General features: G+C 64.7%; 116 protein-coding genes (2 of these 116 only partly in view). 45 read left to right on the top strand and 71 right to left on the bottom strand.

Features of this window, described 5'->3' with window-relative positions:
- On the bottom strand, nt 1-148 hold the start of the coding sequence (locus tag N2602_RS20370; protein WP_260379230.1) for a DUF6056 family protein. It extends 1,229 nt beyond the left edge of the window; only the first 148 of its 1,377 coding nucleotides appear in the window; it begins with the start codon at nt 146-148; its stop codon lies beyond the left edge, outside the window.
- 231 nt (nt 149-379) lie between these two features.
- Here N2602_RS20370 and N2602_RS20375 point away from each other — a divergent pair, with 231 nt between their 5' ends.
- Both N2602_RS20375 and N2602_RS20380 read left to right on the top strand, forming a co-directional pair.
- Entirely contained in the window at nt 380-544 is a 165-nt protein-coding gene (locus tag N2602_RS20375; RefSeq protein ID WP_311738387.1) for a hypothetical protein, read from the top strand.
- A 178-nt stretch (nt 545-722) separates the two neighbouring features.
- Complete coding sequence (locus tag N2602_RS20380) at nt 723-893, top strand: hypothetical protein (protein WP_260379231.1); 171 nt, start codon at nt 723-725, stop codon at nt 891-893.
- Between the two features lie 12 nt (nt 894-905).
- Here the strand turns inward: N2602_RS20380 and N2602_RS20385 are convergent, their stop codons facing one another.
- Nucleotides 906-1,568, bottom strand: a complete 663-nt coding sequence (locus N2602_RS20385) for a hypothetical protein (protein WP_260379232.1) — start codon at nt 1,566-1,568, stop codon at nt 906-908.
- Nucleotides 1,569-2,825: 1,257 nt separating this feature from the next.
- Nucleotides 2,826-5,933 (bottom strand): DEAD/DEAH box helicase, encoded by a 3,108-nt coding sequence (locus N2602_RS20390; protein ID WP_260383690.1) that lies wholly within the window; start codon nt 5,931-5,933, stop codon nt 2,826-2,828.
- A 510-nt stretch (nt 5,934-6,443) separates the two neighbouring features.
- Between N2602_RS20390 and N2602_RS20395 the strand changes: the two genes are divergently transcribed.
- Nucleotides 6,444-6,683 carry a hypothetical protein gene (locus N2602_RS20395; RefSeq protein ID WP_260379233.1) on the top strand — a complete coding sequence of 80 codons (240 nt, stop codon included), beginning with the start codon at nt 6,444-6,446 and terminating at the stop codon, nt 6,681-6,683.
- Between the two features lie 170 nt (nt 6,684-6,853).
- Nucleotides 6,854-7,099, top strand: coding sequence for a hypothetical protein (locus tag N2602_RS20400; protein WP_306557883.1), 246 nt, complete (start codon nt 6,854-6,856; stop codon nt 7,097-7,099).
- Nucleotides 7,100-7,103: 4 nt separating this feature from the next.
- Here N2602_RS20400 and N2602_RS20405 read toward each other — a convergent pair whose 3' ends face one another.
- Nucleotides 7,104-7,496, bottom strand: a complete 393-nt coding sequence (locus N2602_RS20405; protein WP_172783732.1) for an NUDIX hydrolase — start codon at nt 7,494-7,496, stop codon at nt 7,104-7,106.
- 109 nt (nt 7,497-7,605) lie between these two features.
- Nucleotides 7,606-8,685, bottom strand: a complete 1,080-nt coding sequence (locus tag N2602_RS20410; RefSeq protein WP_373569495.1) for an AI-2E family transporter — start codon at nt 8,683-8,685, stop codon at nt 7,606-7,608.
- A gap of 229 nt (nt 8,686-8,914) precedes the next feature.
- Here N2602_RS20410 and N2602_RS20415 point away from each other — a divergent pair, with 229 nt between their 5' ends.
- Both N2602_RS20415 and N2602_RS20420 read left to right on the top strand, forming a co-directional pair.
- A complete protein-coding gene (locus N2602_RS20415; protein WP_260379234.1) occupies nt 8,915-9,142 on the top strand; it encodes a hypothetical protein in 228 nt (75 codons plus the stop codon).
- Between the two features lie 102 nt (nt 9,143-9,244).
- Nucleotides 9,245-9,547 carry a hypothetical protein gene (locus tag N2602_RS20420; protein WP_260379235.1) on the top strand — a complete coding sequence of 101 codons (303 nt, stop codon included), beginning with the start codon at nt 9,245-9,247 and terminating at the stop codon, nt 9,545-9,547.
- A 27-nt stretch (nt 9,548-9,574) separates the two neighbouring features.
- Here N2602_RS20420 and N2602_RS20425 read toward each other — a convergent pair whose 3' ends face one another.
- From N2602_RS20425 to N2602_RS20435, 3 genes are all read right to left on the bottom strand, one after another.
- Nucleotides 9,575-9,988 (bottom strand): hypothetical protein, encoded by a 414-nt coding sequence (locus tag N2602_RS20425; protein ID WP_172783729.1) that lies wholly within the window; start codon nt 9,986-9,988, stop codon nt 9,575-9,577.
- Between the two features lie 153 nt (nt 9,989-10,141).
- Complete coding sequence (locus N2602_RS20430; protein WP_172783826.1) at nt 10,142-10,357, bottom strand: hypothetical protein; 216 nt, start codon at nt 10,355-10,357, stop codon at nt 10,142-10,144.
- A 292-nt stretch (nt 10,358-10,649) separates the two neighbouring features.
- Nucleotides 10,650-10,943, bottom strand: a complete 294-nt coding sequence (locus tag N2602_RS20435; protein ID WP_212257141.1) for a hypothetical protein — start codon at nt 10,941-10,943, stop codon at nt 10,650-10,652.
- Nucleotides 10,944-11,132: 189 nt separating this feature from the next.
- Here N2602_RS20435 and N2602_RS20440 point away from each other — a divergent pair, with 189 nt between their 5' ends.
- From N2602_RS20440 to N2602_RS20450, 3 genes are all read left to right on the top strand, one after another.
- On the top strand, nt 11,133-11,720 hold the full coding sequence (locus N2602_RS20440) for a formyltransferase family protein (protein WP_172783727.1): 588 nt from the start codon (nt 11,133-11,135) through the stop codon (nt 11,718-11,720).
- Nucleotides 11,721-11,930: 210 nt separating this feature from the next.
- A complete protein-coding gene (locus tag N2602_RS20445; RefSeq protein ID WP_172783726.1) occupies nt 11,931-12,281 on the top strand; it encodes a hypothetical protein in 351 nt (116 codons plus the stop codon).
- Complete coding sequence (locus N2602_RS20450; protein WP_172783725.1) at nt 12,226-12,771, top strand: hypothetical protein; 546 nt, start codon at nt 12,226-12,228, stop codon at nt 12,769-12,771. The genes N2602_RS20445 and N2602_RS20450 overlap by 56 nt, the downstream gene beginning before the upstream one ends.
- A 49-nt stretch (nt 12,772-12,820) precedes the next feature.
- Here N2602_RS20450 and N2602_RS20455 read toward each other — a convergent pair whose 3' ends face one another.
- Entirely contained in the window at nt 12,821-13,219 is a 399-nt protein-coding gene (locus N2602_RS20455) for a RidA family protein (protein ID WP_172783724.1), read from the bottom strand.
- Nucleotides 13,220-13,362: 143 nt separating this feature from the next.
- Here N2602_RS20455 and N2602_RS20460 point away from each other — a divergent pair, with 143 nt between their 5' ends.
- Both N2602_RS20460 and N2602_RS20465 read left to right on the top strand, forming a co-directional pair.
- Nucleotides 13,363-14,238: a DMT family transporter gene (locus N2602_RS20460; protein ID WP_172783825.1), complete on the top strand. Its 876-nt coding sequence runs from the start codon at nt 13,363-13,365 to the stop codon at nt 14,236-14,238.
- A 200-nt stretch (nt 14,239-14,438) separates the two neighbouring features.
- Nucleotides 14,439-15,872, top strand: coding sequence for a caspase family protein (locus N2602_RS20465; RefSeq protein WP_172783723.1), 1,434 nt, complete (start codon nt 14,439-14,441; stop codon nt 15,870-15,872).
- A gap of 242 nt (nt 15,873-16,114) precedes the next feature.
- Here N2602_RS20465 and N2602_RS20470 read toward each other — a convergent pair whose 3' ends face one another.
- A complete protein-coding gene (locus N2602_RS20470; RefSeq protein WP_172783722.1) occupies nt 16,115-16,354 on the bottom strand; it encodes a BrnA antitoxin family protein in 240 nt (79 codons plus the stop codon).
- 3 nt (nt 16,355-16,357) lie between these two features.
- Nucleotides 16,358-17,335, bottom strand: a complete 978-nt coding sequence (gene cysK, locus N2602_RS20475) for a cysteine synthase A (protein WP_172783721.1) — start codon at nt 17,333-17,335, stop codon at nt 16,358-16,360.
- A 218-nt stretch (nt 17,336-17,553) separates the two neighbouring features.
- Here cysK and N2602_RS20480 point away from each other — a divergent pair, with 218 nt between their 5' ends.
- Nucleotides 17,554-17,772 carry a hypothetical protein gene (locus N2602_RS20480; protein WP_172783720.1) on the top strand — a complete coding sequence of 73 codons (219 nt, stop codon included), beginning with the start codon at nt 17,554-17,556 and terminating at the stop codon, nt 17,770-17,772.
- A gap of 15 nt (nt 17,773-17,787) precedes the next feature.
- On the opposite strand, the gene tgt is transcribed toward N2602_RS20480, so the two are convergent.
- Nucleotides 17,788-18,933, bottom strand: a complete 1,146-nt coding sequence (tgt, locus tag N2602_RS20485) for a tRNA guanosine(34) transglycosylase Tgt (RefSeq protein WP_260379237.1) — start codon at nt 18,931-18,933, stop codon at nt 17,788-17,790.
- 194 nt (nt 18,934-19,127) lie between these two features.
- On the opposite strand from tgt, the gene N2602_RS20490 reads away from it, so the two are divergent.
- From N2602_RS20490 to N2602_RS20505, 4 genes are all read left to right on the top strand, one after another.
- Entirely contained in the window at nt 19,128-20,336 is a 1,209-nt protein-coding gene (locus tag N2602_RS20490) for a patatin-like phospholipase family protein (protein ID WP_260379238.1), read from the top strand.
- A gap of 134 nt (nt 20,337-20,470) precedes the next feature.
- Nucleotides 20,471-21,217, top strand: coding sequence for a TetR/AcrR family transcriptional regulator (locus N2602_RS20495; protein ID WP_172783717.1), 747 nt, complete (start codon nt 20,471-20,473; stop codon nt 21,215-21,217).
- Nucleotides 21,218-21,473: 256 nt separating this feature from the next.
- Nucleotides 21,474-22,076 carry a PepSY domain-containing protein gene (locus N2602_RS20500; RefSeq protein WP_172783824.1) on the top strand — a complete coding sequence of 201 codons (603 nt, stop codon included), beginning with the start codon at nt 21,474-21,476 and terminating at the stop codon, nt 22,074-22,076.
- A 254-nt stretch (nt 22,077-22,330) separates the two neighbouring features.
- Entirely contained in the window at nt 22,331-23,368 is a 1,038-nt protein-coding gene (locus N2602_RS20505; protein WP_260379239.1) for an aspartate-semialdehyde dehydrogenase, read from the top strand.
- Between the two features lie 138 nt (nt 23,369-23,506).
- On the opposite strand, the gene N2602_RS20510 is transcribed toward N2602_RS20505, so the two are convergent.
- The 7 genes from N2602_RS20510 to coaD form a co-directional block, all read right to left on the bottom strand.
- Entirely contained in the window at nt 23,507-23,698 is a 192-nt protein-coding gene (locus N2602_RS20510; protein ID WP_260379240.1) for a type II toxin-antitoxin system VapC family toxin, read from the bottom strand.
- A 201-nt stretch (nt 23,699-23,899) separates the two neighbouring features.
- Entirely contained in the window at nt 23,900-24,142 is a 243-nt protein-coding gene (locus N2602_RS20515) for a type II toxin-antitoxin system VapB family antitoxin (RefSeq protein WP_172783715.1), read from the bottom strand.
- Nucleotides 24,143-24,197: 55 nt separating this feature from the next.
- On the bottom strand, nt 24,198-25,271 hold the full coding sequence (queA, locus tag N2602_RS20520; protein ID WP_260379241.1) for a tRNA preQ1(34) S-adenosylmethionine ribosyltransferase-isomerase QueA: 1,074 nt from the start codon (nt 25,269-25,271) through the stop codon (nt 24,198-24,200).
- A gap of 122 nt (nt 25,272-25,393) precedes the next feature.
- Entirely contained in the window at nt 25,394-25,858 is a 465-nt protein-coding gene (locus N2602_RS20525) for a peptidylprolyl isomerase (RefSeq protein WP_018642141.1), read from the bottom strand.
- Entirely contained in the window at nt 25,855-26,280 is a 426-nt protein-coding gene (locus N2602_RS20530) for a hypothetical protein (protein ID WP_172783713.1), read from the bottom strand. Before N2602_RS20530 ends, N2602_RS20525 begins: the two co-directional genes overlap by 4 nt.
- 8 nt (nt 26,281-26,288) lie before the next feature.
- Nucleotides 26,289-26,852 carry a peptidylprolyl isomerase gene (locus N2602_RS20535; protein WP_172783712.1) on the bottom strand — a complete coding sequence of 188 codons (564 nt, stop codon included), beginning with the start codon at nt 26,850-26,852 and terminating at the stop codon, nt 26,289-26,291.
- 33 nt (nt 26,853-26,885) lie between these two features.
- A complete protein-coding gene (gene coaD / locus N2602_RS20540) occupies nt 26,886-27,383 on the bottom strand; it encodes a pantetheine-phosphate adenylyltransferase (RefSeq protein ID WP_172783711.1) in 498 nt (165 codons plus the stop codon).
- A 268-nt stretch (nt 27,384-27,651) separates the two neighbouring features.
- Between coaD and N2602_RS20545 the strand changes: the two genes are divergently transcribed.
- The 3 genes from N2602_RS20545 (at nt 27,652) to N2602_RS20555 (ending at nt 30,964) form a co-directional block, all read left to right on the top strand.
- A complete protein-coding gene (locus tag N2602_RS20545; RefSeq protein ID WP_172783710.1) occupies nt 27,652-27,909 on the top strand; it encodes a hypothetical protein in 258 nt (85 codons plus the stop codon).
- Nucleotides 27,910-28,116: 207 nt separating this feature from the next.
- Nucleotides 28,117-29,970: a potassium transporter Kup gene (locus N2602_RS20550; protein WP_172783823.1), complete on the top strand. Its 1,854-nt coding sequence runs from the start codon at nt 28,117-28,119 to the stop codon at nt 29,968-29,970.
- A 34-nt stretch (nt 29,971-30,004) separates the two neighbouring features.
- Nucleotides 30,005-30,964 (top strand): phosphotransferase family protein, encoded by a 960-nt coding sequence (locus N2602_RS20555; protein ID WP_172783709.1) that lies wholly within the window; start codon nt 30,005-30,007, stop codon nt 30,962-30,964.
- Nucleotides 30,965-30,973: 9 nt separating this feature from the next.
- Here the strand turns inward: N2602_RS20555 and gyrA are convergent, their stop codons facing one another.
- Both gyrA and N2602_RS20565 read right to left on the bottom strand, forming a co-directional pair.
- Nucleotides 30,974-33,712: a DNA gyrase subunit A gene (gene gyrA / locus N2602_RS20560; protein WP_172783708.1), complete on the bottom strand. Its 2,739-nt coding sequence runs from the start codon at nt 33,710-33,712 to the stop codon at nt 30,974-30,976.
- Nucleotides 33,713-34,068: 356 nt separating this feature from the next.
- Complete coding sequence (locus N2602_RS20565; RefSeq protein ID WP_172783707.1) at nt 34,069-34,563, bottom strand: single-stranded DNA-binding protein; 495 nt, start codon at nt 34,561-34,563, stop codon at nt 34,069-34,071.
- 440 nt (nt 34,564-35,003) lie between these two features.
- Here N2602_RS20565 and N2602_RS20570 point away from each other — a divergent pair, with 440 nt between their 5' ends.
- The 6 genes from N2602_RS20570 to N2602_RS20595 all read left to right on the top strand — a co-directional run bounded on the left by N2602_RS20570 (nt 35,004) and on the right by N2602_RS20595 (nt 42,267).
- Nucleotides 35,004-35,804: an outer membrane protein gene (locus N2602_RS20570; RefSeq protein WP_260379242.1), complete on the top strand. Its 801-nt coding sequence runs from the start codon at nt 35,004-35,006 to the stop codon at nt 35,802-35,804.
- A 241-nt stretch (nt 35,805-36,045) separates the two neighbouring features.
- Nucleotides 36,046-36,741 (top strand): outer membrane protein, encoded by a 696-nt coding sequence (locus tag N2602_RS20575; RefSeq protein ID WP_172783705.1) that lies wholly within the window; start codon nt 36,046-36,048, stop codon nt 36,739-36,741.
- Nucleotides 36,742-36,966: 225 nt separating this feature from the next.
- Nucleotides 36,967-37,719, top strand: coding sequence for an outer membrane protein (locus N2602_RS20580; RefSeq protein WP_172783704.1), 753 nt, complete (start codon nt 36,967-36,969; stop codon nt 37,717-37,719).
- A 274-nt stretch (nt 37,720-37,993) separates the two neighbouring features.
- Nucleotides 37,994-40,975 carry an excinuclease ABC subunit UvrA gene (uvrA, locus tag N2602_RS20585; RefSeq protein ID WP_172783703.1) on the top strand — a complete coding sequence of 994 codons (2,982 nt, stop codon included), beginning with the start codon at nt 37,994-37,996 and terminating at the stop codon, nt 40,973-40,975.
- A 50-nt stretch (nt 40,976-41,025) separates the two neighbouring features.
- Nucleotides 41,026-41,589 (top strand): DinB family protein, encoded by a 564-nt coding sequence (locus N2602_RS20590; protein WP_260379243.1) that lies wholly within the window; start codon nt 41,026-41,028, stop codon nt 41,587-41,589.
- Nucleotides 41,590-41,625: 36 nt separating this feature from the next.
- Nucleotides 41,626-42,267 carry an HAD family hydrolase gene (locus tag N2602_RS20595; RefSeq protein WP_260383691.1) on the top strand — a complete coding sequence of 214 codons (642 nt, stop codon included), beginning with the start codon at nt 41,626-41,628 and terminating at the stop codon, nt 42,265-42,267.
- 111 nt (nt 42,268-42,378) lie between these two features.
- Here N2602_RS20595 and N2602_RS20600 read toward each other — a convergent pair whose 3' ends face one another.
- From N2602_RS20600 to N2602_RS20610, 3 genes are all read right to left on the bottom strand, one after another.
- A complete protein-coding gene (locus N2602_RS20600; protein WP_260379244.1) occupies nt 42,379-43,332 on the bottom strand; it encodes a cytochrome D1 domain-containing protein in 954 nt (317 codons plus the stop codon).
- A 2-nt stretch (nt 43,333-43,334) separates the two neighbouring features.
- The gene (locus N2602_RS20605; protein WP_212257156.1) at nt 43,335-43,898 is read right to left on the bottom strand and encodes an SRPBCC family protein; all 564 of its coding nucleotides are present in this window, start codon (nt 43,896-43,898) and stop codon (nt 43,335-43,337) included.
- 865 nt (nt 43,899-44,763) lie between these two features.
- Complete coding sequence (locus tag N2602_RS20610; RefSeq protein WP_260379245.1) at nt 44,764-45,537, bottom strand: AAA family ATPase; 774 nt, start codon at nt 45,535-45,537, stop codon at nt 44,764-44,766.
- A gap of 271 nt (nt 45,538-45,808) precedes the next feature.
- On the opposite strand from N2602_RS20610, the gene N2602_RS20615 reads away from it, so the two are divergent.
- The gene (locus N2602_RS20615; protein ID WP_260379246.1) at nt 45,809-47,872 is read left to right on the top strand and encodes a DUF1217 domain-containing protein; all 2,064 of its coding nucleotides are present in this window, start codon (nt 45,809-45,811) and stop codon (nt 47,870-47,872) included.
- Between the two features lie 13 nt (nt 47,873-47,885).
- On the opposite strand, the gene N2602_RS20620 is transcribed toward N2602_RS20615, so the two are convergent.
- The 3 genes from N2602_RS20620 to N2602_RS20630 form a co-directional block, all read right to left on the bottom strand.
- Nucleotides 47,886-48,746, bottom strand: coding sequence for a DNA-binding protein (locus tag N2602_RS20620; protein ID WP_260379247.1), 861 nt, complete (start codon nt 48,744-48,746; stop codon nt 47,886-47,888).
- A 9-nt stretch (nt 48,747-48,755) separates the two neighbouring features.
- On the bottom strand, nt 48,756-50,360 hold the full coding sequence (locus tag N2602_RS20625; protein WP_260379248.1) for an acyl-CoA synthetase: 1,605 nt from the start codon (nt 50,358-50,360) through the stop codon (nt 48,756-48,758).
- A gap of 105 nt (nt 50,361-50,465) precedes the next feature.
- Nucleotides 50,466-50,963, bottom strand: a complete 498-nt coding sequence (locus tag N2602_RS20630; RefSeq protein ID WP_260379249.1) for a hypothetical protein — start codon at nt 50,961-50,963, stop codon at nt 50,466-50,468.
- Nucleotides 50,964-51,057: 94 nt separating this feature from the next.
- On the opposite strand from N2602_RS20630, the gene N2602_RS20635 reads away from it, so the two are divergent.
- Both N2602_RS20635 and N2602_RS20640 read left to right on the top strand, forming a co-directional pair.
- Nucleotides 51,058-51,387: a hypothetical protein gene (locus N2602_RS20635; protein WP_260379250.1), complete on the top strand. Its 330-nt coding sequence runs from the start codon at nt 51,058-51,060 to the stop codon at nt 51,385-51,387.
- An 85-nt stretch (nt 51,388-51,472) separates the two neighbouring features.
- A complete protein-coding gene (locus N2602_RS20640) occupies nt 51,473-51,748 on the top strand; it encodes a GNAT family N-acetyltransferase (RefSeq protein ID WP_260379251.1) in 276 nt (91 codons plus the stop codon).
- Between the two features lie 51 nt (nt 51,749-51,799).
- On the opposite strand, the gene N2602_RS20645 is transcribed toward N2602_RS20640, so the two are convergent.
- The gene (locus N2602_RS20645) at nt 51,800-52,195 is read right to left on the bottom strand and encodes an SPW repeat protein (RefSeq protein ID WP_172783692.1); all 396 of its coding nucleotides are present in this window, start codon (nt 52,193-52,195) and stop codon (nt 51,800-51,802) included.
- A 325-nt stretch (nt 52,196-52,520) separates the two neighbouring features.
- Between N2602_RS20645 and N2602_RS20650 the strand changes: the two genes are divergently transcribed.
- Nucleotides 52,521-52,796, top strand: a complete 276-nt coding sequence (locus N2602_RS20650) for a GNAT family N-acetyltransferase (protein ID WP_172783691.1) — start codon at nt 52,521-52,523, stop codon at nt 52,794-52,796.
- A gap of 52 nt (nt 52,797-52,848) precedes the next feature.
- Here the strand turns inward: N2602_RS20650 and N2602_RS20655 are convergent, their stop codons facing one another.
- The gene (locus N2602_RS20655; RefSeq protein WP_211401963.1) at nt 52,849-53,250 is read right to left on the bottom strand and encodes a DUF3597 domain-containing protein; all 402 of its coding nucleotides are present in this window, start codon (nt 53,248-53,250) and stop codon (nt 52,849-52,851) included.
- Between the two features lie 337 nt (nt 53,251-53,587).
- On the opposite strand from N2602_RS20655, the gene N2602_RS20660 reads away from it, so the two are divergent.
- Nucleotides 53,588-54,496: a DUF2189 domain-containing protein gene (locus N2602_RS20660; protein ID WP_260379252.1), complete on the top strand. Its 909-nt coding sequence runs from the start codon at nt 53,588-53,590 to the stop codon at nt 54,494-54,496.
- Between the two features lie 120 nt (nt 54,497-54,616).
- Entirely contained in the window at nt 54,617-55,441 is an 825-nt protein-coding gene (locus N2602_RS20665; RefSeq protein ID WP_260379253.1) for a lytic transglycosylase domain-containing protein, read from the top strand.
- Between the two features lie 60 nt (nt 55,442-55,501).
- Here the strand turns inward: N2602_RS20665 and N2602_RS20670 are convergent, their stop codons facing one another.
- A complete protein-coding gene (locus tag N2602_RS20670) occupies nt 55,502-55,828 on the bottom strand; it encodes a hypothetical protein (RefSeq protein WP_172783687.1) in 327 nt (108 codons plus the stop codon).
- Between the two features lie 562 nt (nt 55,829-56,390).
- Between N2602_RS20670 and N2602_RS20675 the strand changes: the two genes are divergently transcribed.
- The 5 genes from N2602_RS20675 to N2602_RS20695 all read left to right on the top strand — a co-directional run bounded on the left by N2602_RS20675 (nt 56,391) and on the right by N2602_RS20695 (nt 61,100).
- The gene (locus N2602_RS20675; protein WP_007590701.1) at nt 56,391-56,543 is read left to right on the top strand and encodes a DUF1127 domain-containing protein; all 153 of its coding nucleotides are present in this window, start codon (nt 56,391-56,393) and stop codon (nt 56,541-56,543) included.
- 128 nt (nt 56,544-56,671) lie between these two features.
- Nucleotides 56,672-58,099, top strand: a complete 1,428-nt coding sequence (gene trmFO, locus N2602_RS20680; RefSeq protein WP_260379254.1) for a methylenetetrahydrofolate--tRNA-(uracil(54)-C(5))-methyltransferase (FADH(2)-oxidizing) TrmFO — start codon at nt 56,672-56,674, stop codon at nt 58,097-58,099.
- 7 nt (nt 58,100-58,106) lie between these two features.
- Nucleotides 58,107-59,198 carry an AMP-binding enzyme gene (locus N2602_RS20685; RefSeq protein ID WP_260379255.1) on the top strand — a complete coding sequence of 364 codons (1,092 nt, stop codon included), beginning with the start codon at nt 58,107-58,109 and terminating at the stop codon, nt 59,196-59,198.
- A gap of 95 nt (nt 59,199-59,293) precedes the next feature.
- Nucleotides 59,294-59,848, top strand: a complete 555-nt coding sequence (locus tag N2602_RS20690) for a CAP domain-containing protein (RefSeq protein ID WP_260383692.1) — start codon at nt 59,294-59,296, stop codon at nt 59,846-59,848.
- Between the two features lie 73 nt (nt 59,849-59,921).
- Nucleotides 59,922-61,100 carry an aminotransferase class V-fold PLP-dependent enzyme gene (locus N2602_RS20695; protein WP_260379256.1) on the top strand — a complete coding sequence of 393 codons (1,179 nt, stop codon included), beginning with the start codon at nt 59,922-59,924 and terminating at the stop codon, nt 61,098-61,100.
- Nucleotides 61,101-61,157: 57 nt separating this feature from the next.
- On the opposite strand, the gene N2602_RS20700 is transcribed toward N2602_RS20695, so the two are convergent.
- The gene (locus N2602_RS20700; protein ID WP_260379257.1) at nt 61,158-61,619 is read right to left on the bottom strand and encodes a cupin domain-containing protein; all 462 of its coding nucleotides are present in this window, start codon (nt 61,617-61,619) and stop codon (nt 61,158-61,160) included.
- A gap of 126 nt (nt 61,620-61,745) precedes the next feature.
- Between N2602_RS20700 and N2602_RS20705 the strand changes: the two genes are divergently transcribed.
- The gene (locus N2602_RS20705) at nt 61,746-63,299 is read left to right on the top strand and encodes a winged helix-turn-helix domain-containing protein (protein ID WP_260379258.1); all 1,554 of its coding nucleotides are present in this window, start codon (nt 61,746-61,748) and stop codon (nt 63,297-63,299) included.
- Between the two features lie 25 nt (nt 63,300-63,324).
- Here N2602_RS20705 and N2602_RS20710 read toward each other — a convergent pair whose 3' ends face one another.
- Genes N2602_RS20710 through yajC form a run of 6 tightly spaced genes read right to left on the bottom strand, consistent with a single transcriptional unit; the run spans nt 63,325 to nt 68,966 of the window.
- The gene (locus tag N2602_RS20710) at nt 63,325-64,566 is read right to left on the bottom strand and encodes a threonine ammonia-lyase (RefSeq protein WP_260379259.1); all 1,242 of its coding nucleotides are present in this window, start codon (nt 64,564-64,566) and stop codon (nt 63,325-63,327) included.
- Nucleotides 64,567-64,611: 45 nt separating this feature from the next.
- A complete protein-coding gene (locus N2602_RS20715; RefSeq protein WP_260379260.1) occupies nt 64,612-65,475 on the bottom strand; it encodes a phytoene/squalene synthase family protein in 864 nt (287 codons plus the stop codon).
- Nucleotides 65,472-65,855, bottom strand: a complete 384-nt coding sequence (locus N2602_RS20720) for an Mth938-like domain-containing protein (protein WP_172783678.1) — start codon at nt 65,853-65,855, stop codon at nt 65,472-65,474. Before N2602_RS20720 ends, N2602_RS20715 begins: the two co-directional genes overlap by 4 nt.
- 60 nt (nt 65,856-65,915) lie before the next feature.
- Nucleotides 65,916-66,935 (bottom strand): protein translocase subunit SecF, encoded by a 1,020-nt coding sequence (gene secF / locus N2602_RS20725; protein ID WP_172783677.1) that lies wholly within the window; start codon nt 66,933-66,935, stop codon nt 65,916-65,918.
- A 10-nt stretch (nt 66,936-66,945) separates the two neighbouring features.
- Nucleotides 66,946-68,550 (bottom strand): protein translocase subunit SecD, encoded by a 1,605-nt coding sequence (gene secD / locus N2602_RS20730; protein WP_260379261.1) that lies wholly within the window; start codon nt 68,548-68,550, stop codon nt 66,946-66,948.
- 47 nt (nt 68,551-68,597) lie between these two features.
- On the bottom strand, nt 68,598-68,966 hold the full coding sequence (gene yajC / locus N2602_RS20735) for a preprotein translocase subunit YajC (protein ID WP_212257173.1): 369 nt from the start codon (nt 68,964-68,966) through the stop codon (nt 68,598-68,600).
- A gap of 182 nt (nt 68,967-69,148) precedes the next feature.
- Here yajC and N2602_RS20740 point away from each other — a divergent pair, with 182 nt between their 5' ends.
- Nucleotides 69,149-70,132 carry an ATP-binding protein gene (locus N2602_RS20740; protein ID WP_172783674.1) on the top strand — a complete coding sequence of 328 codons (984 nt, stop codon included), beginning with the start codon at nt 69,149-69,151 and terminating at the stop codon, nt 70,130-70,132.
- A gap of 171 nt (nt 70,133-70,303) precedes the next feature.
- Here the strand turns inward: N2602_RS20740 and N2602_RS20745 are convergent, their stop codons facing one another.
- Nucleotides 70,304-71,689, bottom strand: a complete 1,386-nt coding sequence (locus N2602_RS20745; RefSeq protein WP_260379262.1) for a LysM peptidoglycan-binding domain-containing M23 family metallopeptidase — start codon at nt 71,687-71,689, stop codon at nt 70,304-70,306.
- Nucleotides 71,690-71,798: 109 nt separating this feature from the next.
- Entirely contained in the window at nt 71,799-72,449 is a 651-nt protein-coding gene (locus N2602_RS20750; protein ID WP_260379263.1) for a protein-L-isoaspartate(D-aspartate) O-methyltransferase, read from the bottom strand.
- A gap of 228 nt (nt 72,450-72,677) precedes the next feature.
- Between N2602_RS20750 and N2602_RS20755 the strand changes: the two genes are divergently transcribed.
- The gene (locus tag N2602_RS20755; protein ID WP_197959430.1) at nt 72,678-73,049 is read left to right on the top strand and encodes a response regulator; all 372 of its coding nucleotides are present in this window, start codon (nt 72,678-72,680) and stop codon (nt 73,047-73,049) included.
- A gap of 3 nt (nt 73,050-73,052) precedes the next feature.
- Here N2602_RS20755 and surE read toward each other — a convergent pair whose 3' ends face one another.
- The 12 genes from surE to N2602_RS20815 form a co-directional block, all read right to left on the bottom strand.
- Nucleotides 73,053-73,820 (bottom strand): 5'/3'-nucleotidase SurE, encoded by a 768-nt coding sequence (gene surE, locus N2602_RS20760; RefSeq protein WP_260379264.1) that lies wholly within the window; start codon nt 73,818-73,820, stop codon nt 73,053-73,055.
- A gap of 108 nt (nt 73,821-73,928) precedes the next feature.
- Entirely contained in the window at nt 73,929-74,291 is a 363-nt protein-coding gene (locus N2602_RS20765; protein ID WP_260379265.1) for a hypothetical protein, read from the bottom strand.
- 119 nt (nt 74,292-74,410) lie between these two features.
- A complete protein-coding gene (gene serS / locus N2602_RS20770) occupies nt 74,411-75,742 on the bottom strand; it encodes a serine--tRNA ligase (RefSeq protein ID WP_260379266.1) in 1,332 nt (443 codons plus the stop codon).
- Nucleotides 75,743-75,879: 137 nt separating this feature from the next.
- Nucleotides 75,880-76,692: a twin-arginine translocase subunit TatC gene (tatC, locus tag N2602_RS20775; protein ID WP_260379267.1), complete on the bottom strand. Its 813-nt coding sequence runs from the start codon at nt 76,690-76,692 to the stop codon at nt 75,880-75,882.
- Nucleotides 76,689-77,183 (bottom strand): Sec-independent protein translocase protein TatB, encoded by a 495-nt coding sequence (gene tatB, locus N2602_RS20780; protein WP_172783666.1) that lies wholly within the window; start codon nt 77,181-77,183, stop codon nt 76,689-76,691. The genes tatC and tatB overlap by 4 nt, the downstream gene beginning before the upstream one ends.
- A 91-nt stretch (nt 77,184-77,274) precedes the next feature.
- Entirely contained in the window at nt 77,275-77,508 is a 234-nt protein-coding gene (locus tag N2602_RS20785) for a twin-arginine translocase TatA/TatE family subunit (RefSeq protein ID WP_018642198.1), read from the bottom strand.
- 165 nt (nt 77,509-77,673) lie between these two features.
- The gene (gene scpB / locus N2602_RS20790) at nt 77,674-78,429 is read right to left on the bottom strand and encodes an SMC-Scp complex subunit ScpB (protein WP_260379268.1); all 756 of its coding nucleotides are present in this window, start codon (nt 78,427-78,429) and stop codon (nt 77,674-77,676) included.
- A 21-nt stretch (nt 78,430-78,450) separates the two neighbouring features.
- Complete coding sequence (locus tag N2602_RS20795) at nt 78,451-79,290, bottom strand: ScpA family protein (protein WP_172783664.1); 840 nt, start codon at nt 79,288-79,290, stop codon at nt 78,451-78,453.
- Nucleotides 79,287-80,315 carry a beta-N-acetylhexosaminidase gene (gene nagZ, locus N2602_RS20800; protein WP_260379269.1) on the bottom strand — a complete coding sequence of 343 codons (1,029 nt, stop codon included), beginning with the start codon at nt 80,313-80,315 and terminating at the stop codon, nt 79,287-79,289. Before nagZ ends, N2602_RS20795 begins: the two co-directional genes overlap by 4 nt.
- A gap of 46 nt (nt 80,316-80,361) precedes the next feature.
- Nucleotides 80,362-81,927, bottom strand: a complete 1,566-nt coding sequence (locus tag N2602_RS20805; protein WP_260383693.1) for an SPOR domain-containing protein — start codon at nt 81,925-81,927, stop codon at nt 80,362-80,364.
- A gap of 140 nt (nt 81,928-82,067) precedes the next feature.
- Complete coding sequence (gene argS / locus N2602_RS20810; protein ID WP_260379270.1) at nt 82,068-83,858, bottom strand: arginine--tRNA ligase; 1,791 nt, start codon at nt 83,856-83,858, stop codon at nt 82,068-82,070.
- A 9-nt stretch (nt 83,859-83,867) separates the two neighbouring features.
- Entirely contained in the window at nt 83,868-85,076 is a 1,209-nt protein-coding gene (locus tag N2602_RS20815) for a deoxyguanosinetriphosphate triphosphohydrolase (protein ID WP_260379271.1), read from the bottom strand.
- A gap of 123 nt (nt 85,077-85,199) precedes the next feature.
- On the opposite strand from N2602_RS20815, the gene erpA reads away from it, so the two are divergent.
- The gene (gene erpA, locus N2602_RS20820) at nt 85,200-85,529 is read left to right on the top strand and encodes an iron-sulfur cluster insertion protein ErpA (RefSeq protein ID WP_024342679.1); all 330 of its coding nucleotides are present in this window, start codon (nt 85,200-85,202) and stop codon (nt 85,527-85,529) included.
- Between the two features lie 5 nt (nt 85,530-85,534).
- Here erpA and N2602_RS20825 read toward each other — a convergent pair whose 3' ends face one another.
- Nucleotides 85,535-87,844 carry an ATP-binding protein gene (locus N2602_RS20825; RefSeq protein ID WP_260379272.1) on the bottom strand — a complete coding sequence of 770 codons (2,310 nt, stop codon included), beginning with the start codon at nt 87,842-87,844 and terminating at the stop codon, nt 85,535-85,537.
- Nucleotides 87,845-87,997: 153 nt separating this feature from the next.
- Here N2602_RS20825 and xth point away from each other — a divergent pair, with 153 nt between their 5' ends.
- Entirely contained in the window at nt 87,998-88,795 is a 798-nt protein-coding gene (gene xth / locus N2602_RS20830) for an exodeoxyribonuclease III (RefSeq protein WP_260379273.1), read from the top strand.
- A gap of 146 nt (nt 88,796-88,941) precedes the next feature.
- Here the strand turns inward: xth and N2602_RS20835 are convergent, their stop codons facing one another.
- From N2602_RS20835 to N2602_RS20865, 7 genes are all read right to left on the bottom strand, one after another.
- Complete coding sequence (locus N2602_RS20835) at nt 88,942-89,769, bottom strand: tetratricopeptide repeat protein (RefSeq protein ID WP_172783656.1); 828 nt, start codon at nt 89,767-89,769, stop codon at nt 88,942-88,944.
- Nucleotides 89,756-91,477, bottom strand: a complete 1,722-nt coding sequence (ilvD, locus tag N2602_RS20840) for a dihydroxy-acid dehydratase (RefSeq protein WP_172783655.1) — start codon at nt 91,475-91,477, stop codon at nt 89,756-89,758. The genes N2602_RS20835 and ilvD overlap by 14 nt, the downstream gene beginning before the upstream one ends.
- 411 nt (nt 91,478-91,888) lie before the next feature.
- The gene (locus N2602_RS20845; protein ID WP_260379274.1) at nt 91,889-92,470 is read right to left on the bottom strand and encodes a hypothetical protein; all 582 of its coding nucleotides are present in this window, start codon (nt 92,468-92,470) and stop codon (nt 91,889-91,891) included.
- A 182-nt stretch (nt 92,471-92,652) separates the two neighbouring features.
- The gene (locus N2602_RS20850) at nt 92,653-92,910 is read right to left on the bottom strand and encodes a hypothetical protein (protein ID WP_172783653.1); all 258 of its coding nucleotides are present in this window, start codon (nt 92,908-92,910) and stop codon (nt 92,653-92,655) included.
- Nucleotides 92,911-93,099: 189 nt separating this feature from the next.
- Nucleotides 93,100-93,312: a hypothetical protein gene (locus N2602_RS20855; RefSeq protein WP_260379275.1), complete on the bottom strand. Its 213-nt coding sequence runs from the start codon at nt 93,310-93,312 to the stop codon at nt 93,100-93,102.
- Between the two features lie 151 nt (nt 93,313-93,463).
- Nucleotides 93,464-93,640 carry a hypothetical protein gene (locus N2602_RS20860; protein WP_172783651.1) on the bottom strand — a complete coding sequence of 59 codons (177 nt, stop codon included), beginning with the start codon at nt 93,638-93,640 and terminating at the stop codon, nt 93,464-93,466.
- A 122-nt stretch (nt 93,641-93,762) separates the two neighbouring features.
- Nucleotides 93,763-95,499, bottom strand: a complete 1,737-nt coding sequence (locus tag N2602_RS20865) for an adenylate/guanylate cyclase domain-containing protein (RefSeq protein WP_260379276.1) — start codon at nt 95,497-95,499, stop codon at nt 93,763-93,765.
- 315 nt (nt 95,500-95,814) lie between these two features.
- Here N2602_RS20865 and N2602_RS20870 point away from each other — a divergent pair, with 315 nt between their 5' ends.
- Nucleotides 95,815-98,004: a lytic transglycosylase domain-containing protein gene (locus tag N2602_RS20870; protein ID WP_260379277.1), complete on the top strand. Its 2,190-nt coding sequence runs from the start codon at nt 95,815-95,817 to the stop codon at nt 98,002-98,004.
- Nucleotides 98,005-98,079: 75 nt separating this feature from the next.
- Here the strand turns inward: N2602_RS20870 and N2602_RS20875 are convergent, their stop codons facing one another.
- Nucleotides 98,080-98,442, bottom strand: coding sequence for a hypothetical protein (locus N2602_RS20875; RefSeq protein ID WP_260379278.1), 363 nt, complete (start codon nt 98,440-98,442; stop codon nt 98,080-98,082).
- Nucleotides 98,439-98,627 (bottom strand): hypothetical protein, encoded by a 189-nt coding sequence (locus N2602_RS20880; RefSeq protein WP_260379279.1) that lies wholly within the window; start codon nt 98,625-98,627, stop codon nt 98,439-98,441. Before N2602_RS20880 ends, N2602_RS20875 begins: the two co-directional genes overlap by 4 nt.
- A gap of 1,033 nt (nt 98,628-99,660) precedes the next feature.
- Here N2602_RS20880 and N2602_RS20885 point away from each other — a divergent pair.
- From N2602_RS20885 to N2602_RS20895, 3 genes are all read left to right on the top strand, one after another.
- Nucleotides 99,661-101,646, top strand: coding sequence for a PAS domain S-box protein (locus N2602_RS20885; RefSeq protein ID WP_260379280.1), 1,986 nt, complete (start codon nt 99,661-99,663; stop codon nt 101,644-101,646).
- The gene (locus tag N2602_RS20890) at nt 101,643-102,314 is read left to right on the top strand and encodes a response regulator transcription factor (protein ID WP_172783645.1); all 672 of its coding nucleotides are present in this window, start codon (nt 101,643-101,645) and stop codon (nt 102,312-102,314) included. Before N2602_RS20885 ends, N2602_RS20890 begins: the two co-directional genes overlap by 4 nt.
- A 97-nt stretch (nt 102,315-102,411) precedes the next feature.
- Complete coding sequence (locus N2602_RS20895; RefSeq protein WP_212257297.1) at nt 102,412-102,798, top strand: response regulator transcription factor; 387 nt, start codon at nt 102,412-102,414, stop codon at nt 102,796-102,798.
- Between the two features lie 105 nt (nt 102,799-102,903).
- On the opposite strand, the gene N2602_RS20900 is transcribed toward N2602_RS20895, so the two are convergent.
- The 10 genes from N2602_RS20900 to pdhA all read right to left on the bottom strand — a co-directional run.
- Entirely contained in the window at nt 102,904-103,875 is a 972-nt protein-coding gene (locus N2602_RS20900) for a tripartite tricarboxylate transporter substrate binding protein BugD (protein ID WP_172783644.1), read from the bottom strand.
- Nucleotides 103,876-103,956: 81 nt separating this feature from the next.
- Complete coding sequence (locus N2602_RS20905) at nt 103,957-105,198, bottom strand: threonine synthase (protein ID WP_172783643.1); 1,242 nt, start codon at nt 105,196-105,198, stop codon at nt 103,957-103,959.
- A gap of 144 nt (nt 105,199-105,342) precedes the next feature.
- Nucleotides 105,343-106,764 (bottom strand): dihydrolipoyl dehydrogenase, encoded by a 1,422-nt coding sequence (gene lpdA, locus N2602_RS20910; protein WP_260379281.1) that lies wholly within the window; start codon nt 106,762-106,764, stop codon nt 105,343-105,345.
- Between the two features lie 17 nt (nt 106,765-106,781).
- Nucleotides 106,782-107,018, bottom strand: coding sequence for a hypothetical protein (locus tag N2602_RS20915; RefSeq protein ID WP_260379282.1), 237 nt, complete (start codon nt 107,016-107,018; stop codon nt 106,782-106,784).
- Between the two features lie 22 nt (nt 107,019-107,040).
- Complete coding sequence (locus tag N2602_RS20920; RefSeq protein WP_172783640.1) at nt 107,041-108,393, bottom strand: pyruvate dehydrogenase complex dihydrolipoamide acetyltransferase; 1,353 nt, start codon at nt 108,391-108,393, stop codon at nt 107,041-107,043.
- 62 nt (nt 108,394-108,455) lie between these two features.
- Entirely contained in the window at nt 108,456-108,908 is a 453-nt protein-coding gene (locus N2602_RS20925; RefSeq protein ID WP_260370650.1) for a nucleoside deaminase, read from the bottom strand.
- 2 nt (nt 108,909-108,910) lie between these two features.
- A complete protein-coding gene (locus N2602_RS20930; protein ID WP_172783638.1) occupies nt 108,911-109,213 on the bottom strand; it encodes a DUF5076 domain-containing protein in 303 nt (100 codons plus the stop codon).
- Nucleotides 109,210-109,533: a hypothetical protein gene (locus N2602_RS20935; protein ID WP_172783637.1), complete on the bottom strand. Its 324-nt coding sequence runs from the start codon at nt 109,531-109,533 to the stop codon at nt 109,210-109,212. Before N2602_RS20935 ends, N2602_RS20930 begins: the two co-directional genes overlap by 4 nt.
- 11 nt (nt 109,534-109,544) lie before the next feature.
- Nucleotides 109,545-110,927 (bottom strand): pyruvate dehydrogenase complex E1 component subunit beta, encoded by a 1,383-nt coding sequence (locus N2602_RS20940; RefSeq protein ID WP_212257197.1) that lies wholly within the window; start codon nt 110,925-110,927, stop codon nt 109,545-109,547.
- A 28-nt stretch (nt 110,928-110,955) separates the two neighbouring features.
- A protein-coding gene (pdhA, locus tag N2602_RS20945) for a pyruvate dehydrogenase (acetyl-transferring) E1 component subunit alpha (RefSeq protein WP_260379283.1) crosses the window boundary here: on the bottom strand, nt 110,956-111,882 show its 3' portion. It continues 96 nt past the right edge of the window; 927 of the gene's 1,023 nt are visible here — the last part of the coding sequence; the start codon falls outside the window, past its right edge; the stop codon is at nt 110,956-110,958.

The following is a 111,882-nucleotide window of genomic DNA, read 5'->3' on the forward strand; positions in this document are numbered from 1 at the left end:
AGGGGAGGACGCGTCCGCCCAACTCCCCATATAATCGCATCAGCGAAACGTACAGCCCCTCTTCAACATATCGGTATGAGAAACAGAAGTCGTCGTGTTGCGGGTCCGCAAATGCGCCCAGCGCTATGAAAAAGAGCACGAAAAGCATGGGGACGACGCCGGCAACGACCCATGGCCAACGAACCCGATCACGTAGCCGCCCCATAATCGCTCCCAAGTTCGACCCAAATTTACCGAAGAATTGCAGTCATCGCTAGATGCAACGTCCAGGGTGAGCAAGCGGCTGTCATGACCGCGGCCTCAGCACGTGGGATGGGTTGAGCCCTTTGCGAAACCCATCGCTCGTGACTGCTGGGCGTTTCTGCGAGATTGAGACCAGATGGGCGAGCGTGCGCACTACAAGATCATCATCGAGCCGCTGTCGGAGGAAGACGGCGGCGGCATTGTTGCGACCGTGCCCGACCTTCCGGCTGCATGTCCGACGGTGCCACCGAAAATTCGAAGCGGTGCAGAAGGTGCAGGATGCAATCGCGTGTTGGATTGAAGCTGCCGAGGAAGATCATCGCCCGATCCCCGTCCCTTCACATTTGCGACGCGCGGCGGCCGGTTAGTTCCTATGAAAAACGCATCTGCGGGAAGCTGCGCCCTGCCAGTACGAGCCTCACAAAACCCGCTGACAACCCGCCGGAAACGTGTACGCTCCCCAAAACCGGAGGAACGGCATGTTTGAAATCAACGGTTTCGACACGGCGGGCGTCGTCAGTCTCAAGCGGTCGTCACTTGCCGCCGCGCTCAAGAAGGCCAGGGAACTGGTCGAGGACGGGTGCTGGGACGTTCAGGTCGTCGATCCCACAGGCCTGGTCTACACCTCGTTCGAGGAGCAAGCCGCCTAGCGCGACCAGTCCTCAGCTCTCCGGAGCCGCCACCGCAGCCGGCACGCTCAACGGCGCCCCTCCGATCGACACCGGCCCCAGAGGCTTCGGCTCCCGCACCATCCGTTTGCGCATCGCGGCGGAGAGTCCGTAGCGCGCATTCGCTCGTCGAATGGACGACGTGACGTCCGACATCATCACATTCTGCAGGGAGTCGACCTTGGCGATCAGCGTCGACAGCTGCGACGAGATCTTCTTCACGTCGACCCGCTCGTCCGTGATGCTCTGCCGCAGCGACAACAGCACCAGTGAATCCTGCTGCAACAAGGCCGCATTCTGCTGCAGGGCCTGGTTGTTCTCCTGCAGCGAAGCCGTGTGCTGCTGCTGCGCCGACTGGATCTCTCGCAAGACGGCAACGACCGGATCCGGCTTCGGCGCCGGCGCCTCCTGCCGCGGCAGCAGTTCAGCGAGGCTGGCAACATTCAGTGACGGCAGGCCGGAGGGCGACGTATAGATCGCCGCTGCGCCGTTGATGGCCAGGGCACATACCGCGAGCGGCAGGACCGTTTGGCGGCGGGGCCTGATCGGCGGCGTTGGCGCTTCCGGGCCTGCTTGTTCATGCGCGCCTGCTGCGGCTGCAAGGGCGACGGCGTCGAGCTCTTCGGCGAAGCTTGGCGTTTCGAAGGACGTGGTCACGTTCTTGACCTCAATGAGCGAGCGACAGGAAGCCGTCGCCGGAACGTCCTCGCGACGCCTCCCTTACGCAGCACCCATCGACACAACTGTCTAAAATTGTGAGCTTTTCGGATTAATTCCACGTTAGCGGCCCGGCCGGAGACGGCCCGGCGCCCCGGCCGATTACGGATCTGTGCACGGTGCCCGTACGACCACCGCCCATCGCCAATCGAGCAGGAGCAACGCGGCGGCCAGACCGCACAACGGATTTTCCGAAGTTGGCGTACTACCACTGTTTTGCCCGACGGGTCAAACGGAGGCACGTCGTCGAGACACGCGGCGTGACGTAGAGCCGCCCCACTGGTCGCGTTCCGCCGATGCAGAGCCGAGCCTTATGGTAGAAGCACTTAGCTACTGTGCATGGGGTTGTTTTCGCATTTTGAGGCGCTCTCCGCCTCGTCCAGCCCTCCGAACAGCTCCTCCATCCGCCCAACGGCGCTTCGCGCACCGCGCTGTGGTCGGGCGCGATGCGCCGAGCCTGTCTGTTCGCCCTTCGCTCGCAGATTACAAACCCGGCCCTGTCGGGCTCGTAACGCGTTTGGGCGACACGGTCGTTCGTCGCTCGACCCGGGCCTTGGCATCCAGCACCTTGTCTCCAGCCCGTGCGGCTCGCGGCCGATTGACCTGGTCCGAAAGGCTCGAGCCTCGCCCTGACAGACCAACTGCATTGGCGCTTCCTTGAGCCTGTGTTGCCGGCCGGAATCTGTTTTGGGACAACGCCGAACCAGTGGCCTTTTGATCCTCATTGCTCGTGCCGCTCCCGATCGCGCCGATCGGCAGGCCATTTTGAGCGTGACCAGCCCCGGCATTTCTCGCGGCCTGAGCTGCCGCCCGCGACTTCGCGGGCGTTGCCGGCTGAACGTTCGGATTGGTCGGCTCGCTGTTGGTGCCCAGATCTCCGGGCGCGGTGTCCTTCGTCCCCATCCCTGGAGGCGCTGAGGGACCGGCATTGCCCGCACTCGTCCCCATTCCAGAAGGTGCCGAGCCGCCAGTGCTACCTGGTCCCGTTCCCATGCCCGCTCCTGCGGGCCCGGCATTTGCGCCGCCCGCTTGCGCCAGAGCCAACAGACATGAGCTTGCGACAATCGCGACAATGACCGGAGGAATGGCATGTGACATCGGACAATCTCCTTCGCCACGCCCAAATCAACTATAATGGTGGAACAGGGCTTCCGCTACGAATTCGCAGCTGTCCGCGCTGACGAACGCGCGAGCCCCTCACCCCTCGTCCAGCAGCTCGAACAGCTCCTCCACCCGCTCGAACGGCGCCTCCTGCGTTTTGGCGTGATAAACGACGCGGTCGCCATCCCGCTGCAGCGACTTGCCCCGCGACTTCCGCAAGCGTCCTGGCAGGAACGTCGCGGCCGCAGCTTCTGGGCCGACGTCGAGGCGGATGATGCCGCGTCGTTTGCATTCGATCCTGAGCTTGGCCGCGGCGAAGAAGTCGCGAGCCACTTTCGGCAAAGGTCCGAAGCGGCGGGAGGTCTCCTCCTCGAGGTCGTCGAGATCGTCCTCGTCGTTGCATCGTGCGGCGCGGGCATAGAGCTCGAGCCGCACCGGCTCGGACTGCACATAGCTCTCGGGCAGCATGTCCCCGACCGGCAGGTTGAGGTCGGGCACCCACAGTGCAGCCTGCTGCTCGTCGGTCTTCTCCGAAGCCATTTTCAGGAGGTGGCTGTAGAGCACCGGCCCGAATACCTGGACGTGGCCGGATTGCTGTTCAGAGAACAAGTCGCCCGCGCCTCGCAGATCGAGGTCGCGCTCGCTGATGGCAAAGCCCGCGCCCGGCCGGCTGAACTCCTCGAGCACGGCGAGGCGCTTCTCGGATTGTCCGGACTCCGTCTCGGTCAACAGATGCGCGAAGGCGCGGATGCCGCCGCGGCCGACGCGTCCGCGCAGCTGGTGCAGCTGGGCAAGGCCGAACTTTTCCGGCCAGCACACCACGATGGTGTTGGCGCGGGGAATGTCGAGGCCGCTCTCGACGATGTTGGTCGCGAGCAGGACGTCGGCATGGCCTTCGACGAAGCTCATCATGCGGTCGTCGATCTCGTCGGCCGCCAGCCTGCCATGCAGGCAGACGATGCGAAGGTCCGGTGCGACGGCCCGCACCCGCGCCAGCATGGGATCGAGATCCTGGATGCGCGGGCAGATCAGGAAGCTTTGGCCGTGGCGGCGTTGCTCGCGCAGCAGCGCCGAGGCGATGGCCGCATCCGACAGCGGCGCGATCCGGGTCGCCACCGGAAGCCGGTGCACCGGAGGCGAGGCGATCACGCTGAGATCGCGGAAGCCGGCAAGACCGGCGGCCAGCGTGCGCGGGATCGGCGTCGCGCTCATCATCAGCACGTGGACGTTCTTGGCGAGCCCTGCGAGCTTGGCCTTCTCAGCTGCGCCAAAATGCTGCTCCTCGTCGACGATGACGAGGCCGAGATCGTCGAACCTGACGTCCTTGCCGGTGAGCGCCTGCGTACCGATCACGACCTTGATCCGGCCGCTGCGCAGGCCCTCCTTGGTCTCCCGCAGCGCCGCGCCCGAGGTCGCGCGCGACAGGTTGCCGACCTCGATGCCGAAAGGCGCAAAGCGCTTCTGGAACGTTGCGACGTGCTGGCGGGCCAGCACCGTCGTCGGCACCGCGACCGCCACCTGCTTGCCCGACAGCACCACGGCGGCCGCGGCGCGCAGCGCGACCTCGGTCTTGCCGAAGCCGACGTCGCCGCAGATCACCCGGTCCATCGGATGGCCGGACGCGAGATCGTCCAGCACGTCCCGGATCGCCTGGGCCTGGTCGATGGTCGTGAAGTAAGGGAAACGCGCGACGAACTTCTCGTAGGCCGATCCCGGCGGCACCAGCTTTTCGCCGCGCCTCCGCCGACGCTGGCTGATGTGCTTGGCGAGCGCCTTGCCCGCGATCTGGATCTCGCGCTCGGCCTCGCTGCGGCGCGCCCACCATGTGCTGCCGTCCGCCTTGTCGAGCGAAAGCCTGCCGAGCTCGGCCGCGTAGGGCCACATCAAGGCAAGATCGGGCGGCGGCACCAGCACCGCATTGTCGCCGGCGAACTTCAGGCGGATCATCTCGCGCATGGCGCCGCCGCCGGTGTTGACCGTCTGCAGGCCGTCGAGCACGGCAAGGCCGCGCTGGAGATGAACGACCACCGTGCCCTGCTCCGGCGCATCGGCATGGTCGAAGGCCGCGCTCCAGGCGCGCGCCATCGGCTGCGGATGATGCGCGCGGCTGCCGAGCACGTCGGACGCCGTCACCACGACCAGAGGCTTCTTCCCCGGCACGACGAAGCCGGCATCGAGATCGGCGAGCAGCGCCGCCTCGCCGCCCCGCCCGCGCGCGGCCTCCTCCCAGTCTTCGCAGCGCTCCGCCTTGACGCCGCTCATCCGCTCCATCACGCGCAGATCGTCCTCGTGCGCAGCGATCAGGATCAGCCGCGACCCGGCCCGGCGCGTCTCCTCGACGAAGCCGCGCAACGCCTTCCGGGAGGATGTCAGCTTCGAAAACTCCGGGACGCCCTGGAACGGCGCCGTCCGCGGCAGCACCTTCATCCCCTTGGAGAGCCGTTTCCAATCGCTCCGCCCGAGATATTCGCGCTGCCGCTCGCTGCGGGGCGCGGCCTCCTCGATCGTATCGAGCCATCCGTCGGCGTGCGAGGGGACGCTTGCATCGGCGATCCATTTGGCGCCCGCGCAATAGTCGAACAGGCTCGCGCGCTTGCCGCCTTTGCCGGCAAGGCCGAGCCGCTCCGACATGGGATCGACCAGCAGCTCCCTGGTCTCGAAGATGATCCTGTGCTCATGCGGGTCGAACGCCACGATCCGTTTGATCGTGTGCTGGGAATGCTCGATCCGGAACGGCCCCAGCGCGCCCGCCGGAAATATCTCGAAGGTCTGGCCGTGGAATAGCGCCCCGCCCGGATAGTCCGGCTCATCGTCGAGATCGTAACCGAGGGATTCGAGGCGGGACTCGAGGTCGTGCTCGGAGAAGGTGCCGCCCACCTTCAAGCTCAGGCTCAGGCGCGACAGGCTGGCCGGCGGCGGCATGCGCTCCATCACCGCTTCCGCCGTCGATACGAGAAACACCGGCTTCTTGGATTTCGCGAGGCGCCTGAGCACGGAGGCTCTGCGCCCCGCAAGCTCATGCGACGGCTCCAGCTGATCGAACGGCAACGTGTTCAGGCGCGGAAACACCAGCACCTCGCAGGAGGGCTCGAGTGCGTGAATGACGCTGCCGAGCCGCTCCGCCCTGTTCTCGCTCTCGGCGAGAAAGACGATGCCGCTGCGTCCGGACTGCTTCCATTGCGCAAGCAGATGAAGGGCCATCATGCCGAGAGGCGACGAAGACGAGATCGTGGCGCGCTGCGATCCTTTGCTCCTCTTCGGCGGCTTCTTGGTCACGCCTGCCTTCTTGGAAAGCCTCACTTGATCCCGCTTCTGCTCTTGAATCGCCGCAAACTGAACGCGAGCCGCCTTGATCCTCGAATCGGCAGCTCGCCGCCATGCATATGGGATTTGCCCTGCGAGCGCACCCCTCCCCGGCAACGTTCGAGGCGGCGGCCCGATCCCGACGATCTGGCCCTGGTCGCGAGAATGGAGGCACGAAAAAGCCCCAGCGCTTGGAGCCACGCTGGGGCGTTCGTTCAAAATGAATCGGTTAAGCAATGACGTCTTCATAGCAGCGGTTTCGCCGCGCGCTTGTGAACTGGTTCACACGCCCATGAGAGTTCCAAGACCGGCCGATCAGACCACTCCGACCTTCCGGAACGGGCTACCGCGTCGCCCGGTTTGAGCGCGCGCCCGCCGCGCGCTAGGATGTCCGCTTTGACGGAGGCTCATTTGAAACCATTGATTTTCATCAGCGCCGTCGCGCTGCTCGCGACGTTCCCCGCCCACGCACAGCCGCTGGTCGATCCGAACAAGGTCGCTCCCGAATACCGCGAGGCAGCCGAGAAGCGCCGGGCCGAGCAGCTGCGTCAGCGCGAATGCGCGTTGAAGGCCGATCTCGAGAAGGTGCTGCCGAGAGATCGCACCGCCTTTCTCAACCATTGCCTGGAGACGATGGCGGCCAAGCAATAACGGCTGGCCAACTGTTCCAACCGGCGTCGTCCGCGACAGGCAAATGGCTGCCGGCCACAACGGCATTCAAGCTTTCTTCAGACATTTCGGGTCAGCTGACGATCCATCTTCAAAGTGATTGTCATCCGCGCATGAGTTCAGTCCAGATTCAGTGCACGCGGTGCAAGAACGTGTTTCGCGATCGCGCCGGGCGGTTGCAGGACGGCTATTCCAGGCAATGTCCGAGCTGCGAAGTCGTGCTGTTCTTCGCCGAGGATTCTCAACATCCCTTCATCAAGCGGGCGATGCGCAGTGCGCGCCAGGTCCGCAAGGAGATGCGTGAGCTCCAGGCCGCGAAGCTGACGGCCCCCGAGCCGCAGGTGGCGCAGTCGCGGAGATTCGCCGGGCGGACGCGATCGGCGACGCGCGAGGACTAGCAGCTCAGCTTCGCCGCCGCTTGCGGGGAAACAGGCGGTCGCGGATGTAGCGCGAGGTCGCCGTCAGGCGGATGCCGCGGGGCTTCTGCCAGGCGGCGCGGTCGATCTCCTTCTTGTCGCCGATCGCCAGCCTGCCCTTGGCGGACTTGGCGATGAAGATCGCGTCGCTCATCTTGCGGCCGGAGCGCTTGTTCCTCGTCTTCACTTCCTTCCAGAGGCTGATCCTGCCGAGCTTCAGCTTGGGCAGTTCCTCCTTGATCTCCCGCCGCAGGCAGTCCTTCTCCGACTCGCGCGCACGCTTGCGGCCGCCCGGAAACATCCACAGGCCGTCCGACCGGCGTCTGACCAACAATACCTTGCCGCGCCTGGCGGCGACCAGCTTGGAAGACTTCGCCATTGCTGCCGTTGTCGAAAACAGAATCGACCCAATGGTAACTTGTCTAGTCGAACAGACAAGTTAGCGGCGCGCCTTGATCACAGGCCGCGAGCTATCTGGCGGGGCGAGATCAACCCTTCCCCGGCTCCGCCCGGTCCTCGGTCCTGATCCAGGCCATCATCATTTCCCATGCCACCGACAGGATGATCGGTCCGATGAACAGTCCGACGATGCCGTGGGCCAGCGTGCCGCCGATGACGCCGACGAAGATCACGATGGTCGGGGTGGTCAGGCCACGGCCCATGACGAGCGGCTTCAGCATGGTGTCGATGAAGCCGACCAGCACGAAGAACACGGTGAGCAGCAGCGCCGTGGTGACGTCCTTGGCGGTCCAGATCCAGATGATGACAGGCAGCAGCACCAGGAAAGCACCGATCTGCACGATCGAGAGCAGCAGCACGATGAAGGCAAGAAGGCCTGCGCTCGGCACCGAGGCGAGCTTGAAGCCGATGCCGGCGAGCAGCGCCTGCACGATCGCGACGCCGATCACGCCCTGCGCCACGGCGCGGATGGTCGCACCGGCCAGCGAGAGGAAATGCTCGCTCTGCTCCGGCACGATCCGAAACAGGAAGCCGCGGCCGGCGGCGACCAGGCGCGGCCCATGCGGAAACAGGAAGCCCGCCACGAACACCGAGACGAGAAACTGGAGCGTGCCGACGCCGGCATCGCCCGCGAGCGAGAGCAGCGGGCCGGCCAGCGGCTGGAGATACGGCGCCACCTCGCGCACCACCGCCCGAACGTTGTTGTAGGCCTGGTCCCAGAGCTCGTAGAGCCAGGGGCCGACCAGCGGCCAGGACTTGAGCTGCTCCGGGGCCGATTGGAGCACGAGGTCGCCGGTGCCGAGCTGGTGCGCCAGCTCACGCACGCCGTCCACCGCGCTGATGCCGAGCCAGGTCGCCGGACCGATGACGATGCCCAGCGTGATCAGGGTCAGGATCGCGGCTGCGGTCTTGGGCCGGCCGCCCAGGATCTTGGCAACCCAGCTGAACGCCGGATAGAACGCGACCGCCAGCACGCCGCTCCAGGCCAGGATCGGCACGAACGGGCGGATGATCAGGAAGGTCCAGATGATCAGCAGGGCCAGCAGGCCGAGCCGGATCACGAGCTGGATGACGTCCTCTCCCGTCAGCAGCTGACGGAGGCTTTTCACGGGCACAGCTTTCCTTGCGGCATGAACGCAACTTCCGCGGTTGCGGGCTCAGCCGTTATTGCCAGCAACGCATCTGGCGTCAAGACGACTGGCTGCCGGATACCGCATCGGCCGCACTCCAACCGGCCTTGGCTAACGTCCATTAACCGGATTTCCCGGCGCCGGTTTACGCCGCTGCAAACGCTGGTGACTACCTTCCATTCGCAGTCACCGAAACGCATTCCGGACCATGGCCAACAGCATCTGGACGACCGAAGAATTCACCTGTGCGAGTTGCGGCATGAACTACACCGCGACCAAAGAGGAGCATAGTGAGGCCCACAGCGGCAGCTTCAAATGCGGCATCTGCAACGGCGTCGTGCACGCCTGGTCCGGCAAGCATCATTTCTTCGGCTGGCAGGCCGTGAAGACGAAGCCGCCCGTGTTCGGAAGGCGCTGGGCCGGCATCGAGTGGTAAGCCGCCCGCGGTGAGCTGGATCGGCCGAATTGCACCGGCGCCGTTTGGACTCCGTTCACCGATCGCGGCTAGATCAGGACGGACCCCTCCGCTTCGGACACCATGGCCGACCTCAACGCCGTCCTGATCAGGCTCAACGACCGTCTGCTCCGCCTCGAGGGCGAGCTGTTCGTGCTGCGCTCGCTGGCGCGCGCGACCTTGACCGCGGGCGACGACCATGCGGCACGCATGCGCAAGCTGGTCGAGGCCGCAAAAGTCGCGCTCGACGACGAGGCCAAGCGCCCTCTCGACAAGCCCACGCGCAAATATGTCGATGCGGCGACCGCACTGGTGGAGGAGCTGTTGGTCGAGCCGACGCCGGCGCGGCCGCTGTTCACGGTCATCGATGGTGGCCGGCGCGACTAAGCTCGCCCCCCTTACCAGGGCGATGGATTACCGGCCGTACAAGCCAGGCGCGTGGGCGTTGTTCGGGAAGCATTGTCCGCGCGAATAGTTGTAATCGAAGCCGGGCGGGCAAAGTTCGCCGCGTCGTCCGTAGTGTTCGGGAGCGCCATAAGCACCGGGCGCATGCGCCCCGTTTGGATAGCAATGGCCGTTCGTGTAATTGTAATCGTAGCCGCGCGGACAGAGCTCGCCGCCGTAACGGGGCCCGGGATCGCGGGTATAGACACCCGGCGCGTGATGCTCGTTGGGATAGCAGCGGCCGTTCGAGTGGTTGAAATCATAGCCGCGCGGACATTGTCCGCCGGGACCGCCTCTGAATTGAACTTGCTCCACCGTGGGCACCGTCGATGCCGCAGGCACGGTTGCGAATGCAAGCAGGCCGGCCAGCGCAAGCTCGATCATGACGATTCCTCCAAATCACTGGGACAAGGCTCTCAGGTTCACGTCCCACGAAACGACTTGGCCATTGAGACTTGGCCGGCCTGAACCCTGCATGAACCGGGCTCGGGCTGCGACAATGCGTCAGCGCCGAATCCAGTGCACGATGCAGACTTTCTAGCTCGTGGAATTCTCCGCCTTGAGCCGGCTGAGCCCCGCCTCGATGATCGCGATCTCCTCGTTGATCTGGCCGATCGGCAGGCTGAAATCATAGCCGGACCGGCTCTTCAGATCGACTGCGAGCCGCTGCCTGTGCATCATCAGCTCGTCGAGTCCACGACGGTTCTTCAGACGCACATAGGCGTCGACGATCTGCTCGATCGCGTTCGGCATGAAATCTGTCCCGGCGAAACGGCCCGGCGGCGCGCCCACGCCGGCGGACGATTTCAGTGTCGCGGTACGCAATACAAATCCGCGACGGATTCGTCGATACGCCAAGCTGGTTGAGATCGTGTTACCGTTCGATGATTTCGTGATGCGTGGCATGAAAAGGCCGCCGGCGGTGACGCCAGCGGCCAAAGCCGGGTTCGAAAACGGATGCGGGTTGAAATGTCGCCAGCCCCGGTTGGCGCACTTTATCAGCCAATCCGAGATATCTCTGTTAAGAACGAAACACAGGAACCCGTCACGTGCTCTCGTCGATGACGCAGAAATAGGTGCGGGGCAATTTTCGATAGGCCCGGTAACGATAGTACGGCCGGTAGGCGTAGCCGCGATAGAGCGCAGGCGGCTCCTCGCCGTAATAGGCGCCATGATAGAAATTGATCACTGGACCCTGCGCGCAACGGTAGGCGTCCCAAGCCGGCCCTATTGATGGCGCGACCCCGGTCTCGGGCGGGACCGCCGGGTAAGGCCCGCCAGCTTGGGCCGAAGTGGCCGCCATCAGTGTCGCGACGACGAAAAAACCGATGCTGCGCATGCGCTCGCTCCCGAGCCGGTGTCATGCCCGGATGGAAGCACCGGACAGCTCGACCGCGCAATCCCAGAGTTCACGCAACCGGCGCCTGGCGCATTGTTGATAACCCTCGCAAACGTTGCGCGGGTGGTGACAGGGCGTGCGGACGTGTTATCGGGGGATGTACGCAGTTGCGAGACGGATCGGACACCCATGCGCATTACCCTCGTCGGCTCCCGCCATTTCGGCGTGACCACCCTGAACATGCTCCGGGAGCACAGCGTCTCGGTCGTCCGGGTCGTGGTGGCCGATGCCGACGACCGCCTCGCCGCGGCGGCCAAGGCCGCGGGCATCGAGGTGGAGGTGCAAGCCAATCCCAAGCTGGTGGTCGCCTCCGAGATCGCGCCGGACACCGATCTGATCATCACCGCACACAGCCATGCCAGGATCGGCAAGGATGCGCTCGCCGCCGCCAGGTTCGGCGGGATCGGCTATCATCCCTCGCTGCTGCCGCGCCACCGCGGCAAGGCCGCGGTGGAATGGACCATCAAGGAAGGCGACCCGATCGCCGGCGGCACGATCTACCATCTCGCCGACCGCATGGACGCCGGTGCGATCGCCGCCCAGGACTGGTGCTTCGTCAAGAAGGGCGAGACCGCACGGGAGCTTTGGGAGCGCGCGCTGGCGCCGCTCGGGCTCAAGCTGCTGGCCGACGTGATCGACTACGCCAAGGTCCACAAAGCGCTGCCCGCCAAGGCCCAGGACGAGCAGTTCGCGACCTCCGCGCCGAGCCTCTCCTAGGCCAAGCTCCCTGAGTCAGGTTTTCCCGAGTCGTCCTGACGTTTACCCTTAACGTGAGGGGCCTTTGATTCCACTTCGGAAATCGAAGCCAAAAGGGCAAATAAACCATTGTTCCCACAGGAACAATTTTCGTTTTGGCATCGCAACAAATTTCCGTCACATTTCGTCCGAATAAGCGTCAGGATCTCAGACACGTTCAAGGACGAATTCATGCGTTTTGGTCGCATTGCGGTGTTCTGTGCCGCCTCAGTTTTCGCCGGCACCCTCGCCGCCCCCGCCTTCGCCCAGAATCCCTATGACGGCAATTGGCAGGTCACCATCGTGACCAAGAGCGGTTCGTGCGAGCCGACCGCAAGCTCCATGCTGACGGTTGCCGACGGCAAGATCACCGCGCCCGGCGCTAACGTTTCCGGCACCATCGGCAGTGGGGGACTTGTGAAAGTTTCGATCAATGGTGCATATGCCAACGGTCAACTCAGCGGCAACGCCGGATCGGGGAAGTGGAATGGAGCATCTGCAGGCATACCGTGCAGCGGGCGGTGGGAAGCATCGCGCCAATAAGTCAATTGAGGCTCGCGCCCGGAACCGGCGGCTGCTGATCGCGGCCGCCGTTTTGTTTGCGGCAGGGATCGCCAATACCCAAAGCAAGGCCCAGTCCGGCCCGTTCGCCCCGCTGGCGGGCAGCTGGAGCGGCGCTGGTACGGTCACGCTGGATGACGGCTCCACCGAGCGGATCCGCTGCCGGGCCAAATACGCCCCGATCGGACCGACCATGGAGATGTCGCTGACCTGCGCCAGCGATGCCTACAAGTTCAATCTCGGCGCCAACGTGAAGGCCGAAGGCGGCGCCATTGCAGGGAGCTGGTCCGAGACCAGCCGCAATATCTCCGGTTCGCTTCAGGGCCGCGGCGCCGGCGGAAATTACGAGCTGGTGGCCTCCACCGCCGGCTTCAACGCCAACATCTCTCTGAAGACGTCCGGCAACAAGCAGAACGTCACGATGCGCGCGGACAGCCAGTTCCGCGGGGCCAGCATCTCGATGTCTAAGTAAGACGCCGGGTGATGCGACGATCGATCCGGCGACCCCGCCGGGTCGAAATTTATGTGCCGGGCACGAACGCCGTGACCTCGATCTCGACCTTGGCACGCTCGTCCACGAGGCCTCCGATATAGAGCAGCGTCGAGGGCGGAAAATTGCGCCCGAGCGTTTCCTTCCAAGCCGCGCCGATGCCGGCACCTGCCGCTTCGTACTCGGCGCGGCTGGTCAGGTACCAGGTCAGGCGGACGATGTGCTCGGGGCCGGCGCCGGCCTCGCCCAGCAGCTTGACGAGCCGCTTCAGTGCAGTCGCGACCTGGGCCGCCATGTCGGGCGCGTAATTGCCCGCCTCGTCGCCGCCGGTTTGGCCGGCCAGAACCACCCACCGGCCCGGCCCTTCCACCACGACGCCATGGGAAAAGCCGCGCGGTTTTTTCCACTCGGCCGGCTGCAGGATGCGCATGGGCAATCTCTCCCGATGTTCTCGTTGTTGTTCGTTGATGCCTTAACACGCCGCCCTGCATCGCTGCATCCGCAGATTTGGCCGTTGCAAACGGCGGCAATGTCGCCGATACCGGCCGCCCCTTCGTATTCCACCCGCCGCAAATGAGCACCACACCGTCGAAAATGATGGCTGCACTGTGGATGGCCGGTTGGCTGTCACTGATGCTGGTCATGGCGGTGGCCGGGCGCGAGACCACGCGCGAGCTGAATGTTTTTCAGATCATGGAAGTGAGGTCGCTGGCCGGCTTCGTGTTGCTGTCACCGATCATCTACCGCGCCGGCGGCTTGAAGGTGCTCAAGACGTCGCGCCTGCCGCAGCATGTCGCCCGCAATCTGGTGCACTATGTTGCGCAGCTCGGCTGGTTCTTCGCACTGACGCTGATCCCGATCGGCCAAGTGGTGGCCATCGAGTTCACCATGCCGATCTGGACGGCCCTCCTCGCGGCAAGCTTCCTGTCCGAGCGGATGACACCGTGGAAGATCGCCGCCATCGTGCTCGGCCTCGTCGGCGTCATCGTCATTGTCCGACCGGCGGCCGGGGAGATCAATCCGGGCCAGCTCATCGCGCTTGGCGCGGCCATGGGATTCGGCGTCTCGATGGCGCAGGTCAAATCGCTGACCCGCACCGAGAGCGCGCTCTCGATCCTGTTCTGGATGCTGGTGGTGCAGTCGGTCGCAGGCTTCGTTCCGACGCTTTTCGTCTGGACCTGGCCATCGCTCTATGTCTGGGCCTGGGTCGGCGTGATCGCCGTCTGCGGCACGTTCTCACATTATTGCCTCGCAAGCGCGATGCGCTACGCCGACGCGACGATCGTGGTTCCCATGGACTTCCTGCGGGTTCCACTGACCGCAACCGCTGGTTGGCTGCTGTATTCCGAACGGCTCGATGCCTGGACCGTGTTCGGCGCCGCGCTGATCCTGTTCGGCAATCTCCTTAACTTGAAGCCGGCTTCGCCGGTTCCCGCCCGCGCACGGTGAACCTGGCGCCGCCCCGCGCGACAAAACCAAGTGGCCATGTGATTTGGATCACGCTGGAGCGACACTCCATCGTGCACATTCGGCCACACAGCAGCGGGTTGCCGCAACGGACTGCCGTTTTGGTGGCGCGAAGTCGGGCACTTCGTGTAGGTTCGTTGCCAATTTGTTGCTGCCTGCAATTCGATTCTGGGGATTTCAGAATGCGCTATCTCACCCTCCTCGCTTCGCTGATGTGCGTGGCACTGTCGGTCAGTGCCGCCAAGGCCGACCGCCGCGTCGCCTTCGTGGTCGGCAACGGCTCCTACAAGAACGTCGCGCAATTGCCGAACCCGCCGATCGACGCCAAGGCGATGGCTTCGACGCTGCGCAATGTCGGCTTCGAGGTGATCGAAGGCTCCAATCTCAGCCGCGACCAGATGACGGAGAAGCTGCTCGATTTCGGCCGCAAGGCGCAGGGCTCCGACATCGCGCTGTTCTACTATGCCGGTCACGGCATCGCCGTCAGCGGCACCAACTACCTGCTGCCCGTCGACGCCGACATCAAGTCGGAGATGGACGTCAAGCTGGGCGCCGCCATCAACATCGACCTGACGCTCGAGCAGACCATGGGCGATGCCAAGGTCAAGCTCGTCTTCCTCGATGCCTGCCGCGACAATCCGTTCGCCGCCAAGATCAAGTCGAATTCGGCGACCCGCAGCGTCAACGTCCAGAGCGGCCTTGCCGAGATGAAGTCCGGCGAAGGCACGCTGATCGCGTTCGCCACCGGCCCGGGCCAGACCGCGCTCGACGGCCAGGAGGGCAATAACAGCCCGTTCACGCGTGCGCTGATCGACAACATCACCAAGCCCGGCGTCGAGATCCAGCAGGCGATGACGTCGGTGCGCGCTCAGGTCAATGAGGAGACGCGCAAGGGCCAGCTGCCCTGGGGCCACACCAACCTGACCGGCTCCGTCTACCTCAATCAGGCCCCGACCACCCAGGTTGCCGCCGCGGCCCCGACCGCGACCGGCATCATGCCGGCGGCGACCGGAGGCTCGGACGGCGTCGAGCTGGAATATTGGCGCTCGGTCAAGGAGTCCAACAAGCCCGAGGAGCTCAACGCCTACCTCACCGCCTACCCGAACGGCCAGTTCAAGGCGCTGGCGCTGGCACGGCTTGCGGCGATCAAGAGCGGCCCCTCGACCGCGACCCGCACGCTCAACGCCGGCGTCGATCCTGCGACCTTCACCGACGAGGCCACCCAAGTCACCGAGGACCAGATCGGCCTCGACAAGAACAAGCGCCGCGACGTGCAGCGTCGGCTCACGGCGCTCGGCTTCGACATCAACCAGACCGGCACATTCAACGACGAGACCCGGTCGGTGCTCAAGCGTTGGCAGACGGCGCGCGGCTATCCCTCATCGGGTTACCTCAACAAGCTTCAGCATAAAGCTCTGCTCTCGGAAGTCGTGGCTGCCCCGGCGACGGCGAGCGACACCAGCCAGAAGGCCGCCCGCCGCGCTGCTACCGCCCCGGCTCAGAGCAGCGCGCCCGCACCGGCTCCCCAGCCACGCAGCAATCCCGGCGATGCGGCCGGCGCGGCCTTCGTCGGCGGCGTCGTCGGCGGCATGATGGGCGGCATGTTCCGCCGCTGAGACGGACGCCGATCTCAGAAGACAAAAGCCCGGCTCGCGCCGGGCTTTTTCGTTGGTATGGACGGTGTTGCAGCATATTCCGTCATTGCGAGCGCAGCGAAGCAATCCAGAATCTTTCCGCGGAACAAGTCTGGATTGCTTCGTCGCAAGAGCTCCTCGCAATGACGAGGATAGGGATGCGCGCCAAGCGGATGTCACAGTCCGCGGAGAGACGCCGCTGGTCCGACATGCCGGGTCGGAGCCTATTTCCCCGCCGCCTTGCGCAGCGCCTCGTTGATGCGGTCCTGCCAGCCGGGACCGCCCTCCTGGAAGAACTCCAGCACGTCCTGGTCGATCCGCAGCGTGACCTGCTCCTTGATGCCGGGAACGGCGTTTTGCTTGGGCGGCGGCGCGGCGACCTTCGCCGTCACTTTCTTGAACGCCGCCTCGGCTTCCGTTCTGGCATCGCCAAGCGTGCGCGGCCGCCTCGGTTGATCTGCCATGTCTCAGATCCCCTCAAACAGAGCCGTTGAAAGATACCGCTCGGAGAAGGACGGCACGATGGCGAGGATGGTTTTTCCTGCAGCTTCCGGCCGCTTGCCGATCTCGAGCGCGGCGGCGATCGCGGCGCCCGAGGAGATACCGCCCGGAATGCCCTCATGCCGCGCCAGCGCGCGCGAGGTCTCGATGGCCGTGGTCGAGTTGATCTTCACGATCTCGTCGATCACGGCGCGGTCGAGGATGTCGGGGACGAAGCCGGCGCCGATGCCCTGGATCTTGTGCGGGGTATGCTGTCCTCCCGACAGAATCGGGCTCTCCTCCGGCTCGACCGCGACAACACGCAAGCCGGGCTTGCGCGGCTTGAGCACCTGGCCGACGCCGGTGATCGTGCCGCCGGTGCCGACGCCGGCCACGAAGAAGTCGATGCTGCCGCCGGTGTCGTTCCAGATCTCCTCCGCGGTGGTACGGCGGTGCACCTCGGGATTGGCGAGGTTCTTGAACTGCTGCGGCATCACCGAGTTCGGCGTCGTCCTCAAGAGCTCCTCGGCCGCCGCGATCGCGCCCTTCATGCCTTGCGCCGCCGGCGTCAGCACCAGCTCGGCGCCGAGAAAGGCCAGCATCTTGCGTCGCTCGATCGACATCGATTCCGGCATCACCAGCTTGAGCCGGTAGCCGCGCGAGGCCGCCACGAAGGCGAGCGCAATGCCGGTATTGCCGGAGGTCGGCTCGATCAGCACGGTGTCGGGCTTGACGATGCCCGCCTTCTCCATCGCGATGATCATGGCCGCACCGATGCGGTCCTTCACGCTCGCGGCAGGATTGAAATATTCAAGTTTTGCCAAAATGGTCGCGTTCACGCCGTGCATGCCGGGCAGCCGGCGCAAGCGCACGATCGGCGTGTTGCCGAAGGCATCGACGATCGAGTCGTAGATCCGGCCACGGCCGGGTTGGTGCGCTGCACCCGTGTTGGACGATGCGTCCATGATGAACTCCCTGAGGCGACGATCTGCACGTCGCGGCCTTGCGCAGTTACGGACAGCTTGCGGCGACACGCAAGCGGCAATGCAGCACATGTTAAATACGCTGCATCGCAAAATCACGTGAGCTCTAATTAGCAGAAAACCAACGCATTTGTGTTGCGACCTCGTCAACTGATTCTGCTTATGTTAGACTTAGGTCTTAAAACAGGGAGGTCAGCACGATGTCAGCAGTTGCTGAAGTGATGTCGACCGTAACGCTAAGGCGTGATCCGCGTTGCAGTGAGTTGCCGACCTGTCCCGTCTGCGCCGACTCCATGGTCGCCGCTGAAGCATCTGCCTACGTCTCGGACCACATGATCAGCTATCTCTGGACTTGCGACAATTGCGGCTACGGCTTCGTGACCAAGCATGCCGTGAAGCGGCGGATCGTGTGCAACTGAGTTTGGACCGTTGATCTAGCGCGGGGCGATATCGCCCCTCGCCCAGTCCGTGCGCGTGCGCTGATAGAACTCCTCGAAATTTCCGTGTGCGATCGCGTCCCTGATGCCCTGCATCAGGAACTGGTAGTATGCGACATTGATCTCGGACAGCAGCATCGCCCCCAGCGTCTCGCCCGCCTTGACGAGATGATGGAGATAGGCGCGCGCGCAGTTGCGCGTCGACGGCCATGAGCTCTCTTCATCGAGCGGGCGCGGATCGTCGGCATGGCGCGCATTGCGCAAATTCACCTGGCCGTAGCGCGTGAACGCGACGCCGTGCCGGCCATTGCGCGTCGGCATCACGCAATCGAACATGTCGATGCCGCGCTTCACCGCTTCGAGGATGTCGTCGGGCGTGCCGACGCCCATCAGATAGCGCGGCCGCTCCTTCGGCAGCAGCGGCGCGGTCTCGTCGATCATCGCCAGCATCACCGCCTGCGGCTCGCCGACGGCAAGCCCGCCGATCGCATAGCCATGGAAGCCAATCCCGACCAGGCCTCTCGCGCTCGCATGACGAAGCTCGGGCACGTCGCCGCCCTGCACGATGCCGAACAGCATGTAGCCGTCCGGGGCGGTCTCGAAGGCGCGCTCGCTTCTCTCGGCCCAGCGCAGCGACAATTGCATCGCGCGCTCGATATCGGCGCGCTCGGCGGGCAGCCGCACGCATTCATCCATCTGCATGGCGATGTCGGAGCCGAGCAAACGCTGCACCTCGATCGAGCGCTCCGGCGACAGTTCGACCTTGGCGCCATCGATATGCGAGCGGAAGGTGACGGCGTGCTCGCTGACCTTGCGCAAATCCGCCAGCGACATCACCTGGAAGCCGCCGGAATCGGTCAGCATTGGTCCGTTCCACCCGGTGAACTTCTGCAGGCCCCCGAGCGCCGCGATCCGCTCGGCGCTCGGACGCAGCATCAGATGATAGGTGTTGCCGAGCACGATGTCGGCGCCGGCATCGCGCACCTCGCGCCAGTGCATGCCCTTCATGGCACCGGCGGTGCCGACCGGCATGAAGGCCGGGGTGCGCACCACGCCATGCGGAGTGGTCAGCCGCCCGGTGCGTGCGGCCCCGTCGGTGGCGAGCAACTCAAAGTGATTGGGAAGGTCATTGTCGGGATTCATGGCGGTGCTTATTGCGTGTCGGAGGAAGCCGATCAACCCGCCAAGCGGCGCTAAAGCCCGGTTGGTGCTTCAGACTGGGACACCGTCCAACGCACGGAATGTGTTCCGCATACTTGTCAAACAAAACGATACAGTGTAGTTTTATCCTTGGGGGCTGGACGAGATGCCGCGGCGTAACTTGCCGGCGGCGGTAGATGCGTGATCGCCAGCCACCGACAATGCCGTACCCTTCGTGTTCGACCGACGCATCCGCCTCCTCGCGTGACCGGATCAGGCAGATTGGCCTCGGCCTGATCGGATTGGTGGTCCTGATCTGCAGCCTGTCACTCGGCGCCTGCACCTCCCTGCCCCGCACGCCCTACACGGCCACTGAGGCCAGCGTCTCGCGCGTGCTGAATATCGACGGGCTCAGGCGCTACGCCGACGAGCCGGTTACCAGGTTCAGCTTCGAGAAGGACTACAGCACCGCGACGAGAACCTATCTCGCCCTCTCTGGCGGCGGCGCTGACGGCGCCTATGGCGTCGGCGTGCTCAACGGTTGGACCGCAGCGAGAACCCGCCCCACCTTCTCGGTCGTCTCGGGCGTCAGCACCGGCGGCCTGATCGCGCCGTTTGCGTTTCTCGGACCGCAATATGACGACACGCTGAAGGAGGTCTACACCAGCGGCATCGCGGAGAGCCTCCTGAACGACCCCAGCATCATGCGCGTGCTGTTCGGATCCGGCCTGTTCGGCAACACCCGGCTGCGCGAGCTCGTCGCGCGCTACGTGGGGCCCGAGATCATGGCGCAGGTCGCGCGCGAGCACGCCAAGGGCCGCAAGCTGCTCGTGGTGACAACCGACCTCGACACGCAGCGCACCGCGATCTGGGACATGGGCAAGATCGCCGCGGTCGGAACGCCCGAGGCGCTCAAGCTGTTTCGCGACGTGATGGCGGCCTCCGCCAGCATTCCCCTGGTGTTTCCGCCCATCATGATCGATGCCGAAGGCCAGGGCCGCAAGTTTCAGGAGATGCATGTCGACGGCGGCGTGACGGCGCCGGTGCTGACCCTGCCGGAAGCTCTGCTGTTCCAGAGCGGCCGTTTGCCGGGCAATGCGAAGATGGACATCTACATCCTCGTCAACAAGAAGATCGAACGCAATTTCGAGCTGGTGTCCAACGGCACCATCGACGTCGCCTCACGCAGCCTGTCGGCGATCACCCAATCGCAGACCCGCTCGATCATCTTCTCGACCTACGATTTCGCCAAGCGCAACCGCCTCGGCTTCCATCTCTCCTATATCGCGCGCGACTATCCCGCCCCGCCGTCGGAAGGGTTCGATACCGCCTATATGCGGGCGCTGTATCAGTACGGATACGAGAAGGCTGCAACCGGCCAGGCCTGGACCTCGACGCTGCCGTAGGCCGGCACGAGGGAACGAGGCCCTATCGAGACCGTTGACGATACGGCCATTTCGGCCAGATTCGCGATGACGCCCCGGTTGCTGCGCGTTATAGAGCAAAGACGACCGTCAGAAACGCGCAGGAATCATTGGGCATGGGATTGACTGCGACCAAGGCAAGACCGGCAGCGCCACGGCGCGAGGTGCCGAAATCGCGCGGCGGCCGGCCGACCAAGACCGCCGCGATCGAGCGCGATCAGCGGCTGATCGAGGTCGCCACCCGCCTGTTCCTGGACCGCGGCTTCGATGCGACCTCGCTCGATGCGGTCGCGGAAGCGGCGCGGGTCAGCAAGCCCACCGTCTATTCCCGCTATGGCGACAAGCGCGGCCTGTTCGCCGCCGTGCTGAGGCGCGAGATCGAGCGCTGGCTTGCGCCGCTGTCGGCGGCGGCGGAGACGCAGCTCTCCAGCGCCTCGAACATTCCGGTCGAGCAGCGGCTGGTCGAGATCGGGCGCGAGATGCTGACCTTCACCTGCGGCCCCGATGCCGTCGCCTTCAGCCGCATGATGACGGCGCAGGCCATCAACTTTCCCGACGTCGCCAAGCTCGGCAAGGAGGAAGGCTGGCTCAAGGCCGTCGCCACCACGGCGCGCTTCTTCGACCATCTGGTGGCGCAAGGCGCGCTCGATGTCGAGGACACCACCATCGCAGCCGAGGTGTTCCTCGACGTCGTCGTCGGCCACACCCACCGCATGGCGACGTTCGGAACGGCGCTCGAGATGAAGTCCGCCGAGAAGCGCATGCGCGCGGCGATCAAGCTGTTCCTGGCGGGCGCGCTGGGACCTGCCGACCGCGTCCAGGGCGGCCCGAAACTCACGCCGCGGCGCCGCTCCGCCCGCTGACAATTCCGTGAGCTTGCGGACTTTCCCCGAGGCGGATGGCGTGGCGTCATTGACCGAAACAAAACGATACGGTATGGTTTAATTATAAGTCGGTACGGGCCGCTTTTTCACCAGCCCCAAAGAGGTCCGGACCGCTTCGATCGCCATTGCGGGTACAGTACAGCCTGCCGCGGCGCTCGGCGGCCGGCCGATGCCCAAGGCCGGCCGCGAATTCTTTACGATCATCCGGCACACTCGCTGGCCGAGGGTTTCGAGCATGACCACTGCCAAACGATGGACCTCGTACCTGCTTGCGGTCGCAATGCCCGCGCTGCTCTTCGCCGCGCCGGTACAGGCCGTCGTGACCGCGAGCACGCCGACCGCGCTTCACAGCGACACAGATGGTGATGCCGAAGCGGACCGCCAGGCAGTCAGCCGCGAAATAGAGCGATTCCGCGGCTCGTCGATCACGATCAGCCAGGCCATGGCGATTGCCGAAGCCCGCCATGCCGGCGCCACCACCGCCGATGTGAGCTTCGACGGCGGCTCGGGCGTGCCGGTCTACCGGGTAAAGACCCTGCACAACGACCGGATCTGGCGCCACACCATCAATGCCGCGACGGGCGAATTCGTCGGCGGGGAAGCCGCCCTCCCCCTTACCGAGCTCGACCGCGAGGACCGCAGCAACCTCGCAGCGCTAGGTGCGATCAGGCACCGCCTCTCCGATGCCGTGCGCGTCGCCGAGCGCGCCGCTGCGGGCAAGGCGATCAGCGGCGGGCTGGTCCGCGAACGCGGCCGGCTGAACTTCTCGATCGTCGTCGTCAGCGGCGACGATCTCAAGGAGGTCACCCTGGAGCCGCCGGGAGCCAAGGCGAAATAGCGGGTGCGAAATAGCGGGTGCCGAATAGCGGCACGCCGCCCGCGGCATCGACCGGGCCGAAAAGCCATTGACGGGGGCAAGACTCTCCCGCATAAGTCGCCGCCATGTTCACGACCACCAAACGCACGACCAAAACCACCACGGCCGAAGGGGCCCGGGGAGGCGTGCGCGCGTAGGTCGTCGACTTAAACGCATCAGCTCTACGGCAAGCCCCGCCCTCGATGGTCCGGGGCTTTTTTGTTGTCTAAAACTCAATGGAGGACAAAGTGAATAACGATCCCGTCGTCGCGATTGTCGGCGTCACCGGTGCGGTGGGCGCCGAATTCATCGCCACCATGGACAAGCGTGGTTTCCGCGTCGGCAAGCTCAAGGCACTGGCGAGCGCACGCTCGGCCGGCAAGACGGTGTCGTTCCGCGGGCACAGTGTGGTCATCGAGGAGTTGACCGAGCGTTCTTTCGACGGCGTCGACATCGCGCTGTTCTCCGCCGGCGGCAGTATCTCCAGGAAGTATGCGCCGATCGCGGTCAAGGCCGGTGCCGTCGTGGTCGACAACTCCTCCGCCTTCCGCATGGACCCCAACGTGCCGCTGGTGATCCCTGAGATCAACGCCAGCCGCATCCGTGACCACAAGGGCATCATTGCCAACCCGAACTGCGCCGCGATCACCGCCCTGGTGCCGCTCTGGCCGATCCACCAGAAGAACCGCATCAAGCGCGTGATCATCTCGACGTATCAGGCGGCAAGCGGCGCCGGCGCCGCCGCGATGGAGGAGCTCGTCGAATCCACCCGCGCCAATCTCAACGGGCAGGTCTATACGCCCAAGGTGATGCCGCACCCCTACGCCTTCAACCTGTTCAACCACAACACCGCGATCGACCCCGAGACCGGCTACAACGACGAAGAGACCAAGGTCATCAAGGAGACCCGCAAGATCTTCGAGGACGAGAGCATCGCCGTCGGCGTCACCTGCGTGCGCGTGCCGGTGCTGCGCGCCCATTGCGAAGCCATCACCTTCGAATGCGAGAAGCCGATCAGCGAGGACCAGGTCCGTGCCATCATGGCGCAGGCCCCCGGCGTCAAGGTAGTCGACGACCGCGCCAAGAACTACTTCCCGATGCCGATCGACGCCTCGGGCCAGGACGACGTCCTGGTCGGCCGCATCCGCAAGGATCTCAGCGACGCTAGCGGCCATTCGATCTCGATGTTCGTGGCGGCGGATCAGCTGCTCAAGGGCGCCGCGCTGAACGCAGTGCAGATCGCCGAGCTCCTGCCGCAGCGGGTGATGGCGTAGCAGCGAGATGTGCAGGTGGGCAAAGGCGCGCAAGCGCCGTGCCCACCATTTCGCTCCGGCATTTAAAGGACGGTGGGCATGCTTCCGCCTTCGCTCTTCGAGCTACCGCGGGCAAAGTCGCGGCGGCTTACCATGCCGTCAGCTCAACGCCGCCACGATATCTGTCTTGGCAAAATCGGCTCCTTTGAAGAGCAGCGGTTCCGAACGTAGTTTGGCAAGAGCGTAGACCGTACAATCGACGATATTGAGCTGTGCCGAATGTCCTCCACCCTTGCCAAACCGTTGAAACGCTTCGAACGCAGCTTTGGCCATCTCGGCGTCGAACGGCACGACGACAATTCCCGCGGTCCAGTAACTCGTCGAAAAACGCCACAGCCGCTGCTCCGAAGCGAGCAGAGAGAACTATCTTGGCTTCCAGGACCGCGACTGCCGACATCGACAGGATGTCGGCATCCAGCATCGCTGTCCGGTAGAGTTGTCCATCCGGCTCATTGGTTACGGTCGCGATGATCGCAGACGTATCCACTACCATCAGGACGGTAGCCCGAAACGATCGTAGCCCAGAATTTCGTCAGCAGATCGGGAATCCAGAACCGGCAAGCCAGCGGTCCGCTCGAAGAACGAGGTCAGAGCGGCCCTTCTATCTGTCGTCGGCGTGCCGACACGAGACAAGCGCTCCTCAATAGCGCGCTCCAGCGCCGTCTCGATGTCTTCCCCCGTCAGACGGGCGAGGCGCTGGGCAAGCTCATCGACTTTCGCGGAACGGATGTTCATCGGCCACTCGATCCTTGCAACGGCGTGAACAGCATACCACACGGATGCCGCCGGGTCACTCCCGAGCCCGAAACAGCAAACACGCATCCCCATACGAATAGAACCGGTACCCGCGCGCGATCGCATGCGCATAGGCCTGCTTCATCGTCGCGAGCCCGGAGAAGGCCGACACCAGCATGAACAGGGTCGACTTCGGCAGATGGAAATTCGTCATCAGGACATCGACCGCGCGGAAGCGATAGCCGGGCGTGATGAAGATCGACGTCTCGGCGGCGAATGGCTGGATCGTGCCGTCCTCGCTCGCGGCGCTTTCGAGCAGCCGCAATGACGTGGTGCCGACCGCAACGATGCGGCCGCCGCTCTTCCGCGCCGCGTTGAGGCGCTCCGCCGTCTCGGCCGAGATCGTGCCCCATTCGGCATGCATCTTGTGGGCTTCGGTGTCGTCGACCTTCACCGGCAGGAACGTCCCCGCCCCGACATGCAGCGTCACGCGGTTGATGCCGACGTCGCGGTCGCGCAGCGCCTGCTCCAGCGCCGGCGTGAAATGCAGCCCCGCGGTAGGCGCTGCAACCGCGCCTTCATTGGCCGCGAACATGGTCTGGTAATCCGCAAGATCCTGATCGTCGGGCGTGCGCTTGGAGGCGATGTAGGGCGGCAGCGGCGGGCTGCCGAGATCGGCGATGGCCTGGTCCAGCGCCGGGCCGTGGAACGAGAACGACAGCGTCACCTCGCCCTCGGTGCCCTTGGCCTCCACCTCTGCGTCGAGATGGCCGAGCAGGCAGACCTTGCCCTCGTTGCCGAAGCGGATGCGATCGCCGGGGACGAGCTTCTTCGCCGGCTTCACCAGCGCCTGCCAGCGCGAGCCGTCGAGCCGCTTGATCAGCGTCGCCTCGATCTTCGGCTCGGTCTCGCGGCCAATGCGGCGGCCCTTCAATTGCGCCGCAATCACCTTGGTGTCGTTGACGACGAGCTGGTCGCCGGGCCTCAGCCATTGCGGCAGGTCGGCGATGGTCTGATCGCGCAGCGCGCCGTTCTCGACGACCAGCATCTTCGCGGAATCGCGCGGGCTCGCCGGGCGCAAGGCGATGCGCTCGGCGGGCAGGTCGAAATCGAAGAGGTCGGTGCGCATGAGCGAGCTTGGTCGGTGTCATGCCCCGCGAAGGCGGGGCATCCAGTAACCGCCAGTGGTAGTTACGACAACGATCGTGAGTACTGGATCGCCCGCCTGCTCGGGCGATGACAGGACCGCGCTTACTCCTTGTCCGCGGCCATCCGCGCCTTGACGATCTTGTCGGGGTTCTGCACCGGCTCGCCGCGCTTGATCTTGTCGACGTTCTCCATGCCCTCGGTGACCTTGCCCCACACCGTGTACTGGTTGTCGAGGAAGCGGGCGTCGTCGAAGCAGATGAAGAACTGGCTGTCGCCGGAATCGGGATTGGCGGCGCGGGCCATCGAGGCGGTGCCGCGCACATGCGGCTCCTTGTTGAACTCGGCCTTCAGCTTCTTGCCCGAGCCGCCGGTGCCGGTGCCGTGCGGGCAGCCGGTCTGCGCCATGAAGCCCTCGATCACGCGGTGGAACACGATGCCGTCGTAAAAACCCTCGCGGACCAGCTCCTTGATGCGCGCGACGTGGCCCGGCGCGAGGTCGGGCCGCATCTCGATGGTGACGGGGCCCTGCGTGGTCTCGAGGATCAGGGTGTTTTCGGTGACGCTCATGCTCGTCTCTCTTGCGTTGGGGGTGAAGTCTTGTCGGGTGACGTTTTGCGGCTGCGGAACTGGATCGCGAATGGTCGTCCCGCGGCGGCGCCGGCCATTGCATCGGTAAATGGCACCGGCGTGCAGCGTTGCAACGCCTCCATCACCGCGATCCGGTATTGCAGCCGGTCATTGTCGGGGGCCTCCGCGGATTCATAGGTAATCCTCGGATGGCCCAGAATGTTTCCGGCCCGGTTAAAGCTCACGACGACGGTGATGTCGAGGGGGCGCGCCCTGGCCGGCGACGGCGGTCTCCAGCAGGTGCGCAGGTGCCGGAAGATGTCCTGGATCGTGTCGACCTGAGCGGCCTCCACGGCGGCACGGGAGGTGCCGAGCAGCAGCATCGCGGCAATCAGCAGGAGCTTTCCGCCGCGGCGCGCCATGGCCGCGCCTATTTGATGTCGGAGGCGACCTGCACCTTCACCATCTTGTCGGGATCGGTGACGGAGCCGCCGGGCGAGCCGGGGGGCGCCTTCTTCAGCTTGTCGACGACGTCCATGCCCTGCACGACCTCGCCGATCACGGTGTACTGGCCGTCGAGGCTGCCGCCGTCGGCGAACATGATGAAGAACTGCGAGTTGGCGCTGTCGACGCTGTCGCCGCGCCGGGCCATGCCGACGATGCCGCGGGCAAAATGCACCTTGGAGAATTCCTGCTTCAGGTTCGCATATTTCGAGCCGCCGGTGCCGTTGCCGTTCTGGCCATCGCCCGTCTGCGCCATGAAGCCATCCATGACGCGGTGGAACGGCACGTTGTTGTAGAAGCCTTCGCGCGCGAGCTGCTTGATGCGCTCGGCATGCTGGGGCGCGATGTCGGTCCTGAGCTTGATGACGATGCGGCCCTTGGTGCTGTCGATGACGATGGCGTTGGCCTTGTCGAGATTTGCCGGCAATTGCTGTGCCGCCGCCGGCACCGCGAACAGAAGCGCGGCAAGAACTGCGAGAATTCGGATCATGACAACTCCGGATCAGAAAGAGGAAGCGCGCCGTTATCCGGCGAATTTGGCCTTGAGCTGTGCCGCGACCTGCGGCGGGACGAAGGCCGAGACGTCCCCGCCCATGCCGGCGATCTGGCGCACCAAAGTGGCGGTGATCGGGCGGACCATGGGAGAGGCCGGCAGGAAGACCGTATGCACCTCGGGCGCCATGGCCTCGTTCATGCCGGCGAGCTGCATTTCGTAGTCGAGGTCGCTGCCATCGCGCAGGCCTCGGATCATGATGGTTGCGCCGTGCTTGCGCGCCGCGGTGACCGACAGATCGTCAAACGTCGTCGCCTCGAGCACGCAGCCGGCCTGGGCCGCGATCGGGCCGCAGACGTCCTCGAGCATCTTCAACCGCTCCTCGGTCGAGAACAGCGGCTTCTTGCCGGGGTGGACCCCGATTGCGACCACAAGCCTGTCGCACAAGGAAACGCTGTGCCGGACCACGTCCAGATGGCCGTTGGTGATGGGGTCGAAGGAACCTGGGTAGAAGGCAATGCGCGGCATGGCCCCGTCCTACCGCGCCCCGCCCGGGCCGGCAAGCCGGGCAGGTTCCTTGTCCGTTTCCGGTCCAGTCACATGTAGATGTCTCCCCAGACGTCGGCAACGGCCGGTTTGTTTCGTCCTGCGGGTAGCCACGGAACAAAACGGACCGCGAACGAAACCATTTCCGGCGCCCGCGAAGACGTCCGGAAACTGGCCATGGTTACTAATCCGGCCAACGAACGACGGGTCGCATGCTGGGCGCAGGCGGCCGCATCACAGGGGACTGTCAATGATCAAGGCTCTTTCAGCGATCGCTCTGTCTGCGTGTGTTGCCGCGGCCCTCACCCTCCTGCCCGGCTTTGCCCCGACGGTCGAAGCCAGCGTGCCGCAGCCGCTGGCCAAGAGCGACCGGCTCGATATCCGCACCGTCGGCCGTGACTGCTCGCAGCAGGCCTGGCCGAATTTCGAGGCGTCCTGCCTGCGCCGCGCCGGCAGCAAGGCCAATGTCCGGGAGGCGCGCCTCGTGACCGCCGACCGCACGCCGTAGTCGGATCTGTCAGTTTCGCGTCAGGAAGGTCCCTCAAGATAAACCCCAAGATAAATCCCATGGCTATTTGCGACGTCTCGTCGCAGACTGCGTCATGCTCGCGCCCGTCGGAATGGCCCGCCGGGCGCGATTCCATTGGGGGATTTGCCGTTGTCCAGCACACCTGCAGTTGCCTCCGGCCACCACCCTGATGCACTGCCGGTTGCCATGACCATGGGCGCCCTCGGCGTGGTCTACGGCGATATCGGCACCAGTCCCCTCTACGCCCTGAAGGAAGCCGCCAAGGCGGCTGCCCATGGCGGTACACTCACGCACGACGCTGTCCTGGGGGTTGCCTCGCTGATCCTGTGGGCGCTGCTCCTGATCATCTCGCTGAAATATGCGCTGCTGATCCTGCGCGCGGACAACCGCGGCGAAGGCGGCATCGTCGCCCTCCTGGCTCTGCTCCACGCGCGTAACGCGCAAGCCGGCACCTGGCGTGCGCATCTCCTCGTCGTCGGTCTCGTCGGCGCGGCCCTGCTCTATGGCGACGGCGCGATCACACCGGCGATCTCCGTGCTCAGCGCCATCGAGGGCCTCAAGGTCGATGCCCCCTCGCTCGCACCGGTGGTCGTGCCCGTCACCGTCGCCATCCTGATCGGGCTGTTCATGATGCAGAAGCAGGGCACCGGCTTCATCGGCCGCATCTTCGGCCCGGTGATGCTGGCCTGGTTCGTCGTGCTCGCCGCGCTCGGCATCCACGGCATCGTCAAGGCACCGGCGGTGCTGGCCGCGCTCAGCCCGTTTTATGCGTTCAATTTCCTGATCCACCAGGATTTTCACGTCTCCTTCGCCATCCTCGGCGCCGCCTTTCTCGCGGTGACCGGGGGCGAGGCCATGTATGCCGACATGGGCCATTTCGGCCGCTTGCCGATCCGGCTCGCCTGGTTCGCGATCTGCCTGCCCGCGCTGGTGCTGAACTATTTCGGCCAGGCCGCGCTCTTGATCACCGATCCCACCATGATCGAGAATCCGTTCTTCCAGCTTTGCCCGGACGCCCTGCACTATCCGCTGGTCGCCTTCTCGGCGGTCGCGACCGTGATCGCCTCGCAGGCGATCATCTCCGGCGTGTTCTCGCTGACCCAGCAGTCGATCCAGCTCGGCTTCCTGCCGCGCATGCAGATCCGCCACACCACCAGCGACGCGATCGGCCAGATCTACGTGCCGCTGGTGAACTGGCTGCTCGCTGCGGCAACCCTCGGGGCGGTGCTGAGCTTCGGCACCTCGGACGCGCTCGCCGGCGCCTATGGCATCGCCGTGTCGCTGCTGATGGCCATCACGACGCTGCTCGCCGCGCTGGTGGCGATCCAGTGGGGCTATTCGCCCTGGCTGGTGGCCGGCGTGAACGGGGCATTCTTCGTCATCGACCTGATCTTCTTCTCGGCCAATTCGATCAAGCTGTTCGAGGGCGGCTGGTTTCCATTGCTGCTCGCCGGCCTCGTCGCCTTCCTGATGCTGACCTGGCGCGCCGGCGTGAGGCTGGTCGAAGCCGCGCGCGGCCAGCTGCGCCAGCCCGAGGAGGATCTGATCGAGACCGCGGTCAACAGGTGCCATGCGAGGCTGCCCGGGACCGCCGTGTTCCTAGCCTCGGCGCCGCGCGGCGTGCCGCTCGCGCTCACCCAGTTCGTCAAGCACAACCGCGTGCTGCACGAGCGCGTGCTGCTGGTCACCGTCCTGATCGAGGAATCCCCGCACATTCCCGACGACGAACGCGCCGAGGTGATCGAGATCATTCCCGGCATCACCCGCGCAATCCTGCATTACGGCTTCATGCAGAACCCGACGATCTACGATGGACTGAAGCTCGTTTGCCAGCAGGGCAAGCTGCCCGGCATCGACCTCTCCGAGATCACCTATTACGTCGGCCGCGAAACCATCATCCCGCGCGAGGACGTCCCGGGCATGTGGGTCTGGCGCGAAGGCGTGTTCGCCTTCCTGCAGCGCAACGCCGAACGCTCGGCCGCGTTCTTCGGCGTGCCGACCAAGCAGGTGGTGGAGTTCGGGACGGAGCTGGAGATTTAGGGAAGCTCGCCAGGCTGCATGAGACAGGTGCGAAATGTTCAACGAGCCGCCTCTGCAGCTGAAGCCTCGGCTGACGATCTCGGTCGATCAGGTGCAGTCAATCGTCCGTCGGATGTCTCCGCACGCGTCGGTGCTGGACGTCACCGAACTGCATGGCGGCGAGATCGGTACTGTCCTTGAGGTCGCGCTGGCGGATTCGCCAGCCTGCATCCTCAAGGCCTACCCTGCATCGCTGCAGTGGAAGATGGCAAAGGAAGTCTACGTTCTTGGGCTTCTCCGTGACCTTGACATAACCGTTCCCAGCGTACTGTTCGCCGACAACACGCGATCGGTGATCGACCTCAACTACGTCCTGATGACCAAGCTTGACGGCACGGTGCTCGGCCGGCGAGAGGCGGTGCTGACAGACGCACAGCTGTTCGAAATCTACGCCGAGATGGGCGCGGCGCTCCGCAGGATCAATGACATTGCCCTCGACAGTTTTGGCTATATCGGCCCCGACGGGGTGTGGACGGCATATCCGAGCAATCATGCCTACATGTCCGCGCAACTCGAAAGGAAGCTGAAAGTGTTCTGCGTGCGGGGCGGTGATCCCGCACTTGCCGAGCGGCTCCGGGATAGCGTTGTGGCTCGCCAGCATCTGTTGAAGGCGGCAGTTGTCCCTCGCCTGTGCCATTACGACTTCCACGCCGGAAATATCCTGGTGACGTCGCAGGGCGATCCGCACCTGTCCGGCATCGTCGATTTCGAGAATGCGACGTCCGGTGATCCGCTGATGGATATCGCGAAGGCGATCTATTATTTCACAGCGAAGGACGCGCCGAAGCGAGAAGGATTGCTCGCGGGCTATGGCAAGATCGAACGTCCCGACTGGCAGGAGACGCTTCGTCTCTACCGCATGTACTGCACGCTGGAGCTATGGTGCTGGATGGCACAGATCGGCAAGCACGAGGCGCTTGCCGATCTTACCAAGGAGCTCGCGAGCGCTGCATAGAACAGGGCGTCACGCCCCATTGCCGTTCTCGCCGTTGCCGCTCTCGGCCTCTTCCGTGATGTGCTCGACCGAGACGACGTGCTCGTCCTCGGCGGTGTCGAACACGATCACGCCTTGCGTGGAGCGGCCGGCGATGCGGATGCCTTCGACCGGACAGCGGATCAGCTGGCCCTTGTCGGTGACCAGCATGATTTGATCCGCCTCCTCCACCGGGAACGAGGCGACGAGATTGCCGTTGCGGTTGTTGACGCTCATGGCGACGATGCCTTTGCCGCCGCGGCCGGTGGTGCGGTACTCGTAGGACGAGGTCCGCTTGCCGTAGCCGTTGACGGAGACGGTCAGCACGACCTGCTCCTGCGCCGACATCTCGACATAGCGTTCCTGCGGGAGCTGGAAGCTGCCCGAGGTCTCCTCGGCCTCGGCATCGGCCGGCGCCTCGTCCGCGGCGGCTTCGCCCGCGACCGCGCGGCGCATCTTCAAATAGGCCGAGCGCTCGTCCGAGGTGGTGTCGACGTGGCGCAGGATCGCCAGCGAAATCACCTTGTCGCCTTCGCCGAGCGCGATGCCGCGCACGCCCATCGAGGTGCGCCCAGTGAACACGCGCACGTCGGTTACGGGGAAGCGGATGCACTGGCCGCCGGCAGCGGTCAGCAGCACGTCGTCGCGCTCGGTGCAGATCTGCACGTCGACGATCGCTTCGTTGTCGTCGAGCTTCATCGCGATGATGCCGGAGCGGCGCACGTCGACGAAGTCGGACAGCTTGTTGCGCCGGACGTTGCCGCCCGTGGTCGCGAACATCACGTCGAGCTGGCCCCAGGTCGATTCATCCTCGGGCAGCGGCATGATGGTGGTGATGCGCTCGCCCTGCTCCAGCGGCAGGATGTTGATCATGGCCTTGCCGCGCGCGTTCGGCGCGGCCATCGGCAGCCGCCAGACCTTTTCCTTGTAGACCTGGCCGCGCGAGGAGAAGAACAGCACCGGAGTATGCGTCGACGCGACAAAGAGCCGGCTGACGAAGTCCTCGTCGCGGGTCTGCATGCCGGAGCGGCCCTTGCCGCCGCGGCGCTGGGCGCGATAGGCCGACAGCGGCACGCGCTTGACGTAGCCGGCATGCGAGACGGTGACGACCATGTCCTCGCGCTGGATCAGGTCCTCGTCCTCGACCTCGCCCTCCTGCTCCATGATCACGGTGCGGCGCGGCGTTGCGAACTCCGCCTTCACCTCGGCAAGCTCGGTCTTGATGATGTCGAGGATGCGCGCGCGCGAGCGCAGGATGTCGAGATAATCGCTGATCTCGCCGGCGAGCTTGGACAGCTCCTCGCCGATCTCGTCGCGGCCGAGCGCCGTGAGGCGCGCCAGGCGCAGCTCGAGGATCGCCCTCGCCTGCTCCAGCGAGAGGCGGATCGTCCCGTCTTCGTTGATGCGGTGACGGGGATCGTCGATCAGCGTGATGATGTCCTCGACGTCGCGCGCGGCCCAGTCGCGCGTCATCAGGGTCTCGCGCGCCGCAGCCGGCGTCGGCGAGTGCCGGATCACCTTGATGATCTCGTCGATGTTGGCGACGGCGATGGCCAGGCCGACCTGCTCGTGCGCGCGCTCGCGCGCCTTGCGCAGCTTGTATTTGGTCCGGCGCGTGACCACCTGCTCGCGGAAGCCGACGAAGATCGTCAGCATGTCCTTCAAGTTCATGGTCTGCGGACGGCCGCTATCGAGCGCGACGGCGTTGACGCCGAAGCTCGTCTGCAGCGGCGTGAACTTGTAGAGCTGGTTCAGCACCACATCGGGAACCGCATCGCGCTTGAGCTCGACGACGACGCGGTAGCCGTCGCGGTCGGACTCGTCGCGCAGGTCGGAGATGCCCTCGATCTTCTTTTCCTTGTAGAGCTCGGCGATGCGCTCGACCATCGTCGCCTTGTTCACCTGATACGGGATCTCGGTGATGACGATCGCCTCGCGCTCTTTCCGGATCGTCTCGAAGGTGACCTTGCCGCGCATCACGATGGAGCCGCGGCCGAGATGATAGGCGCTGCGGATGCCCTGGCGGCCGAGGATGATGCCGCCGGTCGGGAAATCCGGGCCCGGGATGATGGCATTGAGCTCGTCGATCGTCAGAGCCGGATTGTCGATCAGCGCGACGCAGGCATCGATCACCTCGCCGAGATTGTGCGGCGGGATGTTGGTGGCCATGCCGACCGCGATGCCGCCGGCGCCGTTGACCAGCAGGTTCGGGAACCGCGCCGGCAGAACCACCGGCTCCTTTTCGGAGCCGTCGTAATTGTCCTGGAAGTCGACCGTGTCGTCGTCGATGTCCTCGAGCAGCTTCAGCGCGATCTTGGTCAGGCGGGACTCGGTGTAGCGCATGGCCGCCGGCGGATCGCCGTCGACCGAGCCGAAATTGCCCTGGCCGTCGATCAAGGGCGCGCGCATCGAGAAGTCCTGCGCCATGCGCACCAAGGCGTCGTAGATCGCCTGGTCGCCATGGGGGTGGTACTTACCCATGACCTCGCCGACGGCACCGGCGGACTTCTTGTGCTTCTTGTCCGGGGTGTCGCCGCGATTGTTCATCGCGAACAGGATGCGGCGGTGCACCGGCTTCAACCCGTCGCGCGCATCGGGCAGCGCACGCGCCACGATCACGCTCATGGCGTAATCGAGGTAGGACTTCTTCATCTCCTCGTAGATGGAAACGGGGCGAATGTCCGAGGGGTGCGCCGGCTGGTCGCCGGGCTTGTTGTCGTCGTCAGCCAAGGGGGAATCCGGTGAGGTTTTGTCTGGGAATCATATAGCGCATCCGGGGTCGGATAACCACCCTGGCAGCCCCTCGGAAAGCGCTTTTTCCGCTTATTTTTCCAATAACTTACGGCCTCAGAGCCGCGCCCTGGTCGGCCACGGAATCGACCCTCCAGAACCACCCGCAACGCCGGCCTGAACACCAGGGAAGCGGCGCCCCGTCAGCCAGCTTTCCGCTGCGCAACGGACCTCACCCCAAACATGAAGCGGGCCCGGAAAATCCGAGCCCGCCCAGCCAATTAGTAAGGTTTGCTGACCCGATGCGGGAAGCGCGATCGAAATCGCCGCCTCACCGGGCCGAGCGGTCCGCCCGCTCAGAACGGGATGTCGTCGTCCATGTCGCTGTTGCGACCGCCGCCAGCGGCAACCGGACGGCGCGGCGCGCTGCTCACGGGTCCGGAGGAGCCGAAATCGCCGCCCGGCTCGTCGGCGAAGCTGCCGCCTCCGCCGCCGCCACCGCGGCCGTCCAGCATCGTCAGCGTCGAGTTGAAGCCCTGGAGCACGACCTCCGTCGAGTACTTCTCGACGCCGCTCTGGTCGGTCCATTTGCGGGTCTGCAGCGCGCCCTCGATGTAAACCTTCGCGCCCTTCTTCAGATACTGTTCGACGACCTTGCAAAGCGGCTCAGAGAAGATCACGACGCGATGCCACTCGGTCTTCTCCTTGCGCTCGCCGGTGTTCTTGTCGCGCCAGGTCTCCGACGTCGCGATGCTCAAATTCGCGATCGGCCGCCCGTCCTGGGTGCGGCGGATTTCGGGATCCTTGCCGAGATTTCCAACCAGAATGACCTTGTTGACACTTCCCGCCATCGCCGCTCTCCACTCCGAATGCCACTGAATTTCAAAAGAGGGCCAATCCCGCTGCCCGCGTTTCTCTGCGCCCGTCGAGGCGACCCTATACGCTTGCGGGCACCGCTCAGCCTGCCACCCCCAGGGTTATCCCCACATATAGCATCGCACTCAGATTTGTTCCAGATTTGTTCTTTATAGCGGTAGAGCAAACATTCGGCCGGCCGCCAACGAAAAGAGCAGCACTCCGATGGAACTTTTTTGGGTTCCCGTGAACGACGAAAACCGCTTAACATTCATCAAGTTGTTCCACCTCAGTTGAGCCGCGAGTGTGGCATTCCGGAGACGGACTCTGCCCTTTCCTTAGGCTACCTTTGCCTCGGAATTAGTTCATATGGGCGTCGCGCCTGATCAGCCGCTTCGGGGACTTTCGTGAAGCGGACGTAACTGGGGAGACTGCAATGAATAAGGTTCTATTTGGCGCAATCAGTGTACTGGCATTGGGGCTGTCGGCTCCGGCAAGCGCGGCAGATCTTGCCGCGCGGCCCTACACCAAGGCTCCCGCTCCGGCGGTCGCTGCGATTTACGACTGGAGCGGCTTCTACATCGGCATCAACGGCGGCGGCGGCACGAGCCACAAGTGCTGGGACTTCCTCGACACCACCGGCGTCGTCACCGGCGTTCCCGGTACCTTCGTCGGTGAAGGATGCCACAACGCGACCGGTGGCACGGTCGGTGGCCAGATCGGCTATCGCTGGCAGTCGGCCAGTTGGGTGTTCGGCGTCGAAGGCCAGGGTAACTGGGCTGACTTCTCGGGCGACAACGTCAGCACCGTCTTCCCTGGAAGCGCTTTGGTCACCGGTGACCGCAACCGCTCGCGCATCGATGCTTTCGGCCTGATCACCGGCCAGGTCGGTTACGCCTGGAACAACGTCTTGTTCTATGTGAAGGGCGGCGGCGCCGTGGTCGGGGACAAGTACGACGTTTATGCCGCGGCCGGCACGCCGGGCGCCGGCACGCTGCTGGCGTCGGCTCGCGAGACCCGCTGGGGCGGCACCGTTGGCGCCGGCCTGGAATTCGGATTTGCTCCGAACTGGACGCTCGGCGTCGAGTACAACCACATCTTCCTCGGCGACCGCACAATCGGTTTCACGACGCCTGCGGGCGCCGTGTTCGGGAGCGATCGCATCAGCCAGGATGTCGATATCGGCCTGGTCCGGTTGAATTATCGCTTCGGCGGCCCGCTGATCGCGAGGTACTGATATCCCTCTGATTTTGTGAGTGAATGCAAGGGCCGGCCCGCTGCGCCGGCCCTTCTTTTTTGCGGCACGATGCCTGGACGTAGATGAGTCAGCAACCATCACCTTTTCGACTGTTGTGGCTTTTCGGAGACACAACTTGCGGCTTTGGTGGTGTAAAGACGGCGTCAGTTGGGCCGTTGAGTCCGATGCCCTTCCGCGACGGAAGGCAACAACAGAAACTGGGACTGGGATTAAGTTGAAAATGAAAAAGGTTTTGTTGGCTTCGGCCTGTGTATTCGCTCTTGCGGCCCCCGCTTCGGCTGCTGATCTGGCAGCCCGCCCCTACACCAAGGCTCCGGTGGCTGTGGCCTCGGTCTATAACTGGACCGGCTTCTACCTCGGTATCGTCGGCGGCGGCGCTTGGGAGAACGGTTCCGGCGACCCGCGGATGAAGGGTGGCTTCGTCGGCGGCACCGGCGGCTATAACTGGCAGACCGGCAACGTCGTGTTCGGCGTGGAAGCCGACGGCTCGTGGGCTGATGTCAATGCTTCGGTGACCACCCCTGTTCTCTTTGGCGGCGCTATCGTTCCCGTGACCACGAGCTCGCGCATTGATGCGCTCGGCACTGTGCGCGGCCGTATCGGTTGGGCCGTCAACAACGTGCTGTTCTACGCTACGGGCGGCTACGCCTGGATCGACAACAAGATCACCGTCAGCTCGCCCTTCGCAAGCGTCTCGGACAGCAAGTGGCATTCCGGTTGGACGGTCGGCGCTGGCGTCGAGGCATTCTTCGCGCCGCAGTGGTCAGTCAAGGGCGAGTATCTCTATCGCAGCCTGGGCGGCGAGACCTACTTCTCGGGTATCGGCGCTCCGGTGAACACCGGCACGCTCAACCTTCACACCGTGCAGGTCGGCGTGAACTATCACTTCGGTGGCCCGGTCGTCGCGAAGTACTAAGCTTCGTCTCTGACGCACCCGCGTTACGAAAGGCCGGCCTCGCGCCGGCCTTTTTGTATTTGTTGCGGCCGCCCCGTTCGTTCGCGTTTTCGGACGGATGTGGCGGCCGGGTGACACAACTTTTGGCTTCAATGGTGTAAAGCAATGACGTTACTTGAGTCATGAGGTCCGCTGCTCTTCCGCTCTCCGGAAGACCGGAATGAGAAACGGAAGTGGGGAATGGATATGAAGAAGCTTTTGCTGGCTTCGGCCAGTTTGTTCGCACTCAGCGCGTTGGCACCGGCCTCGGCGGCCGATTTGGCGGCCCGCCCCTACGCCAAGGCTCCGGTGGCGCCGATCGCGGTGTACAACTGGAGCGGCTTCTACCTCGGCATCAACGGCGGCGGTGCATCGAGCCGCAATTGCTGGGATCTCAATGCCGTGCTCGGTGTGGCAATCCCGGTCGTGTCCGAAGGCTGTCACAACGCGACCGGCGGTCTCGTCGGCGGCCAGGTCGGTTATCGTTGGCAGTCGGCTAACTGGGTGTTCGGCCTTGAAGCCCAAGGCGACTGGGCCAACCTGAAGGGATCGAACGCGAGCCCGCTCGCCGCTTTCGCACCCGTGGTCAATCAGACCAGAATCGATGCCCTCGGCCTGTTCACCGGCCAGGTCGGCTACGCCTGGAATAACGTGCTCTGGTACGTGAAGGGCGGCGCCGCGGTCACGCACGCCAAGTATGACGGCCTTCTCGGCGGCGTGGTCTTCGATAGCGCGAGCGAGACGCGCTGGGGCGGCGCAGTCGGCACCGGCATCGAATTCGGTTTCGCACCGAACTGGTCCGTTGCGATCGAATACGACCACTTGTTCATGGGCGGCCGCAACGTCAATTTCACGGTGCTTGGCATCAACGACCGGACCGACCGCATCAAGCAGGATGTCGACATGGGCACCGTTCGCCTCAACTACACCTTCGGCGGCCCGGTGGTCGCGAAGTACTGATCTTCCCTGCCGAAGTCACATCGTCACGAAAGGCCGGCCTCGCGCCGGCCTTTTGCTTTGGGCGGGCTGTTCCGAGCGGTTCCGCGCGCTCCTGCTGCCAGATGCCGCCAGCGCGCCAACAATCCGTTGACGATTCGCAAGTCCCACTGGAAATCCGCCGCCGTTCTTCCTACGTTCGCTGCCATACCCATCGGCGCCGATCCCGGTTCCGGGCGAAGCGCGCCTTTTGCATTGGCGCGATCGCGCGTCTTTGGATTCCTCGAGGACCTCTGGGATGGACGAAGTGATCAGGGCGAAGCGCCAACAACAGAACGCGGGCTCCAGCCTGCGCGCAATTACGATCCGCGGCGCGCGCGAGCACAACCTCAAGAATATCGACGTCGAGATTCCCCGCGACAAGCTGGTGGTGTTCACCGGGCTATCCGGCTCCGGCAAATCCTCGCTAGCCTTCGACACCATCTATGCCGAGGGCCAGCGCCGCTACGTCGAATCGCTGTCGGCCTATGCCCGCCAGTTCCTGGAGATGATGCAGAAGCCCGACGTCGACCAGATCGACGGCCTCTCGCCTGCGATCTCCATCGAGCAGAAGACGACGTCGAAGAACCCGCGCTCCACCGTCGGCACCGTCACCGAGATCTACGACTACATGCGCCTGCTTTGGGCCCGCGTCGGCGTGCCCTATTCGCCGGCCACGGGCCTGCCGATCGAGAGCCAGACCGTCTCGCAGATGGTCGACCGCGTGCTGGCGCTGCCCGAGGGCACCCGCCTCTATCTGCTCGCCCCCGTCGTGCGCGGCCGCAAGGGCGAGTACAAGAAGGAGCTCGCCGAGTGGCTCAAGAAGGGCTTTCAGCGCGTCAAGATCGACGGCACCTTCCATGAGCTGGCGGAAGCCCCTAACCTCGACAAGAAGTTCCCGCACGACATCGATGTCGTCGTCGACCGCATCGTGGTGCGCGCCGATATCGGCCAGCGCCTCGCCGAGAGCTTTGAGACCGCGTTGAAGCTCGCCGAAGGCCTCGCCGTCGTCGAGTTCGCCGACGCTCCCGCGGCGGCCGTCCCCGCAGAAGAGAAGAAGAAGACCGCAAAGATCCACGACAAGAGCGGCCCCGAGCGCATTCTGTTCTCGGAAAAGTTCGCCTGCCCGGTCTCCGGCTTCACCATCCCCGAGATCGAGCCGCGCCTGTTCTCCTTCAACAATCCCTACGGCGCCTGCCCCGCCTGCGGCGGCCTCGGCGTCGAGCAGCATGTCGACGAGGACCTCGTCATCCCCGAGAAGGATCTGACGCTGCGCAAGGGCGCGATCGCGCCCTGGGCCAAATCGTCATCGCCCTATTACGTGCAGACGCTGACCGCGCTCGGCAAGCATTACAAATTCACACTCGACACCAAGTGGAAGGACCTGCCGAAGAAGACGCAAAACGCGATCCTCTACGGCTCGGGCGAGGACGAGATCAAGTTCTCCTACGAGGACGGGGTGCGCTCCTACGACACCAAGAAGCCGTTCGAGGGCGTCATCACCAACATCAACCGCCGCTACCGCGAGACCGAAAGCGAGTGGGCGCGCGAGGAGCTGGCGAAATATTTCCACGACGTGCCCTGCGAGGGTTGCAAAGGCTTTCGACTCAAGCCCGAGGCGCTCTGCGTCAAGGTCGGCGGCAAGCATATCGGCGAAATCTCGGAGCTGTCCGTGAAGGGCGCCGGCGCATGGTTCGAGACCGTGCCGGAGGCGCTGAACGCGCAGCAGAACGAGATCGCGGGCCGCATCCTGAAGGAGATCCGCGAGCGCCTCACCTTCCTGCTCGACGTCGGCCTCAATTATCTGACGCTATCCCGCTCCTCCGGTACGCTGTCCGGCGGCGAAAGCCAGCGCATCCGCCTGGCCTCGCAGATCGGCTCGGGGCTCACGGGCGTGCTCTACGTGCTGGACGAGCCCTCGATCGGCCTGCATCAGCGCGATAATGCCCGCCTGCTCGATACGCTGAAGCGGCTGCGCGACCTCGGCAACACCGTGGTCGTGGTCGAGCATGACGAGGACGCCATTCGGCTCGCCGACTACGTGCTCGACATCGGCCCCGGCGCCGGCATGCATGGCGGCAACATCGTCGCCGAAGGCACGCCCGCCGAGATCATGCGCAACCCGAAATCGCTGACCGGCAAGTACCTCACCGGCGAGCTCGAGGTCGAGGTGCCGGAGCGGCGTCCGCCGAACCACCGCCGCACCATCAAGGTGGTGAACGCGCGCGGCAATAACCTCAAGAACGTCACGGCGGAGATTCCGCTCGGCCTGTTCACCTGCGTCACCGGCGTCTCCGGCGGCGGCAAGTCGACGCTGCTGATCGATACGCTCTACCGCGCCATCGCCCGCAAGCTCAACAACGCCAGCGAGGGCGCTGCCCCGCACGACCGCATCGAGGGCCTCGAGCACATCGACAAGATCATCGACATCGACCAGTCGCCGATCGGCCGCACCCCGCGCTCGAATCCTGCGACCTACACCGGCGCCTTCACGCCGATCCGCGAATGGTTCGCCGGCCTGCCGGAAGCGAAGGCGCGCGGCTACGAGCCCGGCCGCTTCTCCTTCAACGTCAAGGGCGGCCGCTGCGAAGCCTGCCAGGGCGACGGCGTCATCAAGATCGAGATGCACTTCCTGCCCGACGTCTACGTCACCTGCGACGTCTGCAAGGGCAAGCGCTACAACCGCGAGACGCTGGAGGTGCTGTTCAAGGGCAAGAGCATCGCCGACGTGCTCGACATGACCGTCGAGGAAGCCGCCGAGTTCTTCAAGGCGGTGCCGCGCGTCCGCGAGACTTTTCAGACATTGCACCGCGTCGGGCTCGATTACATCCATGTCGGCCAGCAGGCGACGACCCTCTCGGGCGGTGAAGCGCAGCGCGTCAAGCTGGCAAAGGAATTGTCAAAACGCGCCACCGGCCGCACGCTCTACATCCTGGACGAGCCCACCACCGGCCTGCACTTCCACGACGTCAAGAAGCTCCTGGAGGTGCTGCACGAGCTGGTCGCGCAGGGCAACACGGTCGTCGTCATCGAGCACAATCTCGAAGTCATCAAGACCGCCGACTGGGTCATCGACTTGGGCCCCGAAGGCGGCGACGGCGGCGGCGAGATCGTCGCCTGGGGCCCGCCGGAAGATATTGCGAAGGCGCCGCGGAGCTATACGGGGAAATTCCTGGCCCCGGTGCTGGAGAAGGCGCGAAAGCCGAAGCGGAGGCGTGCGGCGAGCGAGGCGGCGGAGTAGGTTGCGCGTCCGGAATGTGACGACGCACATGTCTGAGGGAGAAATGAACTTTGCCTGCCGGACTTGTGCAAACCTTTCGCGCGTTCGCTCATAACAATGCCTGGGCAAACCATCGGCTGCTCACGGCTTGCGCTGCTCTGTCTCAGGTTGACTTCGAAGCCCACCGAACCGGCTTCTTTCCAAGCCTGCAGCGTACGCTGAACCACATCCATGTCATTGATCTCTTCTACATCGATGCACTTGAAGGTGGCTGGCTCGGACCGGCAGCCTGGGAGAACGAGGTGCCGTACCCTTCCCTCGTCACGCTCAAGCCGGCGCAAGCCGCAGTCGACGAGCGCTTGATTGCTGCCTGCGATGCACTGACGCCCGAGAGTCTCAATACCGTCGTGAGTATCAACCGCGACACGACCGTGCAGGCCGAACGCCGCGACCGGCTGCTCATGCATCTCTTCCAGCATCAAATTCATCATCGCGGACAGGCGCATGCCATGCTGTCCGAAACAAGCGTCGCACCGCCTCAGCTTGACGAGTTCTTTGCAGAGGGAGAAGCGTCGCTCCGCGCCAGCGAATTCGCCGAACTTGGTTGGACCGAAAGCACTGTGTGGAAATCCTAGTTCAATAACTGGATGATCGAACGGCATCCCTTTCACGTGCCCTATTCCCTCGCCATCTTCGACCTCGACGGCACGCTCGCCGACAGCTTCCCCTGGTTCCTGCGCACCATCAACGATGTCGCCGACCGCTTCGACTTTCGCCGCGTAAAGGATGAGGATGTCGAGGAGCTGCGGCATGCATCGAGCCGCGAGATCCTCGCCCGGCTCGAAGTGCCCTTGTGGAAGCTGCCGGCGATCGCGCGGCATGCGCGGCGGCTGAAGGCGGAGGCCGCTTCCGAGATCTCGCTGTTTTCGGGCGTCGAGACGATGCTGCGGACGCTGGCCGAGCACGGCGTGCAATTGGCGCTGGTGACTTCCGACAGCGAGGCCAATGCCCGCGAGAAGCTTGGGCCTGCCGCGGCGTTGTTCGCGCATTTCGACTGCTCTGCATCGCTGTTCGGCAAGGCTGCGAAATTCCGCCGCGTCATCCGCCGTGCGGGTGTCGAGCCCAGCAAGGTGATTTCGATCGGCGACGAGGTTCGCGACATCGAGGCGGCGCGCGCCGTGGGAATTGCCTGCGGCGCCGTGTGCTGGGGCTATGCGGCACCGGCGGCATTGCGGGCGCTGGGGCCGGATCATGTGTTCAACCGGATGGATGAGATTGCGGATGTGTTGTGCCGGATCCGTAGGGTGGGTTAGCCTTGCGGACTGCGCGAAGCGCAGACCGCTTGGCGTAACCCACCACTTCGGTCACCGCGGACACCAAAGAGGTGGGTTACGCTGACGCTAACCCACCCTACGCGACCACACCTACTCCGTCCTGCGCAAGAACGCCCCGAACGCGCGCGGGCCGTCGCCGGTCCTGATCTTGCCGATCACCTTCAGCTCGGCCGCATCGATGATGCTTAAGGTGTTGCTCTCCCAGCAGGCGACGATGACGCGCTTGCCGTCGGCGGTTGCCGCGATGCCTTCGGGATAATCGCCGACATTGATGCGCTTGAACGGCTTGAGGCTCGCCAGATCGAACACGCTGACGGTGCCGCCATATTGGTCGCTGACGAAACCGCGCCCTGGCGTCAGCGCCACCGCATACGGGCGCATGCCGGCCGGCACGCGGCCGATCTCTCGAGCCTCTGCGATATCGATCACGGAGACATCGTCGGAGCCGACATTTGCCGTGTAAGCGCGCTTGCCCTCGGCATCGATGGTGACGCCGAACGGGCGGGTGCCGACCTTGATCACCGCCTTACGCTGGCGCGTCGCCGTGTCCACCACGGAGACGCTGTCGTCGTCGCGGTCGGCCGAGAGCAGCAGCTTTCCGTCGGGCGTCACCGCAAGGCCCGACGGCGAGGCGCCGACCGCGATGCTGGCGACAACGCTGCGCGAGGCCGTATCAATCACCCGCACCGCGGCGGCGTACCAATCGGCGACATAGACCGTCTTGCCGTCGGGCGCGACCGCAATGCCGAGCGGCCCGCCGCCGACCTCGACGCGGCCGGCGACCTGCCGCGTCGCCGCGTCGACCACCGTGACCGCCTTGGCATCCGGGCTCGTGACATAGGCAAAGCGCCCGTCCGCGCTGACGGCGATACCTGCCGGCTTGCCGCCGATCGGGATGGTCGCGACGCTGCGCGCGCCAGCGAGGTCCACGACCATCAGATCGTCGCTGAGCTGGTTGGTGACGAACGCCTCCTCGGCGGCTGCGCCGCCGAACCCGGCATGACAAAGGCTGGCGGCGAGCGCCGCCAGAACCAGCGCCCTCACGATCAGCTGCCGCTCTCGATCTTCTTCTTGAGCGCCTCGAGCCCGGCCTTGTACAGCCCGCTCACGGCCTTGATCGCGGCCTCGTCGCTCAACTCCGGCGGCGGGTCGTTGTTGGGATAGCCGCGATAGAACGCGGCGGCCCATTCCAGCTTCGCCTTGCCGTCCGGCGCGGGCGAGACCGTCAGGGTCGAGGAATAATTGGTCACCGGCAGCACCTTCACGTCCACCCTGGTGATCCGATAGGAATAGCTCTGCATGTCGGGCTCGTATTTGTAGAGCTCCTCCTCGACCGTGGCGCCGCCCGTCAAGGTGAGTTTCCGCGTCGCGCCGATCTCGTTGCCCTTCTCGCCTTCGGTCTTGGTGACCGGCTGAAGCCAGCTCATGTCCTGGAAATTGCCGATCATCGCCCACACCTTGGCCGGGGCCGCGTTGATCTCGATGGATTCCCGCACCTTCTGCCGCGTCGGCCCGTGGGCCCGGGCCGGCTCGAAAGCGGTGATCAGAGCCATCCCCGCTACCCCCAGCGCCGCCACCCCGGCGAGCGCCGCTCCGCTTCTCATCCTCATGTCGTTTCCTCGTTTCTCAACCTGCGCGACTTGGAACGCGCGCTGAATTCATCGTAACGCATTTTTGGACCGTGGGGAGACCTGTTCGTGGCGCGGCTGTGGCATGCGCAACGCACACCATTGATTGGGTGGCCGGAGGGGCAAAACACCAGACCGGGGTCAACATGGCCATGCGGAAATAATTCGCTTTACTCGAATTCGGAATTGTCGCATGTTGGCCCCACCTCAACCCGGGCCGAGGGGCGCATCGCGATCGTCACGAACGCGGGATGGGAGGCGGTGGACGCAGGCAGCGTCGCGCGCAGGTGGTTTGCAGGGCGGGTCACTCCGTGAGCAGGCGATGCGCGCACACGACGGGCGCAGTCTGCGTACGGCAAAATCGTGTGGTCCTGGCGCCCGGGGTCTGTGCGCCAAGGTTTGCGGTGACGTTGCGGCCCGACCGGGCTCGCACCGTCAGTCATCCGCAAGGCGACGGGGGCAATAGTGCATCGCTCCCCGGGGAGAGCACGACATAAGCCGTCAACCCACTGCGCAGGGAAGGCCGGATGTTTGGCTTCACCTGTATGCCGCTGTGCAGCTTTTTCAAGCACACGCTTCGCACAGTGGACCGCGGGTGCCAGCCGGCACCCGGCCTTCCCTGCGCCCTCGGTCTCTTGAGGGTGGTGAATGAACAAAGCTCGGGCGGAATCTGCCGCGAGGATGCGAGCCTGTGTCCGGTATAAAGACGATTTTGAGTTCGATGCAGGCCCCTCCTCTCCGTCATTGCGAGCGTAGCGAAGCAATCCAGACTCATTACGCGGAAAGACTCTGGATTGCTTCGTCGCAAGAGCTCCTCGCAATGACGATGGAGAGAGCGCAGGCCCCTTCACCACTCCCCCAGCGTCGCCGCCTCCACGAACCCGCGCGGATCATCGCAGAACTCGCGCATGAGCCGGTAGTGATCGGTCTGCTCCACCGTAACAGGCTCCAGCCCGTACTTCCCGAGCCGCAGCAGCTGCGCGTTGGGATAGGCCATCAGCATCGGCGAATGGGTCGCCATGATGACTTGGCATATGCTGGACTCGTCCATGCGTCGCAGCAACTTGAGGAATTCGATCTGGCGCGCCGGCGACAGCGCCGATTCCGGCTCGTCGAATATGAAGATGCCCTGGCGCTGGCACCGCTCCTCGAAGAAGCGCAGGAAGCCCTCACCATGGGAGTGGGACAGGAAGTCCGGGCCGACCTGACCGGCGTCGCGGGCGGCCTTGTCGAGATACCGCGCAACCGAGAAAAAGCTTTCGGCGCGGAAGAACCAGCCATTGGTGATCTTCGGCAGCCAGCTCGCGCGCAACGCGCTGGAAAGCTGTCCGCCCATCTTCTCCCGCGCTTCGGTGTGGTCGACAGGCATGTACCCCTTCCCACCACCGGCGTCGTCATAGCCGGCGAGCGCCGCGATCCCCTCGAGAATCGTCGATTTGCCGGTGCCATTCTCTCCCACGATGATCGTGATGGGCGCGTCGAAATTGAGCTCGAAATCATCCGGAAAGATCGGCAGGCAAAACGGATAGACCTCTCGATCGTGGACGCGCGAGAAGTCGAGCCAAACCCGCTTCAGATATGGCGCCGGCAGGTTGACCGTTCGACTGCCCCTTCGGCTCATGCCCAGCTGCCCCCATTCCGATCCATTCACGCAATCGGAACATACCAGGAACACAACCCTCGCGAAAGCTGCATTTGAGACACGTCCAGACACAAATAGAAATACAAGCGCCGTGCGAAACTACGATAAGGCCTACCACTTAAAGCTGTGTCACGGAATCCGCTCGGGACCACAGCTTGAGACAGTCTGCTGACCATGAGGCCAGCGCCCACCTCGCTACCCAGCAATGATTGACGGAGGTCCGGGACCGCCAAGCCGTGAGGAATGCGCGATGGTATCAACGTATTTCAGCTACAATTACATTTCGCGCCATCTCAAGCAGTCCCTGACGCGGGTCGAACAGCAGCCCGACGTCTCGCGAGAGGCCGCCTATTACAAAGCCAACATCGGCAAGGTGAAGACGGTCGACGATCTCATGAAGGATTATCGCCTGTACCACTTTGCCATGAAGGCATACGGCCTGGAAGACATGGCCTATGCCAAGGCGTTCATGAGAAAGGTCCTGGAGAGCGACCTCTCCGACGCCAACAGCTTCGTCAACAAGCTGGTCGACAAGCGCTACCGGGAGTTTGCCGCGGCATTCTCGTTCAACGGCAGCGCAACGCCTGTTGCGCAATCGGCGGACCAGACCGACGAGATGATCGGCCTGTACACGGCGACCAAGAAGAGCCAGGTCGACGCACTTGCCGACGACACCAATTACTACAGCGCCCAGATCGGCAACATCACCAGTGCTGACCAGCTCCTGAACAACGATCGTCTCCGCAACTACGTCTATTCGGCATTCGGGATCGATCAGAGCAAATGGCCGCGCGACACCATAAGCCAGGTCCTGCGCAGCGATCCATCCGATCCAAACAGCTACGTCAACACCACCTTCGCGTCCCAGTTGACCGGCCTGAACGCCCAGCTCGCTCAAGCCAAATCGGATGTGAGCGCCACCAATACAAAGATCGCCGACTACACGGCCCAACTGTCGCAACCAGGCGCTGACGTGACCCAGTTGAAGGTCCAGATCCTGGTCGAAAAATATCACCTGGACTCATACACAAAGAGCATTTCCAGTCTCAATGACCAGATCGCGACGATCGGCGATTTCGTCGACCTGGCCGGCGCATTCGAGTTTGCGCCTGATGGGTCACTTCCGGCGGGCGTGCCCGCGCAAACTGCTGCAAACGTCACGCTCACCGCAAAGCGGTTCGACGACAGCAAGTCCGCCGTCTATGCGGCGGCGAGCCCGCTGAACGAAGCCTTTGCAATCAGGCAGTTCAGAACGGCTGTCCTCACCGTCGATTCGCTCGAGGCGTTCATATCGAAGCCGGACGTGTACAATTTCGCGCTGGGTGCCGTTGGCCTCGATCCCAAGGACGTCTCGCAGGCCACCATCAAGGCCGTTCTCGAAAGCGATCTCAGCAACCCCAAGAGCTTCGTCTATACCCTCAAGGACGATCGCTACGTTCAGCTCGCGCGTGCCTTCAACTTCGACGCAAAGGGCAATCTGACCACACCGCTGGTAGCCCAGGACCCGAGCGAGGTCCTGCAGATTGCGAAGGACTATGTCACCGCAATGATCAAGCAGGCAAGCCCTCAGGAGCAAGCTGCGGTTCGGGCACAAGCCGCGAAAGACGCGACATCCTATCGGGAAGCCGTCGCAGACATCGACAGCGTTTCCGACCTGCTTGCGAACCGGAAGATGGTCGATTTCATTCTCGTCGCCAAGGGTTTGGACCCCAAGAAGGTCAGCACCGACTATCTGAAGAAGATCTTCGCGTCAGATCTGAACGATCCCAAGAGCTTCGCGAACACGGAGAGCGATCCGCGCTTTGCTGAAATCGCGGCCTCGTTCAATTTCGACAGCAAGGGCAACGTCGCGCGCTTGTCGCTGATGGGTCCTCAGAAGCAAGATCAATTCCGCGAAACCCAGGCCAGCTATATCAGGCAAAGCCTGGAGCAGCAGCAAGGCGACACGAACCCCGGCGTCCGCCTTGCCCTCTATTTCCAGCGCAAGGCGGGGGAAATCACGTCCGCATACGACATCCTTGCCGACAAGGCGCTGTCGGAGGTGTTCAGGACCACGTTCAACCTGCCTGATTCGATGGCTGCGATGCCGATCGATCAGCAAGCCAAGTTCGTGGACCGCTTCATGAAGATCAAGGATCTGTCCGATCCCGCGAAGGTTGAAAAGCTGCTGGGCCGTTTCTCCGCCATGTATGACGTCAAGAACAGCCAGAGCACCGGTCAGGCTCAATCCCCCTTGCTCGACCTCTTCCAGGGATCGAGCTCAGGGATAAGCCAATCGACGTTCCTGGCCATTGCCAAGCTGCGCGCTCATTGAGCGCTCGCCGCGACTAGCCCAGCACCTCCAGCACCAGCTCCATCGTCATCAGCACGGGATTGTCGCCACGGATCAGACGGCCCTCCGCAACGCCGCCAGTGTAGTCGATCAGCGCGACATCGAGCGCAACTTCCAGCGCGCCGGACGTGCTGGGCGCGATTGTCCCTGCTGTGATCGCCAGCTCCGTCGCAAACGGCTCGGTCACGCCGCCATGGGTGAAGCGCGCGCCGATGGTCGAGCCGACGCCGCCATGAATCTTCGCGCGGGCAATGCCGTGCGCGCGGCAGAATTCTTCGAGGCAGCCCGCAAAATCCTGGTTCGGGCGCAGGCGGAGCGCGAAGGCGCGGCTCGTCGTCTGCGCGCCGGTGCGCGCGGCCGCGACCGGTCCGAACAGCTTGAAATTGGTCTCGGGATCGGGCTCGGCAGTGAATATCGCACCGTCGAGACCGAAGGCCTCGACCTCGAACGGCTCGGCAACGACGGTCTCGTCCGGCAGCATGTGGCCCCCGCTCGTCTTGCCGTCGGCCTCGGTCCACAGGCCGTGGCAATGAAAGAACGGCGCACCGTCGCGCGTGCCGAGCGTCATGCTGCCGAGCCTTGGGCGCGTCACGCCGTCGGGCCGGAACGTGTCGCTGTAGAACGCCGCGTTTTCGCCGGTCTTCGACAGCGCCGGCATGACATAGGCGAACGGCCCCAACGCGCCGCGGCGAAAGTTCAGCACGCCGCCGGCAAAGCCCTCCGCGGCAAAGCCGCGCCGCGCGGCCTCCAGCAGCGGCAGACCGGCCTCAAGCGTGAAGGCAAAGGCGCGCCCCCTCGCCTCCACCCATTGGATGCGTTCCGGAGGTGGCGGGCCCGGCTGCTTGATGCTCCGCATCTGGTGCGCTCAGCCCGTCTTCTTGTCGAGGTCGAGCAGCCCGCGCGCCTCGAGCTCGTCGCGCACCATGCGCTTCGGCACCTTGCCGTAGCCGGATTTCGGCAGCGCATCCCAGAAGAAGAAGCGCTTCGGCATCTTGTAGCGCGGCACCTTCGGCGACAGGAACGCCGCCATCTCCGCTTCGCTCACCGCCTTCGCGCCTTCACGAACGACGCAGACAGCGACACCGACCTCGCCCCAGGTCGCGTCGGGCACGCCGAGCACGGCCACTTCGCCCACCGCGGGATGGGTCAAGATCTTCTCCTCGATCTCGCGCGGATAGATATTGGAGCCGCCGGAGATGTACATGTCGGAGGCACGTCCCGTGATGTACACAAAGCCCTCCTCGTCCATGTGGCCGAGGTCGCCGGTGCGGAACCAGCCGTTGCGGAACGCCTTCGCATTGGCTTCGGGGTTGTCGTAATAGCCGGCGAACACCGCAGGCCCGATCACGCAGATCTCGCCGCTCTGGTTGGCCTTGAGCTCGCGGCCCTCGTCGTCCTGAATCGAGACCTGCATGCCGGTGCGCTCGAAGCCGCAGGTGCCGATCTTGGCGTGCGGGCCGTCCTCCGGATCGTGCAACGCCGCCGGCAGCACGGTGATGTTGCCGGTGACTTCGCCAAGGCCGAAATACTGCACGATCACCTTGCCGAGCTTCTTCAGCGCCGCCTTCTGGTCCTCGCGATACATCGGCGCGCCCGCATAGATGACGTAGCGCAGCGAGGAATGGTCGTATTTGTCGGCGGCGGGATGCTCGACCATCATCTTCAGGATGGTGGGCACGGTGAAGAGATTGCTGACACGATGCGCCTCGATCAGGCGGAACGCCTCGTTGATGTCGAATTTTTCGGTCGGCAGCAGCACGGTTCGCGCGCCGCGCGCGGTCTGCATCAATTGGTGCACGCCGGCGCCGTGCGACAACGGTGCCACCACCAGCGAGGCATCCTGCTCGGTCGTGCCGGGCGTCAGATCGGCGAGGTGATTGGTGACGACGAAGCCCATCTGGCCGTGGGTCAGCACCGCCGCCTTGGAGCGTCCGGTGGTGCCGGAGGTGAAGAAGAACCAGCAGGGATCGTCGTGCTCGACCGCGACATTCGCGACGTTCGCGCCGGCCTGCGAGGCGATGGCATCGGCGACCGAGCGCTCGCCGAACGCGGCCTTGCCGTCGATGCTCCAGGTGAATTCGATTGCGCCGCCCTTCACGGCCGCGGCGTGCTCGGGGAAATCGACGTGACACAGAAACGCCTTTGCGCCGGAGGCTTGCGCAAGATAACTGACCTCATCCGGCATCAGGCGGAAATTGGTGGGCACCCAGACCGCACCGAGCCGGAACGCGGCGAACATCGAAAAGAACATCTCGTCGCCATTCTTGGAATGGACGAGGATGCGGTCCCCCTTGGCAATGCCTCGCGCGGCGAGCGCCGTGGCCAGGGCCGAGACCTGCGCATCGATCTCGCGCCAGGTCCAGGATTTTTCACCCCAGACGAAACCAGGACGCGCACCATGCCGCCGCGCATTCTGAGTCAGCATATAGGCGAGATTCATGACGCGGCGGGACATGCGCAGGGGCTGCATCGGGCTTCCTCTTCGGCGACGGGCGGCACGCGAGCCGTCCGTTCATTGCAGCCCATTTATCGCCAACGCCGGCGGCCCTGCAAGGCCGGCTGCCGCGGACCTGCCCTACGGCTGCTTGAATGCAAATGGCGTCGCCGTGATGGTCCTGGTCTTCCAGCAGGCCTGCGCACCAAAGCCGCCGCAGAAGCTGCCATGCAGATCGAAGCGGATGGTGCGCGCGGCGCCGCGCTTTACCGGTGGGGCCATGACCTTGTAGCGGAGGACGTAGCCGTCGAACACCTCGCGCACGCTGCCGTCCGGCAGCGTCACCAGGATCTTCATGACGCAGCCGCCGGTTCCGCAATAGGTCGTCTCGCGATCGCCGCATTTAGTGTCCTGGAAATCGACGATGTAGTCCTCGCGACCATCGCCGGTCAGGTCGATCTTGCGCACGGTGTTGGGCGCGAAGGTCACCGCGCCACACTCCTGGCTCTCGCATTCCTCATTGGCGTAGCGCAGCGCCTTCTGCACACCTGGCGGATAGTCGGCCGGATTGAACGGCTTTGCGTCGTCGGCGCGCGCAGCCGAGGCGAACAGAGCGAGCATGAGGATGAGATAGCGCATGCGCGTTTGTCGCCAGCGCAGCAATTATCGTTCAGGGAATTTTAAACATGATCGGCGCAACGTTCATCGATTGTCGCGTACAGAGTGCCCCATCATGGTCAAAGCGCCCGCCCTCCTCCTGTTGTCGCTGGCGCTCGCCGGATGTGCCGCTTCTCCGCAAGCGCATCTAGCGTCCGATCCCGCCTTCAAGCCTGCGCGCTATGCCTGGGATGGCGCCGGCAAGGATCCCAATCGGCCGCGCGCCGCCTCACAGCCAACCCGGACTGCCGCCCGCTCCGAGCGCAACAGGGCGCAAGCCGAGGCGCAGGACGGCATCGATGCCGAACAGGACGCCAGGGTCAACCGATCCCTGGTCATCTGCCAGGGCTGCCTTCGCCCGCCGCCACAGGCCGAAGAGTCCAGGCTGGCCAAAGCGACCGATTGAACCGAACGGCTTCGGATCGGAAACCGCCGGCCGGACCGCGCGTTACGATCCCGTGCGCGGGGGCCGGCAGCTGCAAGGCAACGATATGAGCGACGTCATCAACAACAAGGACCATCACCGCTATGAGCTCGAGGTGGAGGGTCACCTTGCGACCGAGCACTACAAGCTCGACGGCGATGTCATCACCTTCGAGCATACCGACGTGCCGAAGGAGCTTGGCGGCAAGGGCATCGGCTCGAAGCTGGTGCAAGGCGCGCTCGACCAGGTCCGGGCGAACGGATTGAAGCTGATCCCGCAATGCCCGTTCGTGAAGGCATGGATCGACAAGCACCCGGACTATGCGGATCTCGTGACACGGTGAGTGCACAGGCCCGCCGCCAGTGGCCGGCAGGCCTGTCGTTGACTTACGGCCCTATTGTCCGTGCTTGAGCAAGTCCTGGTCGTTCATATCCCAGTCCTGCCACAGCTGGAGAACGCCGAGCAGCACCACCACCGCACCAAGGCTCGTGTGATAGATGCGGAGGAAGCCCTCGCCTGAATAGCCGAGCGCGTAGGGCGAGGCGATGAGCCACAGTCCGACCAGGATCGTCGTCACCTCTTGCCAGCGCTGCAAAGCGACGTATTCGAGCTGGCTGATGCCAAACACGACCAGGCCGATCGCAACCGTGTTCAGGATCGCCGTCTGGTGACCGGCGATCGCCTGATCCTGGATCGGAAACCACGGCGAGGCCACGATCACCGCACCCAGCAGCATCCCGCACCAGTCTTCCCACGTTCGATGAGTATTAAAGAAACCAGAGTCCGACATCGTACCCTCCCTGCAAAAGAGGCATACGTCTGCGGCTGGCGATCATGACACTCCGAATGTCTAGCGACCCTGCCGGCCGCATTCGGGCGTATGTCCTTTCCAGGACGTGGAAACCGAAGTGCGGCTTGCAAGAGCGGCATCAGGGATTTTTTTTGCGGGTCGCGGGACCCGTGCTCGCGGCGCGCCAGGTCCATACTGCAATGCGGTGACGGCGGCGCGCATTTGCAGATATCTCCTCTGCGCCGATCTCCCTTGGTCTCATCTTGGCAAGGGCCGTGTCAGGCTCCTAGATCAGGAAGCAATCTGCAGCTTGGAAGGATCCCGCATGGCGGCTTCGGTACGCGACAACAAGGACAGGAGGCGCTTCGAGCTCGATGTCGGCAACGACATGGCCTTCGCCAATTACCGGCTGACGCCATCGGCCGTGATCATCACCCACACCGAAACGCCGCGCGCGCTGCGCGGGCGCGGCATCGGCTCCGAGCTGGTCAAGGGCGCGCTCGAGCTGATCCGGCGCGACGGCAAGAAGGTGATCGCCGGCTGCGGCTTCGTCGTCGACTATCTCGACCGGCATCCGGAGGATGCGGACCTCGTCGCCTGAACGCAAAAGGGCCCGCGCGATCGCGGGCCCTTTCGGCACGACCGACGCCGGGTCAGTGCTTGATCTCAGGCGGCAGCTTGCCGCCATTGGCGGCAAGCTTGGACATCACCTGCTTGTGCAGCCAGACGTTCATGCTGGCGGAGTCGTTCATGTCCCCGCTATAGCCGAGCTCCTTGGCGAGGTCCTTGCGCGCGGCCAGGCTGGAATCGATGTCGAGTGCCTTCATGAGGTCGACGATCGAGGTACGCCATTCCAGCTTCTCGCCCTTGTGCGCGGCGACGGCCTTGTCGACGATGGCAGCGACGTCGACGGCCGCCATGGGCGCTGATGCCGGCGCCGATGCGCCCGGCGCGGTCCCAGCGGGGGCACTGCCCGGCGCTGCGCCACCGGCCGGCGCGGCGGAAGCCGGCTGGCTGCCGAAGATCGCGCTCATGATTTTCCCGAAAATGCTCATGTCTGCTTCCCCGAAAAGGATCCATTGGAAGGGCCTTGAGTGGCCCCTTATAGACGAAGTCACTGCGTTGCGCCCGCGGAGTTCTGCGAACCAACAGGCAGCATGAGCTTATCTGCGGCGAAATGACGACCGAATGACATCATCGAGGTTGCACTGCGGCATCGAATTTCACCCAGGCGTGAGGGACAGGACTCGGAATTGGGAGTAGCCTTTACGTTCAACTCGCGATCCCGTCCGGAATTCGCGTCTGGTTGGAATCGCGAAACTCAGAGAAGAGCGGCCGCTTGCGCCGTTTGCCGGCGCCGAGTGCGGCTGCCCGGCAAGGGAGCTAGCGACCATGGCGACACTCTACCAGGGCAATGTACCCACGATGGCCCAGCCCGCGGATGCGGCTGGACCTGTGATCCGAACCATCCAACTGTCTGATCTGCACGAGGCGCTCCGGCGCGGCTGGGAGGATTTCAAGGCGGTTCCGAGCCACGCCATCATCCTTTGCGTCATCTATCCCGTGCTGGGCCTCGTGCTCGCCCGCGTGGTGATGGGCTATTCCGTATTGCCGCTGCTGTTTCCGCTGGCCGCGGGCTTCGCCCTGATCGGCCCGTTCGCAGCCCTCGGCCTCTACGAACTCTCCAGCCGACGTGAACGCTACGAGGAAGCCAGCGCCTGGGATGCCATGGAGGTGCTGCGCTCGCCTTCGTTCGGTGCGATGCTCGGTCTCGGCACGTTGCTGCTCGCCCTGTTCGTCACCTGGGTGGCAACCGCACAAGCGATTTACGTCGCGGCGTTCGGCTACGAGGGCGTCACCGGATTCTCGGATTTCATCAGGCGCGTGCTGACGACGCAGCAAGGCTGGTGGCTGATCGTGGTGGGCTGCGGCACCGGCTTCCTATTCGCGCTCGCCGCACTCTGTCTCAGTGCCGTGTCGTTCCCCTTGATGCTGGACCGCCATGCCGGTGCGTTCGAGGCGATGAGCACTTCGCTGCGCGTGGTCGCGAGAAACCCGGTGCCGATGGCGGCCTGGGGCCTGATCGTGGCGGTGCTGCTCGCGCTCGGCACGATCCCGGCCTTCCTCGGCCTTGCCGTTGTGGTCCCCCTGCTTGGGCACGCCACGTGGCACCTCTATCGCAAGGTGATCGTGTCGGATCCGGGCGCACGCCCTGTGCCGCCTCCGCCGCATCGGCCGCGCAAGCCGGCCGCCGACTTCCCGGCAAACCTCTTCCCGTGGCGGAATCGGACGGACGCCTGACAATCTCGTGACGTGCGGCCCTGCCCCGTTTCGGACAGGGCCGCACGCCTTGCTTTGGCCGCGGTTACAGCCGAGATTATGCTGCCGGTCAGATCAATTCACGGAAATCCATTTCATCTGATGACTCCGACGATTTCTCGTCTTGCTCTCGCAGCCTTCATCGTCTCCGCGTCCCTTCTCTCAGTCCAGCCAGCGCCCGCCGCGGTTGCCTGCGGCTCGGGCAATTTCGACGCCTGGCTGGCTGATTTCAAAACCGACGCTGCGGCGAAAGGCATCTCGCAGCAGGCCATCACCGCCGGGCTTGCCGGCGTCACGCTCGATCCGAGCGTGCTCAACCGCGACCGCTCGCAAAAGGTCTTCACCCAAACCTTCGAGGAGTTCTCCGGCCGCATGGTGCCGCCGCGCTTGGAGCGCGGCGCCAACAGGATGAAGCAATACGGCTCGGTGCTGTCACGCATCGAGCAGGCCTATGGCGTGCCCGGCGAGGTCCTGGTCGCGATCTGGGGTCTGGAGACCGATTTCGGCGTCAACACGGGCAAGTTCGCAACGATCCGCTCGCTTGCAACGCTCGCTTACGATTGCCGTCGCTCCGAGCAGTTTCGCGCCGAGCTGCTGGATGCGCTGCGCATCGTCCAGCGCGGCGATCTTGCGCCTGCCGACATGAAAGGCGCCTGGGCCGGCGAGCTCGGCCAGACCCAGTTCATGCCGTCATCCTGGATGAAATATGCCGTCGACTTCGACGGCAACGGCAAGCGCGATCTGCTGCATAACGCGCCCGACGTACTCGCCTCCACCGCCAATTATCTGGCCGGCTATGGCTGGCAGAAGGGCAAGGATTGGCAGCCGGGCAGTCCGAACTTTGAGGTGCTCAAGCAGTGGAACAAGAGCGAGGTCTACTCCAAGACCGTCGCCTATTTTGCCGCCCAGCTTGCACGCGCTCCCTGAAATAACACGCGACAAAATGCATGGGCCGATCGCGAGCGACCGGCCCTCGCTTGGGTGCGTTTACTTGCCCATGGTGGCGAGCATTGCCTTGTTCAGATGCGCGCCGCACGCACCCATCTTGCCGTTGAGCAGGGAGTCCTGAGCCGCAGCGATCTCCTTCTGCGCGACAAACTTGCTGTCACCGTCGGCCATGTTTTCGATCGCCGTCTCCGTTTTCTCCAGATTGGCCCCGCTGCAGCCGCCCATGGCGTGCTTGGCGGCCTGGGCCGGCGCGACGGCGAGTGCAACAGCGGCGACTGCGATAACCCCGAGTAACTTCGTCATGATGTTACTTTCCTTCTCTTGTTCTTGGGCCAGAACCGGCGACATTGCCGGAATCTGCGACATGACTTTCCTCCGGTTGCGGCAACTTGCCGCAATAAATTCCCCGCGAGAATTGCGTGATGCTGCGCGCCGCGCAGAGCCGCATGCGAAATTTCTGATTTTCATTACAACTTCGTAATGGAGGCCCTAACGCATCGCGTGTGTACACGGCACCAACAGCGCAACAGAGAGCCTCAGGATCAATGGCGATCCAATTCCTCGATACATGAATATAGATTCACTTTTTCTTCGAGCAGATCATGCGATTCGCGCATGCGAGACTTGGGTCCAGACGCTATCCCATCCTGTTGCGGATCACGGGAACGCGACATACTTCGACCCCCGTCGGCACCGCAAATCCAAACATAAGCCCGTGATTTCACGGACGTTTGCTGTGAAAAGCGATTACTCCCGCCCAGCTGTTGGGCGGGAGTGCCAAGAGGTTAATCGCTTCTTACCGCTGCTATGCGCCCTTCGCTTAGCTGCATCGCAACATCGGAACTTTCGCACTGCACCACTCTCACCTATATTCATTTCAACGATGAGGCTCGAAGCAAGAGCTGAATCGAACTACAGGAGACTACCAATGCTGCTCTCGCTCATCCGCATGATCCAGGCCTTCCGGGACTATCAGCGCAATGTTGCCGAGCTGTCCCAGCTCAGCGACCGCGAACTGGCCGACATCGGCCTCGATCGCTCGGACATCCCGCGCGTTGCCGCCGGTCAGTACCAGGGCTGATATCGTTCAGCCCTTTTACCGGAACGGACCGATAGCGCCCGCCTCGTGCGGGCGTTGTCGTTTCTGATGGCAGAAAACTCGATCTCGGCGATTCCACTCTCCGCCGAAAAGCGCTACCTGTCCGCCCCATGACAGGACCCCAATCCAACATCGTGCACGTGATCGGTGCCGGCCTCGCCGGTTCCGAAGCCGCCTGGCAGGTTGCGAAGTCCGGCGTGCCCGTGGTGCTGCACGAGATGCGGCCGACCCGCATGACCGAGGCGCACCGCACCGACGGGCTCGCCGAGCTCGTCTGCTCCAACTCGTTTCGCTCGGATGACGCCGCCAACAACGCCGTCGGCTTGCTGCATGCGGAAATGCGGCGGCTCGACTCGCTGATCATGCGCGCCGCCGATGCCAACCAGGTGCCCGCCGGCGGCGCACTCGCAGTCGATCGCGACGGCTTCTCCGCTGCCGTCACCAAGGCGCTCAACGACCATCCCCTGATCGAGATCGCCCGTGGCGAGGTTTCAGGCCTGCCGCCGGCCGAGTGGAGCAATGTCATCGTTGCCACCGGCCCCCTCACCTCCGCGCCACTGGCTGACGCCATCCGCGAGCTCACGGATGAGAGCGCGCTAGCCTTCTTCGACGCGATCGCGCCGATCGTGCACCGCGAATCCATCGACATGTCGGTGGCCTGGTTCCAGTCGCGCTACGACAAGGTCGGCCCCGGCGGCAACGGCGCCGACTACATCAACTGCCCGATGACCAAGGAGCAGTATGACGGCTTCGTCGCCGCGCTCATCGCCGGCGAGAAGACCGAGTTCAAGGAGTGGGAGACCAACACGCCCTATTTCGACGGCTGCCTGCCGATCGAGGTGATGGCGGAGCGCGGCCCCGAGACGCTGCGCCACGGTCCGATGAAGCCGGTCGGCCTCACCAATCCGCACGATCCCACGACCAAGGCCTACGCAATCGTGCAGCTGCGTCAGGACAACAAGCTCGGCACGCTCTACAACATCGTCGGGTTCCAGACGAAGCTGAAATACGGCGAGCAACAACGCATCTTCCGCACCATTCCGGGGCTGGAGAACGCCGAATTCGCCCGCCTCGGCGGCCTGCATCGCAACACCTTCCTGAACTCGCCAAAGCTGCTCGACGGCCAGTTGCGCCTGCGTGCGCAGCCGCGGCTGCGTTTCGCCGGCCAGATGACCGGCTGCGAGGGCTATGTGGAATCCGCCAGCGTCGGCTTGATCGCTGGTCTCTACGCAGCCGCGGACGCACGTGGCGAGGCGCTTGTCAGCCCACCGGGCACGACCGCGCTCGGGTCACTGCTCGGCCACATCACTGGCGGCCATATCGAGACCATCGAGCCGGGCACGCGCTCGTTCCAGCCGATGAACATCAATTTCGGCCTGTTCCCGCCGCTCGCGACCGTGCCGACCAAGAAGCCCGACGGCACACGGCTGCGCGGCAACGAGAAGACGGTGGCCAAGAAGCAGGCGCTGAGCGCACGGGCGCTCGCCGATCTCGATCGCTGGATCGCCGATCACCTGCGCATTGCCGCCGCCGCGTGAGTTTGCGATGAGCCTGCCCAAAGACGACGCAGAGCTGTCGGCGCGCTGGACCGAAGGCGTGCTGCTCAAGCGCGACGTGTTCTCGACCGTCGAGCGCGGCCGCTTCCGCAGCGAGAGCGGCGAGATCGATGCGGTATTGCGCCGGCTGGACGAGGTGCCCTGGTGGTCGTTCCTGCTGGCACGCCACCTGTTCGCCCGCGAGAAGCATGCCCTGGTGCGCGCCAAAGGCCTCGACGTCGGTCCCGAACTGCTATGGGCAGGGCGCCGCGCTCTGGTGCGCGGCTTCGTCGACGGCGTCGCGCTGCATCTGGCAAAGCCCCATGGCGATCTCGCCTATTTCCGCTCGGCCAAGGCCGCACTGCGCCGGCTGCGCCGCGCCGGCATCTGCCACAACGATCTCGCCAAGGAGCAGAACTGGCTGGTCGGCCGCGACGGCCGCGCCTATGTGACCGACTTCCAGCTCGCCGCGTGCTTCAAGCGCCGCGGCCGGCTCTATCGCATCCTCGCCTATGAAGATCTCCGGCATCTGCTCAAGCACAAGCGCTCCTACGCGCCGGAGGCGCTGACGCCGCGCGAGCGAAAGATCCTGGCGAGGAAGTCGTTCGCCGCGAGCCTGTGGCTCGCCACCGGCAAGAAGGTCTATCGCGCCATCACCCGCGGCCTGTTCAATTTCACCGACCGCGAGGGCGGCGGCCGCCGGCTCGTCAACGACGCGCCGGTGCTGGCCGAGCTGATCCGCCGCAATCCCGCCGTGCGCGACGCCGCCATCGTCGCCTTTGCCGACCGCCGCTCCGGCGTCGGGCTTTATGCCTTCGTCGAAGCCGATCAGGCCGCGCTCGAAGGCCAGCTCCGCAGCGAGCTTGCCGCCGCCAAGGGGCCGAAGCCGCCCGAGCACATCCAGGTCGTGCACGCCCTGCCACGCAACAGCAGCGGCAAGCCGCGCACCGAGGTCTTGCAGCTGGTCGCCATGAACCAGCTCGACCTGATCGAGCCGATGATGAAGAACGAGCAGGACCGCGCCTTCCTCAAGGACATCCTGGAGCAGCGCAAGAACCTGCGCGACCGCTTCAATTTCGAAGCGAAGCTCCCAACGAGCTAGCGCGGGATCTGCGCCTTGAAGCCTCCACAATGGCGACCGAGAAGCGCTTGGATCACGCAGGGCTCGCAGAGATCATGGGCGGTCGGGGGACGATGATGCATGGTGTGGTTGGCGGGATCATCGCTGGCCTTGTGCTGCTGGCGGGCGCGCCCGCGCTGGCGGACTCTCCGGCCGAGCTGATCTCCAGCTTCCGTCTCAAGCATGGTGAGGCCCGCGTCGTCCGCGACGCCACCCTCGATCGCATCGCCATGGATCAGGCCCGCGCGATGGCAGCGAAGGACGACCTCAGCCACGACGCGCTCGGCCCGTTCAATCGCCGGGTCGCACCGGCCGGTGCGGGCCGCGCCGCCGAGAACATCGCCTACGGCTACGACAATTTCGAGAAGACGCTGGGCCAGTGGATCGACTCGTCCGGGCACCGCAAGAACCTGTTGCTGCACAATGCCTCCCGCGTCGGCATTGCCAGCGCCAAGAATGCGAGTGGCAAGCGCATCTATTGGGCCATGGTCATCGCCGGCGATTACGAGCCGAAGGGCAAAGGCAAGAAAAAGGACAAGGAGCCCGTCGTTGCCGTGAAGCGCGAAGTCGCTCCGGCCAGCAAGCCAAAGCCCAGCAATTGTCACGTCAAGCTGCTCGGCCTCTGCATCTGAGGCGCGCCAGCCCATCTTGCTCGCGCGCGGCAACGCGCCTAATTCATGGGATCGCAAGAAGCGGAGGGCGTGAGTGATCGACCTCGACCGAATACGTGCCGATACCCCAGCCACCAGCCGGCTCGCCTATCTCCACAACGCCGGCGCGGCGCTCATGCCGACCCCCGTTGTCGCCGCAATGAAGCAGCATATCGACCTCGAAAGCCAGATCGGAGGCTATGCCGCCGCTGACCGCGAAGCCCCGCGGTTAGATGCGGTCTACGGCTCGGTCGCGCGCCTGCTGAATGCCGCGCCCGACGAGATCGCGCTCGTGGAGAATGCGACGGTTGCGTGGCAGATGGCGTTCTATTCGCTTCCGTTTCGGAAGGGCGACCGGATCCTGACCGCCGAAGCGGAATACGCGGCGAATTATGTCGCCTTCCTTCAGGTCGCCAAGCGAACCGGCGCGGTCATCGACGTGGTGCCGAGCGATGCCAGCGGTGAGCTCGACCTCCACGCGCTCGAACGGATGATCGAAAAGCGGGTGAAACTGATCGCCATCACCTGGGTTCCGACCAATGGCGGGCTGGTCAATCCGGCAGAGGCAATCGGCAGGATCGCGCGGGCGCATGGCATTCCCTATCTGCTCGACGCCTGCCAGGCGGTCGGGCAGATGACAGTTGATGTCGAAGCCATCGGCTGCGACATGTTGTCGGCCACGGGCCGCAAATTCCTGCGCGGCCCCCGCGGCACTGGCTTTCTCTACATCCGCCGCGCGCTGCTGCAGCAGCTCGAGCCGCCGATGATCGACCATTTTGCAGCGCCCTGGGTCTCGCGCGATGAATATCGGCTCCGCGACGATGCCCGCCGTTTCGAGACATGGGAGAATAATTACGCGGCCCGGCTTGGGCTGGGCGCGGCTGTCGATTATGCCCTCGAGATCGGCATCGATCGGATCGAGCAGCGCTGCCGCCCGCTCGCCGGCCGCCTGCGAAGCGGCCTCGCCGCCCTTCCTGGCATCACCATTCGCGACCTCGGGCGTGCGCCGGGTGCGATCGTCAGCTTCACGATGGACGGGCACGAGGCGGACGACATTGTCGCCAGCGCCGCTGCAGCCGGCATCACGATCGGTGCTTCGGACCCGTCGAGCACGCGCATCGATGCCGAACTTCGCTCGCTGCCGCATCTCGTGCGGGCATCACCGCATTATTACAACACGGAAGCCGAGGTCGATCGGCTGCTCGCGCATCTGGCGGACCTGACGTCACGATAGCAAAAGAGCCGGCGCGACCGGGCCGACCGTGAGGTCGGTCCACCATCGCGCGACCTATCAAGCTCTTGTCGTCAATGCCGAGAGTTGGTCGGTATCGAAGCGGGCGCGTAAGGCGCTGATGGCTTTCGCATCCGGCGGCCCACTCGCCGTCAGCTTGGCCAGCTCCTCGAAATAATGCTCGTGTCCCGGTGGGGAGACGGTCATGAGCACGCGCGCGGGCTTCTCGCTCACATTGGTGATGTTGTGAGCTACGCCCGGAGGAATGAAGAGAAAGGTCCCGGGGGTTGCGCGGACGACCTCATCCCCAACGTGCCATTCACACTCGCCTTCGAGCATGTAGAACGTCTCTTCCTGAACACGATGCACGTGCCGGCCCGTGGCGAATCCTGCCGGAATTGTCCAGTCGAACATGCTCGTGTGCCTGGTGTCCTCGCCGGTCACCAGGAAGCCCATCGGTTGGCCGCGCAGCACGACCCCTTCGGTCTCGCCGGGCCTGCGGATCACGTGTTTCGCGGTCATGTAACCCTCCATCGCTTGTTGCAGCGCTCCTCACGGCTGGAGCGATAGTGATCCAGGCGAGCCCGAAAGTGGTGAAGCCGTTCGGAAAACGTTGCAAAAAACCTGCGAAATGTGCCCTTCTTCGGCATGGCCGCGATCCTTGAATTTGGTCCCTTTCGGCTCGATGTCGAGGCGGGGATCCTGTTCCACGGTGCCGAGCCGACCGGACTCGGCCGGCGCGCCGTGCTGCTCCTCGCCCTCCTCGTCCGGAAAGCTGGAGCGCCGGTTTCGAAAGATGCCTTGATCGAGGCGGCCTGGCCCGCCCAGGCCGTTGAGGACAGCAATCTGACCGTCCAGATCGCGGCGGTGCGGCGCACGCTGGCAGACATTTCCGGCGAGACGCATTGGATCGAAACGCTGCCGCGCCGCGGCTATCGCTATGTCGGCCCCACCGTGACGCCGTCCGATCCGGATCACGCTCAGGCGACGCCGCAAGCGCCGCCGCTGGCATTGCCCGACAGGCCGTCGATCGCAGTGTTGCCTTTCACGAACTTGAGCGGTGATGCGGACGAGGACTATTTTGCCGATGGGATGGTCGATGACATCATCACCGGGCTCTCACGCATCAACTGGCTGTTCGTGATCGCGCGGAATTCCACGTTCGCCTACAAGGGCCGCGCGGTGGACGTGAAGCAGGTCGGCCGCGAGCTTGGTGTACGCTACGTCCTTGAAGGCAGCGTCCGCAGAACAGGCACGCTGGTCCGCATCACCGGCCAGTTGATCGATGCGGCGAGCGGAATGCACGTATGGGCCGAGCGATTTGACCGCCGGTCCGAAGACGTCTTCGCGCTCCAAGATGACATCGCTTTGTCGACCGTCGGTGCCATCGCACCCAGCCTGCGGCGTGCCGAGATCAACAGGGTCAAGCGAAAGCGGCCGGACAGCCTGGATGCCTATGATCTCGTCCTGCGCGCCCAGCCGGACGTCGATTCCGGCATGCCCGCCCAGGTGACCCAGGCGCTCGTGCTGCTCGAACGTGCGATCGCGCTCGAACCTGCGTATGCGCTCGCGCATGGCAATGCGGCGATGTGCCATCATTGCTTGTTTCTCCGGGCCGGCTTGCAGGAAGCCAATCGCGAGGCTTCGATCCACCACGCGCGCTCGGCCATCGCCCAGGGCCAGGATGACGCGCTTGCGCTCACGCTCGCGGGTTTTTCGATCGGCATGGACGGGCACGATCGCGCCGCGGCCTTCACCGCGTTCGAGGCCGCGCTCGCCATCAGCCCATCATCGGCGCTGACCTACATTCTCGGCAGTGTCGTGCTCGGCTGGGGCGGAGATTCCGACCGCGCCATCGAGTGGAGCGAGCAAGGCCTGCGGCTCAGCCCGTTCGATTCCTGGGCTTTCGCGGCATTCGACGCCCAGGCGCTTGGGCACTTCCATCGCGGCCGATATGAGGAGGCGTGCCGCGCCGCTTACCGCTCGGTTCAGGCCAACCCTCGCCACAGCATCACCTACGTGCAATTGGCCGCAGCGCTGGCAAAGCTGGGACGATTGCAGGAGGCGAAAGCCGCGGCTGCGCGGGTGCTGGAGCTACACCCGACCTTCCGCTATGGCCGTCAATTTCAGGGCGTCAACTGCGCGCCGGCGCTGGCCTCTTCGCTGGGCGACGCCCTCCGCGCTGCAGGCCTTCCCGAGTAGCGCTCGGCTCGGCCTCGCGTGGCGCTCACGTGCAGCGCGCGCTCAGCCCGGATGCGCTGAGCCTGGCCATGACCTCGTCGAGATGCGCGGCATCGCGGGTCTCGATGACGAGCTGCAGCAGCGTCGCCTTGGCCGGCAGATCGGAGAAGGTCCGCTGGTGCGAGACCTCGATGATGTTGGCACCCGCCTCGGCCAGCAGCCCCGCCACCGCGGCGAGCTGCCCCGGCCTGTCGGGGATATCGAGCGACAATTGCGTCAGCCGCCCCTCGCGCGCCAGCTCGCGGGTGAGCACGGAAGCGATCAGCCGCGTGTCGATATTGCCTCCGCTCAGCACGAGGCCGACCTTCTCGCCGGCAAAGCGAGACGGATCGGACATCAGGGCGGCGAGGCCGGCGGCGCCGGCGCCCTCGACCACGGTCTTCTCGATCGAGATCAGGGTCGCGACCGCACGCTCGAGCTCGGCTTCGTTGACGAGGGCAATGTCGTCGACGAGGCGTCGGACGATTTCGGTGGTGATCCTGCCCGGTGATTTCACCGCAATGCCCTCGGCGAGCGTATCGCCGCGCGCCGGCAGATTGCCGTCATGGATGGCGTTGTACATCGAGGGATACAGCCAGGCCTCGACGCCCAATATCCGCAGCGACGGCTTGATCGACTTCGCGGCAATGGCAATCCCGCTGATCAGACCGCCGCCGCCGATCGGGACGACGAGCGTGTCGAGCTCCGGGACCGCCTTCAGCACTTCCAGTCCGATCGTGCCCTGCCCAGCGATGACGAGCGGATCGTCGTAAGGATGGACGAAGACCATGCCGTGCGCTTCACCGTGGCTTCGCGCAAAAGCGGCCGCCTCTTCCAGCGTCGCGCCCGTGACCACCACCTCGGCGCCGTGATGCCTGGTGTTCTCGATCTTCACCATGGGCGTGCCGATCGGCATCACGATGGTGGCGGGAATGGCGAGCCGCTTGGCGTGGTAGGCAACGCCTTGCGCGTGGTTGCCCGCGGACATCGCGATCACGCCCCGCACGCGCTCTTCCGGCGTCAGCGCGGTGAGCCGGTTGAGCGCGCCGCGCTCCTTGAACGAGGAGGTGAACTGGAGGTTCTCGAATTTCAGCCAGATGTCGCAGCCGCAGATGCTGCTCAGCGTGCGGCTGTAGCTGCAGGGCGTCTCGACGACGGCGCCTTGGATGGTCTTGGCGGCGGCGTGAATGTCTTCCGGTGCGACCGGAAGGCCGCTGAGTTCGGACGTGCTTTGGGACATGTCAGCCATAGGACAGCATAGAGCATTTGGCCCGGCCAGGCGATAAGCCGGCGCCTATTTGGTAAATTCACGCGATCGCGAGGCGCGCCACAGCGTCCAGAGCGTGCGCAACCGCGAGGTCGGCTGCAATGTAAACGGATTGCGTCCCGGGCGCGACAGGCGCGCGAGATCGACCTGCGCCTGCCGCAGCAGCAGAAATGCCGGCCGCACCGGCGGCGCCAGCTGCGCCAGCAGCGATGAAGCCGCGGTCATATGCTGCCGGGCTTCACCCGCGAGTTGCTCCAGCGCCGCATGGAGATTGGGTGTCTCCTTGCCGGCGAACACATCCTCCATGCTGCAATTGTGCTTCTCCAGCACCTGCTGCGGCACGAACAATTGCCGGTGCGCGGCATCGCGCGGCAGATTGGCGATGACCTGCACGATCCCCTGCGCCAGACCGGCATGGCGGGCGAGATGCTCGGCCGCCTCCGACGGCGGTCCCAACACCTGCGCCGCCAGGGCGAACAGCGCCGATGAGGTCGCCGCCAGGTAACCTTCCAGCGCGGCCATGGTCGGCATCGGGTCGTTGTAGAGATCGAACTGGTGTTCCTCCGCAAGCAGCGACAGCGGCTCGACCGGCAGGTCGAAATCGCGGATCGCGCGGAGCAGCTCGGCCGCCACCGGATTGCCCTCGGCGCTGCCGTGGACCTGGCCCGACAGCATGTCGGTCCACCATTGCAGGCGGATCTCGCCGGGCAAGGGCTGGCTCACCTGGTCGCGAACGCGGACGATCTCGACGTTGAAGGCGTAGAGTGCCAGCAACGCGCGGCGCTCGGCGGCTGGCGCGAACAGGGTCGCAGCGTAGCGCGGAAAGTCATGGCTGCGCACGAGATCGGCGCAAAAGACAACTGAGTCGGGCGGCGGCGGGGGGGTGCTCATGGCACGGCGATCAGCGCGGCGGCAACCCGCCGCCGTTCACCGATCATGATGTTGTAGGTGCGCACGGCCGGGCCGGTCTGCATCGTGTCCAGCACCACCCTCACCGCCTTGAGCGCCTGACGCAGCTCGGGCGGCGGCAGCCACAGCCCGGTTCCGGTGCCGACCAGCAGCGTGTCGATGCTGTTGGCCGCCACGAACACCCGATCCAGCGAATAGCGGTCGATCTTCGCAGGGTCGGTCACGTCCCAGGCCCAGATCGCGTCGGGCAGGCAGAGCAGCGAGCCCCGATGCGACATGCCGGCAAAGGCGAAGCCGCCCTTGCCATAGGCATCGATCGGCGCCGAGCGCGGGAAATGCGGAGCGTTGGGATCGCCGGCCATGAGCTTCGTCCGAATGGGCTTACTGCCCTCGCAAACGCCAGCGAGGGCATGAGGTTCGGATCATGCCTTGCTTTTCTTCGCCGGCGTCGCCGTATCGGGCGCATCTTCGCGATGCTCGCCGACGCCGAGATAGATCAGGATCGGCGCCGCAATGAAGATCGATGTGTAGGTGCCGACCAGCACCACGCCGAACATCATCACCGCGGTGAAGCTGTGGATGGCATGGCCGCCGAACAGCAGCAGCGCAAGCAGTGCCAGCGTCACGGTGACGTGGGTGATGATCGAGCGCGACAGCGTCGAGTTGATTGACTCGTTGAGCAGCTGCGGCATCGGCATCTTCTTGTAGCGCCGCAGCATTTCACGGATGCGGTCGTAGATGACGACGGTATCGTTGAGCGAATAGCCGAGAATCGTCAGCAGCGCCGCGATGCTGGTCAGGTCGAAATCGACCTGGCTGATCGACATGAAGCCGATCGTCAGCACGATGTCGTGCACGTTGGCGATCATGGCGCCCAGCGCGAACTGCCATTCGAAGCGGAACCAGAGATAGATCAGGATCGCGATGATCGCGAGCATCAGGCCGAGCATGCCGTAGGCCAGGAGCTCGCCGGCGACGCGAGGACCGAGCACCTCGGTGCGCTGAATGTCGACGCTGTTGCCGAGCGCGCCGCGAAGCTTCTGCAAGGCTGCCTGCTGGGCGGCGTCGCCGCCCGGCTGCTCCGCAACCCGGATCAGCACGTTCTCGGGACCGCCGAACTGCTGCAGCTGGACCTCGCCAAGGCCCAGGGCGTCGAGCGAGGTGCGCATCGCCGCGATGTCGGCGGTGCCGGACTTCGCCTTCACCTCCAGCAGCGTGCCGCCCTTGAAGTCGATACCGAGGTTCAGGCCGTGGGTGAAGAACAGCGTGATCGCGACGATCGACAGCGCGGCCGAGATCGGGAAACTGATGCGGCGGAATCGCGTGAAGTCGAAATGCGTCTCGTCCGGAACGATGCGCAGCGACGGCAACAGGCCGAGGGCCGCGACCACGGTGAGGATGGCAATGAGGACGCCGAGCCCGATGAGAACGGTGTAAGTCACGATCAGGCTCCTAGATCGGCACGCTCTGCGGCCGCTTCCACCGCACCCACCATGCCACGATCAGTCGGGTCAGGGTAAAGGCGGTGAACACCGTGGTGATGATGCCGATGCCGAGCGTCACGGCAAAGCCGCGCACCGGACCGGTGCCGATGTAGAACAGCACCGCGGCGGCAATGAAGGTGGTGATGTTGGAATCGAGGATGGTCGCGAGCGCCCGCTTGAACCCGGCATCGATCGCCGAGATCGCGTTGCGGCCGCCGCGCAGCTCCTCGCGGATGCGCTCGTAGATCAGCACGTTGGAGTCGACCGCGATGCCGACGGTGAGCACGATGCCGGCGATGCCGGGCAGCGTCAGCGTGGCATTGAGCAGCGACAGCAGGCCGAAGATCATGGCGACGTTGATGGCCACCGCGATGTTGGCGAACACGCCGAACAGCCGGTAGGTCACGAGCATGAAGATGATAACGAGGATCGAGCCGACATAGGCGGCGAGCTCGCCCTTCTCGATCGAGTCCTGGCCGAGGCCCGGGCCGACGGTGCGCTCCTCGACGACCGTGAGCGGCGCCGGTAGCGCGCCGGCGCGCAGGAGAATCGCGAGATCGTTGGCCGATTGCACGGTGAAATTGCCGGAGATCTGGCCCTGGCCGCCGGTGATGGGCTCGCGAATGACCGGCGCCGAGATCACCTTGTTGTCGAGCACGATCGCAAACGGCAGTCCGACGTTCTCGGTGGTAGCCTGCGAGAACTTGCGGGCGCCCGACGTGTTGAACTTGAAGCTGACGACCGGTTCGCCCGTGCGCTGGTCGAAGCTCGCCTGGGCGTCGGTCAGGTCGCCGCCGGCGACCAGCACCTGCTTCTTGACCACATAGGGCGTGGGCGGCGGCGATGCGCTCGTCAGCAGCTCGGATTCCGGCGGCAACCTGCCCGCTTGCGCCTGATCCGGCGGCACCGAGGTGTCGACCATGCGGAATTCCATCTTCGCGGTCTTGCCCAGCAGCTCCTTCAGGCGGGTGGGATCCTGGAGACCGGGGACCTGCACCAGGATGCGGTCGTTGCCCTGGCGCTGGATCACGGGCTCGACGGTGCCGAGCTCGTTGACGCGGCGTTCGACGATCTGGATCGACTGCTCGATGGTCTTGCGCATGCGGTCGAGCATCGCGGCCTGCGGGACGCCAAGGCGGATCACACCGCCGCCGGCATCAGCCACCTCGAGGTCGCGCTGACCGCTGGATCCCATGAGGCCGCCCAGCGGCTGGGACAGCTCGCGCAGCTTGGCGAGCGCCGGCTGCACGTCGGTTTCCTTGGTGATGCGAACCTCGACCGCGTCGTTGCGCACCGTGACGCCGCCGGTAAAGCCGATCTTGGCGTCACGCAGCGTCCGGCGAACGTCGTCGCGGATCTGGTCCAGCCGTTCTTTCTTCACGTAGTTGGAATCAACCTCGAGCAAGAGATAGGAGCCGCCCTGGAGGTCGAGGCCGAGCACGAGCCGGCGCTGCGCCCAGGCGGGCCAGGTCTTGACTTGGGCCTCGGGGAAGAAGTTCGGGACCGCGCAGAGGCACACGATCAGCGCCGTCAGGATGATCCCGAGCGCCTTCCACCGCGTGAAATACAACATCGACTGGACCTGTCAGATCAGGAGACTTGAGACTCGCGGTGAAGCGCTCACTTCGCCGCGCTGTCGTCCTTGGCGCTTTCCTTCGAGCTTTCTTTCGCCGGCTCGCCCTTGGCGCGAACGCCCGAGATCATCTGGCGCATCTGCCGCACACGCACGCCGTCGGAAATCTCGAACTCGATCTGATCATCGTCGACCACCTTGGTGACCTTGCCGACGAGGCCGCCCGAGGTCACGACGGTGTCGCCGCGGCGGATGTTCTTCACGAGCTCGGCGTGGTCGCGGACCTTCTTCTGTTGCGGGCGCAGAATCAGGAAGTACATGATCACGAAGATCAGGGCGAACGGCAGCAGCGACATCAACATGCTGTTGGTGTCGCCGGCGCCCGCGGCCTGGGCATACGCAGGGGTAATCAGCATTCGGACGATCCTCGTGAGAACGGGGGAAAGCCGGTCGGGCCCTCAAGGGCGACCGGTTCGGTCAAATTCGCGCGGACTATAGCGGCCATTGCCCCAATTGCAACGCTGGCAGACCGCCCTTTTGGGCCACCTTGCGGCGGCCCCTGAGGCCCGATAAGGCTGCGTTCTCAGGAACTTCGGACATGCCCAAGAAACCAGACAAAAGCCCGGCCGGCAAAGGCCCCCGCACCCCTGCCAACAAGCCCGCCCGCGTCGCGGCAAAACGCCCCACGGCGGCGATCGCCGAGACAGGCCCCAACCTTGCCCAGGAGCGCATCGTCCGCGCCCTGGAGACCATTGCGGCGCACCTTTCCGCCCGGGGCACGCCGGCCGTCGAGCCCGAGTCGTTCAAGCGGGCCGATGCCTATGTCTGGCACCCTGACGGACGCCTCTCGGCGGTGCCGCGAGTCAGTCGCGTCGAGCTGTTCCTGCTCAAGGGCGTCGACCGGATGCGCGACATCCTGATGGAGAACACCGAGCGCTTCGCCAACGGCCTGCCGGCCAACAACGCCCTGCTCTGGGGCGCACGCGGCATGGGCAAGTCGTCGCTGGTGAAGGCGACGCATGCCAGCATCAACGCGGAGCGCAAACCGGTCGACAAGCTCAAGCTGATCGAGATCCACCGTGAGGACATCGAGACCCTGCCGGCACTGATGGAGCAGCTGCGCGCCTCCGCCTTCCGCTTCATCGTGTTCTGCGACGACCTCTCCTTCGACGGCAACGATGCCTCCTACAAGTCGCTCAAGGCGGTGCTCGAAGGGGGGATCGAGGGCCGGCCCGAGAACGTCATCCTCTATGCCACCTCCAACCGCCGCCATCTGCTGGCACGCGACATGATCGAGAACGAGCGCTCGACGGCGATCAATCCGGGCGAAGCGGTCGAGGAGAAGGTGTCGCTGTCGGATCGTTTCGGCCTCTGGCTCGGCTTTCACCGCTGCAGCCAGGACGAATATCTCGCCATGGTGCGCGGCTATTGCAGCCATTTCGGCATCAAGATCGACGACGAGGCGCTGGAGCGCGAAGCGCTGGAATGGTCGACGACGCGCGGCTCCCGCTCGGGCCGCGTCGCCTGGCAGTTCGTGCAGGAGCTGGCGGGACGGCTCGGTGTGAAGCTGACGGCGCAGTAGCGAACAGCGTCGCCTCACCCACAACTGTCATTCCCCGCGCAGGCGGGGAATCCAGTACGCCGCAGCTAATCGGCTCAACAATAACTGTCTCTGGAATACTGGATCGCCCGGTCAAGCCGGGCGACGACAGTGTGCTTGTGGTGATCGCGTGCCCTGCTCCGGGCCCGCGCCTCACGCCCCGTTCAGGAATTGAAGCGGGTCAACCGGGCTCGACCCCTTGCGGATCTCGAAGTGGAGCTGCGGCGACGCCACTTCCCCGGATTGACCCGACTTGGCAATGACCTGGCCGCGCTTGATGGTATCGCCGCGCTTCACCAACAGCTCACTCGCATGGGCATATGCGGTGACGTAGCCGTTGGAGTGCCGAACCAGAACCAGATTGCCGTAACCCTTCAGCTCGTTGCCGGAATAGGCGACGACGCCGTCTTCGGCTGCCTTGACCGGCGTCCCCTCGGGCACCGCGAGATTGATGCCGTCATTGGATTTGCCATTGGTCTTGGCGCCGTAGGTCGTGACCACCTTGCCGCGGACGGGCCAGCGGAAGGTCGGCAGCGCGCCGGTGGCCTCCGCAGCCTTCGCCGGCGTCTCAACGGGCTTCTCTTCGACATTGCTGGTGGCCTGGGCGAGGCGCGCGCTCTGCACGGGCGCGGCGGCAGTGGCCATTTTGGTCGTGGGCGCCGGAGCTGCCGCGACGGGCTGGAGCGTTCCGGCCACCGGTGTGGCCGCGACCGGAGCCGCAGCAACCGGCGCCGCAACGGCGGCGGTCTTGGCGCCGGGCACGGTCAGCTTGGTACCGAGCTTGAGCTTTGCCGACGGATCGAGGCCGTTGGCACGGGCGAGCTCTGCCGCCGAGACGTGGTTCTTGCGCGCGATGCTGGCGAGCGTGTCGCCGCGGTTGACGAAGTGCGTGCTCGGCGGTGCGGCGATGGCCGCAACCGGCTTGGCTGCCGGGGCTGCCGCGACGGGAGCCATTGCGGGCGCCGGTGCAGCTGCCGTCGCCGGAGACGGAATGATCAGCTGCTGGCCGGGCGAGAGCGCCCGCGGACCCTTGTAGCCGTTGGCGGCCAGGATCGCCTGCGGCGTGACGTGATAGCGCTTGGCGAGCACGTCGAGCGTATCGCTGGTGCCGACGATGATCTTGGTCCCGCCGACCGGCTGGGCGGCCGCGACCGACCGCGGCGGCACGGTAGCCGTGGTCTCCAGGTGCGGTTGCGCCGGAGGCGCATATGAGCTGACGCCGCGTCCGCCGCCAGATACGCCGCTGCCGGAGGCAACGGGATAGGATTGCGGGGCGGACACCGCGGGCGGAGGCAAAGCCTGCGACTGGTAGTAACCGGGCTGCGTCTGCGGCCGCGCATATTGCGGCAGTTCACGCTGCGGCGGCGGTGGCTGCTGCACCGAACCGGTCTGCTCGGAGGCGAAGGGATTGGAGAAGTTCGACTGGGACAGCCGCGACGACATGTCGGCGCTGCACCCTGCAAAGCTGAAGGAGATCAGCGCCAGCACCGCGACCTGCGGCACGCGGCGCGAGTAAAGCAACTCGGCGACAGCGGACATGGTTACTCACTCGTACGCAACAGAACTGGTGTTTTAAGTAAACACGCGCCGAGTAAATAACGGCTTAACCCTCACAATAAGATGTTGGCGGCACTGCCGATCCGGGATTCTACAGCTCCCGCGCCACACCGGGCAGGGCCGGCACGAAGCGGACCTCGACGAGTTCCTTGCGCTCGATCCCGGTTTCGGTCCGGGCCAGGCGGGTCAGCGTCTGCACGCCCTGATGCGGGCCGACGGGGGCGATCAGGATGCCCCCGACCTCCAGCCGCTCGACCAGGTTCTCCGGAATCTGCTCCATCGCGGCGGTGGCGATGATGCGGTCGAACGGGCCGATGTTGGGAGGCAGATTGAGACCGTCCCCGAGCATCACCTCGACATTGTGACAATCGAGCTTCTCAAGCCGGGCGCGTGCCGCCTCGGCCAGCTTGCGATAGCGCTCGACGGTTAGCACCTGGCCGGCGAGCCGCGACAGCACGGCGGCCTGGTAGCCCGAGCCAGTGCCGATTTCCAGCACCCGATGCTGCTTCTGGAGCTGGAGCTGCTCGGTCATGTAGGCAACGACGAAGGGCTGGCTGATGGTCTGCCCGCAGGCGATCGGCAGCGCGCTGTCGCGATAGGCGCCGTCGCGATCGGCCTCGTCGACGAAAAGCTCGCGCGGCACCTCTTCCATGGTCCGCAGCACGGCCTGATCACTGATGCCACGACGCCTCAGCGTGAGCTGAAACATCATCTTTTCCGGCGGCTGCTGGTCGGGCGTCATTGCTGCTATTGCTCATCTCGTCTGGCGGATCGCCGTACTGCACCGCAAGAACCCGAGACGAGAATCTTGTTCCGGCTCAGGAACTCATGATAGCCTTTCGGCGCAGCATTTGACCACAACAGGCATTCAAAGCGCTAAGCCATTTGTGGGGTTTGCGTTCGCCGAAACGCGCATTGCGTCGCCTATCGTTATCTGCGAACGTTTACGAGAATGGGCAAGGACTCAACCATGACTGCGACAGGGCTTTCGGGCCGCTCTGTTTTCCTCGTCGAGGACGAGGTCATGATCAGAATGATGGTCGCGGATATGCTGGAGGAGCTCGGCTACAAGGTAGCCGCCGAGGCGGGTGACATCACCGAGGCCATGCGGCTTGCGCAATCCACCGATTTCGACCTCGCCATTCTGGACGTCAACGTCAACGGCAAGGTCATCTCGCCCGTCGCCGATGTCATCATGGCCAAGGGCTGCCCGTTTATCTTCGCCACCGGTTACGGCTCCTCCGGCCTGCCCGAGCAATATCGCGACCGGCCGGCGCTGCAAAAGCCGTTTCAGCTCGACGCGCTCGGCAAGACCATCGAGGCCGCGCTTCGCGGCGGCTAGCCTTTATTTCAGGGTGACGCCCAGCTGCTCCGAAAACGCTTCGTCGGTACGGTCGAGCCGGAGCGGGGTGACCGAGACGTAGCGCTCGCGCAGCGCCGCGAGATCGGTGCCGTCGGCGGGCATGTCGAGCATCGCGGTGCGCTCGAAGCCGATCCAGAAATAGGGATTGCCGCGGCCGTCCCTGCGCTCGTCGATCCTGAGGAAGCCGAGATTGCGCTTGCCTTGCCGCGTGACCCGGATGCCCAGCACATCCTCCGGCGCGCAGGACGGGAAGTTGATGTTGATAACGGTGTCCTTCGGAACGCCGGCGGCGATCACCTTGCGCAGGATATCCGGTCCGAATTTGCGCGCCGTATCCCAAGGCGGCCGTTCGCGCGTCTCGACGCTGAACTCCTGCGACAGCGCGAACGACGGCAATCCCAGGATGGTGCCTTCCAACGCGCCGGCAATGGTGCCGGAATAGACGACATCCTCGGCGACGTTGCGGCCCTTGTTGACCCCGGACAGCACGACATCGGGCAGCTTGGCACCCAGGATATGGCGGGCCCCCATGATGACGCAGTCCGTCGGCGTGCCGCGCACGGCGAAGTGCCGCGGGCCGACCTCGCGCAGACGCAAGGGATCGTTCAGCGACAGCGAATGCGACACGCCGGACTGGTCGAGCTCGGGCGCCACCACCCAGACATCATCGGACAAGGCGCGCGCGATCTCCTCCACGACCTTGAGGCCGGGAGCGTGGATGCCGTCGTCATTGGTGCAGAGAATGCGCATGCGGAAGGTTCGATTCCTGAAAGCGGGTCTGAGCCGTCTTATCCGGCCAGGGCCGATCAGGCAAACCGGACGATTGCGGTCCGGCGGCTGGTTCCCTGGCTGGTCCCGCTAGCGGCGAATGCGCCATTGCGGCAGGAAGCGCGCGAGCCGGCCTTCCGCACGTAGTTGCATCGTCGGCACGACCTGGTTCACGACGGAAGCCTCAATGACGCCGAGCGCCTTCAGCTGCGCTACGAAGGGGTCAGACGTCGGCTCCTGCGGAAAGCGTTCGCGTGCCACGGTCAGCGCCTTGTCGAAATCCGCTGCATTGACCCCGGGCTTGGCCCGCCGGCTCTGCACGAGATCGTCGTCCCAGAGCCGCGCGATCTCGATGTCGAGAACGCCGCGGAGGCGCTGATCGACGGCCTGGATCCCGGCCCCTGTCACCGCCCATTGTCGGCCGACCCAGAAGATGTCGCGGTGCAAGGCCATGAACGGAGGGGTTCGCGTGGACGGGCCGGCAGGATAGCCGGCCGCCCGATCTTCGCAACGCGATTCTCGTCATGCCGCGTTTCGGACGCGAACCGGCGACCCACTTCGCGGGAAACGCTTTAGTCGCGTGCGATCACCTTCAGCCCGCCCATATAGGGCTGGAGCACGTCCGGGACCGCGATCGAGCCGTCCTCCTGCTGATAGGTTTCCATCACGGCGATCAGCGCGCGGCCGAGCGCGGTGCCGGAGCCGTTCAGCGTGTGCACGAAGCGCGGCTTGCCGTCGGGCCCGCGCGAGCGCGCATCCATGCGGCGGGCCTGGAAGTCGCCGCAGACCGAGCAGCTCGAGATCTCGCGGAACGCCCCGCCCTCGCCCTGCCCGGGCATCCAGACCTCGATGTCGTAGGTTTTTTGCGACGAAAAACCCATATCTCCGGTGCACAGCGTCATGACGCGGTAGTGCAAGCCGAGCCGCCGCAGCACCTCCTCGGCACAGGCGAGCATACGTTCGTGCTCATCCTTGCTGGTCTCCGGCGTCGTGATCGACACCAGCTCGACCTTGGTGAACTGGTGCTGGCGGATCATCCCGCGCGTGTCCCGCCCCGCCGCACCCGCCTCGGCGCGGAAGCACGCCGTCAGCGCCGTGAGACGCATCGGCAGCTGCTTCTCGTCAACGATGGATTCGCGGACCAGGTTGGTGAGCGCTACCTCCGCCGTCGGAATGATGCCGAGACGTTCAGTCTGCAGCCGCTCATATTCGGGCGCGGCGAGCAACTCGCCCTTGATCGCCCAGAACTGGTCGTCCTCGAATTTCGGCAACTGTCCGGTACCGAACATGATCTCGTTGCGCACCAGCAGCGGCGGATTGATCTCGGTATAGCCATGCTCGTCGACATGCAGGTTCAGCATGAACTGACCGAGCGCGCGCTCGAGCCGCGCAAGCCCCTTCTTCAGCACGACGAAGCGCGCGCCGGAGAGCTTTGCCGCCGTCTCGAAATCCATGTCACCGAGCGCGCCGCCGAGATCGTCGTGGGGTTTGGGCGCGAACGCGTAGTTGCGCCTGTTGCCGAAGACATGGCGCTGCACGTTGCCATGCTCGTCGGCGCCATCGGGTACCTCGCCGAGCGGCAGATTTGGGATTGCCGACAGCTCCCTGGCGAGCTCATCGTCAGCGGCTTTCGCGGCCGCTTCGAGCTCCGGCATCGTGGTCTTGAGCTCGGCGACTTCGGCCATCAGCTTCGCCGCGCGCACCTCGTCCTTGGCCTTCTTGGCGTCGCCGATCTCCTTTGAGGCTGCGTTGCGCCGCGCCTGCGCCTGCTCCGAGGCCAGAATCGCCGCACGCCGCTTCTCGTCGATCGCAAGCAGCGAGGCCGACATCGGCTTCAGGCCGCGCCGGGCAAGACCGGCGTCGAAGGCTTGCGGATTGTCGCGGATCGCTTTGATGTCGTGCATGGCTGTCTTCCCGTCATGGCCGGGCTTGTCCCGGCCATCCACGTGTCTGCCGCCTTAGATCAAGTCGTGGATGCCCGGGTCAAGCCCGGGCATGACGAATCATGGGCTGAGCAGCGACATGATAGTGCGAAAGTGCCCTACTCCGCCGGCTTGGCCGGCGTCGACACGTCGGTGCCGGTGGCTTGCGACGAGGCCGCCGCCTTCTTCTCCACCATCGCCACCGCGATGATCGAGCCCTCGTAGAGCGCCATCAGGGGGATCGCGAGCGAGCACTGGCTGAGCACGTCGGGCGGTGTCAACACGGCCGCGATCACGAAGGCCATCACGATGAAATAGCGCCGCTTCTCGCGCAGCATCTTCGAGGTGACGATGCCGATCCGTCCGAGCAGCGTCAGGATCACCGGCAGCTGGAAGGCGATGCCGAAGGCGAAGATCAGCGACATCATCAGCGACAGATATTCGCCGACCTTGGGCAACAGCTGGATCTGCGCGGTCTCGTCGCCGCCGGCCTGCTGCATGCCGAGCGAGAAGCGCACCAGCATCGGCAGCACGACGAAATAGACCAGCGCCGCACCGAGCACAAAGAAGAACGGGGTCGCGACCAGATACGGCAGGAAGGCCTGCTTCTCGTGCTTGTAGAGTCCGGGCGCGACGAATTTGTAGATCTGCGTCGCCACGATCGGGAACGAGATGAAGCCTGCGCCGAACAGGGCGAGCTTGAGTTGGGTGATGAAATATTCCAGCAGCGCCGTGTAGATGAATTTCGAGTTCTCGGGACCCGCGATCCACACGAACGGCCAGACCAGCACGTTGTAGATCTGCTTGGCGAAGAAGAAGCAGAAGATGAAGGCCACGCCAAAGCCGAGCAGCGCCTTGATCAGCCGCGAGCGCAGCTCGATCAGGTGGTCCATCAGCGGGGCTTTGCTGGCCTCGATATCGGCGTCGGTCATGACGCTTTGGCGTCCTTGATCGCTTCGGATGGCGCGGTGTCCTGCGCAACCGTCGCCTGTTCGACCTCACGGGTGATCGCGAGCGGCTCGTTCGCGGCCGCATGCGCTTCGGCTTCCATGAAGGTCGAAGGCGTTGGGCTCTCCGGTGTCGTGGGCGTGACGGGCGGATCGACCGCCGTGGCGGCCGACGGCTCGGCCGGCTTGTCCAGCGCATCGACGCGAAGCGCGTCGCTCACGTCCTTCTGGAGCGAGGTCAGTGGATTGAATCCCGTGGCGGCTTCCTTGACCTCGTCGAAGCTCTTCTTGAGGTCGGCCATCTCGGCCTCGCGCATCGCCTCCTGGAATTGGCCCTGGAATTCGGCGGCCATCTTGCGCGCCTTGCCCATCCATTGCCCGACCATGCGCAGCACGCCCGGCAGCTCTTTCGGGCCGATGGCGATCAGGGCCACGACCCCGATGAGGACCAGTTCACTCCACCCGATGTCGAACATGAGGTCTTCCGTTCACGCGAAGCCGGAGCCGGCCCAATCCCTTGCGCGCAGGATCGGGGCCGCTACCCGCGTCTCGCGTGCTGCTTCCGGCTCAGACGGCCTTGCTGCCGACGTCGGACCGTGCCGCGGTCGGCGCCGCATTGTGCTCGATCGACTTGGCCGGCTCGGGCTTCTCGGCAGGCTTGTCGTCGTCCTGCATGCCCTTCTTGAACGCCTTGATGCCCTGCGCCACGTCGCCCATCAGATCCGAAATCTTGCCGCGGCCGAACAGCAGCAGGACCACTGCGATCACCAAGATCCAGTGCCAAATGCTGAGTGAACCCATCCTGCAACCCTCCAAACGCGCATGGCCGGGGACCCGGCCGATCTTCACCGAAACCTAGGCTTGGCAGGTCTCAAAAACAAGGACCAAGGCGGCGCCAATTCGCTGTCGGCGCTACGCAATCTTGCTAGTGTTAACTGTCGCAGGGGCCCGTATTTCGCCGGGGCGTCACTCTTCGGTGCCGCCCTCGCCGCCCCCCTCATTGCCGCCATCCGGCGGGCTCTCGGGCTCGACCGCAGGCGCGAGCGCGAGATCGAGGTCATCGCCCGGTTCCAGCGGATCCTCGTTCTCACGCAGGGCCGGATCATCCGACGGCGTCGGCACGCTGAAGCCGGTCGGCAGGCGCGAATCCAGGAGGCCAGTGCCCTTGAGCTCTTCCAGGCCCGGCAGATCGCCGAGCTGCTCCAGGGTGAACTGCGACAGGAACTCCTCCGTGGTTCCGAAGGTGAGCGGACGGCCGGGCGTCTTGCGACGGCCGCGCGGCTTGATCCAGCCGGTCTCCAGCAGCACGTCGAGCGTGCCCTTCGACGTGACGACGCCGCGGATCTCCTCGATCTCGGCCCGCGTCACCGGCTGGTGATAGGCGATGATCGCCAGCACCTCGATCGCGGCACGCGACAGGCGCCGGGTCTCGGTGCTCTCGCGCGTCATCAGCCAGGCCAGATCGCCGGCGGTGCGGAACGTCCATTTGTTTGCGACGCGGACGAGGTTGACGCCGCGCGAGGCATAATCGGCCTGCAATTGCTCGAGCGCAGCCTTGACGTCGACGCCTTCGGGCATGCGCTTGGCCAACGTCGCGGTGTCCAGCGGTTCACTCGAGGCGAACAGCAGCGCCTCCAGCAGCCGCAATTCCTCGGGGCGCGCCTGGGATTCGTTCTCCATCGGCTCGGCCTCTTCTACCCGCACTTCAGCCAGGCTTGCCATGGCAGATTCTCCTTCTTGCACTTAAGCGACCGGCGCATCAGGCGCAGGAGCTGCGTCCGGAACCGGTTTTGGGCGCCCCTTCCGGAAATAGATCGGCGCAAACGCTTCCTTCTGGTTCAGCTCGAGCTGACCTTCGCGCACCAATTCGAGCGCGGCGGCAAAGCTCGAGGCGAACACCGTTGCGCGCTGCGTCGGGTCGGCGACATGCCGGATCAGGAAGTCGTCGAGAACACCCCAATCGTCCTGCTCGGTGATGCTGCCGACCAGCCGCTCCAGCGTGGCGCGTGCCTCGGCGAGCGACCACACCGTGCGCTTGGCCAAATGCACGCTCGCCAGCACACGCGACTGGCGCTGCGCGGCATAGGCGGTGAGCAGGTCGTAGAGCGTGGCCGTGTATTTCGGATGCTTGATCTCGGCGATGTGCTCGGGCTCGCCGCGCGGGAAGATGTCGCGCTGCAATTGCGGCCTGTTCATGAGCCGGTTGGCGGCTTCGCGAATGGCTTCCAGCCGGCGCAGGCGGTTGGCGAGCGCCGTCGCCATCTGCTCGGCGCTCGGGCCTTCCGCGCTCGGCGGCTCCGGCAGCAGCAGACGCGACTTCAGGAAGGCGAGCCATGCGGCCATCACCAGATAGTCCGCGGCGAGCTCCAGCCGGATCTTTCGCGCGGCTTCGATGAAATGGAGGTACTGGTCGGCGAGCGCCAGGATCGAGATCTTGGCGAGGTCGACCTTCTGCTGTCGCGCCAGCGCGAGCAACAAATCGAGCGGGCCCTCATAGCCCTCGACGTCCACCACCAACGCCGGCTCACCCTCGGCGAGCTCTGCGGGCCGCCCGGTTTCGAACGATAGGATTTCTGCGGTCATGCCGATGCCGTGTTTGCCCGTGCGATCAATGCGTCCAGCTCAGTGCGTGCGGCCACGCGGTCGAACGGCTGCGGCGGCTTGCGTGCGGCGAGCGCGGCTTTCGCCCGCTCCAACGCCCGGCCGGCCAGTTCAGGAGTCTGACTGGCGACGTCGCGCATCTCCTCGATGCTGCCGTTGCAATGCAGGGCCACGTCGCAGCCGGCCGCGAAGATCGCGCGGGTCCGCTCGGCGATATTCCCCGACAGCGCGTTCATCGACACGTCATCACTCATTAACAAACCCTGGAACCCGATTGCGCCGCGAATCACGTCAGCAATCATTGTCGCAGATGTCGTCGCCGGATGGGCGGGGTCGAAGGCGCTAAACACAACATGTGCAGTCATGGCCATCGGCAGATCAGCCAGCGGCTTGAACGCGGCGAAATCGGTCCGCTCCAGCTCGTCCAGGGGCGTGTCGACGGTTGGCAGCTTGAAATGGGTATCGGCGGTGGCGCGGCCATGCCCGGGAATGTGCTTGAGCACCGGGAGCACGCCGCCCTGCTCCAGGCCCTCGGTGACTGCGCGGGCAATCGCCGCGACTTTGCCCGGCTCCGTGCCGTAGGCCCGGTTGCCGATGACCGCGTCAGCGCCCGGCACCGGCACGTCCGCCAGCGGCAGGCAATCCACGGTGATGCCGAGATCAACGAGATCGGCTGCGATCAGCCGCGCACTGAGGCGCGCCGCGGCGAGCCCGAGGGCCGAATCAGTGTCGTACAAATTCGCGAAAACGGCTCCCGGCGGATAAACCGGCCAGTGCGGCGGCCCCAGCCGCTGCACCCGTCCGCCCTCCTGGTCGATCAGGACCGGCGCCTCGGGGGCATTCGCGACTGAACGCAATTCCGCAACCAACGCAGCAACTTGCGCCGGTGTCGCGACATTGCGCTTGAACAAGATGAAGCCCCATGGGCGTTCGGCACGGATAAACTCCCGCTCGGCGGCGGTCAGTTCCGTTCCGGATACGCCGGTAATGAAGGCCCGCGTGCTCATAACGGCCGATTAACCCTGCCCCGTCAGGGGGTCAAGGAAACCGCCGTTAATTCCTCTGGACGAAGCAGTCGGACAGCCCTGCGGCCTTCAGATTGTTGCAAGCCTGCGTCGCTTCCTGGACCGAGCCATAGGGTCCGGCGAAGGCGCGGTAGACGATCCCCTTGCCCTTATCGGTCAGATCGACCCGCTTGATCACCGGCGAGCGGGATCCGAGCACGCTGCCGTACTTGCCCTGAAGCACCCGGTAGGACGCGGCGGCGCTGTCCTCGCTCTGCTGCGAGGAGACTTGCACGATGTAGCCGCCGCCGCTGCTGGTGGGCGCAATCTGCGTCGGGTTGGTGGCCGCCATCCGCTGCGGCTGCTCGGCCGCCGGTGCCGATTGCGGCGCGAGCGACATCGGCTGGTTGGCACTGGCATTGGCCGAGGTCGGCGGATTGCGCGGCGCGGCGGGCGCAACTGGCGCGGCAACAGGCTTCGGCGCGGCGGCCGTCGGCTTGGCGGCAGCCGATTGCGGCACGGCGCTATCGGTCTGGTCACCCTTCACCGCCACGGTCCTGATCGGGCGCGGCGAATTGTTCGGCATGGTGCCGTTGCTTGGAGTCGGGCCCGCGCTCGGCGGCGGCACGGTGGACGGCGACACGCTCGCCACCGACGGCGGGTTCGCATTCTGGTTCAGCGGCGGGAACACCACGCGCGGCCCGCCCGCCTTGGCGTTGACGTCGACGGGCGCCTCCTCGCGCGGCACGATCTTTTCAGTGCCGTCACCGCTGACCATGCGGTCCGGCACCTTGGCCGCGGAGTCCGTCGGCGCCGGCACGATCTTGGTCGGCGTGTTGTCGGCCTTGATGATCGGCGGCTCGCCGCTGCGAGGCGAACCGATATAGGTCTTGTAGGCGAACGCGGCGCCGGTGCCGACCACGGCAAGCGCCAGGATCGCCGCAACCGTCATCATGCCGCCGCGCTGCTTCTTCGGCTCCTCGACCTCGTCCTCGGGAAAGTCGCTTTGGTAGGCATAAGGGTCGTCGGGATAGGCCGGCTCGCGCTGAAAGTCCTGCTCGCCCGTCTCCAGCCGACCATAGAGCGCATCGTCGTAGCGCGACGGATCGGGCTGCGCATACGGCTCCTGATACGACTGCTCCTGGTGGGCCTGACCGTGCTGCTGATAGGCCTGCTCCTGATAAGTCTGATCTTGATAGGAGTGGTCCTGGTAGGCCTGAGGCTGATGAACGACAGGCTCGGGCGCGGCAGGCTTGGCCGTGTAGCGATGCAGCGGGTGAACCGGGCTTACCGAAACGGGATAGTCAGGCTCCGGCTCCGGCGCCGGCTGCGGTTGCACATTGGCGCGCCGCATCCATGAGGGCGGCCCGGGCGGCGGCACCTGCTGGGCGTAATCCTGCTGATCATCGACCTGGCGGTAATCGTCGTCCTGATAGCTCTGAGAGGGCGCTGCCGGCGGACGTGCCGTCGGCCGCGACTGCGCGGCGAACGGATCGGTCTGCCCGATCAGACGGGCGAGCTCGGCCAAGGGATCGCTTTCCGCCTTCCCATGCTGATCGCCACCGCGACCATGGTCATCGGAAGGAAACGGTCTGTCCTGATATCGTTCGGCCATCGTGATGATGCGTCCCTTCGGGAAAGCCGCGCGCCCCTCGACCAAGGCACGGCTTTCGACCCACAAGGCTTTCAACCAAGTCTAAGCGAGCCGGCTTCTGCCGGTTACCCCCGAATTCCCCTTAAGTAGTTCGCCCCAAACTACCGCATCTCGTCCGGGGCATGGACGCCGAGGATGGCGAGGCCCGATGCCAGGACCGAGACGACGCCCTGGACCATTGCCAATCGCGCCTTTGTAAGATCTGCATCATTATTGATAATGAAGCGTAAATAGGGCAAATCGCGCCCTTTCGTCCAAAGTGCGTGAAATTCGCTCGCTAAGTCATAGAGATAGAAGGCAATTCGGTGTGGCTCATGGGCCGCGGCGGCAGCCTCGAGCATGCGCGGATAAATTGCGAGGCGCTTAAGAAGATCGAGCTCGACCGGGTCCGACAGCCGCTCCACCGCCGACTCAGTGAGCCATGCGATCCGCGCGCCGGTATCCCCCGGGAGTTCCGGGAACACCTCGGCGCGGGCGTTGCGGAAGATCGAGTGGCCGCGGGCGTGGCCGTATTGGACGTAGAACACCGGGTTGTCGCGCGACTGTTCCATGACCTTGGCGAGGTCGAAATCGAGCACCGCGTCGTTCTTCCGGTACAGCATCATGAAGCGGACGGCGTCCTGGCCGACTTCATCCACCACCTCACGCAAGGTGACGAAGTCCCCGCTTCGCTTGGACATCTTCACCGGCTCGCCGTTGCGCAAGAGCTTCACGAGCTGGACGATCTTGACGTCGAGTGATCCCTTGCCCGAGGTCGTCGCTTTCACGGCGGCCTGCATGCGCTTGATGTAGCCGCCATGGTCGGCGCCCCAGACGTCGATCATCTCGGCAAAGCCGCGGTCGAACTTGTTCTTGTGATAGGCAATGTCGGAGGCGAAGTAGGTGTAGGAATTGTCCGACTTGATCAGCGGACGATCGACGTCGTCGCCGTAGGCGGTCGCCCTGAACAGCAGCTGCTCGCGGTCTTCCCAATCCTCGACCGGCGCGCCCTTCGGCGGCGGCAGGCGTCCCTCATAGATGTCGCCCTTGGCGCGCAGGAAGTCGATGGTCTCGGCAACCTTGTTGTTGCCGGTCTCGATCAGCGAGCGCTCGGAGAAGAACACGTCGTGGCGGATGTTGAGCGCGGCGAGATCGTCCTTGATCTCGTCCATCATCATCGCGATCGCCTTGGCGCGCACGATCGGCAGCCACTCGGCCTCACTTCTGGCGAGCAGCTTGTCGCCGTGCTCTTTCGCCAGCGCCTCGCCGACCGGCTTCAGATAGTCGCCGGGATAGAGCCCTTCCGGAATGGCCCCGATGTCCTCGCCGAGCGCCTCGCGATACCTCAGGAAGGCCGAGCGCGCGAGCACGTCGACCTGGGCGCCGGCATCGTTGATGTAATATTCGCGCGTGACGTCGTGGCCGGCGAACTGGAGCAGGCTCGCCAGCGCGTCGCCGAACACGGCGCCGCGGCAATGGCCGACATGCATCGGTCCGGTCGGATTGGCCGAGACGTATTCGACATTGACCTTGGAGCCGCCGTGGATGCGGCCGTAATCGGCACCTTCGCGCAGCACGGTACGCAGCGCCTCGGCCCAGGCAGCCGGCTTCAGCGTCAGATTGATGAAGCCGGGACCGGCGACATCGACCTTGGCGATCAGCGCGTCGGAACGCAGCCGTTCGGCAATCTGCTCGGCGAGATCGCGCGGCTTTGCCTTTGCCTCTTTCGCAAGCACCATGGCGGCATTGGTCGCCATGTCGCCATGGGAGGCATCGCGCGGCGGCTCGACCACGACGCGGGAGAAATCGATGCCCTCGGGCCAGTTGGCGTCTGCCGCAAGCGCGCGGCAGGCAGCGTGCACGCGTGCGAGCACGTCGGCGAACAGATGCAGCGATGAGGATGTCTGGGGCATGACCGCCGCCTAACGCAAATCCGGGGTCGAGTCAAAGAGCCGCTGGTGCTCGGTCAGGGCGAAGCGATCGGTCATTCCGGCAATGAAATTGCCGATCCGGCGGGCCCGGTCGCCCTCGTCGTCCGCCTCCGACCCCAGCAGCCATTCCGGCGGCAGCTCGCTGGGGGACTTCAGGTATTTCGCGAACAGATCGAACAGGATCTGCTCGGCCTCCCCCATCACCCGCATCACCCGCTCGTGGCGGTACATGTGCTGGTACAGGAAGGCCTTGATGGCGGCCTCTTCCTCCGCCACCTCGGCGGGAAACGCGACCAGCGACTGGCTTTGCCGGCGGACATCTTGGGCCGATTGCGGCTTCACGGCAGCGAGTTTCTTCCCTGTCTCCCCGAACACCGCGCCGATCAGGTGCGAGATCAGCTCGCGCACCAGCTCGGCACCGCGGCGGACGTCTTCAAGATCGGGATAATGTGCCGCAGTCTCGGCGATGATCTCCGCCGTCAGCGGCATTACCTTGAGGTCGTCGAGATGGAACAGGCCGGCGCGCAGACCGTCGTCGATGTCGTGGGCGTCATAGGCGATGTCGTCGGCGATCGCGGCGACCTGCGCCTCCAGCGAGGCAAAGCTCCACAATTCGAGATCGTAGGTCTTGATGTACTCGGCAATCCCGACGGGAACGCCATGCTCGCGGTAGCGCCCGACCGGGGCGCCGCTGCGGTCGGTCAGCGGACCGTTGTGCTTGACGATGCCTTCCAGCGATTCCCAGGTGAGGTTGAGCCCGTCGAATTCGGGATAGCGGTGCTCGAGCGAAGCCACGACGCGCAGCGTCTGGGCATTGTGGTCGAAGCCCCCGAACTCCTTCAGGCAGGCGTCCAGGGCCCGCTCCCCGGCATGCCCGAACGGCGGATGACCGAGGTCGTGCGCCAAGGCCAATGTCTCGGTGAGGTCCTCGTCGAGGCCAAGCTGACGGGCCAGCGCGCGGGCGATCTGGGCCACCTCCAGCGAATGAGTCAGCCGGGTGCGGTAGTGGTCGCCCTCGTGGAACACGAACACCTGGGTCTTGTACTTCAGGCGGCGGAACGCGGTGGAATGGATCACCCGGTCGCAATCTCGCCGAAACGGGCTGCGGGTCCGGCTCGGGGGCTCGGCGACCAGCCGGCCGCGGCTGCGGTCGGGGTCGCAGGCATAGGGCGCGCGGGGGGCTGCCATTCCGACGGACACGGCGAATTTAGTCCCTATCCATTTGATTCTGCGTATGGGGGCACTTAACTATGTCGGGCGCGGGATACCAAATGAATTGGGCAAGTGAACTTGGTATGACCGCGGGACGATCGGAGACCTGCAATGACGACTGCCGTGACCATTAGCGACCGGGCCGCACGCCGGATTGGGGAGATCCTCAAGGGTGAAGGCTCTGGCGCGATGCTGCGCATCTCGGTCGAGGGCGGCGGCTGCTCCGGCTTCCAGTACAAGTTCGACATCGACCGGGCCCGCACTGACGACGATCTCGTGATCGAGCAGGACAATGCGGTGGTGCTGGTCGATTCCGCCTCGCAGCCGTTCCTGGCGGGATCGCAGGTCGATTTCGTCGACGACCTGATCGGCGCCTCGTTCCGCGTCAACAATCCCAATGCGACGGCGTCCTGCGGTTGCGGGACGAGCTTCTCGGTCTAGCGCGCTTACGCGCCCGTTATCTGCCTTTCCTCGTCCGTCCACGCCACCTCGGTCGGCATCAACTCCGGCTGGAGCGGTGCGTCCTCCGACATGACGTGGCCGTCCAGCGCACGCAGGAGTGCTCCGATCAGCGCCGGCTTGCGTAGCGGCTTGGCCAGGAAGTCCGACATGCCGGCTTCGCGGCAGATCTTGATGTCCTCGGGGAAGGCATTGGCGGTCAGCGCGATGATCGGCAAGGTTTCGAAGCGCCCGCCTTGCGCGCGGATCGCGCGGGTGGCGGCGAGCCCGTCCATGTCGGGCATGCGCACGTCCATCAGCACGACATCGTAATTGCCTTCGCAGGCTGCCGCGACGGCTTCGGTCCCGTCCGTGACGACACGCAGCTCGACGTCGAAAGCCCCCAGCATCTTGCTCACGACCATGCGGTTGACCGCATCGTCTTCCGCGACCAGCACCTTCAGCGGCCGGTCGAGGCCGGCGATCCGGGCCTTGAGCTCGTCGGCTTGGTCGCGCCCGCCAGCCTGATCGGAGGCCTGCGCCTGGCTCCAGGGCAGCACCAGCGTGAAGCGGAAGGTCGAGCCCTCGCCCGGCGTCGAAGTGACGCCGATGGTGCCGCCCATCTGCTCGATGATCCGCCTGCTGATCGCAAGGCCGAGGCCAGTGCCGCCGAAGCGGCGGCTGATCGAGGCATCGGCCTGGGCGAAATCGCTGAACAGCAGGCCGAGCTTGTCGGGCGCGATGCCGATGCCGCTGTCGGTCACCGTCCATTCGACGGTCGCCAGCAGGTCACGCCGCGCCTGGCAGGTCGCCGATATCGTCACCTCGCCTTCGTCGGTGAACTTCACAGCGTTGGAGGCGAGATTGAGCAGCACCTGGCGGATGCGCGCGACGTCGCCGCGGAGCGTCGGCGGCAGGTTCGGATCGAGCTCGACCTTGACCTTGAGCCCCTTGCTCTTGGCGCTGGCGCGCACCACGGTCGCAACCGTCTCGGCCAGCGCCTGCGGCGCGAAGTCGATCGCCTCGAACTGGAAGCGGCCGGCTTCCAGCTTGGAGAGGTCGAGAATGTCGTTGAGGATGCGCTGGAGATTGTCGCCGGACTCGCGGATCGTGGTGACGGCCTCGCGCTGCTCCGGATCGAGCTCGGTTTCGAGCAGCATGCTGGCGAGACCAAGCACGCCGTTCATGGGTGTGCGGATCTCGTGGCTCATTACAGCGAGGAAGTCGGACTTGGCGCGGCTTTCGGCCTCGGCCTTTTCCGCGCGCCAGCGCTCGGTGACGTCGCGTCCGAAGCCGCGATAGCCGAGGAAATGGCCTTCACGGTCATGGGCCGGCTTCGCCGTCAGCGACCACAGCCGCGCCTCGCCGCCTGCGACGACCTTGAGATTCATCTCGTGCAGCGGCTCGGCCTGCTCCATCAGGCCGACGACGTTGTAGGCGGCGCTCTTGTCCTCGGGGCAGAGCATGTCGAGCACGTCGGCGAAATGCGAGCCTTTGAGCAGCGGAAGCGGCAGCTGCGCGACGTCGGCGAAGCGTTGCGGCACGTCGACGAGGCGTCCCTCGGCATCGGTCTGCCAGAGCCAGTCGCTGGCGTTCTCCTGGAAGTCCTTCAGCAGCAGCGAGATGATCTCGGTCTGGCGCTCGAGCTCGAGTTGGGCCTTGAGATTGCCGAGGAAAAGGTTGCCCTGCGAGACGATGTTGCGCGCCATGAAGAACGCGAACAGCAGCAGGAACACCGCGGTCACCAGATATGGCCCGGTGCCGCACAAGAGCAGCGCGCCGGCGCAGGCGATCGTCATGGTGGCGAGATAGACGAGGCCCGCGCGCGGGAAGGTCGAAAGCGTGAAGGCGCCGCCTGACATCATGCCGACCATCAGGCAGGCCAGGATCAATTGACTGGTCGGCTCGATGCGGCTGAACAGAGCGAGCGGCAGCGCGCCCCAGATCGCGGCGAGAAAAAACGCCTGCCGCAGCATCTGCCGCGCCGCGCGCGGCGATGCTTCCTGCGGCGGGTTCTGATGCGACTTGTGCCATGCGCGCACCGCGAGCGACGCGGTGGCGGCGAGCGTCAGGCCCCAGATCGCAAGGAAGTCGTTCCAGCCCCTGCCCCAGAACAGGATCAGCACGATGGCGACGTTCAGCATCGTCACGGCCATCGTCACGGGGATCAGCTGGGTGACCGCGTCGATCTGCTTGGCGCGGATGCGGCGGATCTCGCGCTCGCTGAGATCGGCCGTCAGACCGTCCTCGATTTCGAAGCCGCCGAGCCAATACAGGAACGCGCCGAGCAGGCCGTCACGCGGCTGAGTTCGCTTCATCGCCTTGTCCGGCCATCCATCCGAGGAACCTCTTGACGATCAATGGCCTGCGGCCGGCTTAAGCCGGGTTAATTTTGTGGGAGATTTTGCGGCCGTCTTGACGGGCACGTTTGCATTTTGTTCTAACCAAGCCCCCTGCCCGGAGCCCTCCCAATGCCTATCAGAGTAGCCACCTGGAACGTGAACTCGGTCCGGCAGCGGATCGATCTGCTCCTGACCTGGCTGAAAGAGTGCCAGCCGGACATCGTCTGCCTGCAGGAGATCAAATGTGTCGACGAGGCCTTCCCGCGGCTGGAGATCGAGGCGCTCGGCTACAACGTGGTGACGCACGGGCAGAAGACGTTCAACGGCGTCGCCCTGCTATCCAAGCTCCGGTTCGACGAGACCAAGTCGGGCCTCGCCGGCGACGACGAGGATACCCATGCCCGCTTCCTTGAGGGCGTGGTGACGCTCAAGTCCGGCGTGCTGCGCATCGCCTGCCTCTATCTGCCCAATGGCAATCCGGTCGGGACCGACAAATATCCCTACAAGCTCAAATGGATGTCGCGACTTCTTGATTATTCGAAGGAGCGACTCAAGGAGGAGGTCCCGCTGATCCTGGCCGGCGACTTCAACGTCATCCCGCATGCCCGCGACGTGCACAATCCGGCTGCCTGGACCGAGGACGCGCTGTTCAAGACCGAGACGCGCGAGAGCTTCCAGTCCCTGCTCGGCCTCGGCCTCACCGACGCCTTGCGCGCCGTCAGCGACGAGGGCGGGCTCTACACCTTCTGGGACTACCAAGCCGGGGCCTGGCAGAAGAACCAGGGGCTGCGGATCGATCATCTGCTGCTGTCGCCGCAGGCCAGCGACAGGCTCGCCAATGTCGGCATCGACAGCTACGTGCGCGGCTGGGAGAAGCCCTCGGACCACGTGCCGATGTGGGCGGATCTGGATCTGGAGGCGGCCTAGGCCTTCGCAGAGTCGGTGGGAGCCAGCGGCAGTCGCAACTGCCGGTAGAGTGGGCTAAGCGAAGCGTGCCCACCATTCGCAATGGCGGAGAGAGATCGTGGGCACGGCGCCGAGGCGCCTTTGCCCACCCTGCTACGAGACCGTGCCTACTCCCTACGCCCCTGCACCCACTGCTCCAGCATTTGCAGGGCCATGGCGCGGTCGTCGTCGGAGGCCTTCGCGAAGGCGCGGTTGTAGCTTTCCTTGATCCAGACCTCGTCGGCGCCGGCGCTGTCGCGCGCCAGCGTCAGCCACATCAGGCCGCGCGCGGCCTGCCGCGGCAGGCGGTCGCCGTTGAACAGCATCTGGCCGAGCAGCGCCTGGGCCTGGTGCTGGCCCTTCTGCGCGGCGAGGCCAAGCCAGCGCGCGCCATAGCGGTAGTCCTCCCGCGAGGCGTCCGGGGTCTTCAGGTACAGACGAGCGAGGTCGTACTGCGCGTCCGCATTGCCGAAATAGGATGCGGCATAGGAAAACATCTCCCGGGCGCGGTCCGGATCGGCCTTGACCTTCGAATTCGGGATGCCGGCCAGATAGTAGCGGCCGAGCGCGACGAAGGCGTTGGCCACGATCTGCGCCTGCGGCGCCGACGGGCTGTCCTCGGCATGCGCGTTGGCGATCCGGCTGAAATATTCGAAGGCACGCAGATCGTCCTGGGCGACGCCGTCGCCGTTGGCGTACATGCGGCCGAGCTTCCACTGCGCGATCGGGTGGCCGCCCTCGGCAGCATATTGCAAGGCGCTGAGCGAGGTTTCCTGGGTCGCGACCGCAGGCGGAACCTTGGTGCGCACCGCACCCGCAGCGCCGGGCAAGGTCGTCACGACCGGGATGGTGGCGTCCTTCGGGTTGACCGGCGCACCGTCGAAGGCGAACGCCGGCGCGGCCAGCGCGGCCGCCCCCAACACAAACGCAACTGTGGCACGCCTAAATGTCCGCATAGCACTGTTTCTCGTGCGCGCCGCCCGGGTGGGTCACTGCCCCTCCGATCGCCGGTCCAACCTGCTGAGCATATTTCCAGAGCGCACCCGACGTGTGGTTAGTCGCGCGGGCGCTCCATTTGGTTCTGCGCTGGGCGAGCTCGGCGTCGCTCAATTTTACGTCAAGGGTCCCATTGACCGCGTCGATCTCGATGATGTCGCCGTCCTCGAGCAGCCCGATCGGGCCGCCGACCGCCGCCTCCGGCCCGACATGGCCGATGCAGAAGCCGCGGGTGGCACCGGAGAAGCGGCCGTCGGTGATGAGCGCGATCTTGCCGCCCATGCCCTGGCCGGTCAGCGCTGCCGTGGTCTGGAGCATTTCCCGCATGCCGGGACCGCCCTTCGGCCCCTCGTAGCGGATAACGATGACTTCGCCTTCGCGATAGGTGCGGTTCTGGACCGCCTCGAACGCGTCCTCCTCACGGTCGAAGCACCTGGCCGGACCAGTAAACCTGAGGTTGGACATTCCCGCGACTTTCACGATCGCACCTTCTGGCGCCAAATTGCCCTTCAGACCGACCACACCGCCTGTCACGGTGATGGGCTTGTCCGCCGGATGCACCACGTCCTGGTGCGGATTCCATTTCACGCTCTTGAGGTTTTCAGCGATCGTGCGGCCCGTGACGGTAAGGCAATCACCGTGCAGGAAGCCGTTGTCGAGCAGCGTCTTCATCAGAAGCGGGATACCACCTACTTCAAACATGTCTTTGGCGACATAACGGCCGCCCGGCTTCAAATCCGCGACATATGGTGTCTTTTTGAAGATTTCGGCGACGTCGAACAGGTCGAACTTGATGCCGACCTCGTGCGCGATCGCCGGCAGGTGCAGCGCAGCATTGGTCGAGCCGCCGGACGCCGCGACTACGGCGGCGGCATTCTCCAGCGCCTTGCGGGTGACGATGTCGCGCGGCCGGATGTTCTGGGCAATCAGGTCCATCACCTTCTCGCCCGCGGTCATGCAGAAGGCGTCGCGGATCTCGTACGGCGCCGGGGCACCGGCCGAGTACGGCAGCGCCAGCCCGATCGCCTCCGAGACGGTCGCCATGGTGTTGGCAGTGAACTGCGCGCCACAGGCACCGGCCGAGGGGCAAGCGACGCGCTCGATCTCGTCGAGGTCCTCGTCCGACATGGCCCCGACCGAGTGCTTGCCGACCGCCTCGAACATGTCCTGCACGGTGACCTGCTGCCCGCGGAAATTGCCGGGCAGGATCGAGCCGCCATAGATGAAGATCGAGGGCACGTTGAGGCGGACCATCGCCATCATCATGCCCGGCAGCGACTTGTCGCAGCCGGCGAGCCCGACCAGGGCGTCATAGGCGTGGCCGCGCACGGTCAGCTCGACCGAATCGGCAATGCACTCGCGCGACGGCAACGAGGAGCGCATGCCGTCGTGCCCCATGGCGATGCCGTCGGTCACGGTGATGGTGCAGAATTCACGAGGTGTACCGCCGGCCGATGCCACGCCCTTCTTCACCGCCTGTGCCTGGCGCATCAGGGCGATGTTGCAGGGAGCGGCTTCATTCCAGCACGAGGCGACGCCGACGAAGGGCTGGTGGATCTGCTCGGTGGTCAGACCCATCGCGTAGAAATAGGACCGATGCGGCGCGCGCGCAGGGCCTTCCGTCACGTGACGGCTCGGCAGCCTCTGCTTGTCGATCTTCGCGCCCATCGCAACCAGTTTCCCCGGCCAACCCTTTCAGACCCGAAAAATCAGAGCCAAGATTTGAATCGACCTTGGGATTTTCTCGTCGCCTTCGAAGACCGCCGTTGCCCTTAGAAATTTAGAGCGATTTTATTCATGGTCGGGTGTGGCCAAAAAGCGGCGGCGATGCGAACCGCCGGTGATGAGGGTTAAATCCGGGATCGGTGTTGCACAGGCAGCACAATCGTTACCGGGAAGACACGGGTATGCTTACCATAATACTCTCGTCCAAACGGCAAGCTACAACCTCTAATTTCGCAATGCGTGGTGCGCGCCTATGCTCCGGCTCGGCGATGACATGGGCGCACGTGAGTCGGTCCCTTCTTGCCACCTCTCGCGTCCGCGCCGGAGCCCTTCTGCTGCTACGAGGCGAGCCGCTCAGGCCGACATCGCGCCTCTGCGCCCGAACGGATCGACCAGACGGACGATCTCGCAGGCGGCAACGAGCCCGGCGAGCCAGGCGGCGCTGGTCAACCCGAGACGCGCAACGACGGCGGCGGTGAACGCGTCCTCCCCACCGAGGAACGGCGTTGCCGCCAGCAGCGCGATCTCATAGGCCGCGTAGGCGGCGATGAGCGTGACCGCAAGCATCAGGGGCGTGCGGCGCTGCGGCAGCATGCGGAGCACCGCGGACGCTGCCGCAGTGGACAGGAGCGCTGCGGCGCCGATCACAAGGCCCCAGGCGATGGTGTTGCCGTCAACGGGATAGTGCAAGGCTCCGAAACCGATGCCCTGGTTCACGAGCCAGGCACCGGCGATGACGAGCAGCGCGTTGCGCAATGGCAGCATCGCGGCCGCGACGACTGCAAACGCCGCGAACGGCGTTGCGCAGGCGAGCGCGAAGCTTGCAAGCGCGCATGACAATGTCAGCAGCGCAAAGCACAACACCGGCGCAAGGCGTGGTGCCACCGGATCAAGCCGCAGATGGTCCGCGTGAGGCGGCACGATGCCGAGCGCCATGGATGATCTCCTTCCCATCCAATTCTAGTTCGTTTGCGGGCTTGTGACAGCCCCATCGGCATCAAAACGTGGCCCGGCTCTGACGGGTAGCTGCGACCGGGCGGCGGAACGTTCGGAAAGTGCTTGCGACGGCCGCAGCTATCGCCGCGAGCCGGGCACCGGCGCCCCGAGGATCGCAATCATCAGGACCGTCCGCGCAAGCGTTGCGCCTGGGCCCAGGCGACTGCAACGTCGCGTGGCGGAACATCGACGCGCTTGATGGGCGTCAATTCGCCGGAGGCCGAAACGATCGCCGTCTCTTCGCGTCGGCAGCGCGTGCAGACGAAGCGGACCTCGTGCGGGGACGCCGACCAGGTCGACCGCTTCACATTGGCCGCCATCGGCCAGGCATCGCAATGCGAGCACGACACCAGAAAACGACCGGGATCGAGCATACCCATTCCATCGGACTCCGAATCCTGCCGCTTCCTTCAATGATTAATCCATGTGAATCGTTCCGGTGTCCAAGCACCGCCGGCCTTGCCTTGGGCCGCTACGGGTTCCGCGCAACCGCAGAGCGTCGGATGGCGGATTGCGTTGCGACGCTCACCGTGGCGTCGCGGGATTGCGATCCCCTGCCAGTGCCCCGCTCAGCGAGCCCCCTTGAGGGTGCAGGAGGTCGTGCAGGTGACGGTCGTGCCGCGGTCGCATGCTTTGCAAGCGCTGACACACTGGTTCATGTCGCGCGGATTGTAGCTGTAGTTTCGCAACGGACAGGCCGGCGTCGTCGAACCGGTGATGTCCTGCTCCTGATCGCAGGCCGCCGTCATGAGCGCGAATATGATCACTGCAGCGAGGCGCATGGGATTGCCCTGTCAAGCATGGCAAATCACACTCACGGGACGCGCTGCATTGCAGCGAACCCCGGCCTTCCCATCACGAGCGTCGCCAATCAGCGATACTCGCTTGCTGCAAGGATGCGCGCCAAACGTTAAGAACGGATTTCAGCCCGGCTCAGGCCGCAGCCGTCGTCGCGATCGCCTGCCGGATATCGACGGCTAGCTGACGGTACTGTTCCCCGAGCTTCAAATAGAACTCGCGCTTGCTGCTTTCGGTGGCGAGCTTGGCGATCAGCTCGCATTCGGCGGTGAGCGTCTCGAACCGTTCCAGCCTGTCCTCAAGATGTGTCATCGGCGTGTCCCCATCAGACGCCTCAGGGACATCCAACCTAAGCCCGGGAAATAGGTCACGGCGAACATCGTTATGGAGTAGCATCTTTTTTTCCGGCGCGGCGTGCCGGACGCAAGGCATCGCTATTTCTGCTCCAGCCGCCACACGCCGTCCCAATTGGGATCCGGCGGGCTGGCCGTAAACTGCGCGATGCGGACGAGCATCGTGCGCGAGGGGCCGTCGCCTGGGACCGCCTCGAGCGCCGCATTGAAGGCGGCGCGCGCCTCCTCGAAGCGCCGGCCGCGATAGGCGGCGAGACCATCGGCATAATGGGTGCGCAACGTCACTTGCGCCTCGGTGAATGCGCCCGCTCTCGCCATCACCTCGAAGATCGCCTGCGGCGCGCTTTGGCCTGCGACCGCCAGACGATCGATCTCGCGCAATTCGAGCCGCGATCCGACCCCGTCCGCGGTCGCCTGCGAGATCAGGATGCGGGTGCCGTAGACCTTGTTGACGGCCTCCAGCCGCGAGGCGAGGTTCACAGCATCGCCCATCACGGTGAAGCTCATCATCAGCTCGGACCCGATGCTGCCGGTCAGGACCTCGCCGGTGGCGATGCCAATGCGCAGATCGCACGGCGCCGGCATGGCGCGGATGCCGAGCAGATCCGGCAGCTGCTTCTGCAGCGCAGGCACCTGACCGGCCATCTCGACGGCGGCAAGCCCGGCGAGCAGACCCTGCTCATCCTCCTCGATGAAGGGAGGTCCCCAATAGGACATGATGGCGTCGCCGATATATTTGTCGATGATGCCGCGATTGTTTCTGATCGGAGCGGACATCACGGTGAAGTAGTGGTTCATCACCTTGACGAGACCGCGGGGGGTCATGCCCTCGCTCATCGAGGTGAAGCCGCTCATGTCGGAGAACATGATGGTCATCACCCGGCGCTCGCCGTCGATGGCGACCTCCGGCCGGTCGATCAGGCCCTGCACCACTTTCGGGTCGATGTAACGGCCGAAGGTCTCGCGAATGCGCTCGTTGTGCCTGAGCTGCTCGATCATGCGGTTGAAGGCGGCAGCAAGCTCGCCGATCTCGTCCTGCGTCGAGACGGTGATGGGCTTGTCGAACCGGCCCGCCTCGACCTCGCGGGCGCCGGCCAGCAGCAGCCGCACCGGGCGCGTGATGCCACTGCTCACCAGCAGCGCAAAGACAAAGCCGACGATCGCCGCGAGCAGGGTCACGACGCCCGAAACGATGATCGCCTGATGCTGGCGGCCGATCACCTGCGACGTCGAGAAATAGACCTGCGCCAGCATGTCGGCGCGGATCGCATCAATCTTCCGGTTGAACGCATCGCGCAGCGTGTCGAGGTGCTCCAGCGTGCCGCGGGCCGCAACCATATCCTTGACCTCGACCTGCTTGAGCAGTTTCGCATTGCCCTCGTCCAGATCGCGCCGCAGCTCGGTGACGGAGCTTTCGATCCGGACGTCGAGCCGTGCCAGCGCGGCGTTGTCGGAATACGTCCTGGGGTCGTCGATGATCGCGTTGATGAGCTTGCGTGCGGCCTCGGCCTCCTGCTCGAACTTGCGGTCCAGCGCCTCGAAGTCGCGAAGGCGCGCCACATAGGCCTCCTCGTCCGACGGCGCCTCCATCCTGCTCATCACCATCCGCCGCAGTGCTAGGGCCCGCTCCAGCGAGCGGATGTTCGCACGCGCCAGATGGCTATAGGCGGGGATGTAGCGGTTGGTCAGTTCGTCGAGCAAAATGCCGACCTGGCTGGACATCACCATCGACAGGATCGAGGTGACCAGCATCAGGACGATCAATCCGAGAGCGATGCCGACGATCTTGCGCCGGATCGATTGGTTGAAAATCGGCATAGGTGCAGGGCAAACGCTGAAAGGATGAAGCGAGGGAACTCATACACCGGATTTGGCCGAGGGAACACGCGCAATCTGGCTGTTGTGACGTCCTGCGCCGTGCGTAATCGTCGCGCGAGCCCAATCGTTAACAAAGGTTAAAACCACTGCCTCTTCCGCCGTTTCGGAAGTTCCCGAGTTCCAATCCGTATTTTGCCGCATTGTTGCGACAGCTTGAGGGTGCGACACGATGCCGGCGCATCGTTCGATGCTTTGATTCGCAAGCCGCATGTGCGGACCTTGGTTTGTAGTGGTTTTCGCAGGGGGGACCATCGAATGAACCAGTGCCTACGCTCGCTCGCGTGTGTCGTTGCCGTGGCCGCAATGGCCCTCCTTCCCACCGAGCTGGCGGCGAAGAGCAATCACAAATCATCCGCGCTGAAGAAGACGCACGAGGCCAAAGCCGGCAAGCACCGCCACGCCGCCGCCGGCAAAGCGCGTCATGGCAAGCACGCCGAAGCCAAGCGCAAATCGAAGAAGACGGTCGACGAGCCCACGGACAAGCCCGCGCCGACGCCGCTGACCGGCGATCTCGCCGCGCTGAAGGACGCCATCGATCTGACGCGCAAGGGCAAGACCGAGGATGCGAGCGCTGCGCGCGACCGCATTGCCGATCCCGCGGGACAGAAGCTCGCCGACTGGTTCATGCTGCGCCATTCCGAGAGCACCGCGAATTTCAAGCGCTACGCCGCCTTCCTCGCGGCCAATCCCGATTGGCCGAGTAGCGCCCTGCTCCGCCGCCGCGCCGAGGCGCGGCTGTGGCAGGAGAAGGCCGACACGGCCATCGTGCACAAGTTCACGATGGATCGGCCGACCAGCGCCAAGGGCAGGTTTGCGCTCGCGCGCGTGCTGCTCGCCGAAGGCGAGACCGACAGGGCCGCTCGGCTGGTCCGGGAAACCTGGCGCGCGGAGGAATTGTCCGAGCGCAGCGAAGAGGATTCTTACGAAGCCTTCCGTGATCTGCTCACAGCGGACGATCATCGTGCCCGCATGGACAAGCGTCTCGGCGCCAAGGATTACGCAGGCGCGCGGCGCGCGGCCAAGCGGCTCGGCGAGGATGCGCTCGCGATCGTCAAGGCATGCGCCGCCGTCACCGGCAAGGCCAACAAGGCGAAGGACTATCTCGAGGACGTCCCGGCCGAAGCACGCCGCGATCTCGGCTACGTGCTGTGCCGCGTCCAATGGCACCTGCAGAAGGACCGCATCGACGATGCCGCCGAGGTGATCCTCGCCGCCGCGCCGGACACCATGGCGGCCCAGGACGCCGACGCGTGGTGGCGCGAGCGCCGCCTGCTCGCGCGCAAGCTGCTCGACCAGGGCAAGTCCAGGACCGCCTACGACGTGGTGCGTATGGCCGCGGTGCCGGAAAAGGAAGTCTATCGCGTCGACCATCACTTCATGTGCGGCTGGATCGCGCTGCGCTTTCTGAACGATCCCAGGACGGCGATGATGCACTTCGTCGCGATCGACGAAGGCTCCGCCAATCCGATCGCGCTGTCCCGGGCCCATTACTGGCGCGGCCGCGCCGCCGAAGCCATGGGCGCGACGGCCGATGCGCGCATGAGCTATCGGGCTGCGGCGCGCTATCAGACCGCCTATTACGGCCAGCTCGCCCGCGCCAAGCTGGGCCTCGATGGAATCGAGCTGCGCCCGCCCTCGCCCGTGCTGGCTTCGGCCGAGACGCAGCTAGCGGACGAGCGCGTGCGCGCCGCCGATATGCTCTACGGCATCGGCGAGCGCGACATGGTGTTCTACTACGCCGAGGATTTCGCCAAGGAGAGCACCGATGTCACCGCGCTCGAAGCGCTCGCCGAGCTCGCCGGCCGGCGCAACGATGCGCGCGTGATGCTGGAGGTCGGCAAGACCGCGCTGGCGCGCGGGCTCGCGCTCGACCATTACGCCTTCCCGACCATCGGCATTCCCGAGCACAAGCAGGTTGCGCCTGCGATCGAGACCAGCGTGATCTATTCGGTGGCGCGCACCGAGAGCTCGTTCGATCAGCGCGACAAGTCGCCGGCCAACGCGGTCGGGCTGATGCAGGTGACGCCGGAAGCGGGCCGCGACACCGCCAAGCGCTTCGGCCTGAACTATGACTGGGACAGGATGGTGTCCGATCCCGTCTACAACACCCAGATGGGCGCGGCCGAGCTCAGCGCGCTGCTGTCGGAATATCGCGGCAACCAGATCATGACCTTCGCCGGCTACAATGCCGGCCGCGGCCGCGTGCGCGAGTGGGTGCAGGCGCGCGGCGATCCACGCGATCCCAATGTCGATCCGGTCGACTGGGTCGAGCGCATCCCGCTGTCGGAGACACGCAACTACGTCCAGCGCGTGATGGAGAACGTGCTGGTCTACCGCGCAAGATTCGAAGGCAGCGGCATGATCGCCGGCAAGAGCGACCAGCGCGTGGTGACGCACGAGGCCGGCGCAACGGCGCCAGTGGCGACCGCAGCACCCGCTCCCTGATCGACGCCGCCGGGGCTGGACGCGACGCCTGCAAGGATACGGTGCTGCGGCTCCCACGCGAGTGCAGTCGCGCAGCTAGGTGTCACCTCCTTCCATCGTGATCAGATCGCAACTGTCCAAACATGCGCCGGTCAAGGCTCTCGCGACGGTCCAGGCGCTGATCGTGCAGCTCCAGCACCAGACGGCACTCATGACCGTCAGTATCTCGATCATGCTGCCAGCGGCGAGCTCGACGTTCCCTAGGGCCGGTTCTGTCCGCTCAGGCACCGGCCATTGCATGAACAGCGTGGAGAATTCGCCGCGCCGATAACAATTGTCGTCGCAGTAACGGCGCTGCATCCGCGCATGGCGGACATAGCCGGAGCGCAAGGGACGCGAGCATGTGCTGCACGTGGCCGCGTGCAACGGCGGCTCGTGATTGACCACCACGAATTTCATGAAGCGGCTCTCACACCATCTTTCGCGAGCGTCTCGCAGAACAGCGCGTAGCACTGATGATCGCAGTAAGGCAGACGGGTCGCGATCTCGCGCAGATAGCTGCCGCTGATCGGCTCGCAGCACTGCATGCACCAGGTCTGCCGGAACGGGGTCCGGCCGTTGACCAGCACGAACGCGATTCTCATGTGGCACCTCCCAAAGCGAAGCAGTAAACGCTGTCGAGCGGAGACAGTGCTGGCGGTGGAGCGCACAGATGGTTTCGGCCGTCCGGATTATCCCTGTTTCGCTCCACCTTTTGCGGTGGGATCAGAATGTATCTCCCGTCCTCCCGGCGCCGCGCATAGATCTGGCCCTCGATGTACTTGATGTCGGTCGGATAACAGTCCGCGCTGTTGCAACAACTGACGCTCGGGTTGTCCGGCATGTGCCAGGTGGAATAGAATTTCTCGTGCAGCGCCTGGTCCTGAGGTGGGTGCGGGCGATGAACGGCACCGTGTCCCGTCTCCTGTGCCTGGAGGGCCGCGATGGGGGTGATGAGAACGATCCAGCAGAAGAGCTTGCATGAGCGGTTCAACGACACAGCCTCCCGGATCAGTTCTCCAATGCAGCCTTATGCGACCTGAGCCCGAAACAACCACTGCCGGTCGCGTTCGCTTCGCGTGCGGAAACGATCAACGCACTTCTTTGAGCAGAGCGCCGTGCGCCAGGAGTAGTAGCGGATCAGGCCAAACTTGCCGCCGCAAACTGCACATCCGCTGAGCGAGGAGCAACTTTCGGACTCCGATCGGTGACGCTCAGGAAGTACCGACATATCGCACATTGTTGTCTCCCTCTGTTGCTTGCGCTTTTCTCAGTTGTTCCCTTCGACACTCTCGATGGTCGAGAGGCTAGTCCGCCGGGCACGAAGCGCTCAATTGTACGGAGGTAAAATGGCCGACATGACTAGGAATGGAGGAGCTATACCTAGGTTTGCCCCGTATTCGACCGGGGGGCCCACGCGGCTCGAGTTCAACGAGACGGCGCACGACGCTTCGGCTGCACGGTCACCGTGAAAACTTGGCCGGCACGGTGTCCTTGATGCGCCACAATGGACCCGGCGGCGAGCGGACGGTCCAAAGGCGAATGTCATGACCGCCGATCCGACTTTGGCTGGAATTGCTCCTCTCGCCGCAACGTGCTCTACTCATCTTCACGCAGAGAGTGCCGGGAGCGTCTGCGATGAAGCCTGGCCGGGCAGCGACGTTCGGGAAGTCAGCCGCGCAATTCCTCGTCGGCTGCCTGAGGCAAACTGTTCCCGCCAAGTCGCGTACCGATTCCAATGCCGCCGACTTGCTCGAGGCGGTCAAGCAGTGGCAGCAGGTCTTCGAGCACACGCCGGTCATGTACTTCATGGTCGATCCGGCCGGTACCGTGATCAACGTGAACACGTTCGGCGCCGAGCAGCTGGGCTACACGCCGGCCGAGTTGATCGGCCGATCCGTGCTGGATGTCTTCCTCGCGGAAGATCGCGCCACTGTCCGCGCCTGTGTCGCGTTGTGCCTCAAGACCCTTGATCAGTCACACACCTGGGAAATCCGGAAGGTTCGCAAGGACGGCTCGATGTTATGGGTCCGCGAGAACGCCAAGGCCATGCTGCGGGCCAATGGCGGACCAATCGTGCTTGTCGCCTGCGAGAACATCACCGAGCGCAAGGAGGCAGAGAACGCGCTGCGACAGAGCGAGGCTTACCTCGCCCAGGCGCAGGAATTGAGCCACACCGGTAGTTTCGGCTGGAAAGCCGCAACCCGCGAGATCACCTGGTCCAAGGAGACCTATCGCATCTTCGAATGCGAAGAGGGGACGAAGCCCGCGATCCCATTCATGCTTCAGCGGATCCATCCGGAGGACCGGCTCGCTGTGAAGCAGACGACGGGCCAGGCGGCGCGCGAAGGGAAAGACTATGATCACGAATACCGGCTGGTGATGCCCGACGGTTCCATCAAATACGTTAGAGCGGTGGCACGAGCAACGCGAGATTCCAACGGTTGCGTGGAGTTCGTCGGATCGGTGACCGACATCACGGCGACCAAAGAGGCGGAGCGTAGGCTTCGTGACAGCGAGCAGCGCTTTCGAGATTATGCCGAAACCGCGTCTGACTGGTTCTGGGAAACCGGCCCAGACCATCGCGTCACCCAGATATCGGAACACTCCGATACCAACACCGTCCCCGCGGGCCTGATCGGGCTCACACGCTGGGACATTGCTCCTGACGCTGCTCTCGAGCCCGAAAAATGGCGGCAACATCGAGCGGCGCTCGACGCCCACGTCCCGTTCCGCGACTTGGTGTATCGCAGCAGAGACCGCGATGGACGGCCAATCTACGTCCGGACCAGCGGCAAGCCGTTCTTCGACGCCGACGGCGCTTTCCTGGGCTACCGTGGCGTTTGCTCAGACGTGACCGCGGCCATCCGGGCCAATCAAGCCGAAGACGCGCTGCGCAAGGCCCAGGCCGAACTCGCCCATGTGACACGTGTCACGACACTGGGTGAGCTGACCGCTTCGATTGCCCACGAAATCAATCAGCCGCTCGCCGCGGTGATCGCAAACGCCGACGCCTGCCTCGCCTGGCTGCAGCGCAGTCCGCCGGATATCAAAGCGGCCCGCCGCTCCGTGGAGTGGATCATCGAGGACGGCAGGCGTGCCGGCGACGTGATCCGTCACGTTCGGGCGCTCGCCAAGGGGTCTGACATCGAGATGGTTCCGCTCGATGCCAATGCGGTCGTGCGGGAGGCCGTCGCACTCGTTCAGCGCGAAATGGCCAGCCACGCCGTGTCCGTCCGCATGGAGCTGTCGTCGGCGCTGCCGAGGATCTTTGGCGATCGCATTCAATTGCAGCAGGTCCTGATCAACCTCATCATGAACGGGATCGAGGCCATGGGAGACGTCCACGATCGCCCGCGCGAGCTGGCGATCCGTTCAGAGGCGAGCGGCGATGGCGCGATGCAAATGAGCGTTTCCGACCGCGGAGTCGGCATCAGCGAACAGGCGATGGACCGCCTGTTCACGCCGTTCTTTACCACGAAGTCCTCCGGCATGGGCATGGGTCTGTCGATCTGTCGATCGATCATCGAGGCCCATGGCGGACGACTTTACGCCGTGCCAAATCAGGAGCGCGGCGCGACTTTTCAGATTACCTTGCCCCTCCATCGAGAGGAAGCATCGTGACCGAGCGCGCGGACTCTTCGCCGCCACAGAAGGACGGCGATCAGCCCATTGTCCTCATCGTCGACGACGACGCGTCCATGCGCCGTGCGCTCACCAATCTGTTCGAGTCGGTCGGTCTCAAGGTCGAGGCATTCGGCTCGGCGCCGCAGCTCCTCCAGGCCAAGCCGCCAGACGTCCCAAGCTGCCTGGTGCTCGACATCCGCCTGCCCGGAACGAGCGGCCTCGAGCTGCAGACCGATCTTGCCAAGGCAAATATCCACACGCCTATCATCTTCATTACCGGTCACGGCGATATTCCCATGACGGTTCGGGCCATGAAGAGCGGGGCGATCGACTTCTTGACCAAGCCGGTCCGCGATCAGGACATTCTCGACGCAGTCCAGGCCGCGATCGAGCGAGACCGCAAGCGCCGCGACCTCAACAGGACGGTCTCGACCGTCAGATCACGCTTCGAGTCACTGTCCTCGCGGGAGCGAGACGTATTGTCACTGGTGACGTCCGGCCTGATGAACAAGCAGGTGGCCGCCCAGCTCGGATTGGCCGAAATCACCGTTAAAATCTACCGCGGCCAGATCATGCGGAAAATGGGCGCGAAGTCGCTGGCCGACCTGGTGAGAATGAGCGAGGCGCTCGGGATTGGCCCGAACAAGTCCGATGCACAAACCTAAGTATGAGTTTCCAATCGTGACCGGCAGGTCCACCTTACGCCTTTATGTTGTAGCCGTGGGCGACGGCAAGCGTAATTCCCGGCGAGGAGCGGACGTCTTGTCAGTGGCTTCGGTCATCTCGGTGCTTGACGACGACCCCTACGTTCGGGCCGCGATCAACAATCTCTTGGAATCGCGCGGATACAACGTCCACACATTCGCCTCGGCGGAAGAGTTCTTGAGCTCGACCGATTCGAGCGACACCTCGTGCGTCATCGCCGACGTGCAGATGCCGCTGATGAGCGGAATCGATCTGTTGACGCAGATGCGGGCGCAGGGTTCGGCCACGCCGTTCATATTCATCACAGCTTTCCCGGATGACGGCGTGCGTGTGCGGGCACTCAATGCGGGCGCAATCTGTTTTCTCGGTAAGCCGTTCGCTGCCTCGGATCTGATGCAATGCCTGGACCGTGCGCTGGCACCCGATCACCAAACCACGTCGTGAGCGCCCGCGGCCCACAAACGCGGCAGTGACCGAGATCGCCGCGCTGGCGGCCTACTCAGAAAATTCGCGGAACTTCGCCACACCGCGAGGCCTGCGCCGACCGTCTCAATCTACCTTGATGTTCGCCGCCTTGATGATCGGCCACCATTTCGCGATCTCGGCCTTTTGCCGCGTGGCGAGCGCTTCGGGCGTGAGCTGATCCTTGGGCGTCATCTCCAGGCCCTGGCTTTCGAGCTGCTTCCTCACCGCAGGATCGTTCAGTGCTTCCACGGCCGCGGCATTGAGCTTTGCGACGATCTCCTTCGGCGTGCCCTTCGGCACCCACATGCCCGACCACAGCGTCATGTTGAAGCCTTTGAGGCCCGCCTCCTCCGCGGTCGGGATCTCGGGCGCCGAGGCGAGGCGCTTGTCGTCGGTGACGGCGTAGGCGCGGATGGTGCCGGCGCGGACCTGGCTGATGGAGTTGGAGGTCTGGTCGACGATGATGTCGATCTGGCCGGCGATCAGGTCGTTCAATGCGGGCGCCGTGCCGCGATACGGCACGTATTGCAGCTTGATGCCGGAGACGCTCTCGAAATAGACGCCGGCGATGTGGCTGCCGGAGCCTGCGCCGGCCGTGCCGGCGGTCGGCGGCGACGGCCGCGACTTCAGCCAGTCCAATAGCTCCTTCAGCGAGGTCGCGGGCGCCGCGTTCTTGCTGACCACGATCATCGGATTGCTCGGCAGCAGCACCACCGGCTCGAGGTCGGCGACGAGGTCGTATTTGAGCTTGTAGACGGCGCCGTTGGCGACGTGGGTGCCGAGATGGCCGAACGAGATGGTGTAGCCGTCGGGCGGCGATTGCACGGCACGGCCGACCCCGATCGAGCCGCCTGCTCCGGTCACGTTCTCGACCACCAGGGGCTGGCCGAGCGAGACGCGCATCCGCTCGGCAAGCACGCGCGCCATCGCATCCGACGGCCCGCCGGCCGCGAACGGCACGATGATGGTGATGGGACGGGAGGGATAATCGTCGGCGCGCGCGACGCCTGCGACAGCGAGAACAGCAATCAGCGCAGCCCAGACGGCCTTCGTCATTGTCTTCTCCCCAGCGATGTCGATATTGTTCTTGCTCTTCCCGCGTACGGGAAGAGGGATCATTCGTGGCGTATTGCCGCGCTAGAACTGGGAATAGTCGATCGGCTTGTGACGATCGAGCGTACGGGTGACCGGCGGCAGCGGGTATTTCAGGCCGGTCGCGCAGTTGAACAGCATGACGCGGTCGGTCTTGCTGACGCGGCCGTCGGCGAGGCTCTCCTTGTAGGCGGCGTAGGTTGCGGCGCCCTCGGGACAGAGCAGCAGCCCCTCCTCGCGCGCGACCTCGTTCAGCGCCGCCGAGATCTTGTCGTCGTCGACCGCAATGGCAAAGCCCTTGCTCTCGCGCACCGCGCGCAGAATGAGAAAATCGCCGATCGCCTGCGGCACGCGGATGCCCGAGGCGATGGTGTGGGCGTCCTCCCAGCGCGTCGCGTGCTCGGTGCCGGCCTCATAGGCCCGCACCATCGGCGCGCAGCCCGAGGCCTGCACCGCAACCATGCGCGGGCGCTTTGATCCGATGAAGCCGATCTTCTCCAGCTCGTCGAAGGCCTTCCACATGCCGATCAGGCCGGTGCCGCCGCCGGTCGGATAGAAGATCACGTCGGGCACGTCCCAGCCAAGCTGCTCGGCGAGCTCCAGGCCCATCGTCTTCTTGCCTTCGATGCGGTACGGCTCCTTCAAGGTCGAGGTGTCGAACCAGCCGACCTTGGCCTTGCCCTCGCCGACGATCTTGCCGCAATCGTCGATATAGCCGTTGACGCGGTAGACGGTCGCGCCCTGGAGCTCGATCTCGCTGACGTTCACTTCAGGCGTATCCGCCGGGCAGAAGATCGTGGTCTTGATGCCGCAGGAGGTCGCATAGGCCGCCAGCGCCGCGCCGGCATTGCCGTTGGTCGGCATCGCCATGTGCTTGATGCCGAGCGCCTTGCCCATCGACACCGCCATGACCAGTCCGCGCGCCTTGAACGAGCCGGTCGGCAGGCGTCCCTCGTCCTTGACGATGATCTCGCCGCCGCCAAGCTTCTTGCCGAGCTTGGGCAGCCGGATCAGAGGCGTCGTGACTTCACCGAGCGAGACGATGTCCTTGCATTTGCGCACCGGCAGCAGCTCGCGATAGCGCCACATGTCGCCGGGGCGTTGGGCGAGTGCGTCCTTGGTCAGCGCCTTCTTCACGCCCGCGAGATCGTAGCGCACCAGAAGCGGCTTGCCGGCCTTGGAGAGGTTGTGGACCTGGTCGGCGGCGTAATGGTCGCCTTCCATGGCACATTCGAGATGGGTGACGAAGGTCGGGCGCTCGATGGTGAGGTTGTCATTGTCGTGCATGGGATGATTTCCTTCTTGTTCTGCAAACGGCTCTCTCTGCTCGTCATTGCGAGCGGAGCGAAGCAATCCAGAGTCTTTCCGCAGAGGCAGTCTGGATTGCTTCGCTGCGCTCGCAATGACGGCGGTCGGCGGCGATGCCAACCATCAAATATTCAATACCCGTCCATACGCATCCAGCACGGCTTCCTTCATCATCTCCGACAGCGTCGGATGCGGGAACACCGTGTGCATCAACTCTTCTTCCGTGGTCTCCAGGTTCATGGCGACGACGTAGCCCTGGATCAGCTCGGTGACCTCGGCGCCGACCATGTGTGCCCCTAACAGCTGGCCGGTCTTCTTGTCGAAGATCACCTTGACCAGGCCCTGATCCTCCCCGAGCGCGATCGCCTTGCCGTTGCCGACGAAGGGGAAGCGGCCGACGCGGATCTCGCGGCCGCTCTCCTTGGCCTTGGTTTCGGTCAAACCGACGGAGGCCACCTGCGGATGGCAATAGGTGCAGCCCGGGATCATGTTCTTGTCCATGGGATGCGGGTGCAGGCCCTTGATCGCCTCGACGCAGATCACGCCTTCATGTTCGGCCTTGTGCGCGAGCATCGGAGGACCGGAGACGTCGCCGATGGCATAGATGCCGGGAACGTTGGTCTTGCCGTAGCCGTCGACCACGATGATGCCGCGATCGGTTTTGACACCGACCTTTTCCAGGCCGAGATTCTCGATATTGCCGACGACGCCGACCGCCGAGATTACGCGCTCGAACTCGGTCGTGACGGGCTTGCCCTTGCCGTCGTCGATGGTGGCGACGACGCTGTCGGCCTTCTTCTCCAGCTTTGTCACCTTGGTGGAGGACATGATCTTGATGCCCTGCTTCTCCAGCCGCTTGCGGGCGAAGCCTGCGATCTCGGCGTCCTCGACAGGCAGGATCTGCGGCAGCACTTCCACCACGGTCACGTCGGAGCCCATGGTGTGGAAGAACGAGGCGAACTCGATGCCGATCGCGCCGGAGCCGACCACCAGCAGCGACTTCGGCATCCGCTCCGGCACCATTGCTTCAAAGTAGGTCCAGATCAGCTTCTTGTCGGGCTCGAGGCCGGGCAGCACGCGCGGCCGTGCGCCGGTCGCGACGATGATGTGCTTGGCCTGATAGGTCCCCTCGCCCAGCGCGCCCTTCGGGCCCTCGACGTCGGACTTCTTCACGGTGACCTTGCCGGGCGCATCGATCGAGGCGGCGCCCCAGATCACGCTCACCTTGTTCTTCTTCATCAGGAAGCCGACGCCGTCGTTCAGCCGCTTGGAGACGCCGCGCGAGCGCTGCACCACGGCCTTCGGATCGAACGAGACCTTCTCCGCCGACAGGCCGTAGTCTTTGGCGTGCTGCATGTAGTGGTAGATCTCGGCCGAGCGTAAGAGTGCCTTGGTCGGGATGCAGCCCCAGTTCAGGCAGATGCCGCCGAGATAGGACTTTTCGACGATCGCGGTCTTGAAGCCGAGCTGCGCGGCGCGGATCGCGGTGACATAGCCGCCGGGGCCGGAGCCGATGATGATGACGTCGAAGGATGTATCGGCCATGGCGGCTCCCGTTCAACTCAAGACGTGACGCCGCGTGCGCGGCGCTTGAAGACAACAAACCTGACCAGCCATTCGATGATCCCGACCAGGACCAGAATGGCCAGCGCGCTCAACACAATGGGTTGAGCGATGTTCCGCGACAATTGCTCGCCCGACAGGAAGGCGGACTGAAGAAAATCGAGCCCGATCGGGTTGAGCGCGACGATGGCTCCGAGTAGCAGCGATATCCATGGCCAGCGGGTCCGGACATGCAAGGTTGCCCCCTCTGCCGCCGCGTCAGACCATCATCATCACAGGGTTTTCGATCAGCTGCTTGAACGCGCCGATCAGCTCGGCGCCGAGGGCGCCGTCGATGGCGCGGTGATCGCAGGACAAGGTCACGCTCATCATGTTCGCGATCTCGATCTTGCCGCCGCGCACCACGGGACGCTCCTCGCTGGTGCCGACCGCGAGAATCGTCGCATGCGGCGGGTTGATCACGGCGGTGAAGTGGCTGATGCCATACATGCCGAGGTTGGAGACGGCGGTGGTGCCGCCCTGATACTCCTCGGGCTTCAATTTGCGGGAACGTGCGCGCGCCGCAAAGTCCTTCATCTCGTTGGAGATGGTCGAGAGCGTCTTGGTCTCGGCCTTGCGGATGATCGGCGTGATCAGGCCGCCGGGCATCGCAACGGCAACGCCGACGTCGGAATGATGGTGCTTGACCATGCCGCTTTCGGTCCAGCTCACGTTGCAGTTCGGGATCTTCTGCAGCGCCACCGCCATCGCCTTGATGACGAAGTCGTTGACCGAGATCTTGTAGAGCGGCTTCTTCTCCTTGTCCTTGGGTGCAGCCGCATTGATCTCCTCGCGCGCGGCGAGCAGCTTGCCGATGTCGCAGTCGATGGTGAGATAGAAATGCGGGACGTTCTGGATCGACGCAGTCAGGCGCTGCGCGATGGTGCGGCGCATGCCGTCATGCGGGACAATGTCGTACGAGCCTGGCTCGAACAGCGACAGGATCTGCTTGTCCGACATGGTCGGCGCGATCGCCGGCGCGCCTGACGGCGCCGCGGCGGGTGCCTTGAGGCCCTTGCCGGATTTGGCCTGCTCGACGTCACGCGCGACCACGCGGCCGTGCGGGCCGGTGCCGGTGACCATGCCGACATCGATGCCGGCTTCCTTGGCGAGGCGCCGCGCCAGCGGCGATGAGAACACGCGACCGCCATGGCCATTGGCCTGGGCGGCCGGAGCTGCGGGCTGCGGCGCGGGTGCTGCGGGCGGCGGCGCGGCCTTGGGCGCAGCAGGCGCTGGCGCGGCAGCCGGTGCGGCCGCTGGGGCTTCGGCGGCCTTCGGCGGCGCGGCCGAAGCGCTGGGCTTGGCACTCCCTGCGGCTTTCACGTCCTCGCCCTCACCGGCGAGCACGGCGATCACGTCGTTGACCGGAACGTCCTGCGTGCCCTCGGGCACCAGGATCTTGGCGATCGTGCCCTCGTCGATCGCCTCGACCTCCATGGTCGCCTTGTCGGTCTCGATCTCGGCAATGACGTCGCCGGATTTGACCTTGTCGCCTTCCTTCTTCAGCCACTTGGCGAGGTTGCCCTTCTCCATCGTCGGCGAGAGAGCGGGCATCAGGATGTTGATGGGCATGCTGACCTCAAGAAGAACTTTGCAAAACGTCGTCTCCGACAGCGGCGACGAACAGACCAGGTTTAGTTGCCGATGTCGCCCTGCCACAGGCGCTCATTGGCAGGGATGGAACGCCAATTCTTCATCATGGTGATGGAGCGATCGTCGGCAAGGTCGATCCAGGGGATGCCGAACTTGTCGAGGATATCCTTGGAGCCGGGGAACGTGATGGACTCTCCGATCACCACCAGCTTGACCTTGAACAGCGCGAGCGCGCCGGCGCACATCGAGCATGGCGACAGCGTCGTGTACATGACGGTATCGTGGAACGAGATCGCGCCGGCCTCGCGCAGGCAGCTCATCTCGCCGTGCAGGATGGGATTGTTCTCCTGGACGCGGTTGTTGTGGCCGCGGGCGATGATCTTGTTGTCGCGCGTCAGCACCGCGCCGATCGGCAGGCCGCCCTGCGCGATCGAGGCTTCGGCCTCGCGGATCGCCTCCAGCATGAAATCGTAATGATAGGATTCGATCGCCATGATCAGTGCCCCTTGCCGCGCGGCGTCGTGGTGCCGGTGTCGGTGGGACGCTCGATCTCGGCCTGGAACATGTCGAGGATCCGGTTCAGCGCGTCCTCCTCGGTGTATTCGCTCTCGCGCGCGTAGGCGCGCGCGGCGTGGCGGGCGAGATCGACGAGCAATAGCCCCCACATGTCGGGCTCCTCGAAGGCGCGCTGGAACGCCATCGACAGCCCGCCATCCAGCACGAAGACGCGCAGGATCTCGACCGCGTCGTCGCGGGTCATGACGTCGGGCGGCAGTGGCTGCTCCTTGGGGCCGCTCATTGCGACGAACTCGATGCGTCCTGGAGGACAAGAACCTTCCCGTCAAACTCTACTCCAATCGCTCGCTTCAGCATGGACCGGAGCGCAAGGAAACCAACGGCGAAAAACAAACCAGCCAAAACGACCGGCTGGAAGATCATCGCGTTGACGACGGTCGTGGCAGTGGCCGCAAATTCCGGATAGCCCAGCATGCGCGACAGGATCGCCACCAAAAGCATCACCGGAAACTCAACGACCATGACCACGAGCGGAATAGCCGCCGTAAAAGCCAGAGCTGCCAATATCCAGCGCCAGTAGATATGCCAGGTTAGCTTATACATGGTTGCCTATTCTACCTGTAGCAGACGGCTTTGGCGGCCTCGACCACCTCCGCCGCCGAGGGCAGCGCGAGCTTCTCCAGGTTCGCGGCATAGGGCATCGGCACGTCCTTGCCGGACACGCGCGTCACCGGCGCGTCGAGATAGTCGAAGGCGTTCTCCATGATGCGCGCGGCAATCTCGGCGCCGACGCCGCTCTGGGCCCAACCCTCTTCCACCGTCACGGCGCGGCCCGTCTTCTTGACCGAGTTGACGATGGTCTCGGTGTCCATCGGCCGCAACGTGCGCAGATCGATCACCTCGGCCTCGATGCCGTCCTTGGCAAGCTCGTCGGCGGCCTTCAGCGCATAGGTCATGCCGTTCGACCAGGAGATGATGGTGACGTGGCTGCCGGCGCGGACGATGCGCGCCTTGCCGATCGGGATGATGAAATCATCGAGCTTCGGCACTTCGCCGGTGTGGCCGTACAGCACCTCGTTCTCGAGGAAGATCACCGGATTGGGATCGCGGATCGCAGCCTTGAGCAGGCCCTTGGCATCGGCCGCCGAATAAGGGGCGACGACCTTGAGGCCCGGAACGTGCGAGTACCAGGCCGAGTAGTCCTGGCTATGCTGGGCGGCGACGCGCGCAGCCGCACCGTTCGGTCCGCGGAACACGATCGAGCAGCCCATCTGGCCGCCGGACATGTAGAGCGTCTTGGCCGCCGAGTTGATGATCTGGTCGATCGCCTGCATGGCGAAGTTGAAGGTCATGAACTCGACGATCGGCTTGAGGCCGGTCATCGCCGCACCGACGCCGACGCCGGCAAAGCCGTGCTCGGTGATCGGGGTGTCGATCACGCGCTTGGCACCGAACTCCTGCAGTAGCCCCTGGGTCACCTTGTAGGCGCCCTGATATTCGGCGACCTCTTCGCCCATCACGAACACGTCCGCGTCGCGCCGCATCTCTTCGGCCATGGCGTCGCGCAGCGCTTCGCGGATGGTCTGCGTCACCATTTCGGTGCCGGCGGGGACTTCCGGATCGGGCTCGGCGACGGCCTGCGGAGCAGGCGCAGCTTTCGGCGCAGGCGCCTCGGCCTTTGCTGCGGCTGGCGGCGCGGACTCCGCAGCCTTCGCGGCCGCTGCAGGTGCTTTGGCGAGATCGGCTGCGCTCTCGCCGTCGGCGAGGATGGTCGCGATCGGGGTGTTCACCGCGACGTCGGCGGTGCCCTCGGGGATCAGGATCTTGCCGAGCGTACCCTCGTCGGTCGCCTCGACCTCCATGGTCGCCTTGTCGGTCTCGATCTCGGCGATCACGTCGCCGGACTTGATCGTCTCGCCCTCTTTCTTCAGCCATTTGGCGAGGTTGCCCTTCTCCATCGTGGGCGACAACGCGGGCATCAGCACTTGAATTGGCATGTCTTCTCCAAGGAAAGCTTGCGCGCGTTTAGCGGTACACGTCGGTCCAGAGCTCGGCGGCATCCGGCTCGGGATCATGCTGGGCGAAATCGGCGGACGCATTGACGATGTCGCGCACCTCGGCGTCGATCGCCTTCAGATCGGCCTCGCTGACCTTGGCGGCGAGCAGGCGGTTGCGCACCTGCTCGATCGGGTCCTGGTCGTGGCGAACCTTCTCGACCTCCTCGCGCGTGCGATATTTTGCAGGATCGGACATCGAATGGCCGCGATAGCGGTAGGTCTGCATCTCCAGAATGAAGGGACCCTTGCCGGCGCGGCACCAGACCGCCGCCTCCTCGCCCGCCGCCTTCACGGCGCGGACGTCCATGCCGTCGACCTGCTTGCCGGGAATGTTGAAGGACGCGCCGCGCTTGGAAAAATCCTGCTGCGCCGAGGCGCGTGAGACCGAGGTGCCCATGGCGTAGCGGTTGTTCTCGATGACAAAGATCACCGGCAGCTTCCAGAGCTCCGCCATGTTGAAGCTCTCATAGACCTGGCCCTGGTTAGCCGCGCCGTCGCCGAAATAGGTGACGCTGACGTTACCGTTGCCGCGATAGTGATTGGCGAAGGCGAGGCCTGTGCCGAGCGAGACCTGCGCGCCGACGATGCCGTGACCGCCGTAAAAGTGCTTCTCCTTGCTGAACATATGCATGGAGCCGCCCTTGCCCTTGGAATAGCCGCCGCGGCGTCCTGTCAGCTCGGCCATCACGCCGTTGGCGTCCATGCCGGTCGCAAGCATGTGACCGTGGTCGCGATAGCCGGTGATGACCTGATCGCCCTCTTTGAGCGCCATCTGCATGCCGACCACCACGGCCTCCTGGCCGATATAAAGGTGGCAGAAGCCGCCGATGGCGCCCATGCCGTAGAGCTGGCCGGCCTTTTCCTCGAACCGCCGGATCAGGAGCATGTCGCGGAG

The sequence above is a fragment of the Bradyrhizobium sp. NC92 genome (assembly GCF_025200865.1).
Classification (GTDB): domain Bacteria; phylum Pseudomonadota; class Alphaproteobacteria; order Rhizobiales; family Xanthobacteraceae; genus Bradyrhizobium.

Coding starts and splice junctions, on each gene's coding strand:
- N2602_RS20930 (WP_172783638.1), bottom strand. CDS start 109,213: ATGAGCGGCCCCAAGGAGCAGCCACTGCCGCCCGACGTCATGACCCGC.
- N2602_RS20920 (WP_172783640.1), bottom strand. CDS start 108,393: ATGCCCATCAACATCCTGATGCCCGCTCTCTCGCCGACGATGGAGAAG.
- N2602_RS20655 (WP_211401963.1), bottom strand. CDS start 53,250: ATGAGCATTTTCGGGAAAATCATGAGCGCGATCTTCGGCAGCCAGCCG.
- N2602_RS20490 (WP_260379238.1), top strand. CDS start 19,128: ATGCGTGATCGCCAGCCACCGACAATGCCGTACCCTTCGTGTTCGACC.
- N2602_RS20405 (WP_172783732.1), bottom strand. CDS start 7,496: ATGGCGAAGTCTTCCAAGCTGGTCGCCGCCAGGCGCGGCAAGGTATTG.
- N2602_RS20650 (WP_172783691.1), top strand. CDS start 52,521: ATGGCGGCTTCGGTACGCGACAACAAGGACAGGAGGCGCTTCGAGCTC.
- N2602_RS20440 (WP_172783727.1), top strand. CDS start 11,133: ATGCGCATTACCCTCGTCGGCTCCCGCCATTTCGGCGTGACCACCCTG.
- tgt (WP_260379237.1), bottom strand. CDS start 18,933: ATGAATCCCGACAATGACCTTCCCAATCACTTTGAGTTGCTCGCCACC.
- N2602_RS20785 (WP_018642198.1), bottom strand. CDS start 77,508: ATGGGTTCACTCAGCATTTGGCACTGGATCTTGGTGATCGCAGTGGTC.
- lpdA (WP_260379281.1), bottom strand. CDS start 106,764: ATGGCCGATACATCCTTCGACGTCATCATCATCGGCTCCGGCCCCGGC.
- N2602_RS20550 (WP_172783823.1), top strand. CDS start 28,117: ATGACCATGGGCGCCCTCGGCGTGGTCTACGGCGATATCGGCACCAGT.
- N2602_RS20805 (WP_260383693.1), bottom strand. CDS start 81,927: ATGGCCGAACGATATCAGGACAGACCGTTTCCTTCCGATGACCATGGT.
- N2602_RS20425 (WP_172783729.1), bottom strand. CDS start 9,988: ATGATCGAGCTTGCGCTGGCCGGCCTGCTTGCATTCGCAACCGTGCCT.
- N2602_RS20675 (WP_007590701.1), top strand. CDS start 56,391: ATGCTGCTCTCGCTCATCCGCATGATCCAGGCCTTCCGGGACTATCAG.
- N2602_RS20885 (WP_260379280.1), top strand. CDS start 99,661: ATGAAGCCTGGCCGGGCAGCGACGTTCGGGAAGTCAGCCGCGCAATTC.
- tatB (WP_172783666.1), bottom strand. CDS start 77,183: ATGTTCGACATCGGGTGGAGTGAACTGGTCCTCATCGGGGTCGTGGCC.
- N2602_RS20610 (WP_260379245.1), bottom strand. CDS start 45,537: ATGAGCCGAAGGGGCAGTCGAACGGTCAACCTGCCGGCGCCATATCTG.
- N2602_RS20635 (WP_260379250.1), top strand. CDS start 51,058: ATGGTCAAAGCGCCCGCCCTCCTCCTGTTGTCGCTGGCGCTCGCCGGA.
- N2602_RS20710 (WP_260379259.1), bottom strand. CDS start 64,566: ATGGCTGACATGTCCCAAAGCACGTCCGAACTCAGCGGCCTTCCGGTC.
- N2602_RS20390 (WP_260383690.1), bottom strand. CDS start 5,933: ATGATGGCCCTTCATCTGCTTGCGCAATGGAAGCAGTCCGGACGCAGC.
- N2602_RS20720 (WP_172783678.1), bottom strand. CDS start 65,855: ATGGCCGGCGATCCCAACGCTCCGCATTTCCCGCGCTCGGCGCCGATC.
- N2602_RS20480 (WP_172783720.1), top strand. CDS start 17,554: ATGTCAGCAGTTGCTGAAGTGATGTCGACCGTAACGCTAAGGCGTGAT.
- N2602_RS20515 (WP_172783715.1), bottom strand. CDS start 24,142: ATGAACATCCGTTCCGCGAAAGTCGATGAGCTTGCCCAGCGCCTCGCC.
- N2602_RS20665 (WP_260379253.1), top strand. CDS start 54,617: ATGACTCCGACGATTTCTCGTCTTGCTCTCGCAGCCTTCATCGTCTCC.
- N2602_RS20605 (WP_212257156.1), bottom strand. CDS start 43,898: ATGAGGATGAGAAGCGGAGCGGCGCTCGCCGGGGTGGCGGCGCTGGGG.
- scpB (WP_260379268.1), bottom strand. CDS start 78,429: ATGGCAAGCCTGGCTGAAGTGCGGGTAGAAGAGGCCGAGCCGATGGAG.
- N2602_RS20825 (WP_260379272.1), bottom strand. CDS start 87,844: ATGAAGCGAACTCAGCCGCGTGACGGCCTGCTCGGCGCGTTCCTGTAT.
- N2602_RS20855 (WP_260379275.1), bottom strand. CDS start 93,312: ATGCGCCTCGCTGCAGTGATCATATTCGCGCTCATGACGGCGGCCTGC.
- N2602_RS20495 (WP_172783717.1), top strand. CDS start 20,471: ATGGGATTGACTGCGACCAAGGCAAGACCGGCAGCGCCACGGCGCGAG.
- yajC (WP_212257173.1), bottom strand. CDS start 68,966: ATGCTGATTACCCCTGCGTATGCCCAGGCCGCGGGCGCCGGCGACACC.
- xth (WP_260379273.1), top strand. CDS start 87,998: ATGCCTATCAGAGTAGCCACCTGGAACGTGAACTCGGTCCGGCAGCGG.
- N2602_RS20525 (WP_018642141.1), bottom strand. CDS start 25,858: ATGAGCGTCACCGAAAACACCCTGATCCTCGAGACCACGCAGGGCCCC.
- N2602_RS20535 (WP_172783712.1), bottom strand. CDS start 26,852: ATGATCCGAATTCTCGCAGTTCTTGCCGCGCTTCTGTTCGCGGTGCCG.
- N2602_RS20740 (WP_172783674.1), top strand. CDS start 69,149: ATGCCCAAGAAACCAGACAAAAGCCCGGCCGGCAAAGGCCCCCGCACC.
- N2602_RS20575 (WP_172783705.1), top strand. CDS start 36,046: ATGAAAAAGGTTTTGTTGGCTTCGGCCTGTGTATTCGCTCTTGCGGCC.
- nagZ (WP_260379269.1), bottom strand. CDS start 80,315: ATGAGCACGCGGGCCTTCATTACCGGCGTATCCGGAACGGAACTGACC.
- N2602_RS20465 (WP_172783723.1), top strand. CDS start 14,439: ATGCGCTATCTCACCCTCCTCGCTTCGCTGATGTGCGTGGCACTGTCG.
- N2602_RS20455 (WP_172783724.1), bottom strand. CDS start 13,219: ATGCGCATCCTGCAGCCGGCCGAGTGGAAAAAACCGCGCGGCTTTTCC.
- N2602_RS20795 (WP_172783664.1), bottom strand. CDS start 79,290: ATGACCGCAGAAATCCTATCGTTCGAAACCGGGCGGCCCGCAGAGCTC.
- N2602_RS20870 (WP_260379277.1), top strand. CDS start 95,815: ATGAACCAGTGCCTACGCTCGCTCGCGTGTGTCGTTGCCGTGGCCGCA.
- N2602_RS20685 (WP_260379255.1), top strand. CDS start 58,107: ATGAGCCTGCCCAAAGACGACGCAGAGCTGTCGGCGCGCTGGACCGAA.
- N2602_RS20750 (WP_260379263.1), bottom strand. CDS start 72,449: ATGACGCCCGACCAGCAGCCGCCGGAAAAGATGATGTTTCAGCTCACG.
- N2602_RS20450 (WP_172783725.1), top strand. CDS start 12,226: ATGGAGCATCTGCAGGCATACCGTGCAGCGGGCGGTGGGAAGCATCGC.
- cysK (WP_172783721.1), bottom strand. CDS start 17,335: ATGGACGCATCGTCCAACACGGGTGCAGCGCACCAACCCGGCCGTGGC.
- uvrA (WP_172783703.1), top strand. CDS start 37,994: ATGGACGAAGTGATCAGGGCGAAGCGCCAACAACAGAACGCGGGCTCC.
- N2602_RS20645 (WP_172783692.1), bottom strand. CDS start 52,195: ATGTCGGACTCTGGTTTCTTTAATACTCATCGAACGTGGGAAGACTGG.
- N2602_RS20765 (WP_260379265.1), bottom strand. CDS start 74,291: ATGGCCTTGCACCGCGACATCTTCTGGGTCGGCCGACAATGGGCGGTG.
- serS (WP_260379266.1), bottom strand. CDS start 75,742: ATGCACGACATCAAAGCGATCCGCGACAATCCGCAAGCCTTCGACGCC.
- N2602_RS20460 (WP_172783825.1), top strand. CDS start 13,363: ATGAGCACCACACCGTCGAAAATGATGGCTGCACTGTGGATGGCCGGT.
- N2602_RS20580 (WP_172783704.1), top strand. CDS start 36,967: ATGAAGAAGCTTTTGCTGGCTTCGGCCAGTTTGTTCGCACTCAGCGCG.
- surE (WP_260379264.1), bottom strand. CDS start 73,820: ATGCGCATTCTCTGCACCAATGACGACGGCATCCACGCTCCCGGCCTC.
- ilvD (WP_172783655.1), bottom strand. CDS start 91,477: ATGGGCGCGAAGATCGACAAGCAGAGGCTGCCGAGCCGTCACGTGACG.
- N2602_RS20860 (WP_172783651.1), bottom strand. CDS start 93,640: ATGACACATCTTGAGGACAGGCTGGAACGGTTCGAGACGCTCACCGCC.
- N2602_RS20700 (WP_260379257.1), bottom strand. CDS start 61,619: ATGACCGCGAAACACGTGATCCGCAGGCCCGGCGAGACCGAAGGGGTC.
- N2602_RS20380 (WP_260379231.1), top strand. CDS start 723: ATGTTTGAAATCAACGGTTTCGACACGGCGGGCGTCGTCAGTCTCAAG.
- N2602_RS20660 (WP_260379252.1), top strand. CDS start 53,588: ATGGCGACACTCTACCAGGGCAATGTACCCACGATGGCCCAGCCCGCG.
- N2602_RS20505 (WP_260379239.1), top strand. CDS start 22,331: ATGGAGGACAAAGTGAATAACGATCCCGTCGTCGCGATTGTCGGCGTC.
- N2602_RS20705 (WP_260379258.1), top strand. CDS start 61,746: ATGGCCGCGATCCTTGAATTTGGTCCCTTTCGGCTCGATGTCGAGGCG.
- N2602_RS20690 (WP_260383692.1), top strand. CDS start 59,294: ATGCATGGTGTGGTTGGCGGGATCATCGCTGGCCTTGTGCTGCTGGCG.
- N2602_RS20470 (WP_172783722.1), bottom strand. CDS start 16,354: ATGGCAGATCAACCGAGGCGGCCGCGCACGCTTGGCGATGCCAGAACG.
- N2602_RS20415 (WP_260379234.1), top strand. CDS start 8,915: ATGGCCAACAGCATCTGGACGACCGAAGAATTCACCTGTGCGAGTTGC.
- N2602_RS20755 (WP_197959430.1), top strand. CDS start 72,678: ATGACTGCGACAGGGCTTTCGGGCCGCTCTGTTTTCCTCGTCGAGGAC.
- N2602_RS20715 (WP_260379260.1), bottom strand. CDS start 65,475: ATGAGCACCCCCCCGCCGCCGCCCGACTCAGTTGTCTTTTGCGCCGAT.
- N2602_RS20880 (WP_260379279.1), bottom strand. CDS start 98,627: ATGAGAATCGCGTTCGTGCTGGTCAACGGCCGGACCCCGTTCCGGCAG.
- N2602_RS20865 (WP_260379276.1), bottom strand. CDS start 95,499: ATGCCGATTTTCAACCAATCGATCCGGCGCAAGATCGTCGGCATCGCT.
- N2602_RS20570 (WP_260379242.1), top strand. CDS start 35,004: ATGAATAAGGTTCTATTTGGCGCAATCAGTGTACTGGCATTGGGGCTG.
- N2602_RS20620 (WP_260379247.1), bottom strand. CDS start 48,746: ATGCGGAGCATCAAGCAGCCGGGCCCGCCACCTCCGGAACGCATCCAA.
- N2602_RS20670 (WP_172783687.1), bottom strand. CDS start 55,828: ATGTCGCAGATTCCGGCAATGTCGCCGGTTCTGGCCCAAGAACAAGAG.
- N2602_RS20835 (WP_172783656.1), bottom strand. CDS start 89,769: ATGCGGACATTTAGGCGTGCCACAGTTGCGTTTGTGTTGGGGGCGGCC.
- N2602_RS20545 (WP_172783710.1), top strand. CDS start 27,652: ATGATCAAGGCTCTTTCAGCGATCGCTCTGTCTGCGTGTGTTGCCGCG.
- N2602_RS20555 (WP_172783709.1), top strand. CDS start 30,005: ATGTTCAACGAGCCGCCTCTGCAGCTGAAGCCTCGGCTGACGATCTCG.
- N2602_RS20445 (WP_172783726.1), top strand. CDS start 11,931: ATGCGTTTTGGTCGCATTGCGGTGTTCTGTGCCGCCTCAGTTTTCGCC.
- N2602_RS20625 (WP_260379248.1), bottom strand. CDS start 50,360: ATGCAGCCCCTGCGCATGTCCCGCCGCGTCATGAATCTCGCCTATATG.
- secD (WP_260379261.1), bottom strand. CDS start 68,550: ATGTTGTATTTCACGCGGTGGAAGGCGCTCGGGATCATCCTGACGGCG.
- N2602_RS20875 (WP_260379278.1), bottom strand. CDS start 98,442: ATGAAATTCGTGGTGGTCAATCACGAGCCGCCGTTGCACGCGGCCACG.
- N2602_RS20925 (WP_260370650.1), bottom strand. CDS start 108,908: ATGGCGATCGAATCCTATCATTACGATTTCATGCTGGAGGCGATCCGC.
- N2602_RS20845 (WP_260379274.1), bottom strand. CDS start 92,470: ATGGCGCTCGGCATCGTGCCGCCTCACGCGGACCATCTGCGGCTTGAT.
- N2602_RS20420 (WP_260379235.1), top strand. CDS start 9,245: ATGGCCGACCTCAACGCCGTCCTGATCAGGCTCAACGACCGTCTGCTC.
- N2602_RS20630 (WP_260379249.1), bottom strand. CDS start 50,963: ATGCGCTATCTCATCCTCATGCTCGCTCTGTTCGCCTCGGCTGCGCGC.
- N2602_RS20430 (WP_172783826.1), bottom strand. CDS start 10,357: ATGCCGAACGCGATCGAGCAGATCGTCGACGCCTATGTGCGTCTGAAG.
- N2602_RS20850 (WP_172783653.1), bottom strand. CDS start 92,910: ATGGGTATGCTCGATCCCGGTCGTTTTCTGGTGTCGTGCTCGCATTGC.
- trmFO (WP_260379254.1), top strand. CDS start 56,672: ATGACAGGACCCCAATCCAACATCGTGCACGTGATCGGTGCCGGCCTC.
- N2602_RS20375 (WP_311738387.1), top strand. CDS start 380: ATGGGCGAGCGTGCGCACTACAAGATCATCATCGAGCCGCTGTCGGAG.
- N2602_RS20935 (WP_172783637.1), bottom strand. CDS start 109,533: ATGTATAAGCTAACCTGGCATATCTACTGGCGCTGGATATTGGCAGCT.
- coaD (WP_172783711.1), bottom strand. CDS start 27,383: ATGCCGCGCATTGCCTTCTACCCAGGTTCCTTCGACCCCATCACCAAC.
- tatC (WP_260379267.1), bottom strand. CDS start 76,692: ATGACCGACGCCGATATCGAGGCCAGCAAAGCCCCGCTGATGGACCAC.
- N2602_RS20435 (WP_212257141.1), bottom strand. CDS start 10,943: ATGCGCAGCATCGGTTTTTTCGTCGTCGCGACACTGATGGCGGCCACT.
- argS (WP_260379270.1), bottom strand. CDS start 83,858: ATGCCCCAGACATCCTCATCGCTGCATCTGTTCGCCGACGTGCTCGCA.
- N2602_RS20940 (WP_212257197.1), bottom strand. CDS start 110,927: ATGCCAATTCAAGTGCTGATGCCCGCGTTGTCGCCCACGATGGAGAAG.
- N2602_RS20745 (WP_260379262.1), bottom strand. CDS start 71,689: ATGTCCGCTGTCGCCGAGTTGCTTTACTCGCGCCGCGTGCCGCAGGTC.
- N2602_RS20640 (WP_260379251.1), top strand. CDS start 51,473: ATGAGCGACGTCATCAACAACAAGGACCATCACCGCTATGAGCTCGAG.
- N2602_RS20530 (WP_172783713.1), bottom strand. CDS start 26,280: ATGGCGCGCCGCGGCGGAAAGCTCCTGCTGATTGCCGCGATGCTGCTG.
- queA (WP_260379241.1), bottom strand. CDS start 25,271: ATGCGCACCGACCTCTTCGATTTCGACCTGCCCGCCGAGCGCATCGCC.
- N2602_RS20905 (WP_172783643.1), bottom strand. CDS start 105,198: ATGCACGACAATGACAACCTCACCATCGAGCGCCCGACCTTCGTCACC.
- N2602_RS20615 (WP_260379246.1), top strand. CDS start 45,809: ATGGTATCAACGTATTTCAGCTACAATTACATTTCGCGCCATCTCAAG.
- N2602_RS20500 (WP_172783824.1), top strand. CDS start 21,474: ATGACCACTGCCAAACGATGGACCTCGTACCTGCTTGCGGTCGCAATG.
- N2602_RS20565 (WP_172783707.1), bottom strand. CDS start 34,563: ATGGCGGGAAGTGTCAACAAGGTCATTCTGGTTGGAAATCTCGGCAAG.
- erpA (WP_024342679.1), top strand. CDS start 85,200: ATGACGACTGCCGTGACCATTAGCGACCGGGCCGCACGCCGGATTGGG.
- N2602_RS20900 (WP_172783644.1), bottom strand. CDS start 103,875: ATGACGAAGGCCGTCTGGGCTGCGCTGATTGCTGTTCTCGCTGTCGCA.